Below are 112,679 nucleotides of genomic sequence, written 5' to 3' on the forward strand. Positions count from 1 at the left end.
ACCATCGAAGCGATGAAAATGGAAACCGGCATCCACGCCGAAAAAGACGCCGTCATCAAAGCCCTGCACGTCTCTCCAGGCGCACAAATCGACGCCAAAGACCTCCTCATCGAACTCGGGTAAAGTCCGGTTGAAAAACAAGTTGGAAGCCTCGCCTTAACTGGTGGGGCTTTTTTCATGGGAGCAAGGGACGACCTTTGCCCCCTCGCCCTTGGCGGCCTTTTGGTTTGCCGAGGAAACAAGGCCCAAGCATGTTTGTGGGCAATTGACAGGCCGGTCATTGCTTCTGACATTGCACTCCTCCAACGAACTCCCTACCCTCATCACAAGTCCTTATGGGGAAGGGTTTGTTTTGCGAAAAGCTGTGACGGTTTGTGGCTATATTCTGGCTGTGTTTCTTGCAGGTCCCGCTTTGGCGGACGCCCCAAAGCGCGTTGTATCTTCGGATTGGCAGATCAGTCAGGCATGGGCCGCGGCCCGCGCAACCTTGCCCACGGCACTTGGCGCGACAGAGAAACGATACGGGTGGTTCAGCCCTTCGTTGGCCCTGAAGGTTGCCTTGCCTGTCGAAGACCCTGACGTTCAGGCTGAAATGATCTGGGTCGACCGGATCCGCCGTAACGGCACTATGTTCGAAGCCCGTCTGGCAGGGTACCCGCACCATATGCCGGCTATGCGCATGGGCGACACCGTTGGCTTCTTTTACGACCAGATCGCAGATTGGGCCGTTCAGGCGGTGGATGGACGGTTTTACGGCTATTACACCACCCGCGTCTTGATCAAATCAATGGACCCCGAGCGCGCCGCCAAATACCAGGCAACGCTGGTAAACAATCCGCTGCCGCCTGGATGGCGGTTTAACCCCGAAAAATAATGCAGTTTCGCGCTGCTCGACCGGACGGGCACAAGTGGCCGCGGGGGGGGCATAGCGCGCGAATAAATGCCTCTGCTCTGGCCGCGCCCATCACGTTACCGCGCCATACGTTGGTCAAAGCAACACGAATCCCCGCCGGTCCAGATTTGCCGCCCCTCGCCGAAATTCGGCCTGTCGTTCCAATTTCAGTTTTGCAACGCTAAAGTTTCGCTTTTGTCGTCCGGTATTCCTGACCTCAAGGCAAATTTAATACCGGTATTCCTGACTGAGATCCCGCGCTGTCTGCTCGTATCATGTGGGTATGGAACATTTTACACCAAACCACTTTGACGGCCCTGAGGCCATTGTCCCCGCCCCCCTGCTGCAATTTCTACAGCACTTCGGAACAGCACAAAGTACCGACGAAACATGGGGCCATTTGAGACAGCTAAGCGCGGCTTTCGGGCTTGGTCAGGTTGCCTACTTCCAATCGGTGAGTTCGCTGGATGATCCTGCAGAGCAACCGCAGGACTGGCGCATTGTAACCACCGCAACGCAAGCTTGTCATGATCGCTTGGCCCACAGTCCAATGGCGCTGAAATTGGCCGCTTCTGACCCCAATGGGGTAAAAATGACCCCCACCTTCTTGCATGTGCGCGATCCCTTGGTTTCCGACGCAACCCACCGTCGTCAAATGGCAATGCTGCAAGAATTGGACATGACCACCGCGTTCGCAATTCCTGTAATTTCAGGCGACGCTTTCGACAAAGCTGTGATGGTTTTTGGCAGCCATATGCACCCTGATGAGTTCATGTCCCAGATCGAACGCTTCGGCTGTAGCCTACACATCGCCGCCATGGCATCCCATGCACGCTATGTCTCTCTTTATAAGCAGGAGTTCGTGCTTCGAACCCGGCTGACCGACAAGCAATCTGAATTGATCAGATTGGTTGGAATGGGTCTTTTGGACAAGCAGATTGCCCATCAACTGGGCATATCATTTTCTGCCGTGCGGCAACGGCTGGCTGCTGTTCAACAAAAAACCGGTGCTCGCAATCGCGCCCATCTGGCAGCGATGGCCATGCGCATTGATTTGACGGCGGACGCCCTAATGGCCAACCCCCAGATGGCTGCTGGGTAGCCCTGCATACTCCCAAACCCGTGTTCATGCCCGCCCCGAAACCCGCATCAGTCAGCGGCAATCAAAGCCAGATCGGTGGCGGAAAAGAAAAACTTCGACTTAGTGCAATTTTCCACTTGCGCCCCTCGGCTACACGGCCTAAATCGCCTCTACCGTTCAGGTGCGGGCGTAGCTCAGGGGTAGAGCATAACCTTGCCAAGGTTAGGGTCGGGCGTTCGAATCGCCTCGCCCGCTCCAGAACGAAAACGACAAGATGGTTTGCGGGCGTAGCTCAGGGGTAGAGCATAACCTTGCCAAGGTTAGGGTCGGGCGTTCGAATCGCCTCGCCCGCTCCATCTGTCAGTTTATCTTAGAACAGTTTGAAATCGCAGCGCTTTTAGCGCGGGTTCTGCTGTTGTGGATTTGGTCCTCAGCCTCGCTTGATGAGGGGCAGAGTTTCCCCTGCCCCACCTTTTCAAATCAGATCCAGAATAAGCTGCGGCACGCCGTCTGATGTGTGCTCGCGCGTGTGGCCATTAGGGCCGATCACCGCAGACACCCGTTTGCGCAGATTGCTAAAGCTGTCAAAGCGCACAACATCGACCGGCACATCGAAATCCAGCGCGACCGCCGTCCAGCCTTTTGTACGCTCGATAGACCGCACAACGGTTGCATCAAATGGTTGGGACAAATACCGCCCCCGCACGCGGGCCCCTACAGCAAGACCTTGGGCCAACTCCGGTAATTTGCTTTTGCAGGTGTTCCAATCGCGAAACCCATAGCTTTGTGCAATCAGCTCTAACGAAGCTGAATGCGACAGCCCAACGCCTTCAACGGCCTTGGATGCACGCAGGGCTTTGGCCTCGGCCTTGGCCCCGCTGAGTGTCGGGAGAAGCCGCGTCATGACTGCCCCTCCGCTGTTGAATGAAACACACCGTAGTGAAAGACACCGCCGCGAGCATTGTGGCTCAACACCAGTGTCAGCAATCCTAGCACCAGGATTTCCGCGATCGGGCCGGCCAGCCAAATCCCCATCTCGCCAATCGTCAAAGCCAGTAAAAACGTCAAAGGAATCGCAAACAGGAACGGTTTCGATAATCCCAACAGGGCAGCACGCCCCGCATCACCGATCGCTTGAAAATAACCGGCAACCATCATGGTCGGCCCTGCCAGAATGAATAGGGAAACGGCAATGGGCATCACCCGCACCACCTCGGAAATCACCGCCGGATCGTCCACAAAAGCGGCCCCGACCTCCTGCGCAAACACCGTCAGAACCAATTGCACCATACCGCAATAGACAAGTGAAACCACAACCGCGATTTTCAAGCTGCCGTTAGAGCGGGCCCATGCTTTGGCCCCGTAGTTATTGCCCGTGATCGTTTGCATGGCGTGTGACAGGCCCAATAGCGGCATAAAGCAAAAGGTCATCACCCGCGTAAAGATCCCATAGGCCGAAACAGTGTCGGCATAGCGCGGGCTGTCCACCAGTTGCAGCGCCGCAATAACAACTGCCGACCCAAGCGCCACACCGACGAAAGTCAGACTTTGCGGCGCGCCAAGCGCCAGAATACGCCCCCAAGAGCTGGTCAAACGATGCTCAAACAGGGTTTGTGGCCGCAGATGGGTTTTACCGCGCAAACGAAATGCCAGAACAATGCTGAATGACAGCAACTGCGCGAGGATCGTGCCATAGGCCGACCCCGCCACGCCCATATCAAACCGGGCGATCAACAGATAGTTAAAGCCGATATTTGCAAGGGTGACCAAGACCCCCATCAGCGCCATAAACCCGACCCGCCCTTCGTTGCGCAGGGCGTCAAAGTTGACGGACAGCACAAACATCAAGGGCGAGGCCAACACTGTGATGCGCAAATAGATCAGGCCCAAATCGGCCAGTTCGGTATCTCCGGCAGACAAAAGCAACGCCGTCGGCTGCCCAAGCAGGACATACAAAACAATGAGACCAAGCCCGAGAGTGATAGCAAGCCCATGCGCTCCAACAAAGTCGGATTGCGCAGTATAGATATCACCCGCCCCAAGATGGCGCGCAAGGCGGCTCGACATGCCGCTGGCGACCAGTGTCGATAAGGCAATCATCACCATGTACAACGGGAACATCAAGGTCACCGCCGCCAAGGCCTGAGGGCCGACATAATGGCCAAGAAACAGCGCATCGGCGACAGCCAAAGCCCCGTTCACTGCCATGACAAAGATGATCGGCAAAGCAGTTTTTAAATAAGTCACACCCAAAGATTGAGTGAGAAACGTGTTGTCATTGGGGGCAGACATACCTGTCTTCCTCTTCGTTACAATCGCGCCGGAAACCGGAAAAGAATAGGACCCGCATTGCCATCCGCGCGAAGACGTGGAGGATAGGTAGATTGTTCTGAAACTGAACTTCACCATGACAAATGTCTGCGGGTGGCAGGCGTCAGCAGCCTAGACGGATAGCTAGGCACATTGTTTGTCTGCGTCAAGGGCCATGGTCTCAGAGCCACAAATCGAAGACGCTGGTGCCGGCGGACCTTGGCACCGGTGCCCTCGTTTTCTATAAGCCAGCTTAGTCCAGAGGAGAGTGCCATGCGCCGCGCGCAAATCAGCCGCCAAACCGCCGAAACCGCAATTTCGGTCGAGATCAATCTCGACGGAACCGGTGTTTATGACAACAAAACCGGGGTTGGGTTCTTTGACCACATGCTGGATCAACTGTCGCGCCATTCCTTGATCGACATGACTGTGCGCTGCGATGGTGATTTGCACATCGACGATCATCATACGGTCGAGGACGTCGGCATTGCTTTGGGCCAAGCCCTGATTCAAGCGCTTGGCGACAAACGCGGAATTCGCCGGTATGGCGATTGCCTTCTGGCGATGGATGATGCGCTGGTGCGCACAGCGCTGGACCTGTCCGGCCGCCCTTATCTGGTCTGGAACCTTGATCTGCCCACGCAAAAGATCGGCACGTTCGATTGCGAGCTGGTGCGTGAGTTTTTCCAAGCCTTCAGCACCCATGGCGGCATCACCTTGCACGTCGATGCGCTGCACGGCATCAACAGCCACCACATCGCCGAGGCGGCCTTTAAGTCGGTGGCACGGGCGATGCGCGAAGCGGTTGAACCTGATCCGCGCAAATCCGACGCCATCCCGTCGACCAAGGGCATGCTGTAAACTTTCCAAGGGGGCTGCGGCCCCCTTTTTGATACCAGAGCGGTGCATCAAGCCGCAACACCCCAGGGCTGACGGCGTAAATACCATTCCGCCAGCACCAGATTTGGCACCCAGCAAAGCCAAGCGACGCTTTGATAGCCAGTCTCAAACCCAAATCCCCAAATCAACAGCGGCATTTCAATCCGCAACGTTACTGCGGCCAGCGTTAGCGCGGCGGATCGGATGATCCATTGTCGGTGCTGCACGACGCGGCGTCCAATGGCGTGCCAAATCGCAAGGCCGGTTGTGACAAGCCATGCCGCTGACAATAAGAAAAAGCCCAAACCGGCAACCGCCCCCGTGGCCGTGGCCGCATCAGGCGCAATAATCAGCCCTGCAACACCGGCCAGCAAAATCGCCACGCCGTAGACCCGCCCCAACCACCGGTGCAGCCCCAAACGGGTCTTGCGCAGCTTGGGTGACAGCTGAAACGGCAAGATAGCCAAAGCAATCGGGGCGCAGATTATGTGAATATAGAAGGCCAGCTTTGCACCGTCCAGATGATGCACCATCGCGGGCATTGATACATCGACACCGAAGACCATGAACCGCCACGATACAAGGGCGACGAGCAGTGAAAAGGTCCAAAGTAAAATAGAATTGAGTTTTGAAAAAGCAGGCATTGATACATCTCCATTTTAAATTGACAGTGTCAACTTTACAGCGTCAACATATAAGATAACTTGACACTGTCAATCATCTTGATACCGTCTACCCAAATGACTGACGCAATTGAAAAAACTCCGCACCATCATGGAAACCTGCGGGCTGCATTGATCGAATCGGGCGTGTCGATTTTGATCGAAGACGGTCTGAGCAAGCTGACATTGCGGCGCTGTGCCGCCCGTGCCGGCGTATCTCATGCCGCCCCCGCCCATCATTTCAATGGAGTTGCAGGCTTAAGGGCCGCTATCTCGGAGGAAGGGTTTCGCATCTTTCGCAACTACATGCTGGATGCGCGCAACAATGCCGGATCGAATGCTCATGAACGGCTCAAGGCGATCTGCCGCGGCTATATCTACTTTGCAATCGACAATCCGGCCCTGTTTGAATTGGCCTTTTCAATCAAGGTCATTGGCGATCTGCAAACAAAGCCTGAAACCGACACGGTAGCAGTGGGATATGATGTCCTGCGAGAGACCTGCGCGCCTTTTGTGCCCGAAAATGGCGATCCGTTTATCGTCGAATCCCAAGTTTGGTCGTTGATCCACGGCTACGCCACACTGCAACTGACTGGCCGTTTTGGCGGCACCACCCCAGAACACCCCTGCGGACCGGGATTTGATCAGGTAATCTCGCTTCTGGATCACCTACCAGTGTTGCGAGGGACTTGACCCCGGCGCAGCTTCGCGGCAATCGAAGCACAACGTAGGAAAGGGCCATACCATGCTGACAGCAATCATCGACTATGAGAGCGGAAATTTGCATTCGGCGGAAAAGGCGTTTCAGCGCATGGCCACTGAAATCGGCGGCACCGAGGTGGTCATAACAGACGACCCCGATGTTGTCGCCAAAGCCGATCACCTTGTGCTGCCCGGCGACGGAGCTTTTCCGTCCTGTGCCGCTGCACTACGTGCCTCTGGATGCTTTGACGCGATGGTCGAAGCGGTCGAGGTTAAAGGCCGCCCGTTTTTGGGCATTTGCGTCGGTATGCAGTTGATGGCCCGCAAAGGGCACGAATATGAACAGACCGATGGCCTTGGCTGGATCAACGGAGAGATTGTCAAAATCACCCCCGAAGACAAAGCGCTAAAGGTGCCACATATGGGCTGGAACGATCTAGTGATCGAACAGCCGCATCCGGTCTTAGACGGTTTGAAAACCGGCGATCATGCCTATTTTGTGCATTCCTACCAAATGCATATGGATGATCTTACGCAGCGTGTTGCCCATGTCGATTATGGCAATGACATCACCGCAATCGTAGCGCGCGACAACCGGATCGGGTTGCAATTCCACCCCGAAAAAAGCGCCGATGCGGGACTGCGGATGATTGCCAATTTCCTACGCTGGAAACCCTAAGCCACAAAAAAAGGCCGCCCAGACTGAGCGGCCTTTAACGTTTCGGAATGCCAAGCTTAATTCACACGGGTCCATGTCTGGCTTGAGCAAATCAGACCGCCGGCAACACAGCCCTTAAGCTTGATCTTGTTGCCATTGAGCTGCATTTTCCCCAGATAGATCTTGTCATTGGACGGACGCCAAACCTTGCCTTCATAGGCTCCGCCCCCCTTGGGAGCCATGTTCCGGACCAGCTGTTTGCCTTTGTTGGGGGAATTGTATTCGCCCGTATCGTTGAATGTCCGCGCAATTGTCCCGCACATGTTGCCTCCGCAGGGGGCCATTTTGATGTGGGCATAGGCACCATCATCCGGTTGTGTCTTCCAGACGCCTGCAATCGGGTCCGCCAACGCGGCGGTTCCAACCAAGGTTAAGGCGGCTATCAATGCCAGTCTTTTCATGTCTCGCTCTCCTCCCATTGAGATCGCTTTCAGCTTGACGTACGCGTCACCCGCCGATCAAGCGTGACCCAAGGTCGACTTGCATGTTTCGTGGCGTCAGACTAATGGGCAAACAAGCGCAAAGATAGGGGCCCCAGCCATGATCCTTTACCCGGCAATCGACCTGAAAGACGGCAACGCAGTGCGACTGCTGCGCGGCGATATGGACAAAGCAACAGTGTTTAGCGACGATCCTGCCGCCCAAGCGATGGAATTTGTCGCGGCCGGTTGCGAATGGTTGCACCTTGTTGACCTGAACGGTGCCTTCGCAGGCGAACCTGTGAACGCCGCAGCAGTCGAAGCCATCTTGAGCCAAACCAAAACCCCGGCGCAGCTGGGCGGCGGTATCCGCGACATGGCAACAATCGAAATGTGGCTGTCAAAAGGTTTGGCACGCGTCATCCTTGGCACTGTCGCAGTTGAAAACCCCGCACTGGTGCGCGAAGCCGCCCGCGCCTTTCCCGGTCAGGTCGCTGTTGGAATCGACGCCAAAGACGGCAAAGTCGCCACCAAAGGCTGGGCCGAAGTGACCAATGTCGACGCCACAGATCTGGCGAAATCCTTTGAGGATGCCGGTGTTGCAGCGATCATTTACACCGACATCAACCGTGATGGCGCAATGCAAGGCCCCAACGTCGAGGCCACTGCCGCATTGGCCAAAGCTGTGACGATCCCCGTCATTGCCTCGGGCGGCGTGTCGTCCCTGTCCGACCTCAAGGACCTGAACGAATGCGGGGCCCCCTTGAACGGAGCAATCTCAGGCCGCGCGCTGTATGACGGCGCAATTGACCTCAAAGACGCTTTGGCTCTGCTCAAGGCATAACAGCTGAAAACAGGACGCTTTGCCACGGTTTCAATGCTGCATGTGCGGCATATCTTCTGCCTGAAGAGGAAGATTACCGTGTCCAAAGTGTTCTATTGCCCCCTGCCCGCCACCAGTGCCTTGCACCAAATGCACGCGCCGGACGATTTTCTGGATTGCTATCGTGTGGCGTCAAACATGGCACCGAGGCCTGCCGCCGAGATTATCACCAACTTTCCCGATTGGGTGCGCCCTTTGCTCGCTCTACGCGGCCTGATCACCAGTCCCTTTGGCCTAAAACAATCCGACAACAACGACTTAGACAGCGTCGGCCCCTTCCCGGTCGTTTCGGACACAGATCATGAACTGATCGCAGGGTTTGACGACAAGCACCTCAATTTTCGAGTCTCGGTGCTTCAGCAAGACGGCCATGTTCACTTGGCGACTTGGGTGCATGTCAACAATCTGGGCGGGCGGATTTATCTGACCAGTATTATGCCGTTCCACATCGCCATAGCCCGAAATGCACTGTCGCGCGTGGCACGCCATACAATCTCTGGCCAATCACAACGCGACACCGTAGAAGCCCTCTAAGCCTTACGGGAGCCGCACCATGCTCAAAACTCGAATAATTCCTTGCCTTGACGTCGCAGATGGACGCGTTGTCAAAGGTGTGAACTTTGTCGACTTGCGCGACGCCGGCGATCCTGTTGATGCTGCCCGCGCCTATGATGCCGCTGGGGCAGATGAAATTTGTTTTCTCGATATTCATGCCACCCATGAAAACCGCGGCACGATGTTTGATGTTGTCACCCGTACAGCCGAGCAATGCTTTATCCCGCTGACTGTCGGTGGTGGTGTGCGCAGCTCGGAAGATGTCCGCGCTTTGTTGCTCGCCGGTGCGGACAAGGTCAGCTTCAACTCTGCCGCCGTCGCAAACCCAGACGTTGTCGCAGATGCCGCAGACCGCTTTGGCAGCCAGTGCATTGTTGTCGCCATCGACGCCAAAACAGTCGAGCCGGGCCGCTGGGAAATCTTCACCCATGGCGGACGCAAATCGACTGGCATTGACGCCGTGGAATTTGCCAAAACCGTTGCGGCCAAAGGCTGCGGGGAAATCTTGCTGACCTCAATGGACCGCGACGGTACCAAAGCCGGCTTTAACTTGCCGCTCACCAAAGCCATCTCGGACGCCGTCAATGTGCCTGTGATTGCATCCGGCGGTGTTGGAACGCTGGACCATCTGGTTGAGGGCGTCACCAAAGGCGGTGCCAGCGCTGTCTTGGCCGCTTCAATCTTTCACTTCGGCGAATACACCATCGGCGAGGCCAAACAACACATGGCCGATGCCGGCGTTCCAGTGAGGCTGTGATGTCTATACTACACGATCTTGAAACCACGATTTTAGCGCGCAAATCTGCAGACCCCGACAGCAGTTGGACCGCAAAACTGCTGGCCAAAGGGCCGGAAAAATGCGCCGAAAAATTTGGTGAAGAAGCTATCGAAGCCATCATTGCCGCCGCAAAAGGCGATTGTGAAAACCTGACATATGAATCAGCGGATGTCCTCTACCACTTGCTGGTAATGCTGGCCGCGCGCGATATCGCACTTGATGATGTTCTTGGTGAATTGGCCCGCCGGCAAGGCACCTCCGGTATAGCTGAAAAAGCAGCACGCTAGAGATCATCCGCAGGCTGCGGGACGGTGGGCGGGGCGCATTTGCACAGCAAACAGCGCCGTTCTCGTCCTATTTGTCGCGTCACAATTTAGAAGACACCACACCAGTGGCAAACCCGCCCATGCGCAGCTCGCCAAACAGGCGCTGATATTCAATCTTCGGGCAGCGGTTCATCACCACGTTCAAACCACTCGCTTCGGCCTTTGCGGCTGAGTCCTGATTCTCTACCCCGATTTGCATCCAGATCGTACGCAGGTTTGGAAACGCGTCGATCGCTTCGTCGACAATCGGCCCCACCAGTTCTGACCGGCGAAAAATATCGACCATATCCACATCTTTGGGACAGTCACTCAAGCTGGCCAACACTTCTTGGCCAAACAGCGTTTTTCCTGCCGACATCGGATTGACCGGAACCACCCGAAACCCCTTTAGCGTCAAGTAACGTGCTACAAAATAGCTGGGACGGACAGGATTCATCGACACCCCAACCACGGCAATCACCCGCGTATGCGTCAAGATATCTTTGAGGAACGGGTCTGAATACGTCATTCCCCGACCCTAGCCCAACAATAAGCAAAGAAAAAGGCGCCCGGGTCACGACCGGGCGCCAGTAGCGGAACGAGGGACAGTCAAAGGCGTCGCGGGGGTTCCGGCCCCGCGTCCTGCATTCAATATAGACATTCATGCCACAGTTTAAACCCCCTTCACCCTTTTGTGAAAAAAACGCTTGCGCCGCCAAAACGATCCTTTGGAACCCTTTGCAAACGCTGGTTCAAACTCTCGTGCAAACTCTCGGAAGACTCCTGTCCAACTACCCGTTTTCGACGAAACAAAAACAACTTTCCAAATCCCTGCCAGGTTCCAACCGATGGCGCATCCTGATCGCAATGGATCTCGTCGCGCCACCCCTCGGGTAGGTCAACGCCGGATTGGTTCAGTTTTTCGAGCATCCATTTCAAGGGGATGTTGGACAATGCACGCGCTTTGGGCGTGGGGCCGATCATGCCACCGATGTCTCCATGCGCGCCGCGAAACCAAACCTGTTCGACTTTTCCGGACCATTCAGGGCGGCAACTCCACAAGACAGGCGCAAAGGCCATGCGTGTTTCGTCATGCGCCAATGCGTGAAATCCCCGGCGGATCGAATCGCCCAATTCATGGTTGTGGAATGTGTGGCTTTGCAGCCTGAATCGCCATAATAGAGGCAGACGCAGCCCCAAAGCTTTAACCGTATCCCACACCCCTATCATTTCGATCGGGGCTTGATCATGACAAAACTGACGCGAAAACGCCTGAGCAGATGTGCCCGAAGGCGCATAACGATACAGCCGATAGATTTGCCGGATATTCCGCTCTGTCGCATGTTGAGCTTGCAACAAACCAACTTGATCAATCACCCCAGCGAGCGAACGTACTGCATAGGCTCCGCGTGAAAACCCGACCAGAAAGATTCGGTCGCCGGGTCGATACCGCGACGCAAGATACCCATAAGCCCGGCAAATCTGCCGATTGATCCCGCGCCCTAAAACCACCTCATGGGTGCTTTTCCAATCGCGCCATTGTATGCCCGCCTCATAATAAAGCGATGCTTGCCCATGCGCCTGCAACAAACGAAACGTCAGCCCGGCGTTGGTTTCTTCGCCCCGTTTCAAGGTCGAAGCCGTGCCGTCCAGAATGATAACATGGTCGCGCGGCCCGCGTCTGGGGGTCAACGCCGAATGGTCCGATGCAAACCGCTTGCGGATCCATCCGAAAAACCTGTCCGTCAGTCCTGATGAGTTATGGCTTGTGTCCTGCATCCTTCAACATTTCCCACACCCTTTGCGGTGTGAATGGCATATCAGCCTGTTTGACCCCGTGCGCCCACAGCGCATCTTGCACTGCATTTGCCACAGCGGCCATCGCCCCGACGGTCCCCGCCTCACCGCACCCCTTCATCCCCATGGGATTGGTGGTCGACGGCACCGCTTCGGTCTCAAAGCGGATCATCGGCATAGTATCGGCGCGCGGCATCGCATAGTCCATAAACGTCGCCGTGAGCAACTGGCCCTCGTCGTCAAATACCACCCGTTCGCTCAGCGCTTGTCCAAGCCCTTGGGCAACACCGCCATGCACCTGACCTTCTGCCAGCATAGGATTAATCAGGTTACCAAAATCATCAACAACCGTATATTTTTCCACATGCGTTGCACCTGTGGCGGGATCAATCTCGACTTCGCAAAAATGCGCCCCGTTGGGAAAGCTGCGTCCAGGCAATTTGGCAGTGGCTTTCCAAGTCAGCAAATCACTGCGCCCCGCCTCTCGGGCCATTTGCGCAACCTCAAGCATGGTTGGGGTCACATTCGACCCTGTGATGCGAAAACTTTCATCGTCAAAGCTCACATCTGCGGCGTCGACTCCGGCCTGCTCTGCCAAAAACCCGGCAAAGCCGGATACCATATTGGCCACGGCCAACAGTGTGACATTGGTTTGCACCGTGACAGAGCGCGATCCACCCGTACCGCCGCCGCGTTCGATCTGATCTGAATCGCCTTGAACAACCTCGATCCGGTCTACAGGGATACCGGTTTGATCCGCTAAAAACTGGGCAAAAACCGTTTCATGCCCCTGCCCGTTTGACTGCGTACCGACATAAATTATCGCGCCGCCATCATCGGTGAAATCCACCTTTACGTCTTCGTCAGGCGCACCAAGGATGCTTTCGATGTAATAGCAAAGTCCAATCCCGCGGAGTTTTCCGTGCGCTTTCGATACCGCGCGGCGTCCGTCAAACCCCGCCAGATCGGCCTCGGTTTCGGCCCGTGTCAACACCCTGTCAAAATCGCCAACATCATAGGTTTCACCGGGAATGGTCGGATAGGGAAACTGGTCAGGGCGGATAAAGTTGATGCGGCGCAAGGCCTGAGGATCAATCCCGAACTCGCGGGCTGCGCGGTCCATCACCCGTTCGATCAAATAGATCGCTTCGGGCCGACCAGCACCGCGATATGCATCAACCTGTGTGGTGTTGGTATAAATCCCTTCGCATCGCATATAGGCCGCTGGGATGTCATAGACCCCTGTCAAAACCCGCGAAAACAGATGCGATTGGATCATCTGGGCAAATTGCGAATTATAGGCACCAAGGTTGCTAAGCGTGTGCAAACGGTATCCCAAAATGCGGTGATTTTCGTCAAAGGCCATTTCGGCACAGGATGTCAGATCACGTCCGGCATTGTCTGACAACATCGCCTCTGTTCGGTCCGACATCCACCGGATCGGACGCCCAAGCTGCCGCGCCGCAAAGGCGGTGACAAAATACTCAGGATAAGCCATGCCCTTCATGCCAAAGCCACCGCCCACGTCGGGGTTCGTGACGCGAATGTCGGCGGGATCAAGATGCAAAACGCGGGCCAATTCGCCCTTCATGCCCCATACGCCTTGCCCGCCAAAGGACAGATGCAAACGGCCTTCGACGACTTCTGCAAAACATCCGCGCGGCTCAAGTGAATTCACGATCACCCGATTGTCACTGACATCCAGTTTCACAACATGCGCCGCCGTTTCAAACGCCTTGGCCGTCGCTACTTCGTCGCCCAGCCCGTAGTCAAAGGCGCAATTGTCAGGCACCTCTGCGTGCAAAGCAGGTCCACCGGTCTGCAACGCCATATGAACCGGCAATTCGTCATAGTCGAAGACAATCAACTCAGAGGCATCCTTGGCCGCGTTCAGGTCTTCTGCGATGATAACCGCAACCGCTTCGCCGACAAATCGCACACGATCTTCGGCCAGGATTGGCCGCTTGGGGCGCGGTGCCTTTGATCCATCGCGCATCGGGGCAGACGAAAATGCCATACCGGTGTCCAGCCCCGCTTTGTCCAAATCGGACGCCGTAATAACCGCATGCACCCCCGGCACATCCACCGCATCACGTACATCAAGCTCGGTGATCCGCGCATGCGCCACAGGGGAGCGGAACACATAGGCATGAAGCGCATCGACAGGCGCAATATCATCCACATAGCGGCCTTGCCCAACCAACAAGCGGATATCTTCAACCCGTTTAACAGGCTGGCTTTTACCAAATTTATCCATGGGGTCCTCTTACGCCAAAGCAGTCTGTGAACTGTAGTCCGAATGACGCCCCTGTCCAGACTACCTGCGCAACGTAACAACCTCTTGCGCCCCATATCCGTTAAATCGGGTGGCCTGCGCCAACGAATAAGCCCCGATTCCATGAAACAAAAGATAGTCTCCTTCCGCAATCCCGTCGGGCAAAGGGAGCGGACTGGGCAACCGGTCAAGGCTGTCGCAGGTCGGGCCAAACACAATCCGATCTACGCGTTTATCGGGCTGCTTGCCGAATTCTGGTGTCACAAGGTCCACCCGCTCACCGGTTCCAAGGTCGCGCCACTCGTTCAGACCTCCGTAGATTCCATCGTTCAAAAACACCGCCTCGTCGGTCAGTGCTTTAACGCGCAAAGCCAAGGTAAAGCATTCCGAAACCATCCCCCGTCCCGGCTCGCAAACCAGCTTAGGGGGGGCATCCCCGAACCCGTTTTTCACCGCGCCTATGATGGCCGCAAAAATTCCGTCCAAGTCCGGCATACGGTCACAGCGATGCGCGGGAAATCCACCGCCAACATTGAGCCGCCGCAACTGTACACGGGCAGCACGGGCAATCTCGGCCGCCTTGCCGATGTAGCTGACCCACGCTTGGGCATCATGGCACTGCGTCCCCGGATGGAAGGTCATTGAAGGAACTCCGCCGCGCTTGGCAACTTCTGCCAACAAAGCTACCGCCAATTCTGGCTCTGCCCCGAATTTCGTGCCAAAATCATAGGCCGCCCCTGCGACGGGCAATTTGAACCGTACCGCGATTTCAACGCCGGTTATATCGCCCAGCTTGTCCAGCTCGCTCATCCGGTCAACCGACCAACTGGCCACACCGTACAGACGCGCCAAGGCGATTTCATCTCTCGAGCGGATCGGATTGTGGTAATGCAGCCGCGCATTGGGCAATACCTGCCGCACCCGCATCATCTCGTCCGGCGACGCGACATCGAAGGCTGTCACCCCCTCTTCGGCCAACACCGCCAGCACATCGATATGCGGATTGGCTTTGACGGCATAAGTCACCTCTCCGGGAAATCCGCTCAAGAAGTGTTGTGCCGTTGCCCGCAGCTGTTCGGGGTTAAAGAAAAAAATCGGCTCATCGGGGCGCTCGTTGCGCAGCCAAATCTGAGGCGATTCCAAAATTGTTTCCAAACGTCCCATGATGCGTATCCTTTGCCTGTATCAGCAGAATGCGCATCTAAACCCTCGATTTCACGTGTCAAATCTGCCAATCTGCCCGAAAATAAACGACATATTGCAGGGAAAAACATGCAAACTGACGAAATAGACATGAAACTTATATCTTTACTGTCAGAAAATGCCCGGCTTCCGGTTGCGGATTTGTCCCGCCGCCTCGGCATCGCGCGAACCACTGTTCAAGCGCGCATTGATCGATTGCAAGATCGCGGTGCCATTGCCGGATTTACGCTGCGCAAAGGGGCCAGCCTGCGCCCCGCTGTTCGCGCCACGGCCTTGCTGTCAATTGAACCACGCGCAGCCGCAGCGGTGATTGCCCGCCTCAAAACCCTACCGCAGGTAGAAACGGTCCACACCACGTCGGGCCGGTTTGATTTGATTGTCATTTTGTCCGCCCAAACCACCGAAGAACTGGACGAACGCCTTGATGATATCCGCGATGCACAAGGTGTCAAAACCTCGGAGAGCTTGATTCACCTCAGCACCAAAATCGACCGCGCCGGGTGACCCCGGTTTTGGCGGGCGCAGGGTGGGTGCGCCTGTCAAAAGCGGGGTCATCCGGCGTCTTCGTCGCCCTCTTTTGTTTCCGCAATGCTGTAAGTTTGGAACAGCTTTGTCTGAAACATAAAAAACAAGAAAATCGCAGCCGGCAAACCAAAGGTTTTGAAATAAACCCAGGTTTCAGTATCCATTGTTCGCCAGATTGTCTCGTTCAACACCGCCAAAGCGATGAACAAACCAGCAACCCGTTTGGTCAAAATCATCCAACCATCGTGTTTCAAGGGCATAAGCCCTTCCATCACCGATTTCAGATAGGATTCGCCGCGCATCAGGCCAAAGCCCAAAATCCCGCCAAACAGCAGGTAAATCAGCGTCGGTTTCATCTTGAAGAATCGCTCGTCATTGAACCAAACGCTCAACCCGCCAAAGACAACGATCAACACCGCCGTCACGGCCTGCATCCGGCTCAGATGGCCAGTCAGCTTCCAAAGCAGGCCTGTCGAAATCAAAAACAGCGGGATAAAGCCCGCGGTGACCACAATAAACCCCTGATAGTCCGTACCACCAATCGTAAAGATCTCATCCTTGAGCTTCAGATAGGCGATGAAGAACGCCACCAGCGGTCCATATTCCAAAATCGCCTTTAGCGTCGGGTTCGGTTGCTTTGTCATTCAAGGGCTCCTTTGGCTATCCAGATAGGCGCTCTATCCGCCAACCTCAACAACCACCGCGCCCAAAGCGATCAATGCCATCAAAGCGATGCGCCGCGGACCCACTGTTTCGCGCAGCACCAACCACCCGATCAGCGCCGCAAACACAGTCGAGGTTTCGCGCAAAATCGCGGCTTCGCCAACTTTATCAAGCCGTGTCGCCAACATGATCGACCCAAAGCTGAAATAGGCGAAGATCGCGCCAACAAACCCGCGTGCCAGCAGCGGCCCCATATCGGGTGGCGATTGCATATTGCGATAGCGCAGATAGGCAATGACCGGCATCAGCAACCCGTCGATAAAGAAAAACCACGCCAGAAAGGTAAATGGATTGGCCGTCGCGCGAATGCCATAGGCATCATAGGTGGTGTAAAGTGCCACAAACAGCCCCGTCCCCAACGCCAGAAACAGCGCCGATTTCAAGGTGTCGCGTTCGGTTTCCAAAAAGGCCCAGTTATAGGCCGCCAGCCCAAATATTCCGGCCAGCAAAATCGCCACCCCCAGCCACTGAATACCGGTAAAGCTCTCGCCAAACACCAAGGACGCACCAAACACCGTGAACAACGGCCCCGTTCCTCGCACAACCGGATAAACAACCGTAAAGGCCCCGCGGGAATAGGCCTGCGCTTGCATCAGTTTATAACCCATGTGGATTACAAAGACGCCGCCAAAGATCGGCCACATGTGCGGCTCGGGCCATGGCACAACAAACAGTGCAATCGGCATCGCCATGATGCCATACATGCCGTCAATTGCTCCGCGCGCCAGAAACGGATCGTGCCGCCCTTTTTGCAAGGCCCCGAAACACGCATGTAAAAACGCAGCCAGAATCGCCAGCCAAAGCGCAAGCTGATGCCCCGCCTCTGTCCCTTCCAGAGAGATCAGCCAATCACTCACTCGGCATCAAGACCGGTCAGCGCAGCCGCAAACTCTTCGGGATCGAACGGGGCCAAATCATCAATTTGTTCCCCGACACCAATCGCATGGATCGGCAGGCCAAATTTATCGGCAAGCGACACCAAGACGCCGCCGCGCGCTGTTCCATCCAGTTTGGTCATCACCAACCCCGATACATCCGAAATTTTCCGGAACACTTCGACCTGCGTCACAGCGTTTTGGCCCGTGGTGGCATCCAGCACCAACAATGTGTTGTGCGGCGCGTCAGGGTCTTTCTTGCGGATCACCCGGACAATCTTGGCCAACTCTTCCATCAAATCCTGACGGTTTTGCAATCGTCCCGCGGTATCAATCATCAACAGATCAGCCCCGTCTTCTTGGGCTTTGGTCATCGCATCATAGGCAAGGCTCGCGGGATCCGACCCTTCGGGTGCGGTCAAAACCGGCACGCCCGCGCGGTCCCCCCAGACTTGCAATTGTTCTACCGCTGCAGCGCGGAACGTATCACCCGCAGCGATCACCACCTTTTTTCCGGCCGCGCGGAACTGGGACGCCAGCTTGCCGATGGTTGTGGTTTTGCCCGATCCATTCACCCCGACCACCAAAACCACCTGTGGTTTCGTTGCGTATAGCGGCAAAGGTTTTGCCACCGGCTCCATGATGCGGGCAATTTCGCCGGCCAAAAGCCCTTTGATTTCGGTCACAGACAGCTTCTTGCCCATCCGCCCTTCGGCGATATTGGCAGACACGCGCAGGGCTGTATCAACCCCCATATCGGACTGGATCAACAGCTCCTCAAGGCTTTCAAGCATGTCATCGTCAAGCACACGGCGAAGGTCGGCACTTTCCCCGCCACGCCCCATCAGGCGGCCCAAAATACCGGGCTTGGATGCTTCTTCCGGTGCTTGGGCCACAGCCTCAGCCAACGGGTCCGAAGACCGCACTAAATCTGTCTCTTGGTCTGGTGCCACCTCGGACGCGGGCTCGGATTCATCGGTTGGGATTTCAGCGATGTCGTTAGGTATTGCATCCGGTGTTTTAACCGGCTCCGGCGCAGGAACATCCACCTCGGGCGCAGCGTCTTCGCCACCATCTTGGACAATCGCATCCAGTCCCTCATCCAATTTGGAAGAGGATTTGAACAATTTGTTTTTGAGTTTGCCGAAAAAGGACATGTCTAAGCCTGCATATAACTGTTCCTTCCACCTAATACGGCTGGCGCTGCAATAAAAGTCTCAGTTGACCTATGGCTGCGAAAGCCCCTTATTTGACACTATGATGTTACGCGCGTTTCTTTGTGTTTTGCTGTTGGCGGGTCTCACCGCACCTTTGGCCCCCCGATCGGCCCAAGCCGATACAGATGAACCGGGCACCATGTGTTCGGATGGTGCATTCGGGCAGGTGCAGTGCATCCGGCCCACCCATTTTGTCTTTGACACCTGCCAAGCCATCGAAGCCTTTGCGAACGACAGCAATCTGGATCCTGGTTTCTTTGCCCGTCTGATCTGGCAAGAAAGCCGCTTTGACCCCAATGCGCTGAGCCATGCCAATGCACGCGGCATCGCCCAATTTATTCCTTCAACCGCTGAGCTACGCGGATTACGCGACCCGTACAATCCCGCCCAAGCGCTTGAGTATTCAGCAGAATATCTGGGGGATATGAGTCAACGATTTGGCAATCATGGCCTGGCGGCTGTCGGTTATAATGGCGGCGAACGGCGGGCCAACGGGTTGATGGCCGGCACCGGCGGGCTGGCGTCCGAAACCGTCAAATACGTCAAAATCATCACCGGCTTCCCAGCAGAGATCTGGGCCCACAACCCGCCTGCAACCCATGACTACCGCCTGCAAAAAGACAAACCCTTTCAACAGGCCTGTTATGAATTGGCGCGCAAACGCAAATTGTCCAAGTACCCGCCGCTCGAGCCGCCAAAACCCAAGTTGAAAAAGTGGGGGGTGCAGATGGCCTTTGGCGTGACGAAAAAGCGCGCTTTGGAGCAGTACAAGGCCCGCGCAAAGAGTTGCGCATCAGTTGTAAAATCCGAAAATCCCGATTTGATTTGGCAAAAAAGCCGTGCAAGCCCCAAAGGTGGATACTTTTTGGCCCGCATCGGGCGAGACAGCCGTGATGGCGCGTGGAAATTGTGCGGTCGCCTCAAGGCAAAGGGATGTATCTGCACCGTTTTTCGCAATCACTAACCAATCCAGATAAACCCGACAAACAACGCCACTTGGCCCAAATAGTAAAACCCCCAAATGGCGTGAGATTGAACAGGCCAGTGGTGCTGTAGGAATCTTTCCTGCCCGATAAAGGCATCCGACATCATGAACAAAAGCGCCCCGGCCAGCGTGATGGTCTGCCCCGCCCCAGAGGGTTGCAGCACTGCACCGGCCCCCATCAGCCCGATGATCGCTACATAGATCAGCACCGGTATCGCCAGCGCCCCGGCCTTGCGGGCAAACACCGGCCCGAGCCACAAAGCGGCTGCGGCGACACCAACAACCAATACGGATTGAGGGCTGCCAAGTTCGACCAGCCCACCGGAATAGAACAAACCAAAATACGTCAGATGGCCAAGGGCAAAAGCCAGCATTCCAATCAAAAAGGCCCTGTCTCCGGGGCGGGACAAGGCCAAGTCACCCAAGGCGGACAATCCAAGTGCCAAGGCCAAAACCGGATGCCCGACCGCATAGGCCCAAACACAGAGCGCCCCGACCGCAAGGGTTTTGCACAAGGATCGCGGCCAGGACTCTCCGCTCCAAAACGTAAAGCAAAGTGCGCTGCTGGCCGAGAGCACGGCCAGTAAAGTGAAAATGATCGGAAAGGCGGCAACGTCTGACATTGGGTGTTTCGCTCAAAAAACGGACCGGAGCCATGCGGGGCGCAATTTAACCAATGGTCATATCGCGCCCGCATGCGCCCGTTTTAGATCTCGTCCGGAAAATGCTTGATCGTCAAGCGGATCGGGTTCGGAGCCGCCTGCCCCAAGCCGCAAATAGACGTGTCGATCATCGCGTTGCTCAACTCTTCGAGCAGGTCTTGATCCCATGACTTGGCTTGCATGAGTTTAACAGCCTTTTCACACCCCACCCGGCAGGGCGTACACTGACCACAGCTTTCGTCCTCGAAGAACCGCAACATGTTCAACGCCGCATCGCGGGCGCTGTCATGATCAGACAAAACCACCACAGCGGCCGATCCGATAAAGGTGCCATGGGGCTGCAAGGTGTCAAAATCCAACGGGACATCCGCCATAGATGCAGGCAACAGACCAGAAGATGGGCCGCCCGGTTGATAGGCTTTCAGGCTGTGACCGTCGAGCATCCCGCCGCAGGCTGCAATGACATCTGTGATCGTTGATCCCGCAGGCAACAAATACACCCCCGGGTTTTTCACGCGCCCTGACACCGAATAATTGCGCAGGCCAATGCGGCCATTCTTTTCAACCGAGCTGAAAATCTCGGGACCTTCGCGGCAGATTTTTCCGACCCAATACAGGGTTTCGACGTTGTGAACCAATGTCGGGCGACCAAAAATTCCGACCTGAGCGACAAAGGGCGGGCGATGGCGCGGCATGCCGCGTTTGCCTTCAATGCTTTCGATCATCGCGCTTTCTTCGCCGCAGATATAGGCACCGGCACCGCGGCGCAGATCAATATACCCTTTTTCGACAAGGCCGGCCTCTTCCAGCGCGGCAATCTCGCGGCGCAAGATTTCCAGCACAGCCGGATATTCGTCGCGCATATAGATGAAACAAGTTTCCGCTTCGATCGACCATGCGCCAATCAGCATGCCCTCAAGAAACATATGCGGTTCACGTTCAAGGTGGAACCGATCCTTGAATGTACCCGGTTCACCTTCATCGCCGTTTACAGCCAGATAGCGCGGGCCTGCCTCGGCGCGTACAAAATCCCATTTGCGGCCTGACGGAAATCCGGCGCCGCCCAAACCGCGCAGACCCGATGCCAAAACCGTTTCTTGAACCTGATGCGGTTCACCGTTTTCGCGCAGCTCCAACAGCTTTTTGTAGCCCCCTGTGGCCTGATAAGCGGCCAGAGTTTCATAGTCAGGGATGCGGGCGTGGGTTTCGTCGGCCTTGATGGCTGCGATGATCTTTTCCGGTGTCGCGAAATCAATATGGTTGTGGCCCAGTTCAACCGTCGGCGCTGTATCGCAACGCCCCATGCAGGGCGCGCGCACAACGCGAACCTGCGCCGGATCCATCCCGTCCTCGAGCGCCTTTTGCAGCTGTTCTGATCCGGCCAGTTCGCACGACAAGCTATCACAAACCCGGATGGTCAAGGCCGGGGGCGGTGTTTCATCCTCTTTGACCACATCGAAATGGGCGTAGAAAGTTGCGACCTCATAAACCTCGGCCTGTCCAATACGCAGCACTTCGGCCAGCGCGCGCAGATGCGCTGCGGACAGATGGCCATATTCATCCTGAACAAGGTGCAAAAACTCGATCAGCAAATCGCGCCTAATCGGACGATCCGCGATCAGCGCCTGAACCTGCGCCAAGGCTGCATCGTCCAGCTGTCGCCCCTTGGGCGTGTGCCGGCCTTTGCCTTTGCCAGATTTCCAAACACCTTTGCGTTCATCAAGTGCCATGTGCGTCTCCTGCTTTGTGGGCACCCTACCGCCGACCCGTTGGATTGCGCAGATGAAAAACGACGCAAAGGGGGGATCTTGCGCCGCGCACTCATGAGGTTTTCATCGGATAGTGACGATCCGTTCCGATAAAGGTACGAATGAAGCGCGTAGAAGCGGAAAACAAAGGGGCCCGCAATGGCACGATTCACCGTTGTCACACTCGGGATGGTCGCTCTTTTGGCACTGGCCTTGATAGTCGGCGCGCCGTTTAGCGTTCTGGCCCTGCTATATATCACCGTCGTCACGTTTTTTATGGACAAGCTGACGGCACTGGCCGCACCGGACCATCCCGGTGCCGAATTCCCCGCAGGCAATGGCCTTTCGGTAACGCTAGGAGTGGTCCATTTCCCGCTGCTGTTTGGCGGGGTCTGGGCAATCGGAGCCTCAGATCTCGCGGTGCTCGACAAAGTGTTCATCTTCTTTGCCCTATCGCTGTTCCTAGGTCAGGTAAGCAATTCCAATGCGCATGAGCTGATTCACCGGTCTGCCCGCCCCCTACACCGTTTAGGGGTCGCGGTTTATAGCTCTATCCTGTTCGGGTTTCACGCCTCGGCTCATGTTCGGGTGCACCATATCTATGCCGCAACCCCGCGTGATCCTAACTCGGCGCGACTTGGGCAAGGGTTCTACCGGTTTGCGGCCCGCGCCTGGATCGGTGCATTGCGGCAAGGTTATCGCGCCGAAGCCACGTTTCGCAAAGGGCGCGGGATACATCCTTATGCCATTTACGGGGCATACGCGGCCTGTTCGCTGGCTATTGCCAGTGTTCTGGCCGGCTGGGCGGGCGTTGGGACGCTGCTGGGGTTGTCTCTTTATGCGCAGCTTCAACTGCTGCTCTCGGACTATGTTCAGCACTATGGTTTGCAGCGGGTCAAGGCCGCGCCAAACAAGTGGGAACCGGTTGGCCCCAAGCACAGTTGGAACAGCCCGCATGGCTTTTCCTCGGCATTGATGTTGAACGCTCCGCGCCATTCAGACCATCACGCGCATCCCAATCGCCCTTATCCGGGTTTGGAATTGGATCGGGGGGATATGCCAATTTTGCCCCATCCCCTTCCAGTTATGGCTGTTTTGGCCTTATCCCCCCCGCTTTGGCGCAAAGTCATGGACCCGCGTGCAAAAAAATGGACGTCATGATGGGCAATGGCCCGCCCATTCGCAGTGGCAGGGAATCCCCGACTTTCCGATAGGCCTGAGTTCTGGCAAAAGAAGGACCATGAAACAGATTCTTGCCCCCGTACTCAGTGCTTTGATCGCAACAGCAGCCCTGCCCGCATTGGCGGCAGAACCGCTGAGCGCCACGCAATTCGAATCCTATGTTTTGGGTAAAACGTTGTATTTCGGTCAGGCCGGCCAATCCTATGGTGTCGAAGAATACCTACCTAACCGCAAAGTGCGCTGGTCCTTTCTGGACGGCAAATGCAAGGACGGTATTTGGTACGAAGACGCCGGACAAATCTGTTTCGTCTATGAGGACACGCCCGAACCGCAATGTTGGTCGTTTTTTGACGAAGGAACGGGCCTGCGGGCCGTGTTTGAAAACGACCCGGCAAACACCGTCCTTTATGAAGCCCAGCAAAACGATGAACCCATGCTCTGCCTTGGGCCGGATGTGGGCGTTTGACGCGTTAAACCGCCGCCATGCCCTGCCGCAAATAATCGCTCAGAGTATCAACCAGTTGCTTTTTACCTGACCCTGCATAGAGGTTGATGCGCTGCGTTCCGAGGTCGGGCAATGCATTGCCCCCGTCGATTGGCTCAAGATAGGGCGGCGCGTGCCCCTCTAGCTTGACCGTTACAGCCAGATCAGCGCTTACCGTTGCATCGACGGCCTTTTCGCTGTCCGATTCAACGGCCATTTCCCATTCGATGCCCGCTGCATCCAGACGTTTCAACGTGTCTTCACGAAACACACAGCGCCGACAAAAGGCCACCCGCAGGGGCCGCGTCTTCCACACTTGGCCATCAGGCACACCAATCCAGTTCAGCGGCACAGTGGTCAGCGTCTCTCCGCCGCTATCGACGCCGGTTTCTGTGGTGAGGATCACATCCACTTCGCCTTTTGAAAACTGATCTTTCAGGGTCTTAGTGAAAGAGCTGACCAGCTGCACTTTGACCCGAGGATGGGTGCGCCCCATCCGTTGCAGCACCTCTGGAATCACCGGATAGATAATGTCTTCGGGCACGCCGAGAATAATGTCGCCCTCCCAATTCTGGTCCGTCAGCTTGGTATAAGCCTCATCATTCAGATCAACGATCTTTTGCGCATAGGTCAGCAATTGTGCGCCAGCAGGGGTCAGGGATACACCGCGCCCGGAGCGATCCAAAAGCTGAAGGTTGAGCATTTCTTCCAGACGCTTCAACTGCATCGACACCGCAGACTGCGTCAGGTTCAAAAAGCCTGCCGCCCGCGTGACACCGCCCGAATTGGCCACAGCCATAAACGAGCGCAAAGTTGTGATGTCTAAATTTCGCATTTATCACATTCCTTGATGGCTTTCGTCATTAACATTCGTTTCACAAATCAATCATGGCGCGACATATATATCAACAACAAACATACAAAACAGACATTTCATCACAAACCGTGAAGGGAACCACCATGATCCGTGCCGCATCGCAATTTGCCCCTATGTTTAGTCTACACCCCCTGTCCGCAATGCAGGCATGGGTGGAACAGTTGCGTCATCGCAAAGCAATGACCACTTTGGATGAGGCAGGGTTGAGGGATTCCCATATGAACGCAGCCCCCGCACTGCAAGAACAAGCGCGAGTCCTTTGGGATGCGCCGGATCACTGGACAAAATAAAACAAAAACTCTCAGGATTTCATGCGGTATTCCTTGAAAAATCACGCCACATAGCCAATATCTGAGACATAAACCCGTGCATCTTGCGCGGCAGATATTCGACACGGAGGCTTTTATGGCTCAATACGACACGGTCAGCTCCGCGGGCATTGGTGCCCGCGCCGCACAGATCGACGCAGGGCTTCGTGCCCACATGAACAAAGTGTACAGCACAATGTCGATCGGCATGCTGATCACATTCGCAGCGGCATGGGCGATTTCCAACCTCGCCGTTACCAGCGATCCGAGCGCTGCCGTTGGTGCCATTCGCGAAGGGACTTATCTGACCGACTTCGGCTACGCTATCTATGGTAGTCCGTTGAAGTGGGTCATCATGTTCGCCCCGCTGGCCTTTGTTTTCGGCTTTGGTGCCGCAATGAACCGCATGTCCGCCGCCGGTGTTCAACTGGTCTTCTTTGCATTTGCAGCAACCATGGGCCTGTCGATCAGCTCGATCTTCTTGATCTACACTGGCATGTCGATCATTCAGGTCTTTTTGATCACAGCGATCGCTTTTGCCGGTCTGTCAATCTGGGGTTATGTCACTAAGAAAGACATTTCCGGTTGGGGATCGTTCCTGATCATGGGCGTGATCGGTATTCTGGTCGCATCGGTCGTCAACATCTTCTTGGGCTCCGGCATTATGCAGCTGGCGATCTCCTGCTTGGGTGTGCTGATTTTTGCGGGTCTGACTGCCTATGACACGCAAAACATCAAAAACACTTATATCGAACATGCCCAGCATGGCGATCAGGAATGGCTTTCCAAAGCCGCCATCAGTGGCGCGCTGAGCTTGTACCTCGACTTCATCAACATGTTCATGTTCATGCTCCAACTGTTTGGCAATCGCGAATAACAGCGCGCGAGCTTACCGATTGAAGAAGGGCCAGCAGTCACGCTGGCCCTTTTTTTTTGCATGAACTTCAGACAACACCTGCGGCGAATTCTTGCCCAGATCAATAAATCTTGGTTTCAATTGGCCTCCGAACGCGTCAATCTGCACTTGCAGTTCAAAACTTCGCTATTTGGGAAATTAATTGATGCGTAGCAGTACCTTGGCCATTGCCGCCGCCCTGGGGGCCACACCAGCTCTTGCCCAACCCGGTGACATCTGGGATCTGATCGGCCAGATCCAGATCGACGAGCTTGTGACTGAAAACAGCTATGAAGTGCGCAAGAGTTTTCCCGCAGGGATCAGCGAAACCGACCAAGAGATTGAGATCAGCGGCTATGTCGCGCCCATGTTTCCTGGCGAACAGGTGCGGGAATTGATCATGGTTTCGGACATGGGGTTCTGCCCGTTTTGCGGAGATCCCGACCATGGGGCCAGCTTACAGGTATCTCTGGCTGACCCAATCGGCATGATCGACGAAGGCCAACGCATCACTCTGCGCGGCCAACTCAGCCGCGTGAACGACCCCGAAACATGGCAAGCGGTCGTGCTCAAAGAGGCGCAGGTCGTCACCCGCTGACGCAATTTTGGGCCGGATGTTACAACCGGCCCTTATTCTCTTAGTGCAAGGAGCCGGAGACCGGCTCCAACGCCACGACACACGCCGGTTCATGCGCCAAATGCTCTGAACCGTCGGTTTTCGCATAGGCCAATAGCTCTGCGATATCTTGCCCTTCGGCGACATCGCCAAACAGATAGCAACCGGCCTGCGAGCCATAGTAAGCCGCTGTGCACGTTTCCGGGCAGCCAGACAGCGTAACCTGCCCCGATATCTCGAACTCCGGCCCAAGGCTGGTTCCCGCTGCCGAAATGCCTGCCTGCAAGCGCTTCAGCATCTCATACCCTGCCGAACAGAATCCGCCGCGAATCTTACATCCGGTGCAAATCGTCATTCGAAAAGGGGTGTGGTTTAGGGGTTTGGTCATCAGGTCGCCCTCCGCGCCAGTTGGCAGGGAAGAAAAAGCCTGTTGGTTCAATGGCTGTGGCCACAGTGTTCATTATCGCAAGCCTTTCCCGGATCGCCCCGCCCGAGTTACGTTTCAGTTGCGATGGCAGGTCTCCTGACTTGCGGATCAATGCGCGCCTGCTCCTTCCCAAAACCGCACCTTTTCTTGGTTCGGCGTCAGTGGATTAGCAGACATGCTCTTCGCTTACAGTTGCGGGGGCAGTCCCGGAATTGGCCCAATATCAGGCCGCACCGTGTTCCCTATTCTTTCAGGCCAACCGGCTGGCGGACATGAAACCATCATCTGCAAGGTGCCCAATTCTGCGGGACAAGTCAAACACCTGCGCGACAGTTTCCAGCTCCAAACCGCCATCTCGATCGTCCAGAAATAGCAAAAACCGCGCCAAGGTTTCCCTCGCGCGGCTTGCATCTTTGGAAAATCCAAAAGAAAGAAAGCTTACTTAATTTTGCCTTCTTTATACTCAACGTGCTTGCGCACAACCGGGTCGTACTTTTTCACAACCATTTTTTCGGTCATGGTACGGGCATTTTTCTTGGTCACGTAGAAGTGGCCGGTGCCTGCGGTCGAGTTCAGGCGGATCTTGATTGTGGTAGGCTTCGCCATGGGTCGTCTCCTGCAACGATGGGCGTGTGCCCACGTAAAATCTTGAATTTGTCTTTTACTGCCCCCCTGCCCCAAGTCAACCGCTTGCGGACAGATTCCTTATCAGAATTTGGTCATTCCACCGCATTGCGGCCAGTTTGTGCCCAGCCTAGCGTCTGAGCGTCCCAAATGTCGGAGTTTTCCATGCCCAAAACGCTCTTTTCCACCACACTGGCCCTGATGCTGCTGACCACCAGTGCGTTGGCACAGGACTTTGACCGTATTGATTCTGAGCCCGAATTTCGCGCCCTTGCCTTGGATAAAACCCTGTATCTGGGGGACACACAGGTCACCGTGCACGACAAAGGCGCGATGACAGTTGTTTTCAAGGGCAAGGAAATCACCGGAACATGGCAATGGGAAGACGGCTTTTTCTGCCGCATCCTAAAAAGCTATTCGACCAAAGCAGATTGCCAGCTGTGGGAATATGATGGCACCGATTTTCGCATCGCCCGCGACAAAGGCAATGGCCAGGCCTTCGTCTATACTGTGCAACCGGAATAAGCGCGCGGAAGGCCTATAAGCCGGATTTTGTCCCCCTTCGGTTGCCCTAAGGATCGACGACCATTCATCTGGGCCATGCGTTGCCACATGGCTCTTGCTGCCAACCCGAACCTCTCAGGCCAAAGCTGCCCTGCCCCGATATCCCCCGAAGGGGATCAGACGAACGCGAGGTTCCTATTTGGCATTGCTCCTTGGTGGGGCTTGCCATGCGGGGACTGTTGCCAGCCCCCCGGTGGGCTCTTACCCCACCGTTTCACCCTTACCGCACCATGTGATCCCTTGGCGAACCTCAGGCATGGCGGGCGGTTTGTTTTCTGTGGCGCTTTCCGTCAGGTTGCCCTGCCCGGGCGTTACCCGGCACCGATGCTTTGCTGAGTCCGGACTTTCCTCACCCTTGCAGGTGCGGCCGTCCAGCCTTCCGCGCTTGGCTGCCCTACCTGCGCCCGCTAGGCGCGTCAATCCCCAAGACCAATCCAAATCAGCGCGTCTGATCGCCGACCCGAGGACGCCGCTCATAGCGCGGCAGGACGAGAAAGCAAGAGCGCCGCAAGGCGCACCTTTTTTGACAGCGTCAATCGCCCCGCACGCGTTAGCGCAAGACCAGCGGCTGCCGAAGCCACTCGCGCAGCACCTCAACAACCTGTTCCGGCTGTTCAAGCGGCGGTAAATGCCCCGCGTCGTCAATCACACTCAGCGTGGCGCCTGGAATCAGCTCAGCCAAAAATGTATGGCGCTTCAACGGCCAGATCACGTCTTGAACACCACAAATAATCTGCGTTGGCACAGCGATCTTGCGCAACGTGGTTTGTTGATCCCGGCGGCGCTGCATCGCACGTGCCTGACGCACATAACAGTCAGATCCTAACCCCTGCGCCATATCGGCTACCAAAGCCAAAATCTCGGTCCGGTGCGGGCTCATGGCCAAATCTGATTGTTTGATTTCCTCGGCCATCACTTCACTCAGTTTGCCGGTGCGCGCCCGAATGATCAAAGGGTCACGCGCCGCCGCTTGCTGCGGCGTATCGGCCAGCGGGGTGGTATCCATCAGTGCCAATCGCGATACACGGTCCGGTGCCCGCCGAATAACCTCAAGCGCAACAATCCCGCCCATTCCAAGCCCCGCCAGTGCAAACCGTTTGGGCAAAACATCCAGCAATCCCGATGCGATTTCTTCTATCCGTTCGCCATGGGTTATGGGTGCAGTCATCACAGCGTGATCGCGCGATAGATCTGCTATCAAAGGTCCGAACAGCCGTGCATCACACATCATGGCTGGTAAAAACACGACAGGTTCACGCATCGATAAGTTTTTCCTTTTCGCAAGCAGGCCAAGACCCGATTGCGCGCTCGATTGCCTTTGGGCCGCACCCTACCAGACGCACAGGCAATGGGAAGATGCCAAAGAAAAACGAGACGCATTTCTGCGCCTCGTTTCAATCATTTGACCGGTTTGTGCCCGATTATTGATCCAGCTTGTCCCAGAAATACTTCAGATGCTTGTTCACCACTTGATTATACCGGTCGGACTGGCGCAACTCGGCCAATCCAGCGTTGAAACGATACATCATTGTGGTGCCCCGCCAATGACGCTTTGAGATAATCATATGCATGGTTTGCACAGAAAGAGGCCGTGTCAGCGGTTCAATTTCGCCGCGCAGGCCCATCTGATCCACCATGTGCGCTCCGTTGAACACATTGGCTGAAACCGCATCGACTTCGCCCGCCATCAAGGCTTCAAAACAGCCTTTGAACTCATTGCGGCGCTCCAGATTGATCAAGCCTTTGGACAACCACTGGCGGTCCTGACTGTCGAGATCATGCACAAACTGTCCAGCGGCGCGGCAAATCGTTTTGCCATGAATGTCGCCGTCTTGTTCCCACTTGAATTCTTGCCCCTTGCGCACCCACAGCAATACCAAAATCTCAACCACTGGGTCCGAGAAATGGAAGTTTGCGCAGCGCGGCTCTTCTGGGGTTTCCTCGCAGTTTGGTTTGAACCAAGGAAAGCCCATATCATAGGTCTTTTCATCCAACATCGGGAAGAGCTGTTTTGACCAATCCTGTTCAAAGGTCACAGAATACTTCACCGGATTGGGTGTTTCTTCCATCACCGCATGCACCAGTTCGGTTGTCATGCCTTGGCCCAGCCAGTTCAGATCGGAAAACGGCGGGCGCCCCGTGCCGGTCAAAAGCTTGATCTCTGCTTCTCCCTCGGACACGTGGTACGGGGTCACCTCGGCCGCGGCGACCGCTTCTTGACCCGGAATACACGGAATGGTCAGCACATCTCCGGGGTTGATTTGAAACACGCTGGTTTGCAGCATTTCTTGGTTCGCATAATAGATCAGCGTCCACTTTTCAGGATCGCCAAAGCGCTGTTCTGCAATACTGAACACGGTTTCGCCGGGCCGAACCGTGTAGGTTTCGGCGGGGCAATCCTGCGCTGCGGCCGCCAGTGGCGACAGCAACGCAGCAAGGGACAAAAGAAGACGCTTCATCATTTAGAACTCTGCCCAAATGCGGGTCATGTGTTCGTCGATGATCCGTTGATAGGTTCCATTTTCTTTGATCATGGCGAGGCCTTTCTCAAATTCTGCCAACAATGCTGGCCCATTGGGGTGTGATTTGTGAACAACCATATGGTTGCCATCGACTGAAATGGGCTGCCCCTGTGCGATCTGCACTTGGTCTTGCAGTCCCATTTCCTTTATTTTCTTGCGGCCGGTGAATTCATTCAGCACCGCGCCGTCAACTTTGCCTTCGGCCAAGAGATCAAAGCAATCCGCCGGACTGTCACCGATGTGCAGCGTGATATGCTTGTCTTTCAGCCAGTTGCGGCCATTTTGATCAAAGATATACGTCGAATAGCCCTTGGGGCGGCACAGGGTTTTGCCCTGTAAATCGGCATCCGTTGTAAAGGTGATCGGCTGCGTTTTATTTACAAACAGCAGCATCAAGACTTCGAACATGGACTCCGAAAACCGCAGGTTTGCGCAGCGATACGTTTCGGGGTCGGCGTCGCAATCAGGCTTAAACCAAGGGAATCCGATATCCAGCAGCGCATTCGACAAGAGCGGTTCGTGGTGCGACGACCAGTCATTGACCCAGTGCACGGCATAGCCCTGCGCCGGATTCGCCGCCTTCATTGCTTCTTCCACCACATCAGCCAGAATCCCGCCCTTGGGCAGGCCACGATCGGTAAACGGCGCAAAGTCGTCCCCGGTCAAAATGTTGATCTTTTTGCGGGTCGCCGCATTGCCCGGAGCCACAACCAAGGGCGCTGCCGGCACAGCTGCTGCTGCCTCGATCACCGCAACGGAAGTCCCGCCCTTCAGGCCGGTTGGCATGCCGCCAATACAGGCCATACGCAGCTTCATTCCGACGCGGATATTGTTCGGGTTTGACCCGATTTTATCGTTGTTGTTGCCATGGATAGATGTCCATTGGCCAACATTCTTGTACAACTTGTCTGCAATCAAAGACAGGCTGTCGCCGCGCTGTACAGTATATTCTCCACCGCAGGTCTCTTGCGCAGAGGCCGACATAGAGCTGGCAACAATGGCAGAGGCCACAAGCGCACTTAGGCGTTTTAGCATAGGTTCTTTCCCCAAAATCCCGTTAACAAATGGTCGCCCATGTGGTGGCGGGGGTCAACGGCCTACCTAGGGATTGTGGTCAGGCCTATAGATACAAAGGGTTTTCGAGTATTTTGCCGGCTACAGATGCCGCTCTTTCAGGAAAATGGGCTATCTGACAGCGACTTATCCACAGAATCGAATTGATGAAACGGGGCGACGGGTTCGGCTTCCCATCGCCCTGCTCAGGCTTTAAATCGTGGGTTACAAACCTGCCCAAATGCTCGACATATGTTTGTCGATGACACTCAGGTATTGGCCGCTTTCGCGCATTTCACCAAGGCTACGATTAAAGGACGAGATAATCTGATTGGCCTGCGGGTTGGATTTATGCGCCACAGCGTGCAGGCCTTCAATCGCCAAGGGGCGGCTGAGCTGCAATTCGACCTGACTGGAAACACCCATATCCTTGGACACGATCCGACCGGTGAATTCGTTCATAGCCACCGCGTCTGTAGTCCCGGCGATCAGGCGCGAAAAGCAATCCTCAGCAGTTTGCGGCATCTGCAAACGGGCCCCTACGCGGGTCAAGAAATCAGCGCCTTGCCCGTTGCGACCGGCAGCCTGATGGCCCAAAGGTGCGCACACACGCATGCCGTCCAGATCAGCCTCAGAGCGATAAGTGACCCCGCTGCCTTTTTTGGTGAACAGCACCACCAACATTTCAAACATCGGTTCGGAATAAACAAAATCGGTGCAAAGGCGGGTGTTGCCCGCGACGTCGCAATCCGGTTTGCGCCAAGGGAAAGCAAGATCAACCATGCCTTCGGACAGCATAGGATCAAGGTGGACCGAGCGGTCATTGACCCAATAGAACTTGTGCTTGCCCAAGTCATCAGACGCGACAACAACCCGATTGACCAGATCTGTGATCAAACCCGAGTTTAACTGCAAACGATTGGTAAAGGGGCGGAAATCGTCTCCGGCCAACAGTTTGAGCTCAATGTCCTGGCTGCGGCGCTGTGCGGCGCGCTGGCGATCTTCAGGCTTGTCGGTTGTTACCGGTGTGGTTCCGGTGACGGCCGCCAGTTTCACGGAATCCAGCGGCGTACCACCTTCTAGACCAAGCGGCATACCATCAATGCAAGGAATGCGGTATTCGTGTCCTACACGGATGCTATCAGGGCTGCTTATCTTACTGATATTATTCCGGTAAATAACGGTCCACTGGCTGACATCCTTGTACAAATAATCAGCAATCAATGACAGTGAATCGCCGCTGCGGACCTTATAGACCCCGCCGCATGTTTCCTCGGCCAAAGCGGCCCCCATGCTGGCAGTCCATAGCGTCGCCGCCAACGCCAAAGCGCGTTTCTTCATGAGTCTTTCCCCCTACTCGTGCCGTCCCCTTCTCCCGAGAGTTCAGCACCGCAAGCGTCGCTTATCTTGTGGCAGCGGTCAACAGTTCCACTACGGAGTGTGGTTCCCCCATAGGTTTCAAAGGCTTCCTTTGGTTAACGCAAGGGAAGTCAGGATAAATGGGGGAGTTATCCACAGAATCACTGCGCTGTATCCGAATCTATTGCGACCGCGCCAAAAGAAGCGAAAAGCCGTTGCAGTTGGGATCGTTGGGCACAAAATCTTCGACCTCAGCGCCACCTGCTTGTAAAAGCGTGGTGTATTCAACCAGCGCCAAAGACGCGCTGTATATTGTATCGCTTCCAACGCGGCCGGTCACTTCGCCTTCGTCCGGGCCAACGGTCAGCAGCAACCGACCACCCGGTGCAAGGTGACGTGCAATGGCGGGAACTGCCAGCCGCTGTTCGTCCGGCTTCAGGTGAAAAAAGCTGCCCCAGCCGATGATTGCCTCAAACCTCTGGTTCAGTTTTAGCTGCCGCATATCCGCCTGTACCGCCCGCGCCTGTGGCAAACGACCCGAAAACAACGACAGCATCCGATCCGAGAAATCCGCACCGGTCACTTCGAAACCTTGCGCAACCAGCCATTCACCGATCGGAGCGCCAGCCCCGCATCCCAAGTCCAGAACCCGCCCGCCTTCGCTCACATCTTGTGTGACACGCTCAAGCCAGTTCCGCTCAAACAAAGTACGGTTGCGTCCACGGTCATATACCTCGGCCTGCCGTTGATACACGGCATGTGTTTCCCGCGACAGGGCATCTAGCCGGTCTCTTTCACGATCTGTAGCCATACAGCGGCCTCATCCAATAGAGTCCATTCCCGGCGCAACCCCCATGGGCCAAATTCAGCATGGCTGATGCCCATTACATGTACATGCGCGCCGGTGGGCTTGCCAAAAGCCCCCCAGCCATCGTGCCGCCCGGTCAGCGACCATCGTACCGCCGCGCGCGGTGGCATCAAGGTCTCTTCCATGCCGATCCGGTGGTGAATTATGAATTCGGCCGAGGGAAAGGCCGCCCGCAGCCCTAGCCAAAAAGAATCTGCCGCAGCCCAGCCGTGCACTTCTTTGCCGCCCGGATAGCTCATCTGGCAGGCGCGATCATATTGTTCTGGGATAACAGAGAGTTCGCCCATCATAATTTGTTCAAGGATGGTCCCAAAGGCTGCGCCCCATTGGTTCGCGTTGCCCGCCCCTGTATAGGGCCCAACCTCATCCAATTCAGGTCGAAACGGTTCGGATTTCGGTCCTGAACCGGTCAATTGATCGCGCGCCCAGTTTTGTGGATCAAGCCCGAGTTGGCGCAAGATTGCACCGCTGTCCATCACCCGCCATTCTTCGCTGATGTGGTTGTTTTTGGCATAACGGTCAGCCATTTCGCGAAATCTGACGGTGGTTGCATTGGCCGGACCATAAGGGCCAGAGCCACGATGGGTTGCATCCGACAAGATCCTTTGCGACCCCAACATGCCAATCCGGTCCGTTCCTGACCAAATCACATCTTCACCCAACATCGCGCGATCTGGAAAAGCGACAAGGCACTCCATCGCCAAATCAGCAACGGCTTGTACCCCAAACCCGATGCCGCGTGGTGTACGCATGGTGACATCCGGATGGTAGTATTCTTGGATACGAGACATCAGCCCACGCCGTTCCCATATTTCGCGGGTCGAGGTGAACAAATAGTCGGGGAAATCCCGAAATTTTGGATCAAATCCTTGCATCGGGCCACCTTCCTTTGCCTGTCCGTGCCAAACTGCCTTTCTTCACAAGTGACCAAACAAGGTTAATACCCGGTTATGATCGACCGGCAGGATAGGAGATTCCCTGGAATTTCGGAAAATCAGCATAGCGATCTTGGCGAATCTGCAACGGTTCTTCGGGATCGGCCCCCGGCCGCAGCAAACAGCCACGCGGCGCGACGTAGCTATCGATCCGGCGCTGCGGGTTTGGCCGCCATGTCAGATTGAACGCACATAATTTTGGAAAGAACCACATCTCGGAGTAGTCGAGATGATCATGTATCCACCATGCCAGATCGCGCCAATCACGCCCTGTGCTGTATTGATCGGCAAACCACGGAATTACAATGGACGCCCCCGCAACGGGCACCTCGGGCAAATCCCAGATGTGGCATTCCAGCGGATAGTCATTTCGGGCGCAGTTAAGTTTATGAGCGTTGCCGAAAGCGTTCAGCCGCGCGGACCGATATCCAGACCTTAGAAAGATCCGGCCAAAGGTTTCTTCAATTGGATCAAGAAGCGTTTCGCAAAATGCCCGCCCCCGCTCCAACGCTAGATCAGGATCATCGGGAATGTTGCTGATTTCGTGAAAGCTCCCGATTTCGGAATACAAAAACTCGCGCATCCAAAAGTGTTTCGACAGTCGCTGGCGGCCAAGGGTCTCAAGGCTCCACATTGATGCGGGGCGGCGCATTTCAGCCCGCCCGCCGCATCAATACCCACCCCAACGAAAGGCCCCGTCGTCTGGCCGCAGCGCAGAAAACGGGTTGTAGGCAATTTCCCAAATATGCCCCTCGGGGTCAGAGAAATACCCGTGGTAGCCGCCCCAGAACACGTCCTGCGGCGGCTTGAGTACTTTGCCACCGGCACCGGAAACCTGCGCCATAACGGCGTCCACTTCGTCCTTTGAACGCATGTTTTGCCCCAAAGTCATCGCCCCGCGTCCCAGATCCGCGGCCGGCACGCCGATATCTTCGGCCAAAGCGGCCAGCGGGTATAGGCCAATTGCCTGCCCAAGCAGATCATACACCACAATGTTGTCCGGTGTTTCCACCCGTTTCCAGCCCAGCGCCTCATAAAACCGCGACGCAGACTCAACATCTACCGTGCCCAAAGTAATCAAGCTTATGCGCTGTTCCATCAGTCTACCTCTTGGGTTCAATCTACTCTTTCACCGGTTGGTGACCCGTTACATGGAACACCAACCACACCAATTTGGCAGCGCCAACATGTCAAACGGTGCAAAAACGAATTAATCCAAGATGTCTTGCAAGGCTTTTTCGATCAAGACCAAAGACTGCGGTGAGGAAAACCGGTGATCTTCGCCTTTGACCAGCGTCAGGTGCATGTCGTCGCTGTTGATGTGATCCAGCAGCTTGAGTGCTGTATCGCGGGTCACAGCCTCATCCGCTGTGCCTTGTAGCAAACGAACGGGCCAAGGCATGTTGAGAGGGCTGCGAAGAACCAACTGTTCCCGCCCGTCTTCGATCAACCTGCGGGTTACCCAATAAGGATCGTCAAATTGCGAAGGCATCTCAAGATGCCCCTCTTCCATGACTTGGCGGCGCTCAACGGCATTAAATCCTGCCCAGAACTCTTCCTCGGTGAAATCCGGGGCCGCTGCGATGCCAACAAACCCGACAGTTTGCGACAGTCGTTTGGATAAGATGCAAGCGATCCATCCCCCCATGGAGGATCCGACCAAAACCAAAGGGCCAGTGACCAACTGCTTGATAACCAAAGCCGCATCCGCGGCCCAATCACCAATACACCCTTTTTCGAATTCTCCTCCTGATTTGCCATGCCCGGAATAATCAAGTCGCAGGAACGCCCGTCCCTGCGATACTGCCCAAGCTTCAAGATGCACCGCTTTGGTGCCCTCCATGTCCGATCGGTATCCGGACAGGAATACAATGCAAGGTCCGTCGCCCGGTGTATAGACATAGGCCAATTGCCCGCGCGGACCGTCGAGATAACAAATATCTGCCATCTAAATCTCCGTTATTCTTTGGGGAGCATACCGATACACCATTTAAAAAAAACATTTTTCTAGTTGAATTTGGAGACAAGCCGCCAACACAACCTTAACCACTTTCCAACACCCTGTGAGCGCTAACCAATGCTTTGCGCCAACACCCTGCTGATTTCGGTCAGGGTTCGCCCGCTTTGCGCAGCCCATGTATTGAATGCCTGTTTCACAGCGGCCTTGGCCTTTTTTGAGGTCGGGGCCTTGTCCACCACCCCTTCGGCAACCAAACGGGCCACGACATCAGCAGACAGGATATAGCTTTCCTTGCCCATTGAGCGCAGCAAATAGGATCCGGTTCCACCGCCCAGCCGCGCCCCGTCCTTTTGCAGCCAATCCAAAAGACCTTGGAAATCCTCCGCAGGCCAGTCACCGATTTTGCGACCGAAACTGCCATGCGTTTGTGCGACAGTTTGAATAAATGCGGCGTTTTCCTGAATAGCGCGCACTTTGGGCGGGCTGCGCACAATGCGCTTGTCTTCGATCAACTCATAAAACCAGTCTTCAGGCATGAAGGCGACGCGGGCCACGTCAAAGCCGTGAAAGGCCTCTTCAATGTCGGGCCATTTGTTTTCGACCACCTTCCAGCTGATCCCTGCCTGAAAAATACCGCGCGCCATTGCGGCCAGCCAGCGGTCATCAGGGATAGCGGCCAGCTGATCTGGTGTTTTGGGTGTCGCAATCCCGCCCAGAACAGCAGACTGCCCACCTTTGCGGTCTGCGGCGATTGATAAAATCTCGTCAAAGCTGCGCATGTCCGCCCCTTCCTGTTTAGGTGCACAGTGTCAGAGCATCACACAAAGCAAAAGTTAGATCTTTGGGATGCCCCCCAAAACACTGTTGCTAACGAAGGCTGACGCAGGCCTGCTTGTGTTACGGGCCACCCCTGTGCCCATCGGGACCGGCAATCACATCAACGTCCCATCATACGGATGTCGGCTGAACCGATCGTCCTTATGATCTATGCTTGACACCCTTTGTTGACGGGCGCAAAACCGCGTCCGAACCAAATACCCGCAACCGGGCGCTTCGTGGGCGCCAAACTGACGAGGAGAGCCAAAACATGGCCCAAATCTCTCTCACATTTCCCGATGGCAACGCGCGTGACTACGACGCAGGTGTAACCCCTGCAGAGGTCGCAGCCTCCATCTCCAAATCCCTGTCCAAAAAGGCGATCTCGGCCACCGTGAATGGTGAGCATTGGGATCTGGCTTGGCCGATCAATGACAGCGCGTCGATTGCCTTGCATACCTTGCAAGACGAAGAGCAAGCGCTTGAGCTGATCCGGCATGACTTTGCGCATGTCATGGCCCGCGCTGTGCAGGAAATCTGGCCCTACACCAAGGTCACAATCGGGCCAGTAACCGATCATGGCTGGTTCTACGATTTTGACCGCGAAGACTCTTTCACCCCCGAAGATCTGGGTGTCATCGAAAAGAAGATGAAAGACATCATCAATGCGCGCGACGCCGTGCGCACCGAAATCTGGGACCGTGACCGCGCCCGTGCATTCTATGAAGATAGCAACGAACCTTATAAGGTGGAACTGCTGGACCGTATCCCCGAAGGGGCTGACATTCGCATGTATTGGCATGGCGACTGGCAAGACCTGTGCCGCGGCCCGCATTTGCAACACACCGGCCAATTGCCCGGTGACAGCTTTAAACTGATGGGTGTGTCCGGCGCACATTGGTTCGGCGATACCTCGCGCCCGATGTTGCAGCGCATCACCGGTGTCGGCTTTCGCAATCGCAACGAACTGAAAGACCACCTGAACTTCCTTGAGGAAGCCGCAAAGCGCGACCACCGCAAGCTGGGCCGAGAGATGGACCTGTTCCATCTTCAGCCAGAGGCCCCCGGTCAGATTTTTTGGCATCCGAACGGCTGGACCATTTACACAATGCTACAAGACTACATGCGCCGCGCCCAAAAGCGTGACGGATATGTCGAGGTCAACACACCGCAAGTGGTGGACCGGAAGCTTTGGGAAGCCTCGGGACATTGGGACAAGTATCAAGAGAACATGTTCATCGTCGAAGTTGACGAAGAGCATGCACGCGAAAAGGCCGTGAATGCCCTAAAGCCGATGAACTGCCCTTGCCACGTCGAGATTTTCAAACAAGGCCTGAAATCCTACCGCGACCTGCCCCTGCGCATGGCCGAATTTGGATCATGTAACCGCTATGAACCATCGGGTGCCTTGCATGGTATTATGCGGGTGCGCGGGTTTACCCAAGATGACGCGCATATTTTCTGCTCCGAAGACATGATCGAAGCAGAAACCGAGCGGTTCCTGAACTTCCTGTCTGCGGTCTACAAAGACCTCGGGTTCGAAAGCTTCAAGGTCAAATTCTCGGACCGCCCCGAAGTGCGCGCCGGAACCGATGAGCAATGGGCAAAGGCCGACAAACTGCTGGCCGAAGCCTGCGATGCTGCGGGCTGTGCCTATGACCTCAACCCCGGCGAAGGGGCATTTTACGGTCCAAAACTGGAATTCGTTCTGACAGACGCGATTGGCCGCGATTGGCAGTGCGGCACCTTGCAGGTGGATTTCATTATCCCCGAACGTCTGGGCGCAACCTACATTGGCACCGATGGCGAAAAGCATACACCTGTTATGCTGCACCGTGCCTGCCTTGGGTCGTTTGAACGGTTCATCGGCATCTTGATCGAAGAGCATTCCGGAAAATTGCCGTTCTGGATTGCCCCGCGTCAGGTTGTTGTCGCTTCGATCACATCCGAAGCCGATGACTATGTCCAAGAGGTAGTTGCGGAACTGCTGGCTGCAGGGGTGCGCGCCGAAGCCGACATTCGCAACGAAAAGATCAACTATAAGGTCCGCGAGCATTCCGTCGGCAAAGTGCCCGTGATTCTGGCCGTTGGTCACCGCGAAGTCGAGGAGCGCACCGTCACTGTACGCCGCCTTGGTCAAAAGCAGACTTCGGTTACAGGCCTGACAGATATCGTGAGCGAGTTGTCAAAAGATGCCACACCGCCCGATCTTTTGTAACAATTGACCAAAATTTGAGCATCAAAAGGCCCCGATATGTTTCGGGGCCTTTTCTTTTGCGCTGGGTTTCCTGCAAGATTCGCGAAAATCCTGCATTTCCCACTCACGAAAAACCTGCCCGCTCTAACGCCCCCGTGATGCACGGCCCCGTGATTGGAGATTGAGGAGCCAATTGGCGCATTCTGATTTCACCGGACGGCAACGTCGCCAACCGGAACCAGTTTTTGAAACCAGAGGATGAACCCAATGTCTAACACCATCAAAACCGTTGCTCTCGTTAGCGCCGTCGCAGCTTCTTTCGCCGCCCACGCAACCTCCGCAGCCGCTGATGGCGCAAAAGAAAAGTGCTTTGGCGTTTCGCTGGCAGGTGCAAACGACTGCGCCGCAGGCCCCGGCACAACCTGCGCCGGCACATCCAAAGTTGACTATCAGGGTAATGCCTGGACGCTGGTCGACGCCGGTACATGCGCTGACATCGAACTGCCCGCAATGGCCGACGGCGGCAAGCGTATGGGCTCGCTGGAAGAGCTCAAGCGCGACATCCCAATGTAAGCATCTCTGGTGGGGCGGATTTTTCCGCCCCTTACCATCCTGCCCCAATCCCCCGAGGCCCCCGATGTTCGATCAGACAAATGCCCTGCCCCCGCTGCCCGGTGTTGGCTACAAACCCCAGCATTTTTCGGACATTTTGGAAAATCCCGCGCCTGTTGGCTGGCTAGAAGTCCACGCCGAAAACTATATGGGGGATGGTGGCCGTCCCTTGGCGCAATTGCGGGCGCTTTCGGAACGTTTTCCTATTTCAGTGCACGGCGTTGGCCTGTCGATCGGCGGCGAAGACCGCCTTGATCCAGACCACCTTGCCCGGCTCAAACACCTTGTAAGCTGGCTAAACCCCGCCAGTTTTTCCGAACATCTGGCTTGGTCAACTCATGACAGTCATTTCCTCAACGACCTTCTACCGCTGCCCTACACCAAAGAGACTTTGACCCGCGTTGCCGATCACATAGACCAGCTTCAAAACGCCATCGGGCGGCCCATGTTGCTTGAGAACCCCTCGTCCTATTTGGCCTTTGAACAAAGCACCATGTCCGAGACCGATTTCCTGCGCGATGTCGCCCGCCTTAGCGGTTGTGGCTTGCTGCTCGACGTGAACAACGTATTTGTCTCAGCCACCAACCTTGGCTACTCACCGCAGGGCTATATTGAAGACTACCCGCTTGATCTGGTTGGGGAAATTCACCTTGGCGGCCACGACGAAGACCACGACGACCACGGTGCACCATTGTTGATCGACAGCCATGGACGCGAAGTCGCCGATCCGGTTTGGGCGCTTCTTGATCTGACACTGGAAAAATCCGGACCCAAGCCTTTGCTCATTGAATGGGACACCGACGTGCCGGACTGGCCTGTTTTGGCAGCCGAAGCAGGGCGCGCCGCCTCTGCTCTCGCCCAAGTTTCCGCCTGACCCCTCAGACAAAAGGACGCCAGCATGACCACACAAACCGACTTTCGCACAGCTTTGCTGGATGCCTCGTACCCTGTGCCTGCCGGGTTGGTGGATGGACGTGGACAGGCCGCTGGACGGCGCTATGACGTCTACCGCAACAATGTAGCGGTGTCCTTGCAAGACGCGTTGGAAACCGCCTTTCCTGCAATTGCATCCCTTCTTGGTCCTGATAATTTCGCAATGGCAGCAGGGCTTTATCTGCGCCAGCATCAACCGGGATCCCCCCTGATGATGCACTACGGAGCAAGTTTTCCAGCGTTTTTGACCACGTTAGAGCCGCTTAAATCCATTGGCTATCTAGCGGATGTGGCACATTTAGAGGTCGCAGTTCGGCAAAGCTACCACGCTGCAGATGCACCAGTATTTGATCCCGCCCGCTTGCAAGGGCTGGACGAAGACGCCTTGATGTCCGCACATCTGATACTGGCCCCCTCGGCACGTCTTCTCAGATCGCCTTGGCCGGTTTTGTCGGTCTATTCTTTCACAATGGTGCCCGGCAGCCCGAAACCCTCGGCCATCGCCGAAGACGTGTTGATCGCCCGCGCAGAATACGATCCAACCCAACATCTACTGCCCCAAGGCGGGGCAGATTTCATCGCAGCCTTACAACAAAACCAACCCTTTGGCGCGGCATTAAACGCTGCAGGGGATAGTTTTGATCTGGGGCCCACATTGTCAGTGCTGCTGCAAAGCGGCGCGCTGACTGACATCGTTTTGACCTAAGGAGCCGCCATTATGGACCGCCTCGTTTCTCTTCATAGTCTGATTTTTGGTGCTGTTGAACGCTTCGGAGACGCATTGTTGCCTTTGCTGTCGCGGCTGGTGTTTGCTGGCGTTTTGCTGGTCTATTTTTGGAAATCGGGCCTGACCAAGCTCGGCGACGGTTTGCTCGGTTTTATCGTACCATCCGTCGGGGCATATGCGCAGATTTTCCCCAAGCAGCTCGAAGCGGTTGGCTATGACAGCTCGCAGCTCAGCATTTTTCACTGGGCGGTTGTTGTCGCTGGCACATGGGCTGAGTTCATTCTGCCACTGATGATTGTGATTGGACTGTTTACCCGCCTTGCCTCGCTGGGAATGATCGGTTTTGTCGTGGTTCAAAGCCTGACCGACTTATACGGCCATGGCGGTATCGAGCATGTTGAAACCTTTGGCGCATGGTTTGACGCCGCGCCGGACTCGGTCATTATGGACCAACGTGCCTTATGGGTGCTGGTATTGGTGACACTTGTCATCAAGGGCGCGGGGGCCCTGTCCGTAGACAGGGTTTTGCAGACACTGCGCCCCTCTCAACAGCCGGTACAGGCCTGATACGGTTTCAGAAGTGTGACTTTGGTTCGTCGGGTTTACCGGCGGCCACAGCCAAAATCCCGCCAAGCCCCGCAAAGGCAATCGGGAACATTGTGAAGGCGTTGAAGCCAAAGGCGAAATACATTCCGCCAGCCGATACCAGCAACAGCAATCCGCCCCACAGCGCCCGTGCCTTGGCCATCGCGCCGCCAGCAATTGCCAACATCGGCGACAAGATCGACATCACCCGCACCAGCTGCGGGTTTTCGAACATCCCGAACACTTCTTCAATCTCGCCGTATTCGCGGACCAATTCGGTATAACCAAACCCGAAAAAGCCAACTAGCATCCCAAAGACGCCAGCGATGATCCCAAGTGTCAAAGCTGCATTACGCATTTTTGTGTCCTAGCTCGGCTTGAACCGTCTTGTCCCAACTCAACCACATCTGATCGCCATCAACGATCAAAGGACGTTTCATCAAGGTTGGATGGGCTTTGAGCAACGCCATAGGATCCTTGGAGCGCTCATTTTCTGGCAGATTGCGCCATGTTGTTGATCGCGTGTTCAGCAATTTTTCGCCGAAGCGTTCAAAGGCAACCGACAAGACCGCGTCGGGAACCCCTTCTTCACGTACATCCACAAAATCAATTTCCGCCAGAGCTTTACGGGCTTTTTTGCAGGTATCGCAGGTCTTCAATCCGTAGAGGATCATGATCTCTCCTGTTTTTCTCAAGGTTCACATATGCCCGTGGAAACTGAAATACGAGGGAGTTTTTCTTGATTTTTTTCCCCAACGCGCAATCCTGCTGGCGTGAATTTCGATGATCGGGACCCAAGCGGATATTTTACCGTCCGGTCCTGAGAGGCGATTGTCACAGGGCGGCCGCGTGCAATGCGAGGCCTGGAAAAACAGATTGAGAAAGGAGCACGGACTCATGCCTTCAGGCACCGTGAAATGGTTTAATACCACAAAAGGCTACGGCTTTATTGCCCCCGATGATGGCGGAAAAGACGTATTTGTTCACATCTCGGCGGTTGAACGTTCCGGCTTAACCGGCTTGGCCGACGATCAAAAAGTTAATTTTGAACTGCAAGAGAACCGCGATGGGCGGGTTATGGCTTCGGATCTGGAACTTATATAACCATCTGTAAAAAAACAAGAATGACAAAGCGGGCCGTTTCCCGTTGGTTTTGGCCCGCAGATTTTCAAACGATCCAGAGCATTCAAATTAATGTCTATCTGGATAGAGCAACAGTCAGCCTACCTTCCGTGCTAGTTTACCTTGGGGGTGATAAAAGCATGATAGGCCGAGCCATGAAGTCTCAGATATTCAACATTTTCCTCGCCATTCTTGTGTGCGGAAGCATTGTGTTCGCTGCGCATTCGATCCCGCCGCTGACCCAGCCAACGGCACCAAGCGTTGCGAAACACGTCAACAGCCGCGCCGCGAATTTCAACGCGGTAGACTTTTGTGCTTCGGCTTTGTCAGGCGTAGATTGTGGTTGCTTTTCGCAAAAAGCGGCCGAAATCCTGTCGACCGAAAACGACCGCGTCATGGGATTTGCCTATGCCAACCCAATTGATCTTGCCATTTCCCAAGGTCAAGAGAGCTGCTCTGGAACTTAGGCTTGTTGCAGACGTAGCGCTTCGGCACCGGCCCGTTCAATCAATTCTTGCACAAACGGTTTGTCCAGATCTTCTGTCCGCGTCGCAGCATACAGGCGTTTGGTTAAGCCGCCCGCAGTCAGGGGCCGGGTTACATAATCCGAGCTGTATTTCACTTCGCGCACCACCCAGTCCGGCAAAACAGCCACGCCTCGGTTTGACGCGACCAAAAGCAGGATAACCGCTGTCAACTCGACCTGACGGATGCTGGCAGGCTCCACCTTGGCTGGCGTTAATAGCTGGCTGAATACATCCAGACGGGACCGTTCGACCGGATAGGTAATCAAGGTTTGACCGCGAAAGTCTTCGGCCTCGATATAGTCTTTGGCGGCCAAAGGATGGCTCGACGCCGCAACAAAAACCGGACTGTAATCAAATAGCGGGGTGAATGTCACACCGGCAATGTCCTCTGGATCAGAGGAAATGACCACATCAACCTCTTCTTTTTTTAACGCTGGCAGAGCGTCAAAAGCCAATCCGGGGCGAATATCCACATCAACATCCGGCCAGATCTTTCGGAACCCTTCCAGCACTGGAAACAGCCATTCAAAACAAGCATGACATTCAATTGCGATATGCATCCGCCCCGAACTGCCTGCCCGCAGGCCCATAAATTCTTCTTGCAGCGCCTCGACTTGCGGCAAAACCTGTTCAGCCAAACGCAGCAATCGTTTGCCCGCCGCCGACAGCTTAAGCGGTTTGGACCGGCGTACAAACAGCTCGACTCCGGCTTGGTCCTCAAGCCCCTTGATCTGATGGCTCAATGCAGATTGCGTAATATTGAGCTGATCTGCTGCCTTCGCAAGACCGCCACAATCATGTATTGCCTTGACCGTCCGCAGATGGCGAAACTCGATATGCATATCAGCCTCATATTAGTGATGAGAATTATGAATTTGCTTCAGCAATGTCAAAATGCGATAAGCAATGCAAGCCGACAAATGACCTGACACAGGTCGAGACACAGGACTAAACCGATGCGCCCGCAGATTTCATTTGAATTTTTCCCTCCCCGTAACGTTGAAGGTACCTTCCGTCTTTGGGATGCGGTTCAGGTTTTGGCCCCTCTAGACCCGCGTTTTGTTTCCGTCACCTATGGTGCCGGCGGCACGACGCGCGATCTGACCCGTGATGTTGTGGCGACCTTGCACAAACATTCCGGCCTCGCGACGGCTGCGCATCTGACATGCGTCGATGCCACCCGCGCGGAAACGCTGGCCATTGCACAGGACTTTGCCGCCGCTGGCGTATCCGACATTGTGGCCCTGCGCGGCGATCCTCCAAAGGGCGCAAACGGATTTGAACCGCACCCCGATGGGTTTGCCAATTCGGTTGAGTTGATTGAGGCCCTTGCCGACACCGGTGAATTCAACATCCGCGTCGGGGCATACCCTGATATCCACCCCGAGGCTGCGAATGCGCAGGCTGATATCGACTGGCTCAAACGCAAGCTTGACGCAGGTGCCAGTGAAGCACTGACCCAGTTCTTCTTTGAGGCCGAGACATTCCTGCGCTTCCGCGATTCCTGCGCCAAGGCCGGCATCGACAAACAAATCATTCCCGGTATTTTGCCGATTGAAAACTGGAAAGGCGCACGCAATTTCGCCCAGCGCTGCGGCACACCGATCCCGACATGGGTCGATGATGCCTTTGGCAAAGCCGCCCGCGATGGCCGCGAAGACCTTTTGGCGACGGCTATTTGTACCGAGCTGTGCAGCGAGTTGCTGGACGAAGGCGTTGAAAACCTGCATTTCTACACACTTAACCGTCCCGAGTTAACCCGCGATGTCTGTTTTGCGTTGGGCGTAACACCCAAAGCAAAATTGGAAAATGTTGCCTAGAGTTTTCATTTTCACGCCACATTCAGGCCTCTTGACTAGGCGACAACACCTCTGACGAATAATTCAGAGGTGTTGTTTTGCGCAATTTCATTCGAAGATTTGTCTTGGCCTTCTGCGACTTTGCGCTGCCTACACGTGCGTGTTCGGGTTTGGTTTCTTGCTAACTCTGCCCTTTTCGCTGACCCGCAATTCCTTTGATCTGGTTTCCATCGGGTTCACCGCAATTGCTGTTTTGCTGTCGTTTAGCCTGTTGTGGCCCCCGCAACCCCAAAATGGATCAGCAACCCCAACGGGTTAAGGCACCTTTTGGCCAATGCGGTTATTTTGATCCTATTGCCAGTCTCGTTTTGTATGCCGCCGATTTTTCTGGTGATGTCTTTGGGTTTGGAACAGCCAATGGCAACCGACCTGATTTGGTTGTCTGCGGGACCACCGATCGTCGGCCTTGGCCTATGCTGGTGGCTGGCTTTAGGCTTGGCATTGTGGCCGCGCCCCGAAGACACCTCCGGGGCATTCGTCTAAGACATCAAACCGGTGCGCGCTTGGTCAACCCGAGCTTGTCGCGCACCTCATTGGGCCCGATCACCCGCGCACCCATACCTTCAATAACGCCTCGTGACCGTTCAACCAGCTGCGCATTGGTGGCCAAAACCCCTTTGTCGAGCCATAGGTTATCCTCAAGCCCAACACGAACATTCCCGCCTGCCAAAACCGACGCGGCAGTATAGGCCATCTGGTTGCGGCCTAGACCAAAGGCACTAAAGGTCCAATCCTCAGGCACATTATTTACCATCGCCATAAAAGTGTTCAGATCGTCCGGCGCGCCCCAAGGCACCCCCATACAAAGCTGCACAAGGGCCGGACTATCCAGCACACCTTCTTTGACCAACTCCTTGGCAAACCACAGATGTCCGGTGTCAAAGGCCTCGATTTCGGGCTTGACCCCAAGATCGGTCATCATCTTGCCCATTGCCCGCAACATGCCCGGTGTATTGGTCATGACATAATCCGCCTCAGCGAAATTCATCGTACCGCAGTCCAATGTGCAAATCTCTGGCAGGCATTCGGCCACATGGGCCACCCGTTCAGCTGCACCGATCATATCCGTCGCCGCAGCGTTGACCGGAAAGGGTGCATCAGTCGGGCCAAACACAATGTCGCCGCCCATGCCAGCGGTCAGGTTCAAAACCACATCAACGTCCGAGTCGCGAATGCGATCTGTCAATTCACGATAGAGCTTCAAATCACGCGATGGCGCACCGGTCTCGGGATCGCGCACATGGCAATGCACAATCGCGGCCCCAGCTTTCGCAGCTTCAATCGCACTGTCAGCAATTTGCTGTGGCGAACGCGGCACATGGGGGCTGCGGTCTTGGGTACTGCCAGAACCAGTAACAGCGGCGGTGATGAAAACCTCACGGTTCATAGTCAAAGGCATAACAGCCTCCTTTCCTTCAACGTTTGAGCCATTGGCCTCAAGTTGGGTACAGCACAGGGCGGGATGTTGGGTGGGGCGATGCTTGCAAAGCGAGCGTCAGACAGCATCACCGCCCAGTCCAAACCGGATCACGCTTTTCAGCAAAGGCCTTCGCCCCCTCCAGTTGATCTTCGGAACGATACAATTTCTCAACTGTTTCAAACTGCGATTTGGTAATTTTGTTCAACGCATCTTGAAACTTCATGTCTTCTGCCTCGCGCACCACTTCCTTGATGGCTGCATAAACCAATGGTGGACCCGAGGCCAAAACATCCGCCATCTCCCGCGCCTTTTCCATCAGTTGATCGGCTGGGTGAATCTGGTTGATCATCCCCCAGCGCGCAGCCTCTTCTGCATCCAGCCACCGACCGGTGAACAACATCTCCATCGCAATATGATAAGGAATGCGCTTGGGCAGTTTAATGCTTGCGGCGTCGGCAACAGTACCAGACCGAATTTCCGGCAAGGCAAAACTGGCGTGATCTGCCGCAAGAATAATGTCGCCCGACAGCGCCAGCTCCAACCCGCCTCCACAGCAAATTCCGTTCACGGCCATAATCACCGGCTTGTTCAATCCGCGTAACTCCTGCAGACCGCCAAAGCCGCCCACGCCATAGTCTCCGTCAACCGCATCGCCATCAGCTGCGGCCTTTAGATCCCAGCCCGGACAAAAGAACTTGTCGCCGGCTCCGGTGACCAAAGCCACCCGCAGCTCGGGATCATCGCGAAACTCTGTGAACACCCCACCCATAATCCGGCTCGTCGCCAGATCGATAGCATTGGCTTTGGGGCGATCCAAAGTCACCTCCAGCACATGTCCGCGCCGCGCTGTTCGAATGGGTCCTGTCATGACCGCTCCTCTAATCTGATCAATGCATCCACTGCGACAGCCCGATCCGGGCAACACAACAATGGGTTTATTTCCACTTCAGCCACATGGTCTGCATGGGCTGTTACAAAATCTTGCACCGCAATTACCGCTTGGGCAATCGCGGTGACATCAGCGGCCTGAGCACCGCGAAACCCGTTTATCAAAGGGGCCAACCGCAATCTGTGCAAGGCTTGCCCGATGTCTTGCTCCGAAACTGGCAGCAACATCGAAACCGTGTCTTGCAGTATTTCTGTCAAAACACCTCCGGCCCCCAAAGTCAGCACAAACCCATGCGCCGGATCATGAACCACGCCTATCAACAACTCGACCACAGCGCCGTCAATCATTTGCTCAATCAAATAGCCTTGGGCCGCCATTTCTTCTGCAGCATCCTCAACCGATTGCACGGACGCAAGCCCGAGCTTGACCGCACCGGCTTCGGTTTTGTGGGCAAACCCTTCGCCTTTCAAAACCACAGGAAATCCGACTTCGACGGCAGCCAACGCCGCCTCTTGCGGCGTCTGAACCCGTTGCAGTTTTGGCACATCCAAGCCGAACGCAGCCAGTGTTTGCTTTGCCTGCGCCTCAACCAAAACACCACTTCTATCGTCAAGCTGGGAAGTTAGGAGCACGACCGCCTCTGAACCGGACACAATCTTGCGCCTCAAAACAGGAGTTCGAGACACCGCCGATTGACCAAGCCACGCGGCGGCGGCGATGCCTTCCAATGCTTCTGCAACACCGCACAGTGGAACCACGCCGCGTGCCATCAAATCCTTTGCGACGGCTTCTGGCATGTTTTCAGGCAAACTGGCCAGTACAGCCATCGGCCGCTTTGTATCTTTGGCAGTCTCGTCAATGGCTGAAGTCACCAAATCCCATTGCGGGGCCTCGCATCTATCCAGCCTTGGAAAATCCAACACAACAAGGCCCAGTGACACATCACTTTGGTCCATCATCGCGGTGAAACAAGACTGCAGAGCGTCTTGATCCCCCCATATATAGGTATGATAATCCAAAGGGTTGGCCAGCGCGACCTTTGCACCCAAGGCTGATCGAAGCGCCGATTTCTGAACAGTTCCAAGCGGAGGAAAGGTCAGGCCAGTTCCCAGAACGCTATCTGCCATCAAGCTGGCTTCGCCGCCGGAACAAGACATCGAAGCAATTTGCCCGTTTGCCAAAGGACCAACGCAGTGCAACAGCTTGAGCGCTTCCAACATCCCCGCCAGCGACCCGACCTGCGCGATACCCAAGCGGGCAAGCAATGCACGCGCGCCTGCATTTGATCCCGCCAGCGACGCCGTATGGGACACCGCAGCGGCGTTGGCTTGATCGGAGGCACCAATTTTGAGCGCAACAATGTGTTTGCCTAAATCGTCAGCCCGCCGCGCCAAAGCCTCGAAACCTGCAACATCCGCAATGCCTTCGATGTGCAGCCCCAAGCAAGAAACGCGCGGATCATCCAGAACGCTCATGCCCAATTCGGCAAGATCGGTTTGCGCCTGATTGCCAACGGTTCCCAAATAGGCAATCGGTACGCCGCGCGTTTGCATTGTCAAGTTCAACGCGATGTTCGAACTTTGGGTCAAAATCGCAACGCCGCTGTCGACCCGCAACATCCCGTGCTGATCGGGCCAAAGCGCCGCGCCATCCAATGCGTTGACGAACCCGTAGCAATTTGGGCCCAAAATGCGCATCTGCCCCGCCGCCTTTAACAGCGCCTGCTGCAAAGCTGGACCATTTTTCAGTTCCGCCTGAGCCTCTTGAAAACCTGAGGCAAAACACACCGCACCACCGGCTCCGCGCGCCGCCAATTGCCGAATAATGTCGACCGTCAACTGCCGGTTTACGCCGACAAATGCCGCATCCGGGGCATCTGGCAAAGTATCAACATCAGCATAGGCAGGTAGCCCCGCAACTTCGGGCTTCTTGGGATGAACGGGCCAAATATCCCCCGTGAACCCGATCTTTTTGCATTCCTCGATTACGTTAAGACACCAAGCCCCGCCGCCGATCACAGCGATGGACTTTGGCTGCAACAAACGCGCCATACTATTGGTCATAGACCCTCACAACCTGCGCTCCAAATTCCGTCAACGGAATTTGCAAATTTCATGCATGAAATTTGGTCCAGCCGCACGATCAGGCCCCCAATGGCCGGAACAGTTCCCGGCTGATGATGTGTCGCTGGATCTCGGACGTCCCGTCCCAAATCCGTTCAACCCGCGCATCCCGCCAAAACCGTTCAATCGGAAAGTCATCCATCAACCCCATGCCGCCAAAAATTTGCAACGTGGTGTCCGTCACCCGCGCCAGCATTTCGGATGCATGAAGCTTGGCCGAGGCAATTTCACGGTTCGCAGGCAACCCTTGATCCAACCGCCACGCCCCCGCCAACGTCAACCAATCCGCCGCGTCAATCTCGGTGATCATATCCGCCACTTGAAAGCTAACGCCTTGGAACTTGGCAATCGCTTGCCCGAACTGTTTGCGCTCTGCTGCATATTCAACAGCATAGTCAAAACACCGCCGTGCCCGACCGACGCAAAAGGCCGCAACAGTCAGCCGTGTTGCATACAGCCATTCGTTCATCACTTCGAATCCGCCGTCGACCTGCCCCAGCACCTGTGCATCGGGCAAACGGCAATCATCAAAGGTCAAAATACAGTTTTTGTAGCCTTTGTGGCTGACCGAATTGTACCCGTCGCGGACTTCGAACCCCGGATGGCCACGGTCCACCAGAAAACAGGTGATTCGCTTTTTGGGGCCCTTGGGCGTTTCATCGACGCCTGTTGCAATGAAGACGATAAAGAAATCAGCGTGTTCAGCCCCAGAGATAAAATGTTTGGATCCGTTCACGACCCAATCGCCGCCGCTCCGCACGGCTTGGCATTTCATACCGCGCACGTCCGAACCGGCGTCCGGTTCCGTCATCGCCAATGCGTCCATCCGGTCCCCGCGCACGGCGGGCAGCAAGTATTTTTCCCGCTGTTCGCCCTCGCAGGCCATCAAGATGTTTTGCGGGCGGCCAAAAAAATGTGTCAGCGCCATTGATCCACGCCCGAGTTCGCGCTCGACCAAAGTGAAATCCATATGGCTCAGCCCTGCACCGCCAACTTCTTCAGGAAAGTTACAGGCGTAGAACCCCAAATCGATGCATTTTTGTTTGATTCGCAAACCTAGCTCATGCGGGACTATTCCAGTTCGTTCGACTTCGGCCTCATGCGGATAAATCTCTTTTTCGACAAAGCTGCGAACCGTCGAAACGATCATCTCTTGTTCTTCGGACAATCCAAAATGCATGCGCGTTTTCCTATACTGGTCACGAAATGTAACTTTGCCTCGCGCATTTTTATCATGCGTGATACGTCCATTAATATGCGCAATTCGAACCATTCCCCGAAAACCCGCCAAATTGGCGTGCTGCTTTTCCCCGAGTTTTCCAACTACGGTCTGGCCAATGCCGTGGAACCGCTGCGTGCGGCGAACACTTTGGCACGTCAAAAATTGTACGAATGGCAGTTTTTGGGAATCAACGAGGGCACCATCACCTCTTCCAGCGGATTGCCCGTCACCCCCAGCGGCACACTGACGGATCATCCCGGAGGCGATCTTTTGTTGGTTATGCCCAGCTACGATTATAAAGGTCTAACCACACCTACGGTTTTGCGCGCACTCCGGTCCGCGCAAAAACGGTTTGCCCAGATGGCAGGACTGGACACGGGATCGTGGTTGATGGCCGCAGCCGGACTTCTGGAAGGTCAACGGGCAACCATCCATTGGGACGAGCTGGTGGCGTTTTCGGAACAGTTCCCCGAGATCAATGTCGTCGAGGATCGCTATATTTCGCAGGGGCCGATGTTGTCTTGCGGCGGGGCAAGCACCTCAATTGAACTGATGCTGGACCTGATAGGACAGCATCACGGCACCATGTTGCGGCTCGAAGTAGCGGCCTTGTTCATGCATGGCGAACGCAAACCCTCCGATGTGACACCCTTGCGGATGGGCGACGATCAGGTGGTTCAGGCAGCCGTCTCAATTATGCGCCGCACCTTGGAAACCCCCTTGCCGATCGACGCAATTGCCAAACGACTCGGTTTCGGATTGCGGGCTTTGGAAAAGCATTTCGCCAGCTCGGCGGGGCGCAGTCCGCGCAGTGTTTACGTGTCTCTCAGGTTGGGGGCAGCACGGCATTTGACCGAACAAACAACCCTGTCGGTGTCTGAAATTGCAACAAGATGCGGCTATGAAGATCCCAGTGCCATGACCCGCGCGTTCCGCCGTGAATTCGGGATCACCCCGCGCGACATCCGCAAGAATTTGACCTAAGCGTCTTCGACGACCACCTCTTGGTAGAACTTGCGAATTTGCTGTTTGAGAATGCTCAAATGGTTGCGCAATTCAGCCTGAAAGGTGGTGGCATCGCGTTGGCGCAGCGCGGCAAGAATGGCGTTATGCTGTGCAAATACCCGATCTTGATTGCGCCCCGCACGCGATCCCAAAAACCGCGCCCGCCACAACCGGGACAGCAAGGAACGATGGGTTTCGGCCAGGGGAATGTTATGCGACGCACGCACAATGGCGACGTGAAATTCCATATCAATTTCAAATAGATCGATCTCATCCACATGTCCCGCGCTGGCTTCCATGCGCTCTTGGATCGAGGCGATTTTATCGATTTCTTCATCGGTCGCCTTGGCGCATGCCAGCTCGCCTGACAGCAGCTCCAATGCGCGCACCAGATCCATACAGTCCGAGATCTCCTTCCACGACGGGTCTGCCACAATCGGGCTGCGGGCCGGACGCAAAACCACCAGCCCCTCATTGGCCAATTGCCGGATGGCTTCGCGCATGGGTGTACGGCTCACCCCCATTTCAGCGGCATTGTCGCGTTCTTTGATCGGTGATCCTGGTGCCAGATCCCCGCGTAAAATCGCCCGCCTTAGGCGGTTGGAAATATGCTCAAACCGGTTTTCTTCCGCCATCGTGTCCCTGCCCCGTTCAGGCTGTCCATTGGTTCCGCTTCTTGTTGGAACCTTGGACTAATAAGTCGAGTGCAAAATTTGGTATACCAAAATCTGTTGATTGTCGACCACGCTTTCGCTAGCGTTAGGCACGGATGGTATACCATTCCAGATTAGGGCGAGTAAAAATGCTCTTAAAAACAACGGCAGCCGAGGAGGGCTGCCCTCGGGGAGGAATAAAATGAAACTTAAAAAACTGATTCTAAATTCGGTCGCTGCAACTGCGCTGACCGTTGCAGGCGGCGCGGCCATGGCGGCTGACGTGACCTTGCGCATTCAAACTCATTACGCTCCTGAAACTGTTTCCGGCAAGCTGGCACAGCAATATGCCGATGACGTAGAACTCATGTCCGGCGGCGCGATTGATATCGAGATGTTCTTCTCGTCTTCGGTTGTAGCCTCGGTTGAAACCTTTGACGCGGCGGCCAACGGCATTCTTGACTGCGACATGACAGGCGGCGGCTATCAGACTGGTAAAAACCCTGCGTTCCAGTTCGTTGGCGACATCATGGGCGGCTATGACACCCCCTACCAACAGCTGAGCTGGCTCTATCACGGTGGCGGCTACGACGCAGCCCAAGATCTCTATAACGGCTTTGGCATGCAGCTTGTTGGCTGGTGGGTTTACGGTCAGGAATCGCTGGCGTCCTCCAAGCCGATTGATGGCCCTGCTGCCTTCAAAGACTGGAAATTCCGCTCGCCTCCCGGCATGGAAACCAAAATCTTTGAAAAGCTGGGCGCCAAGCCAATCGTGATGGATTTCACCGAAATCTTTACCGCGCTTGAAACAGGCATCATCGACGGTGCAGACGCATCCGGACTTGCCAATAACGTTGGCCTTGGTCTGTATGATCTGGTGAAGCACGCCAACTATCCCGGCTTCCACTCGATGCCTTCGGATCACCTGGCCTGTAACAAGATGGTTTGGGACGGTCTGAGCGACAGCCACCGCGCCATCATGGACACCGCGATGCAAAAGCTGGCGCTGCAAACTGCTTTGACGTTCGAAAAGAAGAACGCCGAAGCCGCAGCCCAACTGCGCGCCGATGGTGTGACACTGCACGCATGGAACGACACCGACAAGCAGGCGTTCCGCGACGCGGCTCAGGCGACATGGCCTGAATTCGCAACCACAGACGAAGCCAAAGCGCTGGTTGACAGCCACCTTGGTTATCTCAAGCAGCTTGGCCTTGTTGCCGAATAAGCCTTTGGGCTGACAAACTGCCCGGCGCGCGGACTACCTGCGCGCCGGATCCAGTTTTCCTGCATTCAAGGAAACACATATATGTCTTCTCCTTCTGTCTGGCTCGGGTCCGCCCGCCAGCCCGTTCGGCTGCTGATGATTGGGTTTGGTGCTGTCGCCGCCCTATTGGTAGTCGGCCTTGGTCTCGCAAGCGCTTTTCTGGGCAGCGAAATCACCATGCATCAAATGCTGCGTCCCGAAGGCAGCGTGATTGTCTATTTCACCTTGGCAGCCGTTTTTGGATCCGTCTTCTTTACTTCGGTCTACCTGTCCGACACCGTCGGATCGATCGAAAGCGAACCTTCGGGTTTTTTCGACATCATTTCGTTGGTCTGTTCGCGCATTTCGATGATTATGCTGCCACTAATCGTGGTTGTGATGTTCTACGAAGTGATCTCGCGGTATGTCTTTTCATCGGGCACGCTCTGGGCCAATGAAATGTCACTTTGGCTTGCCGGTTTTTTGTTCTTGCTTGCAGGGCTTTATGCCATGCAGCAACGCAGCCACATCCGCATCTATATCATCTACGATATGATGCCGCGCTGGATGCAAAAAACATCTGACTGCATCTCTGTCTTTTTGATCTGGGTGTTTGCCTTCTGTCTGTTTTGGGGCGGGTATTCCGAATCCAAAGCAAAACTGCTGCGGATGGAGACCTTTGGCACCGCCTGGGATCCCCCCATTCCAGCCACCATCAAACCGATGATTATTTTTATGATCATTCTGGTTGCCATCCAAGCGCTGTCGAACCTGATTGCGGATTGGCACAAAGCTCCTGAACATCATTCTCCTGCGGATGAGATTGACGAAACTGAAATCGAAAATATTCGCCGCACCTTGGAGGACAAATAATGGTTGATGTAGGCACGCTCAGCCTAATCATACTGCTGGGTATGTTCGCGCTGCTGGCGATTGGCATGCCGCTTGGTTTTGCCTCTGCGTTTCTGGCGGTGGCGACATTGCTGTTAAAGTTCGGTCCCGACTTGATGTTTGGCCGCTTTGGCATGGGACCGTTTAACGTTTTGGGTCAGGCGGTTTACCGACAAATGACCAATTACGTGCTCATATCGGTGCCGCTGTTCATATTCATGGCCGCGCTGCTGGAACGATCCGGCATCGCGCGGGACATGTACAGTTCCCTCAACGTCTGGATGAGCCGGATGCGCGGAGGCATCGCCATCGTCACATCGATCATGGCAGTTGTTATGGCTGCGATGTCGGGTATCATTGGCGGCGAAGTGGTCTTGCTTGGCCTGATCGCCCTGCCGCAGATGCTGCGCCTTGGCTATAACCAGAACCTGGCGATTGGCACAATCTGTGCCTCGGGTAGCTTGGGAACGATGATCCCACCTTCGATTGTGTTGATCTTTTACGGGTTGGTGACTGAAACCTCGATCAAGGCGCTGTTCACCGCATCGTTCTTGCCGGGCTTCATGCTGGCGTCGTTCTTTATCATCTACATTATCATACGCACCCGTCTTGATCCGTCTCAGGCACCTTTGCCACCAGAAGATCCCGATGCCCCTGCGGGCAATGAAAAAGGGATGATGTTCCTTGGATTCATGGCGCGCTTTGGCATGTGGATCACCGGTGTCATCCTACTGCGGGCGGTGTTCTTTACCATCACAGGCGAAAACGCCATTACCGAAGGGGTTGATGCAATCCCGCTGGGCATGGTGTCGGATATCCCTTGGATCTTGGGCGGCTTTGCCCTGTGTGCCTTGGTTGTCTTTGTTGTTGTTGGCCGCGAACGCACCGCCATCGGCTGGGAAATGGGCAAAGGCCTGATCGCCCCAACCGTTGTTATCGGTGTGGTTTTGGGCAGCATCTATGGCGGCATCACCGGCATCACCGAAGCTGCTGGCATGGGTGTTGTGGCGGTCTTCGTCATTGGCCTGATCCGGCGCGAGATGACCTTCGAAATCGTTTGGGACGCCATCATGCGGACCTTGAAATCGACAGGGACAATCATCTGGGTGACCATCGGTGCCGCAGCCCTTGCAGCAGCCTATACGCTGGCAGGTGGCCCGACCTTTGTGGCCAATATGATTGTCGGGGCCGAATTGCCCACGATGGGGATCATTTTGGTGATGATGGTGATCTTCTTGATCATGGGGATGTTCATGGACTGGGTGGGCATCGTTTTGCTGATCATGCCGGTCTTCTTGCCGATCGTGACTAAACTGCCGCCTGAAGAAATCGGTTTCCTTGGCTCTGTTGATGCCAAATACATCCCGATTTGGTTTGGTGTCGTGTTTTGTATGAATATGCAGGTGTCGTTCTTGTCACCGCCCTTTGGTCCTGCGGCTTTCTATCTGAAATCCGTGGCACCGGCGCATATCTCGCTGACCGACATCTTTAAAGGGTTTCTGCCTTTCATCGCCTTGCAACTGCTGGCGCTGTTTGTTCTGCTACTCTGGCCACCGATCATTACGATCTTCTTGTAACCCTAAAAGACGCGGCCAAACCTTCGGCCGCGTCTTTTCCTTCTGCTCCGATATTTGAGACCAAAATGACAACGACCCGCCTTTCGCCCGATGACAATGTAGCAACCGCCTTGACCGCTTTGCAGGTCGGCGAACATGGCGCGTCAGAGCCTATTCCGCGCGGCCATAAACTGGCACTGGAACCGATCAAAGCAGGCATGCCGGTGCGCAAATACGCGCAGATCATCGGCTATGCCGCCACGGATATCGCGGCTGGGGCCCATGTCCACACGCACAATCTGGAATTTCGCGCGGTCGACACCGACTATGCATTTTCCACCAACTTGCGCCCCGTGGCACCCGCTAAAACCCCTGACACTTTCATGGGATACCGCCGCCCTTCGGGACGCGTCGGCACCCGCAACTATATCGCGGTTCTGACGTCGGTGAATTGCTCTGCCACTGCGGCCCGCATGATCGCGCAGGCTTTCACGCCCGACGTGATGGCCGCCTACCCCAATGTTGACGGCGTTGTTGCCTTTGTCCATGGCACCGGCTGCGGCATGGGCGGCGACGGCACCGGCTTTGCAGCCTTGCAACGGGTCATGTGGGGCTATGCGCGCAACCCGAATATTGGCGCGGTGCTGATGGCGGGGCTTGGCTGCGAAATGAACCAGATTGATTGGTTGATCGAAGCCTATGGCCTAACCCCCGGCCCCTTGTTTCAAAGCATGAACATCCAAGACGTCGGGGGCCTGCGCAAAACCGTCGACCTTGGCATCGCCAAAGTCGAAGCCATGCTGCCGCTTGTGAATGAGGCCAAGCGCGAACCCTGCCCCGCATCGGAGCTGATGGTTGCCCTACAATGTGGCGGGTCGGATGCATGGTCCGGTATCACAGCCAATCCGGCGGTGGGCTATGCCTGCGATCTACTGGTGGCTCAGGGCGGCACTGGCGTCTTGGCCGAAACCCCCGAAATTTATGGCGCAGAGCATCTGCTGACCGCCCGCGCCGTGGATGAAGCCACGGGCCGCAAGCTGATTGATCTGATCCACTGGTGGGAAGATTACACTGCCCGCAACAAGGGCAGCATGGACAACAATCCTTCACCGGGAAACAAAAAAGGCGGGCTGACAACCATCCTTGAAAAATCGCTGGGCGCGGCTGCCAAGGGCGGCACCACACCGCTGACCGGCGTATATCAATACGCCGAGGCAGTCACCGCCAAGGGGTTCACCTTTATGGACAGCCCCGGCTATGATCCCGCTTCGGTCACCGGACAGATTGCGTCGGGCTGCAACTTGGTTTGCTTTACCACAGGACGCGGATCGGCCTTTGGATCAAAACCGTCCCCAAGCATGAAGGTCGCGACCAACAGCCAGATGTATGAACGCCTGACCGACGATATGGACATCAACGCAGGCCGCATCCTGACCGGCAATGCCACAATCGAAGATGTGGGCCGCGAGATCTATGAAATGTGGCTGCGTATGGCCAGCGGCGAGGCGTCAAAATCCGAAGCCCAAGGCTTGGGTGATTTCGAATTTGTGCCATGGCAAATCGGCGCGGTGATGTAATGACGGCGGCCATTCCCCTGTGCGTGATTGGTGCAGGCCAGATCGGAATGCGGCACATTGAGGTGGCGCAAGCTTTGCCATCGGTTGATTTAACCGGTGTGGTGGAACCGGACCCGTCGCGGCGCGCGACCCTTGTGGCGCAGGGGTTGCCGGTGGTCGCCCAGATCGCGGATCTGCCCCTCCACACCAAAGCCGCCGTGATCGCTACCCCCACGCCCCAGCATTTCAGCGCCGCCCGCGCAGCCTTTGAACGCGGGCTTGCTGTGCTGGTCGAGAAACCCACCGGGGCCACCTTGAACGAAGCCCGCATGTTGATCGACCAAGCGAAATCGCTGGGTTTGCCCCTGTTCACCGGTCACCACCGCCGGTGCCACCCATTCAGCTCTGCTGCGCGGGACATACTGCCGAAGATCGGGCAACCGATTGGCGTGCAAGGGTTTTGGTCGCTGCGCAAACATGACACCTACTATGATGTGCCGTGGCGCTGCGCACCGGGTGCCGGACCGCTGATGACCAATCTCAGCCATGAAATTGATCTTCTCAGGTTTTTGTTTGGCGACATCGTTGAAACCTCTGCCTTTTTGTCCCACGCGGCCCGAAATTTGCAGATCGAAGATACGGCAACCTTGAATTTACGTTTCTCTTCTGGGTCTTTGGGGTCGTTTCTGATCTCGGACGCGGGTGCATCGCCTTGGGCTTTCGAAGCTGCATGTGGGGAAAACCCCGATCTTGCGGTCTCGGGTCAGGACTATATCCGTGCCACCGGAACCCAAGGCGCATTGGCGTTTCCATCCCTGACACTCTGGCAGGGCTCAGACGGCACAGCTACTGACTGGAAACACCCTCTTGTCCGTGTCAAAGGGGCAGAGTTTGCTGCCATTGACCCGTTGCAAGAACAAATGCGGCGCTTTGCGGCGGTTGTGGACGGGGGCGAAGACAATATTCTTTGCTCCGGCGATGACGGGCTGGCAGCGCTAGAAATTTCATTGGCCGCAACGCTGTCAGGCCAGACCGGCATGCCGGTTCGGACGGGCAGCGTTCCCGGCGACTACACAGGAGCTTAAGATGAGCAAAGAACATATCGGATTTATTGGCCTTGGCCTGATGGGCCGTGCCATGGTGGAATGTCTTCAAAAGGACGGCTATCAAGTCACCGTATTGGGCAATCGCGACCGCACCGGTGTCGAAGAGGCCCTGTCGCGCGGTGGTTCGGAGGCGGCAAATGCCCGCGAAGTCGCCGAGGCGGCCGATATTGTCATGCTGTGCATGGGTACGTCCGAACAGGTCGAAGGCCGTGTATATGGCGATTACGGTATTCTTGCTGGTGTGAAACCCGGCCAGATCGTCATCGATTTTGGCACGTCCCTACCCGCATCAACCATCAAGATCGGCGGTGACATGGAAGCCAAAGGCGCGGCCTATTTGGACGCCCCGATTGGCCGCACACCTGCACATGCCAAAGACGGCCTGCTGAACCTGATGTGTTCGGGGGACAAAGCCGCTTTTGACCGTGCCAAACCGGTTTTGGACGTCATGGGAGAAAACGTCTTTCACCTTGGCAAACTGGGCAGTGGCCACACCATCAAGCTGATCAACAACTATTTCGGCATGACCACCGCCGTTGCCATGTCCGAGGCCTTTGCCACTGCCGATGCTGCCGGTATCGATCGCGAAACACTGTATGACGTGATGGCAGCAGGCCCATTGCGGTCCGCCATGATGGATTTCATTCGCAACTATGCCGTGGATGGAAATTGTGACTTGGGCTTTTCGATTGGTAACGCTGGCAAGGACGTCGGGTACTACCGTGAAATGACCGCCCAGTTGGGGCTGAACAGCCGCATGTCGGCCTGCGCCAGTAACGCGTTAAACGAGGCCCGCGATGCCGGTGACGGCGACAAGATGGTACCTGAAATGGTTGATTGGATGACCCGCAACCTGCCTAACAAGGGTTGATGACATGAACATCACCGCCCCCCGTGAGGATCGCACCTCAGCAGGTGTTTTCCTCATGGCTTTGGCGGTGGTGTTCTTTACTTGCATTGATACGACAGCAAAATGGCTGATCTTGGCCGGTCTGCCCGCGCTGCAAGTTGTCTTTGCCCGCTACCTTGGTCATTTCATCTTTGCCTTGGTGTTTTTCACTACCCGCGAAGGCCTCTCGGCATTCCGAACCCAATCCCCGTGGCAACAGGCCTTGCGTGCAGGGTTCTTGATGGGCAGCACCATCTGCAACTTTGTCGCGTTGCAATATCTGCCGATCACCGTGACCACAACGATCATGTTTGCCGGTCCCATTGTAATAACCCTGCTGGCGATCCCGCTGCTGGGCGAACAAGTGGGCATTCGCAGGATATCGGCGGTTTGCGTCGGATTTTTGGGTGTTTTGGTGGTTATGCAGCCGTGGGGAACGGCATTCCATCCGGCGATGTTCCTCAATATTGCGGCGCTGACTTTGGCATCGCTCTATTTTATCATGACGCGGAGGATGGCTGGAAAAGAAAGCAATGCTTCGCAACAGCTTTGGGCCAGCGGCTTGGCAACATTGGCTTTGCTGCCTTTGGCGGCGTCAAACTGGGTTTGGCCGCAAGGTTCCGATTGGTTCGGCTTTTGTATTATCGGAGCCTTTGGCGCTTTTGCCCATATCAGCGCGACCACGGCGCACCGTCTGGCCGATGCTTCTATCCTGGCTCCAGTCATTTACATCCAGATATTCCTAGCAGCTTTGGCAGGCGTACTGGTCTTTGACACATGGCCAACTGTCTGGACACTGGCGGGCGGCCTGATCATTGTCGCCTCCGGCCTGTATATCTGGCACCGTGAACGTGTTAAAACCAGCGTCTGAGGCGGGGCCAAAATCCATGCATGGATTTTCAAAATTTCATACATGAAATTTGGCCGCGCCTAGATTTGACGTTTGGGCTTACCCACGCCCGATATAGGGCATGCCGGGTGCCATAACAGTCATGAACTGCACATTGGCCTCAAGCGGAAGCTCAGCCATATGCATCACGGAACTGGCCACATGGGCCACATCCATCACCGGCTCAACCGCAATGGATCCGTCAGCTTGTGGAACCCCTTGGGTCATCGCCTGTGCCATATCGGTCAAGGCATTGCCGATGTCGATCTGCCCACATGCAATGTTGAATGCCCGCCCATCCAAGGAAATCGATCGGGTCAGACCGGTGATCGCATGTTTGGAAGAACTGTAGGGCGCAGATCCCCAACGCGGCACGTAAGCCGACACAGAGCCATTGTTGATGATCCGCCCACCCTGCGGATCCTGACGGCGCATACGGGCAAAAGCCGCCCGCGCACAGACAAATGATCCGGTCAGATTGATATCAATGCAGCGCCGCCAGTCGTCGACACTGACCTCATCAATCGGTGCACCGGCCACGGAAACACCCGCATTGTTGAACAACGCGTCGATCCGCCCCCATGCGTCGAGTGCGGCGTCAAACGCCGCATCGACCTGCCCCTCTTTGACAACGTCACAGGGTAGGGCCAAAGCCGCTTCGCCGTATTTATCAACCAAGGCTTCCAAAGGTTCGGGGGTCCGTCCGACCAAGCCGACTTTCCAACCTGCGTCCAAAAATGCTTCGGCGCAGGCTTTGCCAATACCGCGCCCTGCCCCAGTGATAATGATGCTCTTGCTCATGTCGCCTCCCACAGCTTCTTTGGGATTGAAATATTGCGGGGGCTGCGGGGCAGCGCCCCTTTCCCCGTCCATCAAAAAAACGCCCCCGCAAATCCGGAGGCGCTTTATCTTGTTTAGTGGTTATCGCGCGCCAAAGTCCGCCCGATCTTTTGGTAGGCCGTCGCAAGTTCCAAACAGCCGCCATCGGCAAGTTGTCCGACATGCTTGCGGTAGATCTCTTGCCACGGTGTCTGATGCTCCAGCTCGGGCGCGTCCCATGCGTCCATGCGGGCCTGCCATTCAGCGTCCTCAACCAATGCGTTCAACGTTGAGCTGTTCAGGTCCAAGCGCACCATATCGCCGGTTTTCAAATAGGCCAAACCGCCGCCAACAACCGATTCAGGTGTCGCATTCAGGATCGACGGGCTTTCCGAGGTGCCGGACTGACGCCCATCACCAACGGTTGGCAAGTGATGAATACCCGCTTTAATCAGCTCGTCCGGTGGCTGCATGTTCACCACTTCGGCGGAACCCGGGTAGCCAACACAGCCCACATTGCGGATGAACAAAATGCAGTTTTCATCAATCTCGAGCGCGGGATCATTCAGACGGTCGTGATAGTCTTCCGGCCCCTCGAACACGATGGCGCGCGCTTCGTGCACACCCTCTTTGCCGGGATGCGACAAGAACCTCTGTTGGAAATCAGGTGAGATTACGGATGTTTTCATCAAGGCACTGTCAAAGAGGTTGCCTGACAATACTTTAAAACCGGCATTTTGGCGCATCGGCGCGTCGTAGGTTTTGATAACGTCGATATCAACGCTTTCAATTCCCTCCAGTTCCTCGCCCAACGTCCGTCCCGAGGCGGTCATGACGCCTTCGTGCAACCGGCCTGCCTTCTTCAGCTCGCCCATGATCGCGGGCACCCCGCCAGCGCGGTAGAACCCTTCGCCCAGATATTCGCCAGCAGGCTGGACGTTCGCCAACAAGGGCACGTCAAAACCGACGGTTTCCCAGTCCTTGACGTTCAGCTCAACCCCGACATGGCGGGCAACAGCCTGCAAATGCGGCGGCGCGTTGGTCGATCCGCCAATCGCGGCATTGGTGACAATCGCGTTCTCAAACGCTTCGCGGGTCATGATGTCGGACGGTTTCAAGTCATCCAGAACCATTTGCACAATGCGCTTGCCGGTTAGATAGGCCATCTCCATCCGTTCGCGGAACGGCGCAGGAATGGCAGAGCTTCCGGTCAAGGTCATACCCAAGGCTTCGGCCATCGCATTCATTGTCGACGCCGTGCCCATGGTGTTGCAATGCCCCATCGACGGGGCAGAGGCGCAGGCGCGTTCCATGAATTCTTCGTAGTCGATCTTGCCTTCGGCCAGCAAACGGCGGCCTTCCCAGATCACCATGCCAGAGCCCGCACGTTTGCCTTTGAACCAGCCGTCCAACATCGGACCACCGTTCAGGGCAATCGCGGGCAGGTCAACCGTGGCAGCGCCCATGAGCATCGCGGGGGTGGTTTTGTCACATCCCGTGGTCAGGACAACACCGTCAATCGGATAGCCGTGCAGCACTTCGACCAAAGTCAAATACGACAGGTTGCGGTCGAGCGCAGCCGTGGGGCGTTTGCCGGTTTCCTGAATCGGATGCACCGGAAATTCCATCGGGATACCGCCTGCTTCGCGGATGCCAGCCTTGATACGGTCCATCAAGAACACATGGATCTTGTTGCACGGAGCAAGGTCGCTGCCGGTCTGGGCGATGCCGATGATCGGGCGTTCGCTTTGCAGCTCTTCGCGAGTAAAGGTCGCGTTTTGATAGCGCTCAAGATAGAGCGCAGTCATTCCTGGATTGTTCGGATTATCGAACCATTCTTGTGACCGAAAGCGTTTATGAGCGCGGGTGTCTGACATTCTTTCTCTCCCCTTTGGCGGTGCCTGCAATAATACCGGCGATTGGTCCGGCGGCGAGTCTGGCTTTTGATATTGGCCTTTGATTCTGGCAGGTCACGCGGCTTGCGGTAACATTTCAAAATGGTATACCAAATGCAAGGGAATGTCGCAAAAATGGGCGACAGGGAGGGGAATTCATGAACAGGAAAATGGCCGGATATTTGGCCCCTGCTGTAATGGCGCTGGTTTTGACCAGCCAGCCTGTTGCAGCCGAGGTTGATTTGGGCAAAGTCGATGGCTGCATATCAAACGCGCGGGACTTGGATCTATCGCCGCTTTCATGCGTTGATGCTGCACATGCCCAGTGTTTGGAAATTCACAGCGAAACACCGAATGTCATCAGTTTGTGCTTCAGCAGAGCCCAAGACAGCTGGTCCCAAGGTATTGCACGCCACATGGATGTTCTGACCGAGCAGGCCCCCGCTGAAATCGTCACGATCGCCAAGATAGAAGTGAAATACGACCTGCTTGCCAGCCTGTTGCAATGTGACCGCATGGACGAACTCTCTGCCTTGCAAGGCACGCCCGAGGAAGAACGTTTGATGCAAAAGACCCGATGTTCTGCAACGGCCAGCGGGCTGGCGTTTGCCCGCATGATCTGGCGCTCCCCAATGAGGCAAAACTAAATGCTGACTGAACCCCCTGCCCTTACCTTGGTTGACGGTGCCCCGCGCCCGAGCCAAATCCAGATTGATGCCTTTGACGGTGTACCGACAAGCTTTGTCTGTGACGCGCTTGGCGGCTTTGCGGCGATGGCTCCGCAGGTTGCGCCGGTGGGCTTTGGCCGCGACCTTGAGTGTAGGGCGCATGGCCCTGCTTTGGTGGCCGCAAACAGCCCCGGCGATATCATGGGAACCTTTGGCGCAATTCACATGGCCCAGCCCGGCGATTTTATCGTGGCGCAAGCGCAGGGGCACCAAGGTTGCGCTGCGGCGGGGGATCTGGTCTTGGGCCAGATGCGCAACGCGGGCGTTGTCGGCTTTGCCACCGATGGCCCGATGCGCGACTATGATGGGATTGTGGCGGCAGGTTTACCGGCTTGGTGCACCGGCCTGACACCCAACTCTCCCTTTTCCAAGGGCCCCGGTCAAACCGGCGGCGCGGCCTTGGTTGGCGGGTGTTTGGTCACCACTGGCGATATGATTGTCGCGGACCGCGATGGCGTTGTGGTTATCCCTTTTGCCAAAATCGATAGCGTGATTGCCCAATTGCCAGAGATTAAATCACAAGAAGCCGAACGCGATGCCAATGTACGCGGCGGGTTCAAAACACCGCTGGATCTGGAAGGGATGCTTGGAGATGGCCGCGCCAGACGCCAAGTATTCACCTCATAAATGGTATACCAAATCAAGCATCGCCTTGACCAAGGCGCTGGCGATGTAGACTCACAAGCAAAGACCATTTGCAGGATGTCAGTATGTTAGACCAAAGGCCCCACGATTCAGCGATTTCCGCCCTACAGGCGCTTTTGGGGGATCGGCTTGTCACCTCTCAAGCCGATCGCGCCCTGCACGGCCAAAACGAAAGCTACCATCCAACCCTTTTGCCGGACGCAATTGCCTATCCCGAAAACACCCAAGAGGTGTCGGAGATCGTGAAAATCTGCGCCGAGCATACCTGCCCGATCACCCCTTACGGTGCGGCCAGCTCTCTCGAAGGGCAGCATTTGGCAACCAAAGGCGGCATCAGCCTTGATACCAGCAAGATGGCCAAACTTCTGACCGTCAATGCAGAAGATCTGAACGTTGTGGTGCAACCCGGTCTGACCCGCATTGCCTTGAACGAAGAGTTGCGCGCGACAGGCTTGTTCTTTCCGCTCGACCCCGGTGCCAACGCATCGCTTGGCGGCATGGCTGCGACCCGCGCGTCCGGCACCACAGCCGTACGGTATGGCACGATGGCGGATAGCGTTTTGGCGCTCGAGGCAGTTATGGCGGATGGCACGATCATTCGCACCGGATCACAGGCACGCAAATCCTCGACGGGGTATGATCTGACCCACCTTCTTGTCGGCTCCGAAGGCACGCTGGGCATCATCACCGAACTGACCCTTCGCTTGCAAGGTATCCCGGAAGCGGCCTCTGCCGCGACATGCCGGTTTAACAGCGTCGAAGATGCAGTGAATTGCGTGATCCTAACAATCCAAAGCGGCCTACCTATGGCGCGGATCGAGTTGGTTGACGAAATGATGGTGCGGGGCTTTAACAACTACAGCGACGCTGGCCTGCCCGAAAAGCCGCATCTGTTTGTCGAATTTCACGGCACCCCTGCCGCCGTTGCCGAACAATCGATCAGCTTTGGCGAGATTGCCGAAGAATTCGGGGCGTCCGGATTTGAACGGGCGGAAAAAGCCGAAGACCGCACGCGTCTTTGGTCCATGCGCCACAATGCCCATCAGGCCAACCGGGCGCTGGCACCGACCAAAGGCATTTTGTCCACAGACGTCTGCGTCCCGATTTCCAAACTGGCAGAAGCGATTGTGGAAGCACAGCGAAAGTCCAAAGAAATGGGGCTAAGCTGCACTATTGTCGGCCATGCAGGTGATGGGAATTACCACTGCGGGCTGAATGTCGACACCTCGGATCCCGAAGAAATGGGTCGCGCCAAGGCCTTTGCAGGAATGCTGAACGAAAGCGCACTGCGCCTTGGCGGCACGGTCAGCGGAGAGCACGGCATCGGCATGGGCAAAACCGCCTACATGCATGCCGAACACGGGCCAGCGCTGATCTATATGCGGGCGATCAAACAAGCGCTTGATCCCCAAGGCATTCTTAATCCGGGTAAAATTTTGCCTGCGACCAACCAGTAAACGATACGGAAAACACAGATATGAACCGCTTTTTGTGCCTCGGCGAATGCATGGTCGAATTGGCCCCCACCTCTGACGGGTTGTACCGAATGGGCTATGCCGGTGATACGTTCAACTGTGCATGGTATGCACGCCAGCTTTTGGGGGATGACTGGACGGTGCAATATGGCACCGTGGTCGGGCAAGATGCCGCCTCTGACGGCATGTTGGAATACATGGAAAACCACGGCATCGACACATCGACCATCCGGCGTGTGCCTGATCGCACGGTGGGGCTGTATTCTATCCAGCTCAAAAACGGTGAACGTAGCTTCTCTTATTGGCGCGGCGAAGCGGCAGCGCGTTTGCTGGCCGATGACGAAGCCTGGTTGGACAGTATCCTGAAAGACCGTCAGGTCATTCAGTTCTCTGGCATTACTTTGGCCATTCTGAGCCCCGAAAAACGCCAAGTGCTGGCCCGCGCTTTGGCCCGCGCCCGCGAAGGTGGGGCTTTGGTGGCCTTCGACACAAATCTGCGTCCCAAATTGTGGGAAAGCGAACAAGCCATGCGCGATGGTTTGGTTCTTGGCGCGTCTGTGGCTGACGTGGTTCTGCCCAGCTTTGACGAAGAAGAAGCCTGTTTCGGGGACAAAACCCAAGCGGACACCATTGCACGCTATCGCGAAGTCGGGGCCAAGGTCATTGCCGTCAAAAATGGCAAAGACACCTGCCACGTTTGGGCAGAGGGGGTTGGCGAAAGTCTGGTCACCCCGGCTGTGGTGACCAACGTGGTTGATAGCACCGCAGCCGGCGACAGCTTTGCAGGCGGCTTTTTGGTGACCTTGGTTCAAGGGGCCACAGCCGCCGAAGCCACCAAAGAAGCTTCGGAACTGGCAGCACAGGTTATTCAACGGCGCGGGGCATTGGCACCGGACATTTTTGGAAAGGGACACGCGACATGAAGGTACTGATCTTGGGCGGAGGCGGTCTTTTGGGTCGCAGACTGGCAATTTCCTTGGCGAAGCGCGGTGAATTGCGCGGCGCAAAAATCGACCAGATGGTTCTGGCCGATATCGTCGATCCAAAGCCCATCGAGGCACCGTTTCCCGTCAGCTATCAGCCCTGCGATATCGCCGACCCCGGTTCAGTCGCACAAACCATTGATGCCGATACAGACGTCATTTACTTGCTGGCCGCTGTCGTGTCAGCCCATGCCGAAGAGGATCTGGACGCCGGTTTGCAAGTCAACATGATGGGCGTGCTGAATGTGCTGGAACGCTGCCGCTCCCTTGGCACCTGCCCTGTTGTCGTCTTCACCTCGTCGATCGCGGTGTTTGGCGGCGATACACCGCAGCCCTTTACCGACCACAGCCTGCCAAACCCGCAAACCAGCTACGGTGCGCAAAAGGCCATCGGCGAATATCTCGTCACCGACTATTCACGCCGCGGCCTGATTGACGGGCGCGGTTTTCGCCTTCCAACCATCACAGTGCGTCCGGGAAAACCGAACCGCGCGGCGTCCAGCTTTATGTCTTCGATCTTTCGCGAACCTTTGGCCGGTGAAACCGCAAATTGCCCCGTCGAGCCGGACTTCAAACACTTCTACCTGTCGCCACGTAAATGCGTGGAAAACCTGATCAAAGGGGCCGAGCTAAAGGCCGAAGATCTGGGCAAAAACCGCTGTATGACCATGCCCGGTCGCGTTTGGTCGATTGGCGAGATGATCGAAGCGATGACCGCCGTCACCGGCCCCGCAGCTGCCACGCGTATTACTTGGCAAAAACAGCCGGAAATTGATGGTATCCTGAAGGGCTGGCAGATGGACATCCGGCCGGAACGTGGACTGGCTTTGGGGCTTGAGGCAGACGCCAGTTTCGAAGACAACATCCGTATCTATCTCGAAGATGACGCCCCAAAGACCTGATACTGCCCTCCGAGTAAAGGAAATACGACATGACACAGTTCGCCATTTATCCCAGCCTTAAAGGACGCACTGTGTTTGTCACGGGCGGCGCATCGGGCATCGGGGCCGAAATCGCCACAGGATTTGCGGCACAAGGGGCAAAGGTCGGGTTTGTCGACAAAGATGTCGCCGGTTCCGAGGCGCTGATTGCGCGCACCGAAGGTGATATCGCCTTTGAGGCCTGCGATTTGCGTGACATCGAAAACCTGAAATCTGCCTTTGCCAAACTGGCAGAGCGCCAAGGCGATGCGCATGTTCTGGTCAACAACGCAGCCCGCGACGACCGGCATGACTGGTCCGAAGTGACGCCTGAATATTGGGATGAACGCCAACAAACCAACCTGCGCCACATGTTCTTTGCCATGCAGGCCGTCGCCCCCGCGATGATCAAAGCAGGGGGCGGGTCAATCATCAACATGGGGTCGAATTCATGGTTCGAGGCGGTGGGCAACTTCCCCGCCTACGCGACCGCCAAGGCCGCCGTCCACGGGCTTACCCGCACCATGGCGCGCGATTTGGGTGGCCACCGCATTCGCGTCAACACCGTCGTTCCCGGCTGGATCATGACCGATCGCCAGAAGGAGCTTTGGGTCACACCAGAAGCGCTGGCCAATCATCTGAACAACCAATGCCTGCCTGATCCGATTGATCCGGTCTATGTGGCGCGGATGGTGCTGTATCTGGCATCAGACGATGCCGCGATGTGCACGGCTTCAAACTTCTTTGTCGAAGCTGGATCTGTATAAGCGGGGCCTTGCACAATGGCGCGTTATACCTTGGCCTTGACAGTTCGGATCCACCGCCGCAACGCTACGCTCGGCTATAGAGGGCGGAGATGACTGATGATGTTACCTGAAACCATGAGCGGTGTTGCCCTGATCGGCCATGGCGGCCCTGAAATGCTGGAATGGCGTGATGACCTGCCAACACCGGTCACAGGTCCCGGCGATGTAATCATCGCAGTGGGGGCGGCAGGGGTGAACAACACCGATATCAACACCCGCACCGCATGGTATTCCAAGGGCGATTCAGCGTCAGATGACGCAACCTGGACCGGCGAGGCCATGCACTTTCCGCACATCCAAGGCGCAGATGTTTGTGGCCGCATCGTTGCGGTCGGGGACGGTGTTGATCCGGCCCGTATCGGTCAACGCGTTATGATCGAACCTTGCCTACGCGAAGTAAACGGGGCTGAACCGGATTACCCATGGTATTTTGGATCGGAATGCAATGGCGGCTTTGCGCAATTCACCCGCGTCGCGGCGCGCCATGCCCATGGCGTTGACTGCGATCTGACAGATATCGAACTGGCCTCTTTTCCTTGCTCCTATTCCACTGCTGAAAACATGCTGACTCGGTCGCGTGTCGCGGCAGGGGATACCGTATTGGTGACCGGTGCCTCTGGCGGTGTTGGCTCTGCCGCCGTGCAATTGGCACAAGCGCGCGGAGCGACGGTGATAGCCCAGACCAGTGCATCCAAGGCGGACAGTTTGCGGGCGCTTGGCGCAGCACAAACCGTGGATCGCGGCGCAGATTTGCTGGGCGCGCTGGGAGGCAACAGCGTTGACGTTGTGATTGATCTGGTCGCAGGCCCCCAGTTCCCCACTTTGTTGGACATCTTGCGACCCAGAGGTCGCTATGCGGTTTCTGGTGCAATAGCTGGCCCTCTGGTCGAATTGGATGTGCGTACGCTCTACCTCAAAGACCTAAGCTTTTTCGGGTGCACAGTGTTGGAACCAGAAGTGTTTGGCAATTTGATCGGGCGTATTGAACGGCAAGAGATCAAACCGCTGGTCGCCGAAACCTATGCTTTGCGCGATATTGCAGCCGCACAGCAGGCGTTTGGTGAAAAAGGTCATGTCGGCAAGATCGTATTGGAGGTTGGCTAGGCCAACCCGCCAGCTGCGTCAGGGTTTCGAATAACTAAAGCGTTCGAAATCGCCAGCATATATTTGGGCAATTTTGCGGCGTGTAACTTCGGTCAGGAACTGCTCCTTCGGGGGGACACCTCCGCCACTTTCACGGGTTTGGATCAGCAAATCGCTCGGGGCTTCAACAAGGTCGCCTGACATACCGCGCCAATCGTCGCGGTATTTTTGCACTTGTCTGCGCTGCCTTAAAACCTCTGCTCCACGGCGTCCGACGATGGGTTCGATGTCTTTGAAACCCTCAGAAAGCTGTTCAAGCTTGATGACCTTGTCGAACTCGATGTCTTTGAAAACAAAAGACTGCGGGCACCAATGGCCGTTCAGTGTTTTCGGGTCTGCCTCCAATAAGTAGTCTAAAAACTGGTTGAAACTTATCCCTCTTTCCGCACCGACCTGTCCAACCACATCCTTGACCCAGTCCTTGTTCCAGTCTTCGCCGCAAAACTTGTCTAGATAGGCGCTGACAACGCGCGACGCAGGATTGCGCACAACGGCGATCTTATACGTGTTTTGGAATTCGAGCGTGTTTACAATCGCTTGGGAAACAGTTGCACGATACACATCTGAAAACACACGGAGGTCGGCGTTGCTAGCCGATCCCTTGATCCAGATCCGCGCGGCCAGTTTTTTGCGCCGTGCCATGCCAGCCAGAAACCGTCCACGATGCGGGGCCGGTAAACTTAACATCACTTCCCGAAATGAAAACGCACCAAGATTGGTCATGAACCAGTCTCTGAGCATCGTATTTCCGCTTTTCCCGGCCGCATAGAGCGCGAAGTTTCGAACCGGATTAACGTAGGGCGTGAGTGACGGAATTTTCATGGCATCAAGATTCGTTTTTATTAGACGTTTTTGCCTAGCACCACTTGGTGCAGACGAACCAATGCGCCTTTGACAATAGACAGACCTATCCACCGAAGCCCCACCTTCCGTCAAGGATAAGCCCCAAATCGGGCAAGTCCCCCTCCCCCGTTCAAAGCTGCGCTTTAAACGGGGGAAAGGTCAATCAGTCTCAGTTCACCGGTGTCAGGAGATCCTGACCAGCTAGAAACGCCGCGATATTGTCGTGCTGCAACACCGCCATAGCGGTGCGAGTTTCGACAGTGCCGGAACCTTGGTGGGGCTGCAAAACGACATTGTCCAAGGCGGCAAAGCGCGGATCGATGTTTGGCTCGTTCATAAACACATCAAGGCCCGCACCCGCGATTGCACCGCTTTCCAAAGCATCCAGCAAGGCGGCTTCGTCCACGGTGGTGCCGCGCGAAATGTTCACGACAACGCCGCGCGGACCTAGGGCCGCGATGGCTTCGGCCGATACGTGTTTTTCGGTCTCTGCGCCGCCCACCAAGGCGATCACAAGGAAGTCGACAGCGCTTGCCAACGACACGACATCAGAATGATAGGTCCAGCCCGGGGTCTGCTTTTCAGAGCGCGAACTATAGTGGATATCCATCTTGAAAGCCGCCAGCCGGTCGGCGATCTCGCGCCCGATCCGGCCAAGTCCGACGATGCCAACCGAAGACCCGGACGCCTTGCGATTCAAGGGCAGCTCTCCTTCTTTCGCCCAAAGGCCAGTACGTGCCCGCGCGTCGCCCACAATCATATTGCGCGATTGCGCCAACAGCATCGCAACCGCCAGATCGGCAACATCGTCGTTTAACACGTCAGGCGTGTTGGTCACCTTGATCCCGCGTGCAGAGGCGGCAGTGACGTCAATCGCATCATAACCAACGCCAAAATTGGCGATCACCCCAAGGCCCGCCAACTGGTCCATAATCGCGGCCCCCAGCGGCATATGCCCTTTAAAGGCAACAGCTTTGATCCCCGCACGGGTGCTTGCATCGATCTTGGCAACATCTTCGGCCTGCGCTGCGGAAACGCTGTCAAACGTCTCTGTCAAACGGGCACGTTCATCGGCAGTAAACCCTGCTCCCAGTAGCAAAACATTGGTCATGGTGGCTCCTCAAAGCAGTTTGGAAATGCGCGACAGCGCCTCGGTGATATTTTCGGCGGAATTGGCATAGGAAAAGCGCAAATAACCTTCTCCCCATGCGCCAAAGGACGTGCCCGCAACCGTGGCGACCCCTGCCTCGTCCAGAAATTTGTCCTGCGCTTGCATGGCGGTCAGTCCTGTCCCTTCGATATTCGGGAAAGCATAGAATGCCCCTGCCGCATCGGCGCAGCGTACCCCCGGCAAAGCGTTCAGACCGTTGACAATAATCTTGCGGCGTTTGTCGAACTGGACCAGCATTTCATCTACAGCGGTTTGCGGCCCGTTGAGCGCGGCAATTCCGGCAAACTGGGTCGCAGCATTCACACACGAATGATCGTTGATGCATAGCCGCGTCACATGATCGACACAGGCATCCGGCCAGACGGCATAGCCCAACCGCCAACCGGTCATCGCGTAGGTTTTCGACCAGCCATCCAGCATAATCAAACGGTCGCGAATTTCCGGATATTGCAGCAGGCTAACGTGTTCGCGCCCGTCGTAAAGCATGTTGGAATAAATCTCGTCCGACATCAGCGCCACATGGGGGTGCGCCTCAAGGCCCTTGACCAGCTTGTCGATCTCGCTACGCGGAGTGACGCCGCCAGTTGGGTTGGCAGGTGAATTGATGATGATCAGGCTTGTATTGGGCGTAATTTTGGACAGCAAGTCTTCCGCAGAAAAGGCAAAGCCGTTCTTTTCCTCAAGCGCGATCGGCACCGGCGTGGCACCGGAATAGCGAATGACGCTTTCGTAGATCGGAAATCCGGGGTTGGGGTACATGATTTCTGCGCCCGGTTCACCAAACATCATCACCGCGAAAAACATAGTGGGTTTGCCGCCGGGGACTACAACGACATTGTCTGGGTTCACCTCAACCTTGTGGCGGCGGTGCAGATCTGCGGCGACAGCTTCGCGCAACGCAGGCAGGCCATTGGCCGGCGTATACCCGTGATGGCCGTCGCGCAGCGCCTTGATGCCCGCCTCAACGATATGCTCGGGCGTTTGAAAATCCGGCTGGCCAATGCCAAGGTTGATGATATCCTTGCCCTGCGCCGCCAGTTTCTGCGCCCGCGCCAGAACCATAAAGGCAGATTCCGTGCCGAGCCGCGACAGGCTGCTGGCAAATTTCAGCTGTGTCATGCTGTTTCCCCCGATTTTTTCATGCGCCCGAAGGCACCTTGGTTTTGGTATACCATCTGCATTAATCTTCGCAATTGTCAAAAAGCGGTTGCACCCATGGCCTGTCCGCATTTGATTGCCGCTAGGGAATACAGGAGACCCGCAATGACACAACCACGCGTACTGATTGCCGGAGGTGGCATTGGCGGTTTGGCTTTGGCCCTGTCCCTGCACGAAGTCGGTGTTCCTTTTCTGGTGTTGGAATCGGTTCGGGCGCTCAAACCACTGGGCGTCGGGATCAATCTTCAGCCCAATGCCGTGCGGGAACTGGAAGATCTGGGCATTGGCGAAGACCTCCTCGCGACTTTCGGCATGCCGCTGACGGAATGGGCATTGGTTGGGTTAAACGGGCGCGACATTCATGTAGAACCGCGCGGCCGGGATGCCGGTTATACTTGGCCACAGTACGCCGTTCATCGCGGCAAGTTTCATGTTTCCTTGTATGAGGAATTGATCCGCCGCGCTGGACCAGAGGCCGTCCGGCTTGGAACCCGTGCCAAAAGCTACCAAAAACATGAAGACGGTAGCGTCACGGTGACCATCGAAGACAGCAGTGGGCTTGTGTCCCAAGAATCCGGAACGATCCTTGTCGGTGCGGATGGCATTCACTCGGCGATCCGCGCCCAGATGCATCCCGAGCAGCCGCCAATTCATTGGGGCGGTGTATTGATGTGGCGTGGGACTTCGCTTGCCAAGCCAGTGCGCACCGGGGCCTCATTTATCGGCCTTGGCACACATCGCCAACGCATGGTTATGTATCCGATCTCGCCCGTTGATCCGGACACCGGGTTGGCGCAGATCAATTGGATCGCGGAAACCGTGGCGGACACAGCATCAGAGCGGCAGCGCAACAGCTGGTTTCGCCCCGTAGGCATTGACACATTCGTCCATATCTTTGACCGGTTCAGGTATGACTGGTTCGATGCACCCGCCCTAATCAATGGCGCAAGCGAGGCTTTTGAGAACCCGATGATTGACCGCGATCCGATCCCGACATGGGTCGATGGACCGGTTGTCTTGCTCGGGGATGCCGCACATCCGATGTATCCCACAGGGTCAAACGGCGCGAGCCAAGCGATTATCGATGCCCGTACCTTGACGGGATATTTTCTAAAACAGGGACTGACCCAAGGCGCACTGCAATCGTTTAATGACGAACTTTGTGGCCCGATCTCCGAACTGGTTTTGCGTAACCGGGGGGCTGGCCCGTTTGGATTGCTCCAGATCGTCAACAGCCGCTGCGAGGGTGTGTTTGAAAACATCGACGATGTCGTCTCGCTAGAAGAACGCAACACCTTTATGGCGCGTTACAAGACCGCTGCGGGACTTTCCAAAGATGCCTTGAACGCTGCCCCGCGCCGCATTCCCAAAGGGGCACAGGTTACGCTGCCGTCTCGTTAGGGCGGCCAAACCTGTTGTGAATGGGCTTCATCAAGATCGGGGTTAGATACATCGGGATCTGGTAACAGCCGATAAAAATCAACAGCGGCTCGGTCACTTCGGCCGGCAAAGCGATCAAGAAGAGCGCGATATTCCGGTTGCCCCATATTATCGAAACCGGCACGGCTTCTGGCATGTTTAGCAGCCGCCCCATGGTGAACAAAGATACCAGTTGAAGCCCGAGATTGACCGACATCACGCCAGCCAGCCACATCAAAAGCGTCATCGGATCATCGCGCAGCAAGGGCCCGATCGCCGACATTAGCCCGACCACCACCACGGCCAATAAAAGCGCGGCCAAACCGTCAAGATTTTCGGTGTCCGATTGCGTGATCTTGGGACGTAACACCCGCAGCAAAAAGCCAGCGCCAACCGCCAGCAAAATGGTGGCAATCAACCGGAGCATGGCGGCACCGGGTTGGCCCAACTCAGGCAATGCCCAAAGCACCGGAAGCATGGTCAGCGGAAACAAGGCTGTTCCCAGTACCAAAATTCGCAAAGCCGGTGCAGGATCGTGCCCCGTCATGATTGCGAAATTAGGCGCCCCTGTCACAGAAGGGGCTGCAAGCATCAAAATAACGGCCAAAAGGAACGGCGGAATATCGGTAAACAGCAACAGCACAACGGTCAGCGCCATCAAAGGCGCAACCAGTTGCAAGGACAAGACATGCGCCAAAAGCGCCGGTAACTCTGACCTGCTGCCAAAGGCCATTTTTGGACCAATGCGAAACGCCGTTATCGTCAAGAGCGCACCGATTAGAAGTCCCAACCATGGACGCAGCAGCCCCGCCAGATCTGGCAGGGCTGCTCCGACAATCAAGCCGGCGACAAGGCACAGTTTTGCGTGCCGGGCGACGGCGTGAAGCATCAACCCGGTCCTGAACGCATGTTCTCAGGCAGCCAAGTGGCGATATCCGGCACCAAGATCAGCACAAAAACCATCAACACCATGATCAAGAACATCGGGATGGCGGCGCGGGCGATATAGCTCATCTCGTGATTGGTCATGCCTTGCAGCACAAAGAGGTTAAAGCCAATCGGAGGCGTGATTTGCGCCATTTCAACCACCACAACGATAAAGATGCCAAACCAGATCAAATCGATTCCGGCTTCGCGAACCATGGGTTCAACAACGGCCATTGTCAGAACCACTGATGAAATCCCGTCCAGAAAACAGCCCAAGATGACGTAGAACACCAAAAGAACCATGAGCAACTCGAAGCGGGTGAGTTCCCAACCAGCGATCAAATCAGCCAACCCACGCGGCAAACCGGTAAACCCCATCGACAAAGACAAAAACGCCGCGCCTGCAAGGATCAGGGCAATCATCGCGCTGGTGCGGGTCGCACCCATCAGGCTTTCAGAAAAAGTCGGCCATGTGAGCGAGCCTTGCGTTGCCGCCAACAGCAAGCTTCCGATCACACCAAAGGCCGCGGCCTCGGTCGCTGTGGCATAGCCAAGGTACATGGAGCCAATGACCACAGTGATCAGCAACATGACCGGAATTAAAAACCGCGAATTGGCGAGTTTTTCGGAGAGTGTCATGCTTGGCTCGGCGTCGGGGTGCCAGTCTTTGCTTAGCTTGGAGTAGATCGCGACATAGCCCATGAACATCGTGGCCAGTACAAGGCCCGGAACGATCCCCGCAAAGAACAGTTTGGTGATCGATTCATTGATGGTCACACCGTAAACGATGAGTGTTAGCGATGGCGGGATCATCAGACCCAGTGTTGCCGCCCCTGCTAAAGTGCCGATAATCATCTTTTCCGGGTAATTGCGTTTGCGAAGTTCAGGGATCGACATTTTTCCGACGGTGGTCAGCGTTGCGGCTGAAGACCCTGACACGGCGGCGAAAACCGTGCAGCCAACGATGTTGGTATGAACCAACCCGCCAGGAAGGCGCGCCATCCAGGGGCTGAGACCTTTGAACATATCTTCGGACAGACGGGTTCGAAACAAGATCTCACCCATCCAGATGAACAATGGCAGCGCAGTCAGCGTCCAGCTTGAAGAGGCCGACCAGATCGTGGTCAGCATAACATCGCCAACGGGCCGTGTGGTGAACAGCTCCATCCCGACCCAAGCCACGCCCATCAGCGCAAGGCCAACCCAGACGCCTGTCCCCAAGAGGGTAAACAGGACAAAGAGAAACAGAATGATGATTGAGAGGTTTTCCATATCAATCCCCTGTCTGTTGGATTTGACAGGAACGGAGGGGGGCCAGCCCCCCCTGCCCCCCGGGATACTGTTGGACAGAAGAAAACTGAGGCGTTTGATGTAACATTGTCATTCCCCCATGCTTTGATCTGCAAGATCACGTTGAATGCGGTGATCGCCTTTGAAGATCACGTGCACCAAGTGATCTGTCAGAGCGATGGCAAAGACCACTGCGCCGAACAGCATCACCCCTTGCGGAATCCAAAGCGGTGTTTTGTCTTGGCCTTGGCTGACATCGTTGAACTTCCACGACCAATAGACAAAGCGCTGACCGTACCAGACAAAGTACCACATGATGGCCGTGCCCATGCCAAAACACCAAATTTCGAGCCAACGGCGCACGCTGTCCGGCACGGCGTTCAACAGGATCGACACGCGGATATGGCTGCCGCGATTCAGCGCATTCGCAAAGGCCAAAAAGGACGCGGCGGCCATTGCATAGCCGGCGTAATCCGGCGCACCGGGAAAGACTTCGCCCGTCCATCGGGCCAACATTTGGATAACAATAAGCGAGAGAATGGCGATCAGGCACAGCGAGGCTAGGATGCCCGACAGGAGATACAAGCCATCCAAACCGCGCCGCATCAGGCGAAGAAAGGTCATGTCAGGTCCTTTGAGGAGAGACAGGCAGCCCATCAATCGGGCTGCCTGTGTGCAGTTTATTCGGCAGCGTTATAGGCGTCAACGATGGCTTGGCCGGTTGCCCCAGCAGCTTCGAGCCACTCTGCGGTCATTGTTTCACCAATCGCTTTGAGATCACCCATAAGTTGATCTCCGGCGCGGCCGACTTCCATACCGCCTGCGCTAAGGCCTGCCATGGTAAAGCCGGTGTATTCCTTGGCGCGCCAAGTCCCAGCATATTCTGCGATCTCGCCGCAGGCTTTGATGACGTTTTGGTTGGCCTCGGATGTGCCGTTCCATACATCCGAATTCACCATGATGTAGTTGCGTGGCAGCCAAGCATCGACTTCATAAAAGTGGCTCAGGCTTTCCCAAACTTTCCGGTCATAGCCAGTGGCCCCCGAAGACACCATGGATTCCGCCACGCCGGTCGCAAATGCCTGGCTGATTTCGGCAGCCTCTACGGTCACTGGCAACATGCCTGTCAGCTCAGCCAATCGGGATGTGGCATTGTTATAGCTGCGAAACTTGACGCCTTCCATGTCTGCTACAGAATTGACTTCCTTGTTGAAGTACAGGCCTTGGGGGGGCCATGGAACCGAATAGACCATGGTCAGGTTTTGCGTGGCCAGCAATTCTTCTAGGTGGGGTTTGGCGATTTCGAACAGTTTGGCATGTTCGTCAAAGGACGACACGAGGAAAGGAATGGAATCGACGCCGAACAGGGGGTCTTCGTTCTGGTGACCTGACAAAAGACGTTCGCCAATCTGGACCTGACCGGTCTGGATCGCCCGTTTGATCTGTGCCCCCGGGAACAATGAACCGGATGGATGCGTAACTATTTCAATATCGCCGCCAGTGCCGGTGGTCACGCATTTGGCGAATTCAGCGCCTGTCACCGAATGAAAGTTGGAGCCGGAATAAGCCATTGGCATATCCCATTTATCGGCCATCGCCGGGGCGGCCATCAGCGCCATCGTTGCGGCCCCGAGGGCAACAGTTGTCTTTACCATTGTCATTGGTTTTCTCCTTGTTGGTGTTAATTGTGCTTTTGCACTTATTGATTGAAACGTTGCGGCGCGTAGGCCGTTACGTCAAGGTTCGTTGGTTGGTTCGTAATCATTCCTGCCACGATGCGGCCGGTTTTGGGGCCCGCAGTCAGGCCGATATGTTGGTGTCCAAAGGCGGCAAACACTCCGGTGCTGTTCACCTCACCGATCAACGGTAGGCTGTCAGTGGTTGCAGGGCGATGCCCCAGCCAAGGCTCTTCGGACTTCCACGTCAGATTGGGGAAAGCTTCGCGCACGGTGCGGCGTAGCAAGTCCAAGGGAGCGTCTGACATACCCGCTTCAAGCCCGCCAAATTCGACAATACCAGCACAGCGCAGACCTGCCTTCATCGGTGTGGCCACAAACTTGCCCGAGGCAATCATCGACGGCTTTTTCGGCCCACCTTGGGGGTCTTCAAAAACGATGTGGTAGCCGCGCTCGGATTCCAGCGGAACATTTATGCCAAGCTTTTTCATCAAGGGTTTGGACCAAACGCCGCCAGCCAGAACAGCCGTGTCGCAAAGAACCGGACCTGTAGATGTTTCGACCTGCGAAATCCGCCCGCCATCAAGCGTGACATCTTTGACTTCGGCCTGCATGAGCGTCCCGCCCATGGCGACAAAAGCATCCGCAAGCGCCGCCACATAATTGCCCGGATCAGTGATAAAGCCATGCTCTTTCATCACTGCAAGACAATCGATTGCCGGACCGTACGCACTGTCGTAGTCGCGCACCTGCTGGCCTTGCAAAATCTCGGGAACAAAGCCTTCTTCGCGGCGGCGGTCCCAGACATATTTGTCTTTATCAAAGCTGGCCTTGTCTTTGTAGGCAAAGACATAGTCCGAGGGCGTTACGAATTCTTGAGCTGCGGCCAACCCGTCGGTCAGTGATTGATGCTGTTCGACGGAATCGCCGACAATACCGGCGACTCCCTTGATGATCCGGCGGGTATCGCTGTCATTGGCATTGCGCAAGTAGCGCACCAACCATGGCAGCAGTTTCGGCAGATAAGACCACCGCATGAACAAGGGAAAATCCCTATCCAAGAGCATCCCCGGACCTTTCATCAACAACCCCGGCGTGGTCACCGGAACCACAGCGCAGGATGCCAAAATTCCGGCATTGCCAAAGGATGTCCCCTGCCCCGGCGCACCCTTGTCAACAATCGTGACCTCGGCCCCCATGCGCCGCAGCCAAATCCCCGTCGAGACGCCAACAATACCAGCGCCAATCACCACCACATGTTTTGTCACGTGTTTTCCTTGCCTTCCGCGGATCAAGTCAGGCCACCTGTCTCCGCAAATCTATCTTGACCATAGGGCCAACCGTGCCAGCCTGCCTGAGAATAATTATCATATCCAATACTAATTTCTGTACTGCATATAAGTTTTCCTGATACCCTTCACGACATGTCCTTGCGCTTTCGTCAACTCCAAGCCTTTCATGCGATTATCGAAACCGGCACTGTGACCGGAGCCGCCGAAATGCTGGGCATTTCGCAGCCCGGTGTGTCCAACTTGCTGGCTCAATTGGAACAACAAACCCGTGTGCCGCTGTTTGTGCGTGAAAAAGGGCGCTTGTTGCCAACCCCTGAGGCAGACCATCTGTTTCGAGAAGTCGATACCGTTGTGCGCGGATTGGATCATGTCGCGCAGGCAGTGTCAGATCTGCAAAACAGCCAGATCGGGCAGTTGCAGGTGGTTTCGCAACATTCAATATCATTCGGTTTCTTGCCGCCATTGATTGCGCAATTTGCCCGTGACCGCACCGGATTGTCGATCAGTTTCCAGTCGCAGTATTCGCCGAAAGTCCAAGAATGGGTGCTGTCGGGATTGTTTGAAATCGGCATTTGCGAAGCCCCCTTGCTGCAAGACGGGCTAAGCGCCCACAGGTTTCAAGTCGCCTGCCGCCTTGCCATGCCGCAGGGGCATCGACTGTCAGCGTGCCGCACGATCACGGTCCGGGATTTGGCCCAAGAGCCTATCATCGCCATGGGCCCCGATCACATGACCCACCGGCAAATGCGCAGTGCGTTTCAAGACGCCGGCCTGCCGTGGCAGCCACAAATCCACACCCATATGTTTCGCAATGTACTTAGCTTTGTCCGTGAAGGCATGGGAGTGTCGATGCTCGATCCATTTGCCTTGGATTTTGACCGCGAAGGCGGGTTTGAAAGCCGCCCGTTTGAACCCGCCGTGCATATGGACATGGCCGTTGTCACGTCCCGTCACCGCCCCTTGTCGCGTATCGGGCAGGCGTTTTTGGACCTTCTGCTAGAACAGATCACCCCTTACACCGTTGCCGGGTTCAAGAGCGATTGAAAAAGGGCGCTCCGGTTGGAACGCCCTCTGTCTTGGATTTACGCAGAGGTTTACTTCAACGCAAGGTCGGTGATCGCGTGGGTCCATGCGCCTTCCGGCGTTGCGGTGATGACGGGGTCAGATCCACCTTTCATCAGTGTTTCAACGGTGCGCTCATAGTCTTCTACGCTCAGTTCACCCGTTGACCCTGCGGTCAGCTTGGCGATCTCGCGCATCATACGCTGCTGGTGCTTTTCGGTCTGGGCACCGGAGGCATCGTTCTCAAGCACAATGTCTGCGGCCTCATCCGGATTCGCTTCGGCGTATTTCCAACCTTTCATCGACGCGCGCACAAAGCGGACCATTTTGTCCGAAAACGCCGGATCATCAAGGTTTTCTTGGAGCACATAGATGCCGTCTTCGAGCGTCGCGACGCCCATGTCTTCGTACTTGAAGGTCACGAGATCATCTTCGGTCAGACCGGCGTCGATAACCTGCCAATATTCATTGTAGGTCATTGTCGAGATACAGGCTGCCTGCCCTTGCAGCAGTGGATCAACGTTAAAGCCTTGCTTCAGCACCGTCACACCATCGTCGCCACCATCTGTGGACAGACCCATCTGGCTCATCCAGCTCAAGAAGGGGTATTCGTTGCCAAAGAACCAAACACCCAACGTTTTACCCGCAAAGTCTTCGGGTCCGGTGATGCCTGTGTCTTTGCGGCAGGTCAGCATCATGCCAGACGTGGCAAAAGGCTGCGCGATGTTGACAAGGTTCAAACCCTTTTCACGAGAAGCCAAAGCCGATGGCATCCAGTCCAGAACCACATCCGCACCGCCGCCCGCGATCACTTGCGCCGGAGCAACATCAGGGCCGCCGGGCTTGATGGTTACGTTCAGATCTTCGTCGCCATAAAAACCCTTTTCCTGTGCCACATAGTAGCCAGCAAACTGGGCCTGCGTGACCCATTTCAGCTGAAGTGTAACATCGTCAGCGGCGTTCGCCATTGACGCGCTCATCGCGACCACACTTGCCAGTGCTGTTTTTAGAAAAGTATTCATGTCAGTCTCCTTGTTGTCTTTGTTATTGTTTTATTGTTGTTCGGTTTGCACAGGCATCGGACCCGCGCCGTCGTTTTGAAAGCTAAACCCCTGCGGATAGCTATGAAACCCATCAAAATCGCCTTTGCCAACCTGCGCGCCCTGACTGCGCAAAATCGCGTAGCCCATATTCATATGGAAAAAGAAATTTGGCGCGGCGTAAAGCGCAATATAGTCGTATGGGGATTGGCGTAGCGTCGAATGTCCCGCGACATGGGTTATGTCATCAGCGTTTTGGGCACTGCATTTCGCCACTTCATCCAGACAGCTGCGGACAAAACCTCCGCGTTTGCGCAACCCCGCATGATCTGTCACCTCCTCCATCTCAGGCAGGTCTTGCCCGATCAAGGGATAGACTCCGCGCAAGATGTACCGCTGGGCGATGGCAAAATGTTCTAGCGCGGTAAAGCCATCAGGCGATAACCGCGCAGAGAGATGCGCAGCGGTGCCCCGTTCTGCCAGATGATCGATCCGGCTCAGATAGTGCCTGAAAACAGGCAAATAGTGCTGGATCAATCCTTGGCTCATCGCTGCTTCCGTTGTGATGGATGCCAAAAGGTAAGACGCTTTTCTGTCAGCGCAACTATCCCGTAGAACGCAGATCCCAGGATCGCGGCCACGGTAATTTCTGCCCAAACCATATCAAGCGAAAGCCGCCCGACCTCTGTGGAAATACGAAATCCCATGCCCTTGATGGGTGAGCCAAAGAATTCCGCAACAATCGCGCCGATCAATGCCAAAGTGGTCGATATTTTGAGGCCATTGAAGATAAAGGGCATCGCCGCAGGCAGACGCAGTTTGACCAAAGAGGCCCAGTAGCTGGCGGCATAGGTTCGCATCAAATCGCGCTGCATATGGTCAGAGGCTTGCAAACCCTGAACTGTGTTGACCAACATCGGAAAGAACACCATCGCCACGACAACTGCCGCCTTGGAATGCCAGTCAAACCCGAACCACATCACCATAATCGGGGCCAGCCCGACAATCGGCAGGGCGGCGATAAAGTTGCCAACCGGCAGCAAACCGCGCTGTAAAAACGGCGACCGGTCAATGGCAATTGCGATCAACACCGCAGATCCGCAGCCGATGAAATAACCGGTCAGCGCACCCTTAAAGAAGGTCTGCACGAGGTCTTGCCATAAGATATGCGTCTTGCTGACAAGTGCCACGCCAACCCATGACGGCGGCGGCAAAAGCACAGGGCTAACGTTGAACCCGCGCACCATGCCTTCCCAAACCACCAGAACCGTGATGCCAAACAACACCGGCACGATAAAACCGGCCCCAGCCACTTTGTTGCGCACCAAATACAGGTTCAAGACAACGGCCAGCGCCCAAAACACCAGACTTCCGAGTATCCACATCATTGCGCCATTCCCATCCGTCTAAGCGTGACCTTTTCAATCGCGCTGATGGCAAAAACCATCAAAGCCGCAAGCGTCGCCGCGGCCAAAAGCGCGGACCATATCTGGATCGTTTGACCATAGTAGCTGCCCGCCAAGAGGCGCGCGCCAAGCCCGCCGTTTTGGCTCAGCGACAGTTCTGCCACCACCGCGCCAATCAAACTGGCGGCAACGCCGACCTTAAGGGAGGCAAACAAATAGGGCGCAGACGCGGGCAACCGCAGCTTCCAAAACGCTTGCGACGGAGAGGCGCTATACGTCTTCATCTGGTCAAGCAGCATAGTGTCCGGGCTACGCAGCCCTTTGACCATGCCAACCACCACAGGGAAAAAGCTGAGGTACATTGAAATCACGCCTTTGGCGACAATATCGTCCACCTGCATAGCGGCTAAAACCACCACAATCATTGGCGCAATCGCCAAAATGGGTACGGTTTGCGATGCGATGATCCAAGGCATCACCGACATATCCATCACACGTGAATAGACAATGGCCACTGCCAAAATGATACCCAGCCCTATACCAAAGGCAAAACCAAGGGCCGTCGCCTGCAACGTGATCCAGCCGTGATAGACCAAGGACCGCTTCGACGTTACATTTTTCAACGCTGTGGTTTTCCAGATTTCTACCGCAACCTGATGTGGAGCCGGAAGGAGCGGTTTATCCTGCGCCATGGTGTCTGACACCATTTCGGAAAAGCTGAGAGTTTTATCCGCACGCTCGGCCTTGGAATAGGCCCATGGCGCGTTCAAAATGACTGCAAAAGCATACCAGATCGCAAAGATCGCCGCGACGACTGTAAGGATGGGAAGGATCGACTTCATAGCCCTGCCCCCCGGACGTTACGTTCAATCATCATATGCATGTCCCTCACGCAGACCTTCGCGTACCCGGTGCGCGATTTCCAGAAATTCCGGCGTGTCGCGAATGTCCAAAGGACGTTCTTTGGGCAGCGGGCTGTCAATAATATCCGTGATCCGGCCGGGACGCGGAGACATCACAACAATCTTGGTCGACAGGTAGACCGCTTCGGGGATCGAATGGGTGACAAAACCAATGGTCTTGTTCGTACGCGCCCACAGTTCCAAAAGTTGTTCGTTCAAGTGATCGCGGACGATCTCATCCAAAGCGCCAAAAGGTTCGTCCATCAGCAAAATGTCGGCGTCAAAGGCCAAGGCCCGTGCGATAGATGCCCGTTGCTGCATCCCGCCGGACAGTTGCCACGGGAACTTCTTTTCAAAACCCTCAAGATGCACCAACTCCAACACCTCGGTGACGCGCTGTGCCATATCGGATTTTGGATAGCCCATGATTTCCAACGGCAGGCGGATGTTGTCGCCAATCGTGCGCCACGGATACAAACCAGCGGCCTGAAACACATAGCCATAGGCCCGTGATTGCCGCGCCTGCTCCGGGGTCATGCCATTGACGGTCAAAGTGCCGCCAGTGGGTTGCTCCAAATCGGCAATGGCACGCAAAAACGTGGTTTTACCGCAGCCGGACGGGCCGATGAAGCTCACGAAATCACCCTTGTTGATGTCCAGATCAACACCCTTGAGCGCATGCACCGGCCCATCATTGGTTTGATAGGTCAGGTCCAGGTTATTTGCCTGTATGACGGTCGTCATTTTTGTTCCATTCCGTTCATATGTATCGTGGTTCGATCACGAACCATTTTTGTTCCAACCACCATTGAAGGCACCCTGAGGCCATTCCACTCAAAACAACAAATACCGTGCCAAACCAGTCTAAACTTCTCTGGGGCAGAGCAAGAATAAGGTTGATCGACAAGGGCAGGTCCAAGGCCATCAGCGCTCCTATGGTCCCAAAACCAAAAGGCTTTCCTTTGACTTCCATACCGCGAATGCACGAAGGGCTGTAAAGACAGGAAATGCCATCAGCATCCAGAACGGCAAAGCTCTGATCGCTGCGGCGATACCGACGGAAAGGGTCTCCAACAGGCTTCCTATCCCGTCGATTGTATCGGTCAAAAACCAGACTGCCACCAAAGCAACCAGAAGCGCCACTAGGGACGAAATGAAAAATGCTCCGGTGATCAGTGCTGGCTTCATGCCTTAGATCCCCGCCGGGATGTTTTGTGGATTGCGGTCGATCTTGCGCGGTGTGTTCAGTGCTTTCCATTGGGACAGCGCTTTTTGTGCGCTAGAAAAAGCCGGACGCGGAACGAAACGGCCACGGCCAGGTTGCGGTTGGCTATTTTGCCCCCACGCCCAGATCACTTCGCCGCGTGACAGGGTATAGCGCGCTTGGGCTTTGACCTCGAAACCCTCGAAGACGTTGTAATCAAGCACGGAATGGTGGCTGGCGGTGCTGATCGTCTTGGAAATTTTGGGATCCCAGACAACGATATCCGCATCCGCGCCTTCAACAATTGCGCCCTTTTTGGGATAGATATTCAAGATCTTCGCGACATTGGTCGACGTGGCTGCAACAAATTCGTTTGGCGTCAGGCGGCCGGTTTCAACCCCTTCGGTCCAAAGCACCGCAAGGCGTTCCTCAAGCCCGTTCGACCCGTTGGGAATAATCCGGAAATCATCCCGACCCGCACGCTTTTGCGCCGTGGTAAAGGCGGCATGGTCGGTGGCAACCACCTGCAAAGATCCCGCCTGAAGACCAGCCCAAAGGCTGTCTTGGTGATCTTTTGACCGAAATGGCGGTGACATCACGCGGCGCGCGGCATGATCCCAATCCTTGTTGAAATACTCGCTCTCGTCCAATGTCAGGAATTGGATCAGAGGTTCGCCATAAACCCGCATCCCCTTTTGACGCGCGCGGCGGATGGCTTCGTGGGTTTGCTCGCACGACACATGCACGATGTACAAGGGCACACCGGCGGTGTCGGCGATGGTGATCGCGCGGTTGGCGGCCTCCCCCTCCAACTCAGGCGGGCGGCTATAGGCATGGCCTTCAGGGCCGGTGATACCTTCGTTAAAATACTTGGTCTGCAACTCGGCCACTAAGTCGCCGTTTTCAGCATGCACCATAGGCAGCGCGCCAAGCTCGGCACAGCGCTTGAACGAGGCGAACATTTCATCGTCCTCAATCATCAGCGCGCCCTTGTAGGCCATGAAGTGCTTAAAGCTGTTCACGCCCATATCAACGGCGTCTTTCATCTCGTTAAAGACGTTCTCATCCCAACCGGTGATCGCCATGTGATAACCGATGTCGGAACAGATCTGCGGGGCGGATTTGCGGTGCCATTCGTTGATCGCATTCTTGATGCTTCCATCCGCGCCCGGCAGACAGAAATCCACAACCATCGTGGTACCGCCGCATGCCGCTGCCCAAGTTCCGCTTTCAAAGGTCTCGGCCGCCGTCGTCCCCATAAAGGGCATTTCCAAATGCGTGTGCGGATCAATACCGCCTGGAATGACATAGGCCCCTTCAGCGTCGATGTATTCGTCGCCCACAAGATCTTCGCCAATTTGCTTGATGATGTCGCCTTCAATCAAGACATCCGCTTTGTAGGTCCGGTCCGCAGTACAAACCATACCGCCTTTGATCACTTTGGTGGTCATTTTCTTGTCTCCCTGAACGAGGTGCCTGTGCAGGCTTTTTCTCAATCAAATATTCCCGGCTTCAATTCTTGGACGCGCCGCGCCCCTTCATCTTGCCAGATAAACTCCGGGGGTTCGGGGGCTGGCCCCCGATCAAAGGTCTATTCAACCACCTGCGCGGTTTTCAAAACAGCATGCATCAAAACATTCGCGCCGGCCGCGGCCCAATCCTTGCTGATCTCTTCGGCCTCGTTGTGCGACAGGCCGTCAACGCAGGGGCACATGACCATCGCTGTGGGCGCAACATCGTTGATCCAGCAGGCATCATGCCCAGCACCGGAAATAATGTCTCGATGCGAATAGCCCATGGTTTCGGCCCCTTCGCGGATCGCGGCAACGCAGTCTTCGTCAAAGGCGGGGGGATCGAACTGGCCAACTATTTCAGCCGAGAATTCAACACCGATCTCTTCACAGAGTTTCGGCGCTTTCTCCATCAGCTCGTCGACCATGTCGTTCAGCTTGTCCAAAAGATGTGTGCGCATATCGACAGTAAAGACCACCTTACCCGGAATGATGTTGCGCGAATTCGGGTAGACGTCGATATGCCCAATGGCCCCAACCGCATTCGGCTGGTTCTTCATTGCTATCTCATGCACCAATTCGGTGATCAGTGCCAAACCACGGCCCGCATTTTTGCGCATATGCATCGGAGTCGATCCCGTATGGCTTTCCTTGCCAGTCACGGTAACTTCTATCCACCGCAACCCTTGGCCATGGGTGACAACACCAATGTCCTTCCCCTCGGCTTCCAAAATCGGGCCCTGTTCAATGTGCAGCTCAAACATCGCATGCATCTTGCGTGCGCCAACCTCTTCGTCGCCACGCCACCCGATCCGTTTCAGCTCATCCCCAAAACGCTTTCCCTCTGCATCGACACGGTCATAGGCCCAATCTTGGGTATGCTTGCCGGCGAACACGCCTGAGGACAGCATTGCCGGTGCGTAACGCGTGCCCTCTTCGTTGGTCCAGTTGGTGACGACGATGGGGTGTTTGGTCTTGATACCCTGTTCATGCATCGTGCGGATCACCTCGAGGCCGCCCAAAACGCCAAGCACCCCGTCATATTTTCCGCCCGTCGGCTGCGTATCGAGATGCGAGCCAACGTAAACGGGCAAAAGATCGGGATCTGTACCTTCGTAGCGCGCGAACATGTTGCCCATCTGATCCAGCCCCATCGTGCAGCCCACGGCCTCACACCAAGATTGGAACAGCGCCCGCCCCTCTCCGTCTTCGTCGGTCAATGTTTGACGATTGTTGCCACCGGCGATGCCCGGCCCGATTTTGGCCATCTCCATCAGGCTGTCCCACAGCCGATCCGCATCGATCCGAGTGTTGCTGATGTTTGACATGGCGTGTCCCCTAGCTTTGTCTTTGGTCTTGCGTCGAGTGTTCGACACAGTACAGCGTATCTTTAGGCCAATGCCCGATACTTGCACTGGCCCAACCCTGACCATATGGTCAACTATCGGCATCACTTGACCAATTGGTCAAGAAATTTCTGAAAAAGGATGTGTCCGCGCCATGCCAACCCGCAACGGCTCAAAAAACAAGCGCCTCGAAAAGGAAAAGCAAATCCTTTTGGCAGCGGAAAAAGTGTTTGCAGAGGCGGGCTTTGGCGGGGCGACCATGCAATTGATCGCCGATGTGTCCGGCCTGCCCAAAGCCAATATTCATTATTATTTTTCCACCAAAGAAGATCTCTATCGCCGTGTGGTGTCGAACATTTTCGACATATGGCTCCAAGCAGCCGAATCGTTTGACGAATCATCAGGCCCGGCCGAGGGAATTGGCGGCTATATCGACGCCAAGATGGAGATCTCGCGCCGGCACCCGATGGGCTCCAAAGTCTGGGCGTCCGAGGTCATGCACGGTGCACCTGTAATCCAGGATTACCTAGAAGACGTGCTTGTCAGTTGGACCGAAGGGCGGATTGACGTCATTCAACGCTGGATCGACGACGGGCTGATGGAACCGACAAACCCGCGCCACCTGCTCTATATGATTTGGTCCGTGACGCAGCACTATGCAGATTTCCAACACCAAATCGAAACTTTGAATGGCGGGCAGCCGCTGGATGACGCAGACTGGCAGGACGCCAAATCCAATGTGCGGGCAATTATTCTGCGCGGTTTGGGCATCGACGACACAGGCAACGAGACCGACGCATGAGCAAAGCCCGCCCGACCCCGCGCCCGACCGGTACCACACGCATTCAGCGTGAAAAACGTCAGGCGATTTTTGATGCGGCTTTGGATGTGTTTTCAGAAAACGGATTGCGCGGCGCGACATTGGACGCAATTGCAGCCCGTGCGGGACTGTCGAAACCCAATGTGATTTACTACTTCGAAGGCAAAGAAGCGATCTACAAAGAGCTTCTGGAAAGCTTGCTGGATATCTGGATCGCACCGCTCATAGATCTGTCGGACAGCCACGAGCCGATCGAAGAACTGCTGGCCTATGTGCGCCGAAAGCTGGATATGTCCCGCGATATGCCGCGCGAAAGCCGTTTGTTTGCGACCGAAATGATCCAAGCCGCGCCCCATATACGCGACGTTTTATCCGGCCCGCTCAAGGCCTTGATGGACGAAAAAGCAGCGTTGATCCAAAGCTGGATGGACGCCGGTCTGCTGGCCAAATCAGACCCCTACCACCTTATATTCTCGATCTGGGCGACCACCCAGCACTATGCCGATTTCGACGTTCAGGTGCGGGCTGTTTTGGGCGGGCAAGACCCGTTCGACAGCGCTCCGGAGTTTGTAGAAATTTTGTTTCGGCGCATGTTGACCCCCTAATGGATGCAAGTTGCGCAATTCAATGCGTTCGGAGTTGTTCGGGCCACGGCTCCTGCGACCTGAAATTGATGTGTATCATGGGGAAATCCGGCCTTTTGTGAGATAATCCCAAGCGGGAGGATACATCATGCAAAAACTGTTTTTGGCATTGCTTTTGGTCATCGGCCAGGCTGCGCACGCGGATTTTTTAACCGAAAATCGTGGCCAGTGGGAGGGCAAAGGATACATATCAACGGGTCTTGAATGGCCGGTTTATATCAAGTTCCTAAGCAAATCAGCCGAGGTTTACACACCCGATGACGGCTGCGAAGCAATCTGGACCTTTGAGAGCGTTGGGCAAAATATCATCCGAGGATGGGAGCAAGTTACTGTTGGGGCAGACCGCTGTTATGTCGGGCTGAAATTTGTCGTGACCCGTCATGACGCAAGCCGCATCAAAGTTGATTGGTTTCAAATGAACGGGATGCATGTGGCCGAAGCGCTGTTGTGGCGCGTGCAATAAAGGCCCGTCGCCTTGGACGGTATCCGCATGGCGGTTGTTTGGACCCGGCGGTATCTGGTTCACGCAAAAAACGCCCGGATTGATCCGGGCGTTTCTTCGGGAGGAAAGCTGCTTTACTCGGCAGCCGTCGAGGACGGGTTGTTGGGATGGGTTGTCCAATTGGCATAATCTGCCTCCACCACTTTGCCAGTGCGTTCGTCCATGGCACCGGGCTGTAGAACCTCCATCGTGATGCAGTTTTCCACCGGACAGACATTCACGCAAAGATTGCAGGCAACGCATTCGTCATCTTTGACGTCGAACACGCGATCCTCGGTCATCGAAATCGCCTGATGCGAGGTGTCTTCGCAGGCAGCATAACAGCGACCACATTTGATACAGGCATCTTGATCGATGCGCGCTTTGGTAATGTGGTTGAGGTTCAAATACTGCCAATCCGTGACATTCGGAACTGCTTTGCCGATAAAATCGGATGTGCTGGTGTAACCCTGCTCATCCATCCATTGAGACATGCCCGAAATCATTTCCTGAACGATCTTAAAGCCATAAGTCATTGCAGCGGTACAGACCTGCACATTGCCAGCGCCCAGCACCATAAATTCTGCCGCATCGCGCCAAGTGGTGATCCCGCCAATGCCGGAAATCGGAAGCCCGCGAGTTTCTGCGTCGCGGGCGATCTCGGCCACCATGTTCATGGCAATCGGTTTCACCGCTGGCCCGCAATAGCCGCCGTGGGTGCCCTTGCCGTCAATCATCGGCTCGGGTGACATCGCATCAAGGTTAACCGAGGTGATCGAATTTATGGTGTTGATCAAGCTCACCGCATCTGCGCCACCTGCCTTAGCCGCGCGGGCCGGAAAGCGGACATCGGTGATGTTTGGCGTCAGTTTCACGATCACCGGCTTATCGTAGTACTTTTTGCACCATTCGGTCACCATCTGGATGTATTCCGGCACCTGCCCAACCGCCGAGCCCATGCCACGTTCGGCCATGCCATGCGGACAGCCAAAGTTCAGCTCGATCCCGTCACATCCGGTTTCCATGACGCGTGGCAAGATCGCTTTCCAAGCGGCCTCTTCGCAGGGCACCATGATCGACGCGATCAACGCGTGATCAGGGTAGTCCTTTTTCACCCGTGTCATTTCTTCGAGGTTGGTTTCGAGCGATCTGTCGGTGATAAGCTCGATATTGTTCAATCCCAGCAACCGGCGATCTGCGCCGTGGATCGCGCCATACCGAGGACCGTTTACGTTGACCACAGGCGGCCCCTCGGACCCCAAGGTTTTCCAAACCACACCGCCCCATCCGGCCTCAAAGGCGCGGCGGACATTGTATTCTTTGTCGGTGGGCGGGGCCGAAGCCAGCCAGAACGGGTTCGGGCTTTTGATACCCAAGAAGTCTGTTGTCAGATCAGCCATCATGCCTCTCCCATCAAAGTTGCGTGGATATTCATTGCGGCGTCGCGGCCTTCGGCGACGGCGGTTACCGTCAGATCATCGCCTCCGGACGCACAATCGCCGCCAGCCCAAACACCCGCGACCGACGTCTGCCCGGTATCGCCAACAGTGATCTTGCCCCCGGCAGTATCCAGCGCATCAGGTGCGCCCGTCAAAGACTGACCAATGGCGGTGAAAAGTTGATCAGCTGGCAGAGTAAAGCCATCCTCCAGTGTCACCAGTTTACCGTTCTGGGTTTCCGTATAAGCAAAGCGAACACCGGTCAGACTGCCGTTGCCTTCAATCCCGATTGGGGTGGCATTGTGGATGATCCGAACGCCCTTTTGCGCCGCCAAATCCTGTTCAAACTCAGAGGCAGCCATGGCCTCTTGGCCGCGGCGATACACAATCGTAACATCCTGCGCGCCAAGCAATTTTGCCTGTGCACCCGCGTCGATCGCGGTCATACCACCGCCAACAACAACAACACGACGACCGATGGACATGCCAGTTAAATCAGTAGCTTGACGCAGTTCTTCGATAAAGCTGGTCGCGGGCATCACGCCGTCTTTGTCTTCGCCGTCAAGGCGCAGCGCATTCACTCCGCCTAGCCCCATCCCGAGGAAAACCGCGTCAAAATCAGCCTGTAGACTGTCCAACGAAATACCATCGCCGAGGCCGGAACTGTAGCGGATTTCGATGCCGCCGATTTTCAGCAGCCAATCGACTTCGGCCTGCGCAAAGTCATTGGTGGATTTATAGGCCGCGATGCCGAATTCATTCAATCCGCCGCCCTTTGCACGGGCTTCGAAAATAACTGCGTCGTGGCCGTGCATCGCCAAACGGTGCGCACAGGCCAAACCTGCGGGCCCTGCCCCAACAACGGCAACCTTTTTGCCGGTAGAAGCCGCGCGGCTAAACGGATGTGTCCCTGATGCCATCAAGGTGTCGGTGGCAAAACGCTGCAAGCGACCAATTTCAACAGGTTTGCCTTCCGCTGTCTCACGTACGCAGACTTCTTCGCACAGGGTCTCTGTGGGACATACGCGGGCACACATGCCGCCCAGGATATTGTCCTCAAGGATTGTCCGCGCGGCCGATTCCGCTGTTCCAGTTGCGATTTGACGAATGAAAAGCGGAATGTCGATGGATGTCGGACAGGCCACCTGACATGGCGCATCGTGGCAAAAATAGCAGCGATCTGCGGCGACCAGCGCTTCGTGCGCGTCATAGGCCGGATGCAGATCCGAGAAGTTGGCATCCAGCGCTTTGGCGTCCAATCGCCCCGCTGTGATCCCATCCTCGAATTGTTTCGAACTCATGGCTAACCCCTGTTGTCGGTATTGCTTGATGTCAGCCTCACATGATTCTGAATTTTATCAAACGATAAATTTTGACCATTTGGTACATTTTTCAGGAAGTTGTTCAAAAATCAGGCAAAAAATATTGATCGAGCCTAAGACTTAACCACCTAGATATACGATCTGGGGCATCAGTTGAACGCATTTGTCCGTATCGCCGTCCAAAACCATCTGCGCCGCAATTTGCCCGATCTCGCGTCTAGGTGTCCGCGTGGTCACAATTTGGGCTGGCAGGGATTCGGAGAATTCCAGCCCGTTGAACCCCGCCAAGATGACACCTTTTGGCACACAAATCCCCTGCGCTAGGCAGTGAAACAATCCGCCTGCGGCCAAATCATCATTCGAATAGTAGATTGCGTCCAAGTCAGGATGCTCTTGCATCAGTTGCCGCGTTTGTGCCCGCCCGGCCGGTGCCGATGATGGTGTGTCCGACGTTTGTATGGCGGTGATTTCCAGCCCGGCATCCCTCAAAGCGCCGCGAAACCCGTCCAAGCGCTTGGTCGCTCGAATGTCAAAAATTTGCGTGCAGTTCACATAGCCTATTTTGCGTGCTCCGCTGGCCAGCAAGGTGCGCGCCATTTCGGCCCCTGCCTGGGTATGCGAAATCCCGACGCAGTTTCCGATCGCTGTGCCATCAACATCCATCACCTGCACCAGCGTTTGTTCAGACTGTCGCAACAAAATCTTGGCCGCTTCAGGATGATCCAGACCGGTCACGATTAATCCGGCGGGCCGCCAACTCAGCATGTTGCGCAGCACGTCAAGTTCGGTATCGGGGTTATAGTTTGTGACGCCGAAAACCGGCTGAAGCCCACTGCCCTCGATGGTTTCGACGATGCCCGTCAGCATTTCAGCAAACACCGTATTGGTCAGGCTGGGAACGACGACCCCCACCAGTTGCGTGCGCTTCGAGGACAAAGAGGCCGCCAATGGGTTGGCCACATACCCTATTTGCGCCGCAGCTTGCTGAACGCGATCCCGGCTAAGCTGAGAGACCTCAGGCGCACCGCGCAGCGCCCGGCTTGCGGTCATCTTACTGACCCCCGCCACCGCCGCAACATCAGCCAAAGTTGCCTTTTGCGTCATCATGTTCTCACATTCAAAAATTACAACACGACCATACAGGTCCACCGCCAATTGACAACCGGTATCGATACCGTTACCGATACCACAACATCAGGAGTGACAGCATGCATCAAAACGTTACGGTAATCGGACTTGGATCGATGGGCTATGGCATGGCCAAATCAGCTCTGGCTGCCGGACACTCCGTCTGGGGCTCGGATCTAAATGCAGATCAAACGGCCAAGTTTCAGGCCGAGGGTGGCCAAACTTCGGATATGGCGCAAAATTTGGATCAAATCGATGCCGCTGCAGTGGTTGTTTTGAACGCCGCTCAAACCGAAAGTGTGATGTTTGGCGATCATGGTATCGTTGCGCAGATGCGCACCGGGGCTGTGGTGCTAGGCTGTGCAACGGTCCCACCAGAGTTTGCCAAAGACATGGAAGCGCGCTGCGCCGCACAGGGCGTTCATTACCTTGATGCCCCTATCTCCGGCGGCTCGATCAAGGCCGCGCATGGCCAATTGTCGATCATGGCTGCTGGAACGGACCAAGCCTTTGCCGCGGCGCGCCCTTTGCTGGACGCCATCGCTGAAACCGTATTCGAACTGGGCGATCACGCCGGACCCGGCAGTGCGATGAAAGCAGTGAACCAACTGTTGGCTGGTGTTCATATCGCCACAATGGCCGAAGCCTTGACCTTTGGTATGACCCAAGGCGTATCACCCGACGATTTTGTCAAGGTGATCAGCAAATGCGCAGGCACCAGCTGGATGCTTGAAAATCGTGCACCCCATATTGCGCAGGGCGATTATACACCGCACAGTCAGGTCAATATCTGGCCCAAGGATTTGGGCATTGTTCTTGATGTCGCCAAGTCTGCACAGTTCAGCGCGCCGATCACAGCAGTCGCTCTCCAACAATTCATTGCCGCCGCCGGCATGGGCCTTGGAGCCGAAGATGATGCTGCGGTTGCCAAAGTTTATGCCCGCAATGCCGGTTTGACTCTACCAGGAGAAGCCTAACCCATGCCCAATATTGCCCTAGTTGCCCATGACGCGATGAAAGCGGAAATCGTTGATTGGGCCAGCCATCATAAATCCCGTCTGGTCGGCCACAATATCTATGCCACTGGAACCACCGGTGGCCGGCTCCAAGACGATGCCGGATTGAACGTCGAGCGTCTGCTAAGCGGCCCTTTGGGCGGCGATGCCCAGCTTGGAGCAATGATTGCGGAAAAGCGGCTGGATGCGCTGATCTTTTTCATCGACCCCCTGTCAGCGCTTCCGCATGACGTGGATGTCAAATCCCTGTTACGGTTGGCGATTTTGTATAACACACCGCTTGCCGTGAACCGGTCTACGGCCACCGCATTGGTGCGTCACCTCCAGAACAAGGATTGAGTCCATGACAACGGTGTTGGGATGCATTGCCGATGATTTCACCGGTGCCACTGACTTGGCAGGCCTTTTGGCGCGTTCGGGTGTGCGTGTCAGTTTGCGCATGGGTGTGCCAAGCGAGCCGCCAGGCGATACCGCCGCTTTTGAAGTTATTGCCCTGAAATCGCGCACTGCGCCGGTGAAGGACGCCGTGGCCGAAACCCGGCAAGCCCTCAAATGGCTTCAAGCCGCGGGTGCCAAGCGGTTCTTTTGGAAATACTGTTCCACCTTTGACAGCACAGCGACCGGCAACATCGGTCCCGTGGCCGAAGCCCTCATGGATGATCTCGGCTGTGACCAGACGATCTACTGTCCGGCCTTTCCCGAAAACGGCCGCTCGATCTTTATGGGCAACTTGTTTGTGGGCCAGCAACCGCTTGCCGAAAGCCCGATGAAAGATCACCCGCTGACCCCCATGCAAGACAGCAACCTGATGCGTCTTTTGACGCCGCAGGTCACCCGCCCGGTAGGACTTGCGGACAGGCTGACAGTGGCGCGCGGCGCACAGGCATTGCGGGCAGATCTGGCCGCGCAAAAGGCGCAAGGCACAGCCCATGTTGTGGTTGATGCCGTGGCAAACTCGGATTTGGAAATCATCGCCGAGGCCTGCCGCGATATGGTTTTGATGACCGGCGGGTCAGCCGTTGCCATGCCCCTGCCTGCGTTGTATTTGGCCGATGGCACATTGTCAGCCGACGCGCCCAAAGCCGTCACTCCAACACTTGAGGCCGGCAGCATTCTTTTGTCCGGCAGTTGTTCCGCGATGACCAACAAACAGGTTGCGCAATACCAAACGACCGGTGCGCCATCCTATCAGCTGGACCCGTTGACCTTGGCAAACAGCGGCCCGCAGACGGTGCTTGAGTGGTTGTCCAAACAGGATTTGTCCCAAGCACCCTTGATCTACGCAACAGCCTCGCCCGACAGCGTTAAAGCAGCCCAAGCCAAACTGGGCGTGGCCGAAGCCGGTGAATTGATCGAAAGCGTCCTCGCGGCCTGCGCCGTTGCAGCACGCGATGCTGGGGCGCGCCGGTTCATTGCTGCAGGCGGTGAAACCTCTGGCGCAATCACCAAGGCTTTGGGTGTGACCCAGCTGGATATTGGCGCGGAAATTGCGCCGGGCGTGCCGTGGTGTTACGCAATATCAAACAGCCACCAAATTGCGCTGACCCTCAAATCCGGTAACTTTGGGACCGAGACGTTCTTTGCCGACGCCCTCGCCAAATTGGAGGCGGCATGACCTCGGAAACCCAGCTTCGTGAACAAATATGTCTTTTGGCCAAGTCGATGTTTGATCGCGGGCTTACCGGTGGATCAACAGGCAATATTTCCGCCCGCACCGAAGACGGTGGATTGCTGGTCAGTCCGACCGGCACCAGCTTTGGCCGCCTTGATCCAGGTCGCCTCAGCCGGTTTGATGCCGAAGGGATTTTGATATCTGGCGACAAGCCGACCAAGGAAATGCCCCTGCATTCCGCCTTTTACGAAACACGCAGCACCGCTGGTGCCGTGGTTCATCTGCACTCATGCCATTCGGTGGCTCTGTCGATGATGCCCGACGTCGATCCTGACAATTTCCTGCCCCCCTTGACACCTTATGGAATTATGAAGTTGGGTAAGGTTCAGCTGCTGCCCTTTTTTATGCCGGGTGATCCGGCCATGGGCGACGCAGTGCGCGGGCTGGCAGGCAAACGAAGCGCTGTGATGTTGGCCAATCATGGCCCCGTTGTCGCGGGCAAAGACATCGAAGCCGCCTGCAACGCCATTGAAGAATTAGAAGACACAGCACGACTGGCGATGATGACACGCGGCATGGCCCCGCGCGCATTGACCCTCGATCAGGTGCAAACCCTGGTAACCAAGTTTGAAGTAGAGTGGGACGTATGAAGTTTTCAGCCAACCTTGGCTTTTTGTGGGCCGATCGCCCTTTGCCAGACGCCATTCGCGCCGCCCATGCAGCCGGTTTTGACGCGGTTGAATGCCATTGGCCGTATGATTTTCCTGCCGCCGAGGTGAAAGCCGCGCTGGAGGAAACCGGCCTATCAATGCTGGGTCTCAACACCCGCCGCGGCGATGTCACTGCCGGCGAAAACGGTTTGGCCGCCCTGCCCGGCCGCGAGACAGAGGCGCGCGAGGCGATTGACCAATCCATCAGCTACGCCTTGGCCGTCGGGGCAAACTGCATACATGTCATGGCCGGATTTGCATCGGGACAGCAGGCCCATGACTGCTTTGTCGGCAACCTCACTTATGCCTGCGCCAAGGCCGCGCCCTACGACTTGACGATCCTGATCGAGCCATTGAACCGCCACGATGCCCCCGGCTATTTTCTGACCACCACCGGGCAAGCCCGCGACATCATCGAAAAAATCGCAAACCCGATCCTGAAGCTGATGTTTGATTGCTATCATGTGCAACTGATGGAGGGCGACATTAGCCATCGCCTGCATGATCTGTTGCCGTTGATCGGGCATATCCAATTTGCCTCCGTCCCTGATCGCGGACCACCAGATCGCGGTGAATTGAACTATGGCCACATCTTTCAGGTGATCCGTGATTTGGGGTATGACAGCCCGCTGGGGGCCGAATACAAACCCCAAGGCATGTCAGACTGGGATCTTGGCTGGCTGCACGACGCGCAAGAGCTTTAATCCCCCCAAACACAACTGCCCAACCAGTTCAGATCGCGGCCCTTAACGGGCTGCGATCATTTGCATTTTTGCGTCTGGAACACTCCTGTATCGTTCATTTCCGTTGCGGAACGCTGCCCGTTCGCGTCAACAAAATATCACTTTTCAAATATTTCCTCTTTTGAATGGTTCATTTTTTGAAGTATATGGCAGATCTGACCAAATGGACTCATCATGCCTACACCAGACACACCCACCAAAAGCGTTTTCGATATCCATGCCCTTGAAGGCATCTATTTACTGTATTGGAAGATGGAAGACTGCACAGAGGCCATCGACATACCGATACCCCTCAGCAAAAAAGAACGGCACATGCTGGTCTGCCTCGATCAACCACGCCGCATGGGCGATTTGGCACGCGAGCTTTTGGCCCTGCCCTCAACGGTCACAGCAATGGCAGACACACTTGAAGCCAAAGGACTTTTGTTCCGCGAACGCGACCCGAATGATCGCCGCGCCTGGCTTTTGTCCCTGACCGAGCAAGGTCACGACATGCGCAAGGTTATGGCCAGCAAGGCCAGCGATCTGTTTCGCGACATCTCGGGCTTGTCTGATGACGAACTCGATCAATTTGCCAAAATCGCTTTGAAAATTCGCAGCCGGATTATGGAAACCGGAATGCCGAAAGGACCCCAAACGTGAAAAACATTTTTATTGCATTGGTTTTTGCGTCGCTTGCAAACACCGCGCTCGCTCAAGATACGGCCAGCCAGAACCGACCGGTCAAACTGACCACCGCCACCGCTCAGGATCAACTTCTGGTGCGCCAGTTCTACGGTCAGGTTGTGGCCAAGCAATCCGTAGATTTGACCTTTCAAGTCGCCGGCCAGATTTACAAATTCCCTGTGATCGAAGGATCAACTATTCCCAAAGGGGCCTTGATCGCCCAACTGGATCTGGAGCCCTTTCAGCTGTCGCTTGATCAAGCCCGATTGCAAAAAGAACAGGCAGCCCGCAATCTGGGGCGCCTAACCCAGTTGCGCGGAAGCACGGTCAGCCAAGTCAACGTAGATGATGCTCAAACCCAAGACAGCCTAGCCGATATTGCCGTACGCAATGCGCAAAATGCGCTGAATCATGCCACGCTGAACGCGCCCTTCGATGCTTTGATTGCCACTCGCAACGTTGCCAATTTCACAACCATCAGCACGGGTAGTCCGATTGTGCGCATCCACGACATGTCGGAATTGCAGATTGAAATCGATGTGCCGGAACTGCTGTTTCAACGCGCATCTGCCAACACCAACGTTCGTTTCACTGCGCAGTTTCCTGCCAGCGATCAGCTGTTTCCGGTCGAGCTTCGGGAATTTGATGCTGAGGCGTCGAACGTCGGGCAAACCTTTCGCCTGACTTTGGGCATGGAAAAACCCGCCGGTCTCCAGATCTTGCCCGGCTCATCTGTCACAGTGCGCGCGCAGGCCGAAACCCCCGGCACCGCTGAGATTCCAGTGCCGACCACAGCCCTAGTGGCCCAAAGTGATGGCAGCGTCGCCGTTATGGTTTTTGCCCCTACCGGCGCTGATAGTGGCACTGTGACCCTGACCCCTGTGACGATCAAACCCTCGGACGACGGCCATTTCGTTGTCATGTCGGGGCTGGAAAGCGGTTCGGAAATTGTCGCGACCGGTGTCCAGAAACTGACCGACGGGCAAAATGTGCGCCGCTTCACCGGTTTCAAGAACTGAGGCCGGACATATGAACATCGCACGCGCATCCATCGAAAAACCACTTTACACGTGGCTCATCATGCTCATTTGCCTGTTTGGCGGCATCTGGGGCTTTTATTCACTTGGCCGCCTCGAAGACCCTGCCTTTACCATCAAGGTCGCGGCTATCCAGACCACCTATGCCGGGGCCAGCGCCGAACAGGTCGCAATGGAAGTGTCGGAGCCTTTGGAATCCGCCATCCAGAAGATGGGCGAAGTCGATAAGATCACATCGGTCAACTATCCCGGCCTTTCGATCATCGAAGTCGAAATCAAACCAACCTACGACGGCACTGAACTGCCTGAAATCTGGACAAAGCTGCGCGCCAAGGTGCGCGATGCATCGCGCGGACTGCCCTCGGGGGTCAGCCAACCCTATGTGAACGATGCCTTTGGCGATGTGTTCGGGATTTTCTACGCCATCACCGCAGAAGGATTTAGTGATGCGGAACGGCATGAATTGGCCACCTACATGCGCCGCGAAATACTGGCGGTGGAGGGTGTCGCGGATGTGCTCGTGTCCGGTCTGCCCGACGAGGCGATCTTTGTAGAACCTGATCTGACGTTGACCGCGCATCAAAATATTCCGCCGCAATCGATTTCGAGCGCGATTGCCAACGCCAACTCTGTTTCGGATTCCGGTAGTCTGAACGCAGATGGCACCAAGACGATCATTCGCCCCCCCGAAGGGTCAGACAGCGTTGACGCGATTGCTGGCCTGTCGATCGGGGCCGGTGGCACCGTGGTCAATCTGTATGACATCGCATCAGTGTACCGCGCACGTCAAAGCGACCCAAGCCTGATGGTCCGCCACAACGGTGTCGATGCCTTTACCATCGGCATTGCGGGCCTCGCCACCGAGAACATTGTCGAGGTCGGCCACCGCGTCGATGCACGGATCGAAACCTTGACTGAAGACATCCCGCTGGGCGTTGAAAAGCATTCGATTTATCAACAACACCATGTGGTCGAAACCGCGTCCGATGATTTTCTGGTCAATTTGGCCATGTCGGTTGGCATCGTGGTGTTGGTGCTTGCCCTATTTATGGGCTGGCGGGCCGCTGTCGTCGTCGGCACCACTTTGCTACTAACCGTCGTCGGAACACTGCTGTTCATGAGCCTGTTTTCAATCGAGATGGAACGCATTTCGCTGGGGGCTTTGATCATCGCGATGGGGATGCTGGTCGACAACGCTATTGTTGTTGCTGAAGGCATGCAGATTTCCATGTTGCACGGGCGTAATTCGCGGGCTGCGGCGGATGATGCGGCCTCGAAAACCCAAATCCCGCTGCTTGGGGCCACTGTCATCGGCATCATGGCCTTTGCGGGTATTGGGCTATCCCCGGATGCCACCGGTGAATTCTTGTTCTCGCTCTTTGCGGTGATCAGCATTTCGCTGATGCTCAGCTGGGTTTTGGCGCTGACTGCCACCCCTTTGCTTGGGCACTATTTCTTTGTGCAAGGCCATGAGGAAACAGAGGCCTACTCCGGTCTTTTGTTCCGCATGTATCGTTGGGGGCTAAAGCTGGCGCTTAAACTCTGGTGGCTGGTCATTCCAGGTTTGATTGTGGTGACCGTTGCCTGCTTCGCCGGCTTTGGTCTGATGAAGCAGCAGTTTTTTCCCAACTCAAACACGCCACTGTTTTTTGTGCACTACAAACTGCCACAAGGCACGTCGATCGATACAACATCCGAGCATCTAAAACAGGTCGAAGACTGGCTTTCCCAACGCGATGATGTTGTTTCAACCACCACCTTTGTGGGTCAGGGTGCAACCCGTTTCATGTTGACCTACTCGGCGGAAAAACCGAATCCCAGCTACGGCCACATGATCATCCGGACCGAGTCGATCGACAAGATCCCTGCCTTGCAAGAAGACTTGGAACGCTTTGGCAAAAACACCTTCCCAGAAGGCGAGTTCCGCACAAAACGTCTGGTGTTTGGCCCCGGCGGCGGCGATCCGATCCAAGTCAGGTTTTCCGGTGCAGACCCGGCTGTTCTGCGCCAGTTGGGCGACGAAGCGATTACGATTTTGACCAATGCTTCGGATGATTTGTACGATCTGCGCACAAACTGGCGGGAACAGGAATTTGCGTTGCAGCCGGTTTATGCAACCAACCGTGCACAGACCGCCGGGATTGATCGCGAAGACGTAGCGGCAGCGCTGCTTTTTGCCACTGACGGCGTCGCAGCAGGCGTGTTTCGTGAGCGCGAACGCTTGATCCCGATCATCGTCCGCAAACCGCGCGACAAGGACGACAATCTGATGGATCAAGTGGTCTATTCTTCTGGCAGCAACGGCGTCTTGCCGATTGAACAAGTGCTGGACGGTTTTGACTACGATATTCAAGACACACTGGTGCATCGCCGCAATCGGGTCCTGACCCTGACCGTCGGCGCTGATATTCCCGTCGATCAAACTGCGGCTACGGTGCACACGCAAATCCGCGCAGCGGTTGAGGCGATGGAGTTGCCATTGGGCTACACCATGGAATGGGGCGGTGAGTTCGAAAGCTCAAGCGATGCCCAGGCCAGTCTGGCCGGACAATTGCCGCTCAGCCTGTTGATCATGGTGCTGATTTCCGTGCTGCTGTTTAATGCGCTGCGCCAACCGATCATCATCTGGTTGTTGGTGCCCATGTCGGTCAATGGTGTGGTCATCGGCTTGGTCGGAACCGGTCTGCCCTTCACGTTTACAGCGTTGTTGGGCCTGCTCAGCCTGTCAGGCATGTTGATCAAAAACGGCATTGTTCTGGTCGAAGAGATTGACCTGCAACGCGAAGAAGGTCTGGCCTTGAACGATGCTATTGTCACGGCCTGTGTGTCGCGCTTGCGGCCGGTTCTATTGGCCGCAGTCACAACCATTTTGGGCATGGCACCGCTGCTGAGCGATGCATTCTTTGTGTCGATGGCGGTCACCATCATGGGCGGTCTGGCCTTTGCCACTGTGCTGACATTGATCGCCGCACCGGTATTTTACATGGTATTCTTCCGCCGCGAAGAAGCCCGCAGACTGGCCGCACTGGCCATCTGATACAAACGCATAAAGGGCCCCTCATTTGGGGCCCTTTTTATTGCTACAAATACGCAGTGCCTATGTCCTTATATATCTTTGACCAAACGCAGCGCATCATAGATGGCTGCATGGGTATTGCGGGCACTGACCGCATCGCCAATCCGGTACAGCGCAAACGCCCCGTCCCGATTGCGCATTACCGCTTGAGTGCGGCCTTCGATCAAAGCGTCATGGTCGACCTCTCCGAAATTGGACGACAGCGCTTTGAGATCAAAATAAAGATCGGCCAGTGGCAAGGTTCCGTAATTGATGACCACCTGATCGTACTGCGCACTTGATGTGTGATCGCTGTAGTCGGTGCCAATCGTCGCCTCTAGCAGGTTGCCACTGCGCGCGACGTCCAACAATCGGCGAGTAACGGTGAAACGCACATCCTTGTCTTGCAAACTGCGCATATAGGGCACCAGATTCATCGCCATGATATCGGGTGCAAATGTACGATCCGGTGTCATAATCTCAACCGCCGCGCCCGCATTCGCCAAGACCTCTGCCGCCATAAGCCCCGGATGATCGCCTGCCTCGTCATAGACCAGAACATTGCTGCCCGGTTTGATGTCACCCGAGATAATATCCCAGCTGGTGACCACATCGGTCTGGTCGCGGCCACTTTCGAACAATTCGTTATTGGGCAATCCGCCCGTCGCGACGATCACGACGTCGGGTGAAAGCGCGATGACATCAGCCGCTTCCGCCCAGGTGTTGAAATGAAAACTCACGCCCCGCGCCGCACATTGCGCCATGCGCCAATCAATGATGCTGATCATCTCTCGGCGGCGGGCGTTTTGGGCCGTCAGCCGAACCTGACCACCGGGATCCGGTTGCGCCTCGAACACTGTCACCTTGTGCCCGCGTTCCGCCGCAACCCGCGCGGCCTCAAGCCCGCCGGGGCCTGCGCCGACAATCACTATGTTTTTGGGTTTGTCCGCAGACGTTGCAACGTGCGGCATCGTCAATTCACGCCCCGTGGCAGCATTGTGCATACACAGCGCTTCGCCAGCCTGATAAATTCTGTCCAGACAGTAGGTTGCACCGACGCAGGGGCGAATATCCTCTTCGCGGCCCTCGACTATTTTTTGAACGATATGCGGGTCGGCCATATGGGCGCGGGTCATGCCCACCATATCCAAAAGACCCGCCGACACCGCATGACGTGCTGTGGCAACATCCGGGATCTTGGAGGCGTGAAAGGTTGGCATGCCGGTTACTTTGCGCACCTGCCCCGCAAAATCGAGATGCGGCGCATTCGCCATGCCTTGCACGGGAATCACATCGGTCATTGCTGGATCGGTGTGAATGCGGCCACGGATCACGTTCAGGAAATCAACTTGCCCCGTATCTTTGAGCATTTGCGCAATCTGCAACCCTTCTTCGGCGGTGGTGCCGCCCGCCTGTGCTTCATCTGCTGTGAACCGGAACCCGACAATGAAATCATCCCCGACCCTTTTACGGATTGCAGACAACACATCCGTTGAAAATCGCAGCCGGTTTTCCAAGGTTCCAGTGCCATATGGCCCTTCAAGCTGATTGGTGAGGGGGGACCAGAATTGTTCCAACAGATGCCCATAGGCCTGCAGTTCAATACCGTCCATTCCGCCCGCCTGCATACGTTCGGCCGCATCCGCAAAATCAGTGATAATGCGTTCAATATCCCAGTCTTCGATCATCTTGGGAAAGGCCCGGTGCGCCGGTTCGCGGTGCGGACCGGGGGCCACCGACGGCAGCCAATTGCCTTTGTCCCAGCCTGTCCGGCGCCCCAGATGGGTCAGCTGGATCATCACTGCGCAGCCATGGTCGTGACAGGCATCCGTGAGTTGCTTGATCCACGGCACCACCTCATCCTTGTAGGCGAGGATGTTGTTGAATACCGGCGGGCTGTCTTTGCTGACCGCCGCAGATCCTGCCGTCATCGCCAGCGCCACACCGGCCTTGGCCCGTTCCGCATGGTAGGCAGCGTAGCGCTCCTTGGGCATCCCGTCTTCGGGATATGCGGGTTCATGGCTGGTGGTCATGATCCGGTTGCGCAATGTCAGATGTTTCAACTTGTAGGGCTGCAAAAGCGGGTCGTTTGACATCAAATCAATCCTTAGTACCACATATCTGACATGCTGGCCTTTTTGCGGGCCATATAATCACGTAATTCGTCGTCGGTCGCGACGTCCATTGGCGGCGCTTCGTAGGTGTTCAGCACCTCTTTCCATTTCGCATTGGCGCGGCTGGCTGCATCCACCCTGCCCTGTTCGTCCCAGGTTTCAAAGGGCTGATCGTCAGTCAAACCGCTGTCCCAATAGGCGGTTTCATAATGGCGAAGGGTGTGGTCTGTCCCAAACAAATGTTCGCCCGGGCCGTTTTGCGCCAAGGCTTCGACCCCCAGAGTGTCGTCGTTCACTGCGATGCCGCCCAGATAGGCATGCAATGCCCCGCACATATCAGCATCCAACATGAATTTTTCATAAGACATCGACAATAGCCCATCCAGAAAACCCGCCGAATGCAGCACATAGTTGGCCCCCGACTGCACCGCTGACATCATCGACATCATGCTTTGCTGCATGGCCTGCGCGTCTGGTAATTTCGAAGTGCTGAAGTTGCCTGCGCATCTTAGCGGCAGGTTCAAACGCCGTGCCAATTGCCCCATGACCAAAGATCCAAGCGCTGGTTCAGGTGTGCCAAACGTCGGCGATCCGGTACGCAATGACATGGAGCTAAGGAAAGCGGCCAACACCGCTGGCGCGCCCGGGCGAACCAATTGCGTCAAAGCGCATGACACCATGCTTTCAGCCAGACATTGCGCGACGGCCCCCGCCATCGTCAGGGGCGACACCGCTCCGCCCAACAAGAACGGCAGATGAATGCTGCCCTGCCCCGCAGCCGCATATTCACGAATTCCCTGCGTGGTGACACCGTCCAGAACCAAGGGAGACGTGGTGTTGAAGTTGCCCATAATCACACAGTTCTGGTCAACGAAATCAGTCCCAAACAAGATACGGCACATTTCAATACTGTCTGCGGCGCGCTCGGGCGCGGTGATCGATCCCAAAAACGCACGGTCGGAATAGCGCATGTGGGCGTAAACCATATCCAAATGGCGTTTGTTGACCGGTACATCGGTTGGTTCGCAGATCGTGCCGCCAGAATGATGCAGCCAAGGCGAGCTTTGGCCAAGTTTCACAAAATTCTCAAAGTCTTGCAGAGTGCCATAGCGCCGCCCCTGATCCAGATCCATCACAAAGGGCGATCCATAGGATGGCGCAAAAACCACCGCATCACCGCCGATTTGCACAGATTGGGCGGGATTTCGGGCGTGCTGCGTGAACTGCGCCGGCGCGGTCTTTAACAATCCACGCACCAAACCCGGTTCAAACCGCAGGTTTGCTGCGGTGTCTGAAACGTGACGCACCTGCGCCCCCGCAGCCTTAAACAGCCGCACGGTTTCCGGATCATCCCGGACCTCGATCCCGATTTCAGCCAGAATACGGTCGGCGGCGGCTTCGATACGCTCCAGACTACCTTCGCCTAGCAGATCATAAGTCGGAATTCCGCGCGTGATATAGGGCACATACATATGAGGATTGTGCCCGCGTCCGGCGCTGCGTTGCGGTTTGGATGTCTTGCGGCGGCGCGTGCGGGGCCGCTCTTGGATGTTGGCTGACATGGCTGATCCAGGGGTTAGCGAGTCTCTTTATGAGCCCTCAATGACACCACCGTCACCCAACTCGACATATGTGTCAATAAACTTGTATACTGCCCGCTGCCCTGTTACCAAACAGCATGACCACGGCGACCAAACCCAACGATAGCGAAGCTGCCTGGCTGGACGCAGCTTATGACATGCTGACCGAAAACGGCGTTGACGCCGTCAAGGTCATGCCTTTGGCTAAACGCCTCGGGGTGTCACGCACCGGATTTTATTGGCATTTCAAGGATCGCGATGCCCTGCTGGATGCCATGGTGCAACGTTGGGAAGACAAAAACACCGGCAATCTGGTGGCCCGAACCGAAGCCTATGCCGAGACCATCGCCGAGGCGATGTTTAACCTGTTCGACTGCTGGCTGGACGACACACTGTTTGATGCCAAGCTGGATCTGGCAATCCGCAATTGGGCGCGGAACGACCCCGCCCTTCAAACTCGGTTATCGGAAGCGGATCAAACCCGTGCGCGGGCCGTGCAGGCCATGTTCGAACGCTTTGGATTTACGCCCGCCCAAGCCGAAGCCCGCGCCATGACGGTGGTCTACACCCAGATCGGCTATATTTCGATGCAAGTCTTCGAAGACCGCGAAAGCCGCATTGAACGCATGCCCGACTACGTCGAGGTCTACACTGGACAACCGGTGCAAGGTTCCGACATCAAACGGTTTTTTTCGCGGCAAAATGTGGAATTCCTAAAAAGCTGACCGCGTCCCGAAACAGCACCCATGTTACTCCGGCATGCAAATTTGCCCTTTCATAGCGGCAAGTGTTGTCCGGAAAATCAGCGCTGCCACGATTGCAATCAAGACCGCTAAAAACACAAATGCAAGGCTGGTGTGAAAGGGCGATCCTGCCAAAGTGCCATAGCGAAATGTCGCTACGGTCAGCGATGCGGCCGGAAAGCTTAGCGCCCAAAACGACAAGGCGAAAGGGAGCTTGGCAAAACCGGGGGCTTGGACAGTGACAATCGCGGTGAAGGTAATCGCCGCGTAAAACAAGACCCGCGCAAAGGCATCAAGCTGCCCGCCATTCAGTTGCAACCAAGCCAATAAGCCAACCGCAGGCGGCGCAATCAATATGCCAAGCGTCGGCAACAGGCGGCCGGGCAAAGGATCATGAAAAATCAACCGGTTCATCACCAAGGTCAGCAGCACAATCCAAAACAACATACCGGTGGCAAAAAACAGCCAGCTTAGCTCGACAAACCCGAATGAAACGCCGGCAATCGGGGCCACGACATTGCCAACCGCCGGAATGAACCATGCGGGGGAAATATGGACAGGTTGAAAGGGTTTGCGCCCGATCCATCCAGAAATCACCGCCAGTGTCAGCCCTGCTTGGCCTATGGCCCCCACGACCCAGACCATACGCGCCAGTTCTGGCATATCGGCCCGCATCGCCGTGGCGATCAACAAAAGCGAGATCGAAATTGCCGGAAAAAATGCCAGTTTGACGGGGTGGTTCCATTCTTCGGCTATTGCTTTGGGGAAACGCCCGGCCTTGAGCGAGAACAAACCGGCGATCAGAACAAAGTCGGCGATGGTCGCCCACAATGAAAGCGTGGACGCAAAATGTCGCCATCCCAATTGGGTTTCGGCCATGTGTAAGGCCAGTGTCAGGCCTGCCATCCCCATCACAGTTGCAAACAGGGTAACCGGCAGGTGTTGCAACCTGCTGTCAGCTGGCGTCGCGGGAATATCTGTCATGGGAGGCCTTATTGTCTTGCGCTTCACATTACGCTTTTCGAATATCATTGTAGACTTTGCGTTGACACAGATCAAAACAAAAGGCCGTGCGATTGCTCACACGGCCCTTGGGAATTTTCGCTTTTATATGATCTCAGGTGTTGAACAGGAAGTGCAACACATCGCCATCTTTGACGGTATAGCTTTTACCCTCAGCGCGCATCTTGCCCGCGTCTTTGGCACCGTTTTCACCGTTGCACGCCAGATAGTCATCATAGGCGATGGTTTCGGCGCGGATAAATCCACGTTCGAAATCGCCATGAATCACCCCGGCCGCCTGCGGAGCCTGCGTGCCGGATTTGATCGTCCAGGCACGCGCTTCTTTCGGGCCAACCGTGAAGTAGGTTTCAAGGTGCAGCAGTTCATAGCCAGCCTTGATCAAACGGTCGAGACCGGCCTCTTCGAGACCAAGTTCGCTCAAAAACATCTCGGCTTCGTCATCTTCGAGCTGGCTGATCTCTTCTTCGATTTTGGCCGAGATCACCACGTGGGTGTTACCCTGCGCTGCCGCCATTTCCGCCACCTGCTCAGACAAATGGTTGCCGGTTGAGGCTTCGCCTTCGTCAACGTTGCAGACATACAGAACCGGCTTGGTCGATAGCAATTGCAGCATTTTCCAAGCTTTGAGGTCATCATCGTCGACCTCAACCAAGCGGGCGGGTTTGCCCTGCTCAAGCATCGCCATGGCTTCTTTCATCAGGCGTTCTTGTTGAACCGCCTCTTTGTCGCCACCGCGGACCTTACGGGTGATGTTCTGCAACCGCTTTTCCAAGCTTTCCATGTCGGAAATGATCAGCTCGGTCTCAATGGTTTCAGCATCGGACACCGGATCAACGCGGCCATCCACATGGGTCACGTCTTCGTCTTCGAAACACCGCAAGACATGCGCAATCGCGTCTGTTTCACGAATATTGGCCAAAAACTGGTTGCCCAGACCTTCGCCCTTTGACGCCCCTTTGACCAAACCGGCAATGTCCACAAACGTCATCCGCGTTGGAATGATCTGTTTGGATCCGGCAATCGCGGCCAGTTTATCAAGTCGCGCGTCCGGCACGCCCACGTCACCCACATTGGGTTCGATCGTGCAGAACGGAAAATTGGCCGCCTGCGCTGCGGCGGTTTTGGTCAGCGCATTAAACAACGTCGATTTACCCACATTGGGCAGACCCACGATTCCCATCCGAAAGCCCATGCTGGCGGCTCCTTTGCTATAACGGGCTGCTTCTATGGCCTGTGCGCCGGTAACTCAAGCCTTGGCGAACGCTGGCAGCACACGCTTCCAGAAACGCCACGCCAAAAGCACTGCCGCACAGCCCAAACCCAACACCAAACCCATCCAGATCCCCGGGGCGTCCCAGCCTAAGGTTATGCCAAAGATATAGGCCGATGGCAGACCGATGCCCCAATAGGAAAAAGCTGCCATGACCATCGGCACTTTGGTGTCCTGTAGCCCGCGCAAAATCCCGAGGTGCATCACCTGCATCGCATCGACAAGCTGGAACAGCGCTGCAAGCGCCAGCAAAATAGTACCCAGCCGCATGATTTCGCCCAGCGCCGGTTCGTCAGGATCAAAGAAAATGCCCAGCAGTTGCGCTGGAAACATCAAAAACGCTGCCGTCGATATCGCCACCAAGATCAAGGACATCACATTCACCACTTTGGCCCCATTGGCCAGATGAACCGCATCACCCCGACCTTTGGCATTGCCCGCACGGATGGTCGCTGCGTTTGAAAGCCCGACATGCATCATAAAGGTCGCACTTGCGATTTGCAGCGCCGCACCATGCGCCGCCAGAGGCACTTCGCCCAGCCAGCCGATCAAGACAGCCGATACAGCAAACAAAGCCACCTCGGCCAAGGTCGTCAAACCAATCGGAAACCCCAGCTTGAACACGCGGGCGAACATATCGCTGTCGGGCTTCCAAAAGCGGACAAACAATTGATGTTGCGGTAGTTTTTTAAGCGCATAGACAATCGTCAAAATCAAGGCGACGGATGTCGACAACACAGAGGCCAAAGCCGCGCCTTGCAGTCCCAATTCCGGAGCGCCCCAATTGCCAAAGATCAGCGCGTAGTTGACCACACCATTCATCACGGCCGCGGCCACTGTGATCCACAACACAATGCGGGTGTGCTCCAATCCGGCAAGATAGCTTTTCATCACCATCACACCCAGCGCAGGCAACATGCCCCATCCCGCAATGCGCAGATAGATTTGGGCATTTTCAGCCACGTCCGGCGCTTGACCCGTTGCCAAAAGCAGCGCCTTTGAGTGCCACATCAAAGGCATAACCATCGCGAAAAACAAAATGGACCACCAGAGGGCCATCCGGGTGGACCGGCGGATTTGCTGGTCATCATCCTGGGTGGCAAATTCGGCGACCATCGGCATCACCGCAAAGGCAAAGCCAGAGCCAAACAGCAGCAGTGAAAAGAACAGCGACCCAGCCAGCGTCATCGCCGCCAGTTCGGGCACGCCATACCACCCCATCATGATGGAATCAGTCAAACCGATTGCAAATTGCGCCAAATGGCCGCCCACCAAGGGCAGACCTAAAACCAAGACGGCACGACTGTGCTGCCGGTATGTCATTTCTGTCTTTGTCATAACCCGCAGTTAGGCACAGCCAAGATTTGACGCAAGGATTCGCCGCATCTGAACATTCAATGCATCCAAAACTCACCTTTCATGTTATAAAGGAGTCTTTAAGCGATTGACGTATGAGGTTTGAGATGCCCGGTGCCGTTAATGCAAATTCACTATTTGAAGACACTTTGGTTTTCCTGACCGAACTGGAAGAAAACAATAATCGCGAATGGTTTCAGGATCATAAGACGCGATATGATACGCAGATCAAACGCCCCGCCGAAGGGTTAATGGGGGACGTGGCCCATTGGCTGGCCGCGCGTCATGGTACACTGCCCAAAGCGAAACTGTTTCGCCCATATCGGGATGTGCGGTTTTCCGCAGACAAAACCCCGTATCACACTCATGTGCATATTCTGTGGTCCCTGCCCGACGGGCGCAGTTGGATGACCGGTATTTCGCCGTCTTATGCCACGGCGGGATGCGGAGTTATGGGGTTCGAGCGTGATCAGTTGGATCAATACCGCGCTGCAATAGATCGCAATGCCGGTGCCGAGATCGAAACTTTGTTGGTGTCAGGTCATTGGCGGCTGGAAGAGCCCGAGCTGAA

General features: G+C 55.7%; 116 protein-coding genes, 2 tRNA genes, 1 other RNA gene and 1 riboswitch (1 of these 120 running past the window's edge). Of the genes, 58 read left to right on the forward strand and 61 right to left on the reverse strand.

Features of this window, described 5'->3' with window-relative positions:
* From C8N36_RS24890 to C8N36_RS15260, 5 genes are all read left to right on the forward strand, one after another.
* Positions 1-123: biotin/lipoyl-containing protein (locus C8N36_RS24890; protein ID WP_146227648.1), on the forward strand; the 123-nt coding region annotated here is incomplete at its 5' end.
* 229 nt (positions 124-352) lie between these two features.
* Positions 353-874 carry a DUF2314 domain-containing protein gene (locus C8N36_RS15245; RefSeq protein ID WP_170125886.1) on the forward strand — a complete coding sequence of 174 codons (522 nt, stop codon included), beginning with the start codon at positions 353-355 and terminating at the stop codon, positions 872-874.
* Positions 875-1,175: 301 nt separating this feature from the next.
* Positions 1,176-1,994: a helix-turn-helix transcriptional regulator gene (locus C8N36_RS15250; RefSeq protein ID WP_097805692.1), complete on the forward strand. Its 819-nt coding sequence runs from the start codon at positions 1,176-1,178 to the stop codon at positions 1,992-1,994.
* 162 nt (positions 1,995-2,156) lie between these two features.
* Positions 2,157-2,231 (forward strand) — tRNA-Gly (locus tag C8N36_RS15255).
* Positions 2,232-2,254: 23 nt separating this feature from the next.
* Positions 2,255-2,329 (forward strand) — tRNA-Gly (locus C8N36_RS15260).
* Between the two features lie 119 nt (positions 2,330-2,448).
* On the opposite strand, the gene C8N36_RS15265 is transcribed toward C8N36_RS15260, so the two are convergent.
* Positions 2,449-2,877, reverse strand: coding sequence for a glyoxalase superfamily protein (locus tag C8N36_RS15265; protein WP_097805693.1), 429 nt, complete (start codon positions 2,875-2,877; stop codon positions 2,449-2,451).
* A complete protein-coding gene (locus tag C8N36_RS15270; RefSeq protein WP_097805694.1) occupies positions 2,874-4,265 on the reverse strand; it encodes an MATE family efflux transporter in 1,392 nt (463 codons plus the stop codon). The genes C8N36_RS15265 and C8N36_RS15270 overlap by 4 nt, the downstream gene beginning before the upstream one ends.
* A 291-nt stretch (positions 4,266-4,556) precedes the next feature.
* Here C8N36_RS15270 and hisB point away from each other — a divergent pair, with 291 nt between their 5' ends.
* Positions 4,557-5,144, forward strand: a complete 588-nt coding sequence (hisB, locus tag C8N36_RS15275) for an imidazoleglycerol-phosphate dehydratase HisB (protein WP_097805695.1) — start codon at positions 4,557-4,559, stop codon at positions 5,142-5,144.
* Positions 5,145-5,191: 47 nt separating this feature from the next.
* Here hisB and C8N36_RS15280 read toward each other — a convergent pair whose 3' ends face one another.
* On the reverse strand, positions 5,192-5,806 hold the full coding sequence (locus tag C8N36_RS15280) for a DUF2306 domain-containing protein (protein ID WP_097805696.1): 615 nt from the start codon (positions 5,804-5,806) through the stop codon (positions 5,192-5,194).
* A 60-nt stretch (positions 5,807-5,866) separates the two neighbouring features.
* Between C8N36_RS15280 and C8N36_RS15285 the strand changes: the two genes are divergently transcribed.
* Positions 5,867-6,517 carry a TetR/AcrR family transcriptional regulator gene (locus C8N36_RS15285; RefSeq protein ID WP_170125887.1) on the forward strand — a complete coding sequence of 217 codons (651 nt, stop codon included), beginning with the start codon at positions 5,867-5,869 and terminating at the stop codon, positions 6,515-6,517.
* A 52-nt stretch (positions 6,518-6,569) separates the two neighbouring features.
* Positions 6,570-7,205, forward strand: coding sequence for an imidazole glycerol phosphate synthase subunit HisH (hisH, locus tag C8N36_RS15290; RefSeq protein ID WP_097805698.1), 636 nt, complete (start codon positions 6,570-6,572; stop codon positions 7,203-7,205).
* Positions 7,206-7,261: 56 nt separating this feature from the next.
* Here hisH and C8N36_RS15295 read toward each other — a convergent pair whose 3' ends face one another.
* Entirely contained in the window at positions 7,262-7,645 is a 384-nt protein-coding gene (locus tag C8N36_RS15295) for a DUF2147 domain-containing protein (protein WP_097805699.1), read from the reverse strand.
* Between the two features lie 139 nt (positions 7,646-7,784).
* Between C8N36_RS15295 and hisA the strand changes: the two genes are divergently transcribed.
* The 4 genes from hisA (at position 7,785) to C8N36_RS15315 (ending at position 10,166) form a co-directional block, all read left to right on the forward strand.
* Positions 7,785-8,507 carry a 1-(5-phosphoribosyl)-5-[(5-phosphoribosylamino)methylideneamino]imidazole-4-carboxamide isomerase gene (gene hisA / locus C8N36_RS15300; protein ID WP_097805700.1) on the forward strand — a complete coding sequence of 241 codons (723 nt, stop codon included), beginning with the start codon at positions 7,785-7,787 and terminating at the stop codon, positions 8,505-8,507.
* Positions 8,508-8,585: 78 nt separating this feature from the next.
* Positions 8,586-9,080, forward strand: a complete 495-nt coding sequence (locus tag C8N36_RS15305; protein ID WP_245910858.1) for a DUF2867 domain-containing protein — start codon at positions 8,586-8,588, stop codon at positions 9,078-9,080.
* A 19-nt stretch (positions 9,081-9,099) separates the two neighbouring features.
* Positions 9,100-9,858 (forward strand): imidazole glycerol phosphate synthase subunit HisF, encoded by a 759-nt coding sequence (gene hisF / locus C8N36_RS15310; RefSeq protein ID WP_097805701.1) that lies wholly within the window; start codon positions 9,100-9,102, stop codon positions 9,856-9,858.
* The gene (locus tag C8N36_RS15315; RefSeq protein ID WP_097805702.1) at positions 9,858-10,166 is read left to right on the forward strand and encodes a phosphoribosyl-ATP diphosphatase; all 309 of its coding nucleotides are present in this window, start codon (positions 9,858-9,860) and stop codon (positions 10,164-10,166) included. Before hisF ends, C8N36_RS15315 begins: the two co-directional genes overlap by 1 nt.
* 79 nt (positions 10,167-10,245) lie before the next feature.
* On the opposite strand, the gene C8N36_RS15320 is transcribed toward C8N36_RS15315, so the two are convergent.
* The 4 genes from C8N36_RS15320 to C8N36_RS15335 all read right to left on the reverse strand — a co-directional run bounded on the left by C8N36_RS15320 (position 10,246) and on the right by C8N36_RS15335 (position 15,420).
* Entirely contained in the window at positions 10,246-10,713 is a 468-nt protein-coding gene (locus C8N36_RS15320) for a CoA-binding protein (protein ID WP_097805703.1), read from the reverse strand.
* Positions 10,714-10,868: 155 nt separating this feature from the next.
* A complete protein-coding gene (locus C8N36_RS15325; protein WP_097805704.1) occupies positions 10,869-11,963 on the reverse strand; it encodes a DUF2235 domain-containing protein in 1,095 nt (364 codons plus the stop codon).
* The gene (locus C8N36_RS15330; RefSeq protein WP_097805705.1) at positions 11,944-14,238 is read right to left on the reverse strand and encodes a xanthine dehydrogenase family protein molybdopterin-binding subunit; all 2,295 of its coding nucleotides are present in this window, start codon (positions 14,236-14,238) and stop codon (positions 11,944-11,946) included. The genes C8N36_RS15325 and C8N36_RS15330 overlap by 20 nt, the downstream gene beginning before the upstream one ends.
* Positions 14,239-14,298: 60 nt before the next feature.
* Positions 14,299-15,420: a type III PLP-dependent enzyme gene (locus tag C8N36_RS15335; RefSeq protein WP_097805706.1), complete on the reverse strand. Its 1,122-nt coding sequence runs from the start codon at positions 15,418-15,420 to the stop codon at positions 14,299-14,301.
* A gap of 108 nt (positions 15,421-15,528) precedes the next feature.
* On the opposite strand from C8N36_RS15335, the gene C8N36_RS15340 reads away from it, so the two are divergent.
* On the forward strand, positions 15,529-15,963 hold the full coding sequence (locus C8N36_RS15340) for an Lrp/AsnC family transcriptional regulator (RefSeq protein WP_097805707.1): 435 nt from the start codon (positions 15,529-15,531) through the stop codon (positions 15,961-15,963).
* 47 nt (positions 15,964-16,010) lie between these two features.
* Here the strand turns inward: C8N36_RS15340 and C8N36_RS15345 are convergent, their stop codons facing one another.
* From C8N36_RS15345 to ftsY, 3 genes are read right to left on the reverse strand one after another with little or no spacing between them, the layout of a single operon-like run.
* Positions 16,011-16,628, reverse strand: coding sequence for an inner membrane-spanning protein YciB (locus C8N36_RS15345; protein WP_097805708.1), 618 nt, complete (start codon positions 16,626-16,628; stop codon positions 16,011-16,013).
* 33 nt (positions 16,629-16,661) lie between these two features.
* Positions 16,662-17,564, reverse strand: coding sequence for an EamA family transporter (locus C8N36_RS15350; RefSeq protein ID WP_097805709.1), 903 nt, complete (start codon positions 17,562-17,564; stop codon positions 16,662-16,664).
* The gene (gene ftsY / locus C8N36_RS15355) at positions 17,561-18,739 is read right to left on the reverse strand and encodes a signal recognition particle-docking protein FtsY (RefSeq protein ID WP_097805710.1); all 1,179 of its coding nucleotides are present in this window, start codon (positions 18,737-18,739) and stop codon (positions 17,561-17,563) included. Before ftsY ends, C8N36_RS15350 begins: the two co-directional genes overlap by 4 nt.
* Positions 18,740-18,842: 103 nt before the next feature.
* Between ftsY and C8N36_RS15360 the strand changes: the two genes are divergently transcribed.
* Positions 18,843-19,763, forward strand: coding sequence for a lytic transglycosylase domain-containing protein (locus tag C8N36_RS15360; protein ID WP_097805825.1), 921 nt, complete (start codon positions 18,843-18,845; stop codon positions 19,761-19,763).
* Here C8N36_RS15360 and C8N36_RS15365 read toward each other — a convergent pair.
* On the reverse strand, positions 19,760-20,407 hold the full coding sequence (locus tag C8N36_RS15365; RefSeq protein ID WP_097805711.1) for a lysoplasmalogenase family protein: 648 nt from the start codon (positions 20,405-20,407) through the stop codon (positions 19,760-19,762). The two genes, C8N36_RS15360 and C8N36_RS15365, sit on opposite strands and share 4 nt — an antisense overlap.
* 83 nt (positions 20,408-20,490) lie before the next feature.
* Positions 20,491-22,176, reverse strand: a complete 1,686-nt coding sequence (locus C8N36_RS15370; protein ID WP_097805826.1) for an NAD(P)H-dependent oxidoreductase subunit E — start codon at positions 22,174-22,176, stop codon at positions 20,491-20,493.
* 177 nt (positions 22,177-22,353) lie between these two features.
* Between C8N36_RS15370 and C8N36_RS15375 the strand changes: the two genes are divergently transcribed.
* Positions 22,354-23,355, forward strand: coding sequence for an alkane 1-monooxygenase (locus tag C8N36_RS15375; protein WP_097805712.1), 1,002 nt, complete (start codon positions 22,354-22,356; stop codon positions 23,353-23,355).
* A gap of 79 nt (positions 23,356-23,434) precedes the next feature.
* On the forward strand, positions 23,435-23,842 hold the full coding sequence (locus C8N36_RS15380; protein WP_170125889.1) for a hypothetical protein: 408 nt from the start codon (positions 23,435-23,437) through the stop codon (positions 23,840-23,842).
* Between the two features lie 4 nt (positions 23,843-23,846).
* Here C8N36_RS15380 and C8N36_RS15385 read toward each other — a convergent pair whose 3' ends face one another.
* A complete protein-coding gene (locus C8N36_RS15385) occupies positions 23,847-24,695 on the reverse strand; it encodes a LysR family transcriptional regulator (protein WP_097805713.1) in 849 nt (282 codons plus the stop codon).
* Between the two features lie 125 nt (positions 24,696-24,820).
* On the opposite strand from C8N36_RS15385, the gene C8N36_RS15390 reads away from it, so the two are divergent.
* From C8N36_RS15390 to C8N36_RS15400, 3 genes are all read left to right on the forward strand, one after another.
* The gene (locus C8N36_RS15390; protein ID WP_141468135.1) at positions 24,821-25,027 is read left to right on the forward strand and encodes a hypothetical protein; all 207 of its coding nucleotides are present in this window, start codon (positions 24,821-24,823) and stop codon (positions 25,025-25,027) included.
* 115 nt (positions 25,028-25,142) lie between these two features.
* On the forward strand, positions 25,143-25,922 hold the full coding sequence (locus C8N36_RS15395) for a Bax inhibitor-1/YccA family protein (RefSeq protein ID WP_097805715.1): 780 nt from the start codon (positions 25,143-25,145) through the stop codon (positions 25,920-25,922).
* 184 nt (positions 25,923-26,106) lie between these two features.
* The gene (locus C8N36_RS15400; RefSeq protein ID WP_097805716.1) at positions 26,107-26,538 is read left to right on the forward strand and encodes a hypothetical protein; all 432 of its coding nucleotides are present in this window, start codon (positions 26,107-26,109) and stop codon (positions 26,536-26,538) included.
* A gap of 40 nt (positions 26,539-26,578) precedes the next feature.
* Here the strand turns inward: C8N36_RS15400 and C8N36_RS15405 are convergent, their stop codons facing one another.
* A complete protein-coding gene (locus C8N36_RS15405) occupies positions 26,579-26,944 on the reverse strand; it encodes a thioredoxin domain-containing protein (protein WP_110767920.1) in 366 nt (121 codons plus the stop codon).
* 108 nt (positions 26,945-27,052) lie between these two features.
* Positions 27,053-27,281: riboswitch (cobalamin riboswitch) on the reverse strand.
* Between the two features lie 140 nt (positions 27,282-27,421).
* Positions 27,422-27,589 (reverse strand): 50S ribosomal protein L33, encoded by a 168-nt coding sequence (gene rpmG / locus C8N36_RS15410; protein ID WP_058315632.1) that lies wholly within the window; start codon positions 27,587-27,589, stop codon positions 27,422-27,424.
* Between the two features lie 183 nt (positions 27,590-27,772).
* Between rpmG and C8N36_RS15415 the strand changes: the two genes are divergently transcribed.
* A complete protein-coding gene (locus tag C8N36_RS15415) occupies positions 27,773-28,132 on the forward strand; it encodes a hypothetical protein (RefSeq protein ID WP_141468137.1) in 360 nt (119 codons plus the stop codon).
* On the opposite strand, the gene rnpB is transcribed toward C8N36_RS15415, so the two are convergent.
* From rnpB to C8N36_RS15470, 11 genes are all read right to left on the reverse strand, one after another.
* Positions 28,133-28,554, reverse strand: an RNA gene (gene rnpB, locus C8N36_RS15420) — RNase P RNA component class A.
* 167 nt (positions 28,555-28,721) lie between these two features.
* Positions 28,722-29,432: an alpha/beta fold hydrolase gene (locus tag C8N36_RS15425; RefSeq protein WP_097805719.1), complete on the reverse strand. Its 711-nt coding sequence runs from the start codon at positions 29,430-29,432 to the stop codon at positions 28,722-28,724.
* 160 nt (positions 29,433-29,592) lie between these two features.
* A complete protein-coding gene (locus tag C8N36_RS15430) occupies positions 29,593-30,633 on the reverse strand; it encodes a LysM peptidoglycan-binding domain-containing protein (RefSeq protein ID WP_097805720.1) in 1,041 nt (346 codons plus the stop codon).
* Positions 30,634-31,728, reverse strand: coding sequence for a transporter substrate-binding domain-containing protein (locus C8N36_RS15435; protein ID WP_097805721.1), 1,095 nt, complete (start codon positions 31,726-31,728; stop codon positions 30,634-30,636). It lies immediately after the preceding gene.
* Between the two features lie 243 nt (positions 31,729-31,971).
* Positions 31,972-33,087, reverse strand: a complete 1,116-nt coding sequence (locus C8N36_RS15440) for a transporter substrate-binding domain-containing protein (RefSeq protein WP_097805722.1) — start codon at positions 33,085-33,087, stop codon at positions 31,972-31,974.
* Between the two features lie 199 nt (positions 33,088-33,286).
* Positions 33,287-33,916 carry a class I SAM-dependent methyltransferase gene (locus C8N36_RS15445; RefSeq protein WP_097805723.1) on the reverse strand — a complete coding sequence of 210 codons (630 nt, stop codon included), beginning with the start codon at positions 33,914-33,916 and terminating at the stop codon, positions 33,287-33,289.
* A complete protein-coding gene (locus C8N36_RS15450) occupies positions 33,886-34,848 on the reverse strand; it encodes a nuclear transport factor 2 family protein (protein ID WP_097805724.1) in 963 nt (320 codons plus the stop codon). The genes C8N36_RS15445 and C8N36_RS15450 overlap by 31 nt, the downstream gene beginning before the upstream one ends.
* A 73-nt stretch (positions 34,849-34,921) precedes the next feature.
* Positions 34,922-35,542 carry a hypothetical protein gene (locus C8N36_RS15455; protein WP_097805828.1) on the reverse strand — a complete coding sequence of 207 codons (621 nt, stop codon included), beginning with the start codon at positions 35,540-35,542 and terminating at the stop codon, positions 34,922-34,924.
* Positions 35,543-35,578: 36 nt separating this feature from the next.
* Positions 35,579-36,007 carry a VOC family protein gene (locus tag C8N36_RS15460; RefSeq protein ID WP_097805725.1) on the reverse strand — a complete coding sequence of 143 codons (429 nt, stop codon included), beginning with the start codon at positions 36,005-36,007 and terminating at the stop codon, positions 35,579-35,581.
* A 111-nt stretch (positions 36,008-36,118) separates the two neighbouring features.
* Positions 36,119-36,856 carry an alpha/beta hydrolase gene (locus tag C8N36_RS15465; RefSeq protein ID WP_097805726.1) on the reverse strand — a complete coding sequence of 246 codons (738 nt, stop codon included), beginning with the start codon at positions 36,854-36,856 and terminating at the stop codon, positions 36,119-36,121.
* A gap of 122 nt (positions 36,857-36,978) precedes the next feature.
* Positions 36,979-37,647, reverse strand: coding sequence for a DNA-3-methyladenine glycosylase I (locus tag C8N36_RS15470; RefSeq protein ID WP_097805727.1), 669 nt, complete (start codon positions 37,645-37,647; stop codon positions 36,979-36,981).
* A gap of 308 nt (positions 37,648-37,955) precedes the next feature.
* Here C8N36_RS15470 and thrS point away from each other — a divergent pair, with 308 nt between their 5' ends.
* The 5 genes from thrS (at position 37,956) to C8N36_RS15495 (ending at position 42,720) form a co-directional block, all read left to right on the forward strand.
* Positions 37,956-39,902 carry a threonine--tRNA ligase gene (thrS, locus tag C8N36_RS15475; protein WP_097805829.1) on the forward strand — a complete coding sequence of 649 codons (1,947 nt, stop codon included), beginning with the start codon at positions 37,956-37,958 and terminating at the stop codon, positions 39,900-39,902.
* 246 nt (positions 39,903-40,148) lie between these two features.
* On the forward strand, positions 40,149-40,454 hold the full coding sequence (locus tag C8N36_RS15480; RefSeq protein WP_097805728.1) for a BufA1 family periplasmic bufferin-type metallophore: 306 nt from the start codon (positions 40,149-40,151) through the stop codon (positions 40,452-40,454).
* A 64-nt stretch (positions 40,455-40,518) separates the two neighbouring features.
* A complete protein-coding gene (gene bufB, locus C8N36_RS15485; RefSeq protein ID WP_097805729.1) occupies positions 40,519-41,367 on the forward strand; it encodes an MNIO family bufferin maturase in 849 nt (282 codons plus the stop codon).
* 24 nt (positions 41,368-41,391) lie between these two features.
* Positions 41,392-42,132, forward strand: coding sequence for an HvfC/BufC N-terminal domain-containing protein (locus C8N36_RS15490; RefSeq protein ID WP_097805730.1), 741 nt, complete (start codon positions 41,392-41,394; stop codon positions 42,130-42,132).
* Positions 42,133-42,144: 12 nt separating this feature from the next.
* Entirely contained in the window at positions 42,145-42,720 is a 576-nt protein-coding gene (locus tag C8N36_RS15495; protein ID WP_097805731.1) for a DoxX family protein, read from the forward strand.
* Positions 42,721-42,727: 7 nt separating this feature from the next.
* Here the strand turns inward: C8N36_RS15495 and C8N36_RS15500 are convergent, their stop codons facing one another.
* Entirely contained in the window at positions 42,728-43,096 is a 369-nt protein-coding gene (locus C8N36_RS15500; RefSeq protein ID WP_097805732.1) for a hypothetical protein, read from the reverse strand.
* Complete coding sequence (locus C8N36_RS15505; RefSeq protein ID WP_097805733.1) at positions 43,089-43,412, reverse strand: ArsC/Spx/MgsR family protein; 324 nt, start codon at positions 43,410-43,412, stop codon at positions 43,089-43,091. The genes C8N36_RS15500 and C8N36_RS15505 overlap by 8 nt, the downstream gene beginning before the upstream one ends.
* Before the next feature lie 223 nt (positions 43,413-43,635).
* Between C8N36_RS15505 and C8N36_RS15510 the strand changes: the two genes are divergently transcribed.
* Together C8N36_RS15510 and C8N36_RS15515 are read left to right on the forward strand one after the other, a co-directional pair.
* Positions 43,636-43,842, forward strand: a complete 207-nt coding sequence (locus C8N36_RS15510; RefSeq protein WP_097805734.1) for a cold-shock protein — start codon at positions 43,636-43,638, stop codon at positions 43,840-43,842.
* Between the two features lie 173 nt (positions 43,843-44,015).
* A complete protein-coding gene (locus C8N36_RS15515) occupies positions 44,016-44,327 on the forward strand; it encodes a hypothetical protein (RefSeq protein WP_097805735.1) in 312 nt (103 codons plus the stop codon).
* Here the strand turns inward: C8N36_RS15515 and C8N36_RS15520 are convergent.
* Positions 44,324-45,229 (reverse strand): LysR family transcriptional regulator, encoded by a 906-nt coding sequence (locus C8N36_RS15520; protein ID WP_097805736.1) that lies wholly within the window; start codon positions 45,227-45,229, stop codon positions 44,324-44,326. The genes C8N36_RS15515 and C8N36_RS15520 overlap by 4 nt on opposite strands.
* Positions 45,230-45,343: 114 nt before the next feature.
* Here C8N36_RS15520 and metF point away from each other — a divergent pair, with 114 nt between their 5' ends.
* Positions 45,344-46,207: a methylenetetrahydrofolate reductase [NAD(P)H] gene (metF, locus tag C8N36_RS15525; protein WP_097805737.1), complete on the forward strand. Its 864-nt coding sequence runs from the start codon at positions 45,344-45,346 to the stop codon at positions 46,205-46,207.
* A gap of 526 nt (positions 46,208-46,733) precedes the next feature.
* Here the strand turns inward: metF and bcoG are convergent.
* From bcoG to C8N36_RS15545, 4 genes are all read right to left on the reverse strand, one after another.
* Positions 46,734-47,645, reverse strand: a complete 912-nt coding sequence (bcoG, locus tag C8N36_RS15530; protein WP_097805738.1) for a 3-dehydrocarnitine:acetyl-CoA trimethylamine transferase BcoG — start codon at positions 47,643-47,645, stop codon at positions 46,734-46,736.
* 106 nt (positions 47,646-47,751) lie between these two features.
* Positions 47,752-48,534 (reverse strand): carnitinyl-CoA dehydratase, encoded by a 783-nt coding sequence (locus tag C8N36_RS15535; protein ID WP_097805739.1) that lies wholly within the window; start codon positions 48,532-48,534, stop codon positions 47,752-47,754.
* Positions 48,531-50,618, reverse strand: coding sequence for an acetate--CoA ligase family protein (locus C8N36_RS15540; protein WP_097805740.1), 2,088 nt, complete (start codon positions 50,616-50,618; stop codon positions 48,531-48,533). Before C8N36_RS15540 ends, C8N36_RS15535 begins: the two co-directional genes overlap by 4 nt.
* Positions 50,619-50,697: 79 nt before the next feature.
* Positions 50,698-51,858 carry an acyl-CoA dehydrogenase family protein gene (locus tag C8N36_RS15545; RefSeq protein WP_097805741.1) on the reverse strand — a complete coding sequence of 387 codons (1,161 nt, stop codon included), beginning with the start codon at positions 51,856-51,858 and terminating at the stop codon, positions 50,698-50,700.
* Here C8N36_RS15545 and C8N36_RS15550 point away from each other — a divergent pair.
* The gene (locus C8N36_RS15550) at positions 51,853-52,884 is read left to right on the forward strand and encodes a GlxA family transcriptional regulator (RefSeq protein WP_245910859.1); all 1,032 of its coding nucleotides are present in this window, start codon (positions 51,853-51,855) and stop codon (positions 52,882-52,884) included. The genes C8N36_RS15545 and C8N36_RS15550 overlap by 6 nt on opposite strands.
* Here the strand turns inward: C8N36_RS15550 and C8N36_RS15555 are convergent.
* The gene (locus tag C8N36_RS15555; RefSeq protein ID WP_097805742.1) at positions 52,881-53,540 is read right to left on the reverse strand and encodes a GntR family transcriptional regulator; all 660 of its coding nucleotides are present in this window, start codon (positions 53,538-53,540) and stop codon (positions 52,881-52,883) included. The genes C8N36_RS15550 and C8N36_RS15555 overlap by 4 nt on opposite strands.
* 220 nt (positions 53,541-53,760) lie before the next feature.
* On the opposite strand from C8N36_RS15555, the gene C8N36_RS15560 reads away from it, so the two are divergent.
* The 7 genes from C8N36_RS15560 to C8N36_RS15590 all read left to right on the forward strand — a co-directional run bounded on the left by C8N36_RS15560 (position 53,761) and on the right by C8N36_RS15590 (position 61,670).
* A complete protein-coding gene (locus tag C8N36_RS15560) occupies positions 53,761-54,783 on the forward strand; it encodes a TRAP transporter substrate-binding protein (RefSeq protein ID WP_097805743.1) in 1,023 nt (340 codons plus the stop codon).
* 81 nt (positions 54,784-54,864) lie between these two features.
* Positions 54,865-55,674 (forward strand): TRAP transporter small permease subunit, encoded by an 810-nt coding sequence (locus C8N36_RS15565; protein WP_097805744.1) that lies wholly within the window; start codon positions 54,865-54,867, stop codon positions 55,672-55,674.
* Positions 55,674-57,269, forward strand: coding sequence for a TRAP transporter large permease (locus C8N36_RS15570; protein WP_097805745.1), 1,596 nt, complete (start codon positions 55,674-55,676; stop codon positions 57,267-57,269). The genes C8N36_RS15565 and C8N36_RS15570 overlap by 1 nt, the downstream gene beginning before the upstream one ends.
* 65 nt (positions 57,270-57,334) lie before the next feature.
* The gene (locus C8N36_RS15575; protein ID WP_097805746.1) at positions 57,335-58,825 is read left to right on the forward strand and encodes a UxaA family hydrolase; all 1,491 of its coding nucleotides are present in this window, start codon (positions 57,335-57,337) and stop codon (positions 58,823-58,825) included.
* Positions 58,825-59,889, forward strand: a complete 1,065-nt coding sequence (locus C8N36_RS15580) for a Gfo/Idh/MocA family protein (protein ID WP_097805747.1) — start codon at positions 58,825-58,827, stop codon at positions 59,887-59,889. Before C8N36_RS15575 ends, C8N36_RS15580 begins: the two co-directional genes overlap by 1 nt.
* Position 59,890: 1 nt before the next feature.
* Positions 59,891-60,781, forward strand: a complete 891-nt coding sequence (locus C8N36_RS15585) for an NAD(P)-dependent oxidoreductase (RefSeq protein WP_097805748.1) — start codon at positions 59,891-59,893, stop codon at positions 60,779-60,781.
* Positions 60,782-60,785: 4 nt separating this feature from the next.
* Positions 60,786-61,670 carry a DMT family transporter gene (locus C8N36_RS15590; protein ID WP_097805749.1) on the forward strand — a complete coding sequence of 295 codons (885 nt, stop codon included), beginning with the start codon at positions 60,786-60,788 and terminating at the stop codon, positions 61,668-61,670.
* A 78-nt stretch (positions 61,671-61,748) separates the two neighbouring features.
* Here the strand turns inward: C8N36_RS15590 and C8N36_RS15595 are convergent, their stop codons facing one another.
* Positions 61,749-62,489 (reverse strand): SDR family oxidoreductase, encoded by a 741-nt coding sequence (locus tag C8N36_RS15595; RefSeq protein WP_097805831.1) that lies wholly within the window; start codon positions 62,487-62,489, stop codon positions 61,749-61,751.
* Positions 62,490-62,602: 113 nt separating this feature from the next.
* Positions 62,603-64,384, reverse strand: a complete 1,782-nt coding sequence (locus C8N36_RS15600; RefSeq protein ID WP_097805750.1) for an IlvD/Edd family dehydratase — start codon at positions 64,382-64,384, stop codon at positions 62,603-62,605.
* Positions 64,385-64,560: 176 nt separating this feature from the next.
* Here C8N36_RS15600 and C8N36_RS15605 point away from each other — a divergent pair, with 176 nt between their 5' ends.
* From C8N36_RS15605 to C8N36_RS15635, 7 genes are all read left to right on the forward strand, one after another.
* Entirely contained in the window at positions 64,561-65,049 is a 489-nt protein-coding gene (locus C8N36_RS15605; RefSeq protein ID WP_141468139.1) for a hypothetical protein, read from the forward strand.
* Positions 65,050-65,757 carry an RraA family protein gene (locus C8N36_RS15610; protein ID WP_097805752.1) on the forward strand — a complete coding sequence of 236 codons (708 nt, stop codon included), beginning with the start codon at positions 65,050-65,052 and terminating at the stop codon, positions 65,755-65,757. It begins immediately after the preceding gene.
* Between the two features lie 83 nt (positions 65,758-65,840).
* Positions 65,841-67,232 (forward strand): FAD-binding oxidoreductase, encoded by a 1,392-nt coding sequence (locus tag C8N36_RS15615; RefSeq protein WP_097805753.1) that lies wholly within the window; start codon positions 65,841-65,843, stop codon positions 67,230-67,232.
* A 20-nt stretch (positions 67,233-67,252) separates the two neighbouring features.
* Positions 67,253-68,173: a sugar kinase gene (locus C8N36_RS15620; protein WP_097805754.1), complete on the forward strand. Its 921-nt coding sequence runs from the start codon at positions 67,253-67,255 to the stop codon at positions 68,171-68,173.
* Positions 68,170-69,135 carry a D-erythronate dehydrogenase gene (denD, locus tag C8N36_RS15625; RefSeq protein WP_097805755.1) on the forward strand — a complete coding sequence of 322 codons (966 nt, stop codon included), beginning with the start codon at positions 68,170-68,172 and terminating at the stop codon, positions 69,133-69,135. Before C8N36_RS15620 ends, denD begins: the two co-directional genes overlap by 4 nt.
* Before the next feature lie 29 nt (positions 69,136-69,164).
* On the forward strand, positions 69,165-69,920 hold the full coding sequence (locus tag C8N36_RS15630; protein ID WP_097805756.1) for an SDR family NAD(P)-dependent oxidoreductase: 756 nt from the start codon (positions 69,165-69,167) through the stop codon (positions 69,918-69,920).
* Positions 69,921-70,016: 96 nt separating this feature from the next.
* Positions 70,017-71,063: an alcohol dehydrogenase family protein gene (locus C8N36_RS15635; RefSeq protein WP_097805757.1), complete on the forward strand. Its 1,047-nt coding sequence runs from the start codon at positions 70,017-70,019 to the stop codon at positions 71,061-71,063.
* 18 nt (positions 71,064-71,081) lie between these two features.
* Here the strand turns inward: C8N36_RS15635 and C8N36_RS15640 are convergent, their stop codons facing one another.
* The 3 genes from C8N36_RS15640 to C8N36_RS15650 all read right to left on the reverse strand — a co-directional run bounded on the left by C8N36_RS15640 (position 71,082) and on the right by C8N36_RS15650 (position 74,235).
* The gene (locus tag C8N36_RS15640; protein WP_097805758.1) at positions 71,082-71,924 is read right to left on the reverse strand and encodes a sulfotransferase family 2 domain-containing protein; all 843 of its coding nucleotides are present in this window, start codon (positions 71,922-71,924) and stop codon (positions 71,082-71,084) included.
* Between the two features lie 190 nt (positions 71,925-72,114).
* Positions 72,115-73,056: a 2-hydroxyacid dehydrogenase gene (locus tag C8N36_RS15645; protein WP_097805759.1), complete on the reverse strand. Its 942-nt coding sequence runs from the start codon at positions 73,054-73,056 to the stop codon at positions 72,115-72,117.
* A 9-nt stretch (positions 73,057-73,065) separates the two neighbouring features.
* The gene (locus tag C8N36_RS15650; protein WP_097805832.1) at positions 73,066-74,235 is read right to left on the reverse strand and encodes a pyridoxal phosphate-dependent aminotransferase; all 1,170 of its coding nucleotides are present in this window, start codon (positions 74,233-74,235) and stop codon (positions 73,066-73,068) included.
* A gap of 144 nt (positions 74,236-74,379) precedes the next feature.
* Here C8N36_RS15650 and C8N36_RS15655 point away from each other — a divergent pair, with 144 nt between their 5' ends.
* Positions 74,380-75,675, forward strand: coding sequence for a flavin-dependent oxidoreductase (locus C8N36_RS15655; RefSeq protein ID WP_097805760.1), 1,296 nt, complete (start codon positions 74,380-74,382; stop codon positions 75,673-75,675).
* Here the strand turns inward: C8N36_RS15655 and C8N36_RS15660 are convergent.
* The 5 genes from C8N36_RS15660 to C8N36_RS15680 all read right to left on the reverse strand — a co-directional run bounded on the left by C8N36_RS15660 (position 75,656) and on the right by C8N36_RS15680 (position 80,854).
* The gene (locus C8N36_RS15660; RefSeq protein ID WP_097805761.1) at positions 75,656-76,582 is read right to left on the reverse strand and encodes a hypothetical protein; all 927 of its coding nucleotides are present in this window, start codon (positions 76,580-76,582) and stop codon (positions 75,656-75,658) included. The two genes, C8N36_RS15655 and C8N36_RS15660, sit on opposite strands and share 20 nt — an antisense overlap.
* The gene (locus C8N36_RS15665; protein ID WP_097805762.1) at positions 76,582-77,892 is read right to left on the reverse strand and encodes a TRAP transporter large permease; all 1,311 of its coding nucleotides are present in this window, start codon (positions 77,890-77,892) and stop codon (positions 76,582-76,584) included. The genes C8N36_RS15660 and C8N36_RS15665 overlap by 1 nt, the downstream gene beginning before the upstream one ends.
* Before the next feature lie 108 nt (positions 77,893-78,000).
* Complete coding sequence (locus C8N36_RS15670) at positions 78,001-78,534, reverse strand: TRAP transporter small permease (protein WP_097805763.1); 534 nt, start codon at positions 78,532-78,534, stop codon at positions 78,001-78,003.
* 56 nt (positions 78,535-78,590) lie between these two features.
* Positions 78,591-79,565, reverse strand: a complete 975-nt coding sequence (locus tag C8N36_RS15675; protein ID WP_097805833.1) for a TRAP transporter substrate-binding protein — start codon at positions 79,563-79,565, stop codon at positions 78,591-78,593.
* A gap of 44 nt (positions 79,566-79,609) precedes the next feature.
* Positions 79,610-80,854, reverse strand: coding sequence for an NAD(P)/FAD-dependent oxidoreductase (locus C8N36_RS15680; RefSeq protein WP_097805764.1), 1,245 nt, complete (start codon positions 80,852-80,854; stop codon positions 79,610-79,612).
* A 156-nt stretch (positions 80,855-81,010) separates the two neighbouring features.
* On the opposite strand from C8N36_RS15680, the gene C8N36_RS15685 reads away from it, so the two are divergent.
* Positions 81,011-81,922: a LysR family transcriptional regulator gene (locus C8N36_RS15685; protein WP_097805765.1), complete on the forward strand. Its 912-nt coding sequence runs from the start codon at positions 81,011-81,013 to the stop codon at positions 81,920-81,922.
* A 50-nt stretch (positions 81,923-81,972) separates the two neighbouring features.
* On the opposite strand, the gene C8N36_RS15690 is transcribed toward C8N36_RS15685, so the two are convergent.
* From C8N36_RS15690 to C8N36_RS15725, 8 genes are all read right to left on the reverse strand, one after another.
* Positions 81,973-82,962 (reverse strand): ABC transporter substrate-binding protein, encoded by a 990-nt coding sequence (locus C8N36_RS15690; RefSeq protein ID WP_097805766.1) that lies wholly within the window; start codon positions 82,960-82,962, stop codon positions 81,973-81,975.
* 30 nt (positions 82,963-82,992) lie between these two features.
* Complete coding sequence (locus tag C8N36_RS15695) at positions 82,993-83,529, reverse strand: DUF1993 family protein (RefSeq protein WP_097805767.1); 537 nt, start codon at positions 83,527-83,529, stop codon at positions 82,993-82,995.
* Positions 83,526-84,368, reverse strand: a complete 843-nt coding sequence (locus C8N36_RS15700; RefSeq protein WP_097805768.1) for an ABC transporter permease — start codon at positions 84,366-84,368, stop codon at positions 83,526-83,528. The genes C8N36_RS15695 and C8N36_RS15700 overlap by 4 nt, the downstream gene beginning before the upstream one ends.
* Complete coding sequence (locus C8N36_RS15705; RefSeq protein ID WP_097805769.1) at positions 84,365-85,228, reverse strand: ABC transporter permease; 864 nt, start codon at positions 85,226-85,228, stop codon at positions 84,365-84,367. Before C8N36_RS15705 ends, C8N36_RS15700 begins: the two co-directional genes overlap by 4 nt.
* Before the next feature lie 24 nt (positions 85,229-85,252).
* Positions 85,253-86,032, reverse strand: a complete 780-nt coding sequence (locus tag C8N36_RS15710; RefSeq protein ID WP_097805770.1) for an ABC transporter ATP-binding protein — start codon at positions 86,030-86,032, stop codon at positions 85,253-85,255.
* 189 nt (positions 86,033-86,221) lie between these two features.
* Entirely contained in the window at positions 86,222-86,476 is a 255-nt protein-coding gene (locus C8N36_RS15715; RefSeq protein WP_097805771.1) for a hypothetical protein, read from the reverse strand.
* 3 nt (positions 86,477-86,479) lie between these two features.
* Positions 86,480-87,943 (reverse strand): dihydropyrimidinase, encoded by a 1,464-nt coding sequence (gene hydA, locus C8N36_RS15720; protein ID WP_097805772.1) that lies wholly within the window; start codon positions 87,941-87,943, stop codon positions 86,480-86,482.
* Positions 87,944-88,083: 140 nt separating this feature from the next.
* Complete coding sequence (locus C8N36_RS15725; protein WP_097805773.1) at positions 88,084-89,331, reverse strand: Zn-dependent hydrolase; 1,248 nt, start codon at positions 89,329-89,331, stop codon at positions 88,084-88,086.
* Positions 89,332-89,503: 172 nt separating this feature from the next.
* Here C8N36_RS15725 and C8N36_RS15730 point away from each other — a divergent pair, with 172 nt between their 5' ends.
* From C8N36_RS15730 to C8N36_RS15740, 3 genes are all read left to right on the forward strand, one after another.
* Positions 89,504-90,151 carry a TetR/AcrR family transcriptional regulator gene (locus tag C8N36_RS15730; protein ID WP_097805774.1) on the forward strand — a complete coding sequence of 216 codons (648 nt, stop codon included), beginning with the start codon at positions 89,504-89,506 and terminating at the stop codon, positions 90,149-90,151.
* Complete coding sequence (locus C8N36_RS15735; protein WP_097805775.1) at positions 90,148-90,774, forward strand: TetR family transcriptional regulator C-terminal domain-containing protein; 627 nt, start codon at positions 90,148-90,150, stop codon at positions 90,772-90,774. The genes C8N36_RS15730 and C8N36_RS15735 overlap by 4 nt, the downstream gene beginning before the upstream one ends.
* Before the next feature lie 127 nt (positions 90,775-90,901).
* Positions 90,902-91,276, forward strand: coding sequence for a hypothetical protein (locus tag C8N36_RS15740; RefSeq protein ID WP_097805776.1), 375 nt, complete (start codon positions 90,902-90,904; stop codon positions 91,274-91,276).
* Positions 91,277-91,389: 113 nt separating this feature from the next.
* On the opposite strand, the gene preA is transcribed toward C8N36_RS15740, so the two are convergent.
* The 3 genes from preA to C8N36_RS15755 all read right to left on the reverse strand — a co-directional run bounded on the left by preA (position 91,390) and on the right by C8N36_RS15755 (position 95,162).
* Positions 91,390-92,694, reverse strand: a complete 1,305-nt coding sequence (gene preA, locus C8N36_RS15745; protein WP_097805834.1) for an NAD-dependent dihydropyrimidine dehydrogenase subunit PreA — start codon at positions 92,692-92,694, stop codon at positions 91,390-91,392.
* Complete coding sequence (locus C8N36_RS15750) at positions 92,694-94,034, reverse strand: NAD(P)-dependent oxidoreductase (protein ID WP_097805777.1); 1,341 nt, start codon at positions 94,032-94,034, stop codon at positions 92,694-92,696. Before C8N36_RS15750 ends, preA begins: the two co-directional genes overlap by 1 nt.
* 141 nt (positions 94,035-94,175) lie before the next feature.
* Positions 94,176-95,162: a LacI family DNA-binding transcriptional regulator gene (locus C8N36_RS15755; RefSeq protein WP_097805778.1), complete on the reverse strand. Its 987-nt coding sequence runs from the start codon at positions 95,160-95,162 to the stop codon at positions 94,176-94,178.
* Between the two features lie 101 nt (positions 95,163-95,263).
* Between C8N36_RS15755 and ltnD the strand changes: the two genes are divergently transcribed.
* The 8 genes from ltnD to C8N36_RS15795 all read left to right on the forward strand — a co-directional run bounded on the left by ltnD (position 95,264) and on the right by C8N36_RS15795 (position 104,004).
* Positions 95,264-96,160 carry an L-threonate dehydrogenase gene (gene ltnD / locus C8N36_RS15760; RefSeq protein ID WP_097805779.1) on the forward strand — a complete coding sequence of 299 codons (897 nt, stop codon included), beginning with the start codon at positions 95,264-95,266 and terminating at the stop codon, positions 96,158-96,160.
* 3 nt (positions 96,161-96,163) lie between these two features.
* Complete coding sequence (locus C8N36_RS15765; RefSeq protein WP_097805780.1) at positions 96,164-96,538, forward strand: methylglyoxal synthase; 375 nt, start codon at positions 96,164-96,166, stop codon at positions 96,536-96,538.
* Between the two features lie 4 nt (positions 96,539-96,542).
* On the forward strand, positions 96,543-97,814 hold the full coding sequence (gene otnK / locus C8N36_RS15770) for a 3-oxo-tetronate kinase (protein WP_097805781.1): 1,272 nt from the start codon (positions 96,543-96,545) through the stop codon (positions 97,812-97,814).
* Positions 97,811-98,461 (forward strand): 3-oxo-tetronate 4-phosphate decarboxylase, encoded by a 651-nt coding sequence (otnC, locus tag C8N36_RS15775; protein WP_097805782.1) that lies wholly within the window; start codon positions 97,811-97,813, stop codon positions 98,459-98,461. The genes otnK and otnC overlap by 4 nt, the downstream gene beginning before the upstream one ends.
* Positions 98,458-99,225, forward strand: a complete 768-nt coding sequence (locus C8N36_RS15780) for a hydroxypyruvate isomerase family protein (RefSeq protein ID WP_097805783.1) — start codon at positions 98,458-98,460, stop codon at positions 99,223-99,225. The genes otnC and C8N36_RS15780 overlap by 4 nt, the downstream gene beginning before the upstream one ends.
* 213 nt (positions 99,226-99,438) lie before the next feature.
* Positions 99,439-99,906, forward strand: a complete 468-nt coding sequence (locus tag C8N36_RS15785) for a MarR family winged helix-turn-helix transcriptional regulator (protein ID WP_097805784.1) — start codon at positions 99,439-99,441, stop codon at positions 99,904-99,906.
* Positions 99,903-100,949, forward strand: a complete 1,047-nt coding sequence (locus C8N36_RS15790; protein WP_097805785.1) for an efflux RND transporter periplasmic adaptor subunit — start codon at positions 99,903-99,905, stop codon at positions 100,947-100,949. Before C8N36_RS15785 ends, C8N36_RS15790 begins: the two co-directional genes overlap by 4 nt.
* Positions 100,950-100,959: 10 nt before the next feature.
* On the forward strand, positions 100,960-104,004 hold the full coding sequence (locus tag C8N36_RS15795; protein WP_097805786.1) for an efflux RND transporter permease subunit: 3,045 nt from the start codon (positions 100,960-100,962) through the stop codon (positions 104,002-104,004).
* 68 nt (positions 104,005-104,072) lie between these two features.
* On the opposite strand, the gene C8N36_RS15800 is transcribed toward C8N36_RS15795, so the two are convergent.
* Complete coding sequence (locus C8N36_RS15800) at positions 104,073-106,118, reverse strand: NADH:flavin oxidoreductase (protein WP_097805787.1); 2,046 nt, start codon at positions 106,116-106,118, stop codon at positions 104,073-104,075.
* Between the two features lie 11 nt (positions 106,119-106,129).
* Positions 106,130-107,698 (reverse strand): trimethylamine methyltransferase family protein, encoded by a 1,569-nt coding sequence (locus tag C8N36_RS15805; protein WP_097805788.1) that lies wholly within the window; start codon positions 107,696-107,698, stop codon positions 106,130-106,132.
* A gap of 116 nt (positions 107,699-107,814) precedes the next feature.
* Between C8N36_RS15805 and C8N36_RS15810 the strand changes: the two genes are divergently transcribed.
* The gene (locus C8N36_RS15810; protein ID WP_097805789.1) at positions 107,815-108,441 is read left to right on the forward strand and encodes a TetR/AcrR family transcriptional regulator; all 627 of its coding nucleotides are present in this window, start codon (positions 107,815-107,817) and stop codon (positions 108,439-108,441) included.
* Positions 108,442-108,465: 24 nt separating this feature from the next.
* On the opposite strand, the gene C8N36_RS15815 is transcribed toward C8N36_RS15810, so the two are convergent.
* From C8N36_RS15815 to C8N36_RS15825, 3 genes are all read right to left on the reverse strand, one after another.
* On the reverse strand, positions 108,466-109,443 hold the full coding sequence (locus C8N36_RS15815) for an SLAC1 anion channel family protein (RefSeq protein ID WP_097805790.1): 978 nt from the start codon (positions 109,441-109,443) through the stop codon (positions 108,466-108,468).
* A gap of 133 nt (positions 109,444-109,576) precedes the next feature.
* Positions 109,577-110,674 (reverse strand): redox-regulated ATPase YchF, encoded by a 1,098-nt coding sequence (gene ychF / locus C8N36_RS15820; protein WP_097805791.1) that lies wholly within the window; start codon positions 110,672-110,674, stop codon positions 109,577-109,579.
* Between the two features lie 54 nt (positions 110,675-110,728).
* Complete coding sequence (locus C8N36_RS15825) at positions 110,729-112,090, reverse strand: MATE family efflux transporter (protein WP_245910861.1); 1,362 nt, start codon at positions 112,088-112,090, stop codon at positions 110,729-110,731.
* A 125-nt stretch (positions 112,091-112,215) separates the two neighbouring features.
* On the opposite strand from C8N36_RS15825, the gene C8N36_RS15830 reads away from it, so the two are divergent.
* On the forward strand, positions 112,216-112,679 hold the 5' portion of the coding sequence (locus C8N36_RS15830; RefSeq protein ID WP_097805836.1) for a DUF2461 domain-containing protein. The gene runs 181 nt beyond the window's last position; only the first 464 of its 645 coding nucleotides appear in the window; its start codon is at positions 112,216-112,218; the stop codon falls past the right edge of the window.

Origin of the sequence: Pelagimonas varians, assembly GCF_003208435.1 — a bacterium.
Lineage (GTDB): Bacteria > Pseudomonadota > Alphaproteobacteria > Rhodobacterales > Rhodobacteraceae > Pelagimonas > Pelagimonas varians.

Bases quoted from the DNA above. Each gene is read 5' to 3' on its own strand.
- C8N36_RS15250 (WP_097805692.1), top strand. From the start codon at position 1,176: ATGGAACATTTTACACCAAACCACTTTGACGGCCCTGAGGCCATTGTC.
- C8N36_RS15265 (WP_097805693.1), bottom strand. From the start codon at position 2,877: ATGACGCGGCTTCTCCCGACACTCAGCGGGGCCAAGGCCGAGGCCAAA.
- C8N36_RS15270 (WP_097805694.1), bottom strand. From the start codon at position 4,265: ATGTCTGCCCCCAATGACAACACGTTTCTCACTCAATCTTTGGGTGTG.
- hisB (WP_097805695.1), top strand. From the start codon at position 4,557: ATGCGCCGCGCGCAAATCAGCCGCCAAACCGCCGAAACCGCAATTTCG.
- C8N36_RS15280 (WP_097805696.1), bottom strand. From the start codon at position 5,806: ATGCCTGCTTTTTCAAAACTCAATTCTATTTTACTTTGGACCTTTTCA.
- hisH (WP_097805698.1), top strand. From the start codon at position 6,570: ATGCTGACAGCAATCATCGACTATGAGAGCGGAAATTTGCATTCGGCG.
- C8N36_RS15295 (WP_097805699.1), bottom strand. From the start codon at position 7,645: ATGAAAAGACTGGCATTGATAGCCGCCTTAACCTTGGTTGGAACCGCC.
- hisA (WP_097805700.1), top strand. From the start codon at position 7,785: ATGATCCTTTACCCGGCAATCGACCTGAAAGACGGCAACGCAGTGCGA.
- hisF (WP_097805701.1), top strand. From the start codon at position 9,100: ATGCTCAAAACTCGAATAATTCCTTGCCTTGACGTCGCAGATGGACGC.
- C8N36_RS15315 (WP_097805702.1), top strand. From the start codon at position 9,858: ATGTCTATACTACACGATCTTGAAACCACGATTTTAGCGCGCAAATCT.
- C8N36_RS15320 (WP_097805703.1), bottom strand. From the start codon at position 10,713: ATGACGTATTCAGACCCGTTCCTCAAAGATATCTTGACGCATACGCGG.
- C8N36_RS15325 (WP_097805704.1), bottom strand. From the start codon at position 11,963: ATGCAGGACACAAGCCATAACTCATCAGGACTGACGGACAGGTTTTTC.
- C8N36_RS15330 (WP_097805705.1), bottom strand. From the start codon at position 14,238: ATGGATAAATTTGGTAAAAGCCAGCCTGTTAAACGGGTTGAAGATATC.
- C8N36_RS15335 (WP_097805706.1), bottom strand. From the start codon at position 15,420: ATGGGACGTTTGGAAACAATTTTGGAATCGCCTCAGATTTGGCTGCGC.
- C8N36_RS15340 (WP_097805707.1), top strand. From the start codon at position 15,529: ATGCAAACTGACGAAATAGACATGAAACTTATATCTTTACTGTCAGAA.
- C8N36_RS15345 (WP_097805708.1), bottom strand. From the start codon at position 16,628: ATGACAAAGCAACCGAACCCGACGCTAAAGGCGATTTTGGAATATGGA.
- ftsY (WP_097805710.1), bottom strand. From the start codon at position 18,739: ATGTCCTTTTTCGGCAAACTCAAAAACAAATTGTTCAAATCCTCTTCC.
- C8N36_RS15360 (WP_097805825.1), top strand. From the start codon at position 18,843: ATGTTACGCGCGTTTCTTTGTGTTTTGCTGTTGGCGGGTCTCACCGCA.
- C8N36_RS15365 (WP_097805711.1), bottom strand. From the start codon at position 20,407: ATGTCAGACGTTGCCGCCTTTCCGATCATTTTCACTTTACTGGCCGTG.
- C8N36_RS15370 (WP_097805826.1), bottom strand. From the start codon at position 22,176: ATGGCACTTGATGAACGCAAAGGTGTTTGGAAATCTGGCAAAGGCAAA.
- C8N36_RS15375 (WP_097805712.1), top strand. From the start codon at position 22,354: ATGGCACGATTCACCGTTGTCACACTCGGGATGGTCGCTCTTTTGGCA.
- C8N36_RS15380 (WP_170125889.1), top strand. From the start codon at position 23,435: ATGAAACAGATTCTTGCCCCCGTACTCAGTGCTTTGATCGCAACAGCA.
- C8N36_RS15385 (WP_097805713.1), bottom strand. From the start codon at position 24,695: ATGCGAAATTTAGACATCACAACTTTGCGCTCGTTTATGGCTGTGGCC.
- C8N36_RS15390 (WP_141468135.1), top strand. From the start codon at position 24,821: ATGATCCGTGCCGCATCGCAATTTGCCCCTATGTTTAGTCTACACCCC.
- C8N36_RS15395 (WP_097805715.1), top strand. From the start codon at position 25,143: ATGGCTCAATACGACACGGTCAGCTCCGCGGGCATTGGTGCCCGCGCC.
- C8N36_RS15400 (WP_097805716.1), top strand. From the start codon at position 26,107: ATGCGTAGCAGTACCTTGGCCATTGCCGCCGCCCTGGGGGCCACACCA.
- C8N36_RS15405 (WP_110767920.1), bottom strand. From the start codon at position 26,944: ATGACCAAACCCCTAAACCACACCCCTTTTCGAATGACGATTTGCACC.
- rpmG (WP_058315632.1), bottom strand. From the start codon at position 27,589: ATGGCGAAGCCTACCACAATCAAGATCCGCCTGAACTCGACCGCAGGC.
- C8N36_RS15415 (WP_141468137.1), top strand. From the start codon at position 27,773: ATGCCCAAAACGCTCTTTTCCACCACACTGGCCCTGATGCTGCTGACC.
- C8N36_RS15425 (WP_097805719.1), bottom strand. From the start codon at position 29,432: ATGCGTGAACCTGTCGTGTTTTTACCAGCCATGATGTGTGATGCACGG.
- C8N36_RS15430 (WP_097805720.1), bottom strand. From the start codon at position 30,633: ATGATGAAGCGTCTTCTTTTGTCCCTTGCTGCGTTGCTGTCGCCACTG.
- C8N36_RS15435 (WP_097805721.1), bottom strand. From the start codon at position 31,728: ATGCTAAAACGCCTAAGTGCGCTTGTGGCCTCTGCCATTGTTGCCAGC.
- C8N36_RS15440 (WP_097805722.1), bottom strand. From the start codon at position 33,087: ATGAAGAAACGCGCTTTGGCGTTGGCGGCGACGCTATGGACTGCCAGC.
- C8N36_RS15445 (WP_097805723.1), bottom strand. From the start codon at position 33,916: ATGGCTACAGATCGTGAAAGAGACCGGCTAGATGCCCTGTCGCGGGAA.
- C8N36_RS15450 (WP_097805724.1), bottom strand. From the start codon at position 34,848: ATGCAAGGATTTGATCCAAAATTTCGGGATTTCCCCGACTATTTGTTC.
- C8N36_RS15455 (WP_097805828.1), bottom strand. From the start codon at position 35,542: ATGTGGAGCCTTGAGACCCTTGGCCGCCAGCGACTGTCGAAACACTTT.
- C8N36_RS15460 (WP_097805725.1), bottom strand. From the start codon at position 36,007: ATGGAACAGCGCATAAGCTTGATTACTTTGGGCACGGTAGATGTTGAG.
- C8N36_RS15465 (WP_097805726.1), bottom strand. From the start codon at position 36,856: ATGGCAGATATTTGTTATCTCGACGGTCCGCGCGGGCAATTGGCCTAT.
- C8N36_RS15470 (WP_097805727.1), bottom strand. From the start codon at position 37,647: ATGCGCAGCTTTGACGAGATTTTATCAATCGCCGCAGACCGCAAAGGT.
- thrS (WP_097805829.1), top strand. From the start codon at position 37,956: ATGGCCCAAATCTCTCTCACATTTCCCGATGGCAACGCGCGTGACTAC.
- C8N36_RS15480 (WP_097805728.1), top strand. From the start codon at position 40,149: ATGTCTAACACCATCAAAACCGTTGCTCTCGTTAGCGCCGTCGCAGCT.
- bufB (WP_097805729.1), top strand. From the start codon at position 40,519: ATGTTCGATCAGACAAATGCCCTGCCCCCGCTGCCCGGTGTTGGCTAC.
- C8N36_RS15490 (WP_097805730.1), top strand. From the start codon at position 41,392: ATGACCACACAAACCGACTTTCGCACAGCTTTGCTGGATGCCTCGTAC.
- C8N36_RS15495 (WP_097805731.1), top strand. From the start codon at position 42,145: ATGGACCGCCTCGTTTCTCTTCATAGTCTGATTTTTGGTGCTGTTGAA.
- C8N36_RS15500 (WP_097805732.1), bottom strand. From the start codon at position 43,096: ATGCGTAATGCAGCTTTGACACTTGGGATCATCGCTGGCGTCTTTGGG.
- C8N36_RS15505 (WP_097805733.1), bottom strand. From the start codon at position 43,412: ATGATCCTCTACGGATTGAAGACCTGCGATACCTGCAAAAAAGCCCGT.
- C8N36_RS15510 (WP_097805734.1), top strand. From the start codon at position 43,636: ATGCCTTCAGGCACCGTGAAATGGTTTAATACCACAAAAGGCTACGGC.
- C8N36_RS15515 (WP_097805735.1), top strand. From the start codon at position 44,016: ATGAAGTCTCAGATATTCAACATTTTCCTCGCCATTCTTGTGTGCGGA.
- C8N36_RS15520 (WP_097805736.1), bottom strand. From the start codon at position 45,229: ATGCATATCGAGTTTCGCCATCTGCGGACGGTCAAGGCAATACATGAT.
- metF (WP_097805737.1), top strand. From the start codon at position 45,344: ATGCGCCCGCAGATTTCATTTGAATTTTTCCCTCCCCGTAACGTTGAA.
- bcoG (WP_097805738.1), bottom strand. From the start codon at position 47,645: ATGCCTTTGACTATGAACCGTGAGGTTTTCATCACCGCCGCTGTTACT.
- C8N36_RS15535 (WP_097805739.1), bottom strand. From the start codon at position 48,534: ATGACAGGACCCATTCGAACAGCGCGGCGCGGACATGTGCTGGAGGTG.
- C8N36_RS15540 (WP_097805740.1), bottom strand. From the start codon at position 50,618: ATGACCAATAGTATGGCGCGTTTGTTGCAGCCAAAGTCCATCGCTGTG.
- C8N36_RS15550 (WP_245910859.1), top strand. From the start codon at position 51,853: ATGCATGCGCGTTTTCCTATACTGGTCACGAAATGTAACTTTGCCTCG.
- C8N36_RS15545 (WP_097805741.1), bottom strand. From the start codon at position 51,858: ATGCATTTTGGATTGTCCGAAGAACAAGAGATGATCGTTTCGACGGTT.
- C8N36_RS15555 (WP_097805742.1), bottom strand. From the start codon at position 53,540: ATGGCGGAAGAAAACCGGTTTGAGCATATTTCCAACCGCCTAAGGCGG.
- C8N36_RS15560 (WP_097805743.1), top strand. From the start codon at position 53,761: ATGAAACTTAAAAAACTGATTCTAAATTCGGTCGCTGCAACTGCGCTG.
- C8N36_RS15565 (WP_097805744.1), top strand. From the start codon at position 54,865: ATGTCTTCTCCTTCTGTCTGGCTCGGGTCCGCCCGCCAGCCCGTTCGG.
- C8N36_RS15570 (WP_097805745.1), top strand. From the start codon at position 55,674: ATGGTTGATGTAGGCACGCTCAGCCTAATCATACTGCTGGGTATGTTC.
- C8N36_RS15575 (WP_097805746.1), top strand. From the start codon at position 57,335: ATGACAACGACCCGCCTTTCGCCCGATGACAATGTAGCAACCGCCTTG.
- C8N36_RS15580 (WP_097805747.1), top strand. From the start codon at position 58,825: ATGACGGCGGCCATTCCCCTGTGCGTGATTGGTGCAGGCCAGATCGGA.
- C8N36_RS15585 (WP_097805748.1), top strand. From the start codon at position 59,891: ATGAGCAAAGAACATATCGGATTTATTGGCCTTGGCCTGATGGGCCGT.
- C8N36_RS15590 (WP_097805749.1), top strand. From the start codon at position 60,786: ATGAACATCACCGCCCCCCGTGAGGATCGCACCTCAGCAGGTGTTTTC.
- C8N36_RS15595 (WP_097805831.1), bottom strand. From the start codon at position 62,489: ATGAGCAAGAGCATCATTATCACTGGGGCAGGGCGCGGTATTGGCAAA.
- C8N36_RS15600 (WP_097805750.1), bottom strand. From the start codon at position 64,384: ATGTCAGACACCCGCGCTCATAAACGCTTTCGGTCACAAGAATGGTTC.
- C8N36_RS15605 (WP_141468139.1), top strand. From the start codon at position 64,561: ATGAACAGGAAAATGGCCGGATATTTGGCCCCTGCTGTAATGGCGCTG.
- C8N36_RS15610 (WP_097805752.1), top strand. From the start codon at position 65,050: ATGCTGACTGAACCCCCTGCCCTTACCTTGGTTGACGGTGCCCCGCGC.
- C8N36_RS15615 (WP_097805753.1), top strand. From the start codon at position 65,841: ATGTTAGACCAAAGGCCCCACGATTCAGCGATTTCCGCCCTACAGGCG.
- C8N36_RS15620 (WP_097805754.1), top strand. From the start codon at position 67,253: ATGAACCGCTTTTTGTGCCTCGGCGAATGCATGGTCGAATTGGCCCCC.
- denD (WP_097805755.1), top strand. From the start codon at position 68,170: ATGAAGGTACTGATCTTGGGCGGAGGCGGTCTTTTGGGTCGCAGACTG.
- C8N36_RS15630 (WP_097805756.1), top strand. From the start codon at position 69,165: ATGACACAGTTCGCCATTTATCCCAGCCTTAAAGGACGCACTGTGTTT.
- C8N36_RS15635 (WP_097805757.1), top strand. From the start codon at position 70,017: ATGATGTTACCTGAAACCATGAGCGGTGTTGCCCTGATCGGCCATGGC.
- C8N36_RS15640 (WP_097805758.1), bottom strand. From the start codon at position 71,924: ATGAAAATTCCGTCACTCACGCCCTACGTTAATCCGGTTCGAAACTTC.
- C8N36_RS15645 (WP_097805759.1), bottom strand. From the start codon at position 73,056: ATGACCAATGTTTTGCTACTGGGAGCAGGGTTTACTGCCGATGAACGT.
- C8N36_RS15650 (WP_097805832.1), bottom strand. From the start codon at position 74,235: ATGACACAGCTGAAATTTGCCAGCAGCCTGTCGCGGCTCGGCACGGAA.
- C8N36_RS15655 (WP_097805760.1), top strand. From the start codon at position 74,380: ATGACACAACCACGCGTACTGATTGCCGGAGGTGGCATTGGCGGTTTG.
- C8N36_RS15660 (WP_097805761.1), bottom strand. From the start codon at position 76,582: ATGCTTCACGCCGTCGCCCGGCACGCAAAACTGTGCCTTGTCGCCGGC.
- C8N36_RS15665 (WP_097805762.1), bottom strand. From the start codon at position 77,892: ATGGAAAACCTCTCAATCATCATTCTGTTTCTCTTTGTCCTGTTTACC.
- C8N36_RS15670 (WP_097805763.1), bottom strand. From the start codon at position 78,534: ATGACCTTTCTTCGCCTGATGCGGCGCGGTTTGGATGGCTTGTATCTC.
- C8N36_RS15675 (WP_097805833.1), bottom strand. From the start codon at position 79,565: ATGGTAAAGACAACTGTTGCCCTCGGGGCCGCAACGATGGCGCTGATG.
- C8N36_RS15685 (WP_097805765.1), top strand. From the start codon at position 81,011: ATGTCCTTGCGCTTTCGTCAACTCCAAGCCTTTCATGCGATTATCGAA.
- C8N36_RS15690 (WP_097805766.1), bottom strand. From the start codon at position 82,962: ATGAATACTTTTCTAAAAACAGCACTGGCAAGTGTGGTCGCGATGAGC.
- C8N36_RS15695 (WP_097805767.1), bottom strand. From the start codon at position 83,529: ATGAGCCAAGGATTGATCCAGCACTATTTGCCTGTTTTCAGGCACTAT.
- C8N36_RS15700 (WP_097805768.1), bottom strand. From the start codon at position 84,368: ATGATGTGGATACTCGGAAGTCTGGTGTTTTGGGCGCTGGCCGTTGTC.
- C8N36_RS15705 (WP_097805769.1), bottom strand. From the start codon at position 85,228: ATGAAGTCGATCCTTCCCATCCTTACAGTCGTCGCGGCGATCTTTGCG.
- C8N36_RS15710 (WP_097805770.1), bottom strand. From the start codon at position 86,032: ATGACGACCGTCATACAGGCAAATAACCTGGACCTGACCTATCAAACC.
- C8N36_RS15715 (WP_097805771.1), bottom strand. From the start codon at position 86,476: ATGAAGCCAGCACTGATCACCGGAGCATTTTTCATTTCGTCCCTAGTG.
- hydA (WP_097805772.1), bottom strand. From the start codon at position 87,943: ATGACCACCAAAGTGATCAAAGGCGGTATGGTTTGTACTGCGGACCGG.
- C8N36_RS15725 (WP_097805773.1), bottom strand. From the start codon at position 89,331: ATGTCAAACATCAGCAACACTCGGATCGATGCGGATCGGCTGTGGGAC.
- C8N36_RS15730 (WP_097805774.1), top strand. From the start codon at position 89,504: ATGCCAACCCGCAACGGCTCAAAAAACAAGCGCCTCGAAAAGGAAAAG.
- C8N36_RS15735 (WP_097805775.1), top strand. From the start codon at position 90,148: ATGAGCAAAGCCCGCCCGACCCCGCGCCCGACCGGTACCACACGCATT.
- C8N36_RS15740 (WP_097805776.1), top strand. From the start codon at position 90,902: ATGCAAAAACTGTTTTTGGCATTGCTTTTGGTCATCGGCCAGGCTGCG.
- preA (WP_097805834.1), bottom strand. From the start codon at position 92,694: ATGGCTGATCTGACAACAGACTTCTTGGGTATCAAAAGCCCGAACCCG.
- C8N36_RS15750 (WP_097805777.1), bottom strand. From the start codon at position 94,034: ATGAGTTCGAAACAATTCGAGGATGGGATCACAGCGGGGCGATTGGAC.
- C8N36_RS15755 (WP_097805778.1), bottom strand. From the start codon at position 95,162: ATGATGACGCAAAAGGCAACTTTGGCTGATGTTGCGGCGGTGGCGGGG.
- ltnD (WP_097805779.1), top strand. From the start codon at position 95,264: ATGCATCAAAACGTTACGGTAATCGGACTTGGATCGATGGGCTATGGC.
- C8N36_RS15765 (WP_097805780.1), top strand. From the start codon at position 96,164: ATGCCCAATATTGCCCTAGTTGCCCATGACGCGATGAAAGCGGAAATC.
- otnK (WP_097805781.1), top strand. From the start codon at position 96,543: ATGACAACGGTGTTGGGATGCATTGCCGATGATTTCACCGGTGCCACT.
- otnC (WP_097805782.1), top strand. From the start codon at position 97,811: ATGACCTCGGAAACCCAGCTTCGTGAACAAATATGTCTTTTGGCCAAG.
- C8N36_RS15780 (WP_097805783.1), top strand. From the start codon at position 98,458: ATGAAGTTTTCAGCCAACCTTGGCTTTTTGTGGGCCGATCGCCCTTTG.
- C8N36_RS15785 (WP_097805784.1), top strand. From the start codon at position 99,439: ATGCCTACACCAGACACACCCACCAAAAGCGTTTTCGATATCCATGCC.
- C8N36_RS15795 (WP_097805786.1), top strand. From the start codon at position 100,960: ATGAACATCGCACGCGCATCCATCGAAAAACCACTTTACACGTGGCTC.
- C8N36_RS15800 (WP_097805787.1), bottom strand. From the start codon at position 106,118: ATGTCAAACGACCCGCTTTTGCAGCCCTACAAGTTGAAACATCTGACA.
- C8N36_RS15805 (WP_097805788.1), bottom strand. From the start codon at position 107,698: ATGTCAGCCAACATCCAAGAGCGGCCCCGCACGCGCCGCCGCAAGACA.
- C8N36_RS15810 (WP_097805789.1), top strand. From the start codon at position 107,815: ATGACCACGGCGACCAAACCCAACGATAGCGAAGCTGCCTGGCTGGAC.
- C8N36_RS15815 (WP_097805790.1), bottom strand. From the start codon at position 109,443: ATGACAGATATTCCCGCGACGCCAGCTGACAGCAGGTTGCAACACCTG.
- ychF (WP_097805791.1), bottom strand. From the start codon at position 110,674: ATGGGCTTTCGGATGGGAATCGTGGGTCTGCCCAATGTGGGTAAATCG.
- C8N36_RS15825 (WP_245910861.1), bottom strand. From the start codon at position 112,090: ATGACAAAGACAGAAATGACATACCGGCAGCACAGTCGTGCCGTCTTG.